This window comes from Bradyrhizobium sp. Ses1, from assembly GCF_059512365.1.
The window spans coordinates 1-110,256 of record NZ_JCAMOQ010000006.1; the positions used below are offsets into that span (position 1 = coordinate 1).

Genomic DNA, 110,256 nt, shown 5'->3' on the forward strand with positions numbered 1-110,256 from the left:
ACCGCACGAAATTACTTCGCTGTCGTCGCTATCGCCGCAACTCTGCTCTGGCTAAGATAACTGTCCACGCGACCTAGCGCTCCACCACAGGCGGCGACGTCGTCGACTGCGCGGCGCCCTGCCGTGCCGGCCTTGCCGGCTTCTTCGAGTTGGCCGGCGGCTTGGGCGGTGTGGTTGCAGTCGGGTTGGTGTCGGGCGGCGCGCTGGCGGCGGGCGGCGGCGGATCGTCTGCAGGCTCAACCGTGTCGTTCTGGATCTGCTTTTCGATCGAACGGAGCTTCGCCACGTTCTTTTGGTGCTGATCGTAGGTCTCGGTGAACGCATGCCCGCCGCTGCCGTCGGCAACGAAGAACAGATCTCGGGTACGCGCCGGATTGGCTGCCGCTTCGAGCGAGGCGCGGCCGGGATTGGCGATCGGGCCCGGCGGCAGGCCGTCGATGACATAGGTGTTGTAGGGCGACGGCTGGGTGATCTCGCTGCGCTTGATCGGCCGCCCCAGCGTTCCCTTGCCGCCGACCAGCCCGTAGATGATGGTCGGGTCTGACTGCAGCTTGATCTTCTGCCGCAGACGATTGACGAACACCGCCGAGACGCGGCTGCGCTCGTCGGCCCTGCCGGTCTCCTTCTCGACGATCGACGCCAGCGTCACGAGTTGCTCCGGCGTTCTGACCGGAATGTCCGGATTGCGGCGTTCCCAGATTTCCGTCAGCACGCGCTTCTGGGTCTGCTGCATGCGTTGGATCACCTGCTCGCGCGTGGTGCCGCGCGGGAATTTGTAGGTCTCCGGCAACAGCGTGCCCTCGCGCGGTATCTCGCGCACCGAACCTGTGAAGATGTCGTTGTCCGACAGCCGTGCCACGATCTGCTCGGAGGTCAGGCCTTCGGGAATGGTAACGGCGTGCTGCACCACCTTGCCTTCCACGATGGTGCCGATGACGTCGCGCAGGCTCGCGCTCTTCTGGAACGAATATTCGCCGGGCTTGAGATCGGAACTCGCCTTCATCGCAAACACGCTGCCGATGAAGACCCAGGGATTGACGTCGATCACGCCCTCACGCTGCAGGATGTCGGCGATATCGCGCTTGCCGGCCCGCTGCGGAATGTTGACGATCTTGTCCTCCTGCAGCGGTCCCGACGCTTCCAGGGTCTGCTTTCCGTAGTAATAGGCGATGCCCGCGCCAATCATCACAAGGATCAGCAATGTGATGATGGCATTACCGACCACGACGAACGGATTGCGGGCACGGTCCGACCGTTTCGGCGGCGGCGGGACCTGTTCAGGCTCCAGCGCGGCGCGCGGGCTTCGCGGTGAAATGGGCGGCCTCTCACTCATCGATTCGACCTGAATCCTGCCGGTTCAATCGTGGCCTGACAAATCTAAAGTCCTGCCAATACGATCAATACTATACGAGTATGCGCCCGCGCCTAGAAGTCATCGGCGATTGCGGCAAAACGGTGAACTGGCTCCAATCCGCCTGCTGGGACATGATCCGGAAAAGTGGAAACCGGTTTTCCCTCGCGATAAACGCGCAGCGTTTGTGCTGACATCATGCCCAAACAAAGAGGTCAGATCATGATCCGATTCGATCAATCGGATCATGATCTAGTTGATAACACGCTGCAGGATCACGGAAGCGTTAGTGCCTCCGAAGCCGAACGAGTTGGACAACGCCACATTGATCTCGCGCTTGCGCGGCGTGTGCGGCACGAGATCGATCGCCGTCTCCACTGACGGATTGTCGAGATTGATCGTCGGCGGGGCGATGTTGTCGCGAATCGCCAGGATGCTGAAGATCGCCTCGATCGCGCCGGCGGCGCCGAGCAGATGTCCGGTCGACGACTTCGTCGACGACATCGAGACTTTCGACGCCGCATTGCCGAGCAGCCGCTCGACCGCGCCGAGTTCGATCTCGTCGCCAACCAGCGTCGAGGTGCCGTGGGCGTTGATGTAGTCGATATCGGACGGCGTCATGCCGGCACGCTTCAATGCCGCCGACATGCTGCGAAAGCCGCCGTCTCCGTCCGGCGACGGCGAGGTGATGTGATAGGCGTCGCCGGAGAGTCCGTAGCCGACGACCTCCGCATAGATCCTCGCGCCGCGGTTTTTCGCGTGCTCATATTCCTCAAGCACGACGATGCCGGCGCCCTCGCCCATCACGAAGCCGTCGCGGTCCTTGTCGTAAGGACGGGACGCCTTGATGGGCGTCTCATTGAAACCGGTGGACAGCGCGCGCGCCGCGCAGAAGCCGGCCATGCCGATGCGGCAAATCGGCGATTCGGCGCCGCCGGCCACCATCACCTCGGCATCCCCGAGCGCGATCAGCCGAGCAGCGTCGCCGATCGCATGCGCGCCCGTCGAGCAGGCGGTCACGACCGCATGGTTCGGCCCCTTCAGGCCGTGCTCGATCGAGACGTATCCCGACGCCAGATTGATCAGCCGGCCCGGAATGAAGAACGGCGACACCTTGCGCGGACCGCGTTCCTTGAGCAGCACCGCCGTGTCGGCGATGCCCGAGAGGCCGCCGATGCCGGAGCCGATCAAGGTGCCGGTCGCGCACTTGTCCTCTTCGCTCTCCGGATGCCAGCCGGCATCGTCGAGCGCCTGCTTGGCCGCGCACATCGCGAAGATGATGAAGTCATCGACCTTGCGCTGGTCCTTCGGCTCCATCCACTGATCGGGATTGAAGGTGCCCTCGCTGCCATCGCCGCGCGGCACCACGCAGGCAACCTGGCTCGGCAGATCAGAGACATCGAAGGTCTCGATCCTGCGCGCCCCACTGCGGCCCTCAAGGATACGTGCCCAACTGGTGTCGACGCCACAGCCGAGTGGTGTAACCATGCCCAGCCCCGTGACGACAACACGTCTCATGTCAAGAACTCCGTCCTGAAATGCGCGGTCAATAACAAGAAACCGGGGGACCGCCTGACAACGGTCCGTCCGGCTTCGTCGGCACCGCGAAGGGCGTCAGCTTTTCGCGTTCTTCTCGAGAAACTTGGTCGCGTCGCCGACCGTCAGGATCGTCTCCGCGGCGTCGTCGGGAATCTCGCAACCAAATTCTTCTTCGAATGCCATCACGAGCTCGACGGTGTCGAGACTGTCTGCGCCGAGGTCATCGATGAAACTTGCGCTGTCGACCACCTTCTCCGGCTCAACGCCAAGGTGCTCGACTACAATCTTCTTTACCCGCTCGCCAATCTCACTCATCGTTCACCCTCGTGCTTGTTCCATTGGACCCGACCCCCAGACGATACGAGCCATCGTGGTCGTGTAGTTTTCCTGAGCTGTCGCGCATAGTCTTGATTCGGCGGTCGTGGCCGACTAAGTCCCGGCGAACGGCAGGCGTCGCCACGCCAATATACAGGGTTTCAACATCCTGCAATGGCGTTCTTTGCCCATCCGCGGCTGGTTCGGTTATCATAATTCCCTAGTCTTGACTATAAGCCCCGCCCGGTCGCCGGTAGGGCATTCCGCCACGCAAAAACGCTCCGGTAACCCGCTCAAAACATGGCCATTCCGCCATTGACGTGAATCGTCTGTCCGGTCACGTAGGCGGCCTCATTGGAAGCAAGGTAGACGGCTGCGGCGGCGATGTCTTCGGACGTTCCGAGTCGCGCCGCAGGAACCTTTGCCAGGATGGCCTCGCGCTGCTTGTCGTTCAGCGCATCCGTCATGGGCGTCTTGATGAAGCCCGGCGCAATGCAATTGGCGGTCACGCCACGCTTGGCATATTCGGCGCCCAGCGTCTTGATCAGGCCGATGATACCGGCCTTCGACGCGGTGTAGTTGGCCTGGCCGGGATTGCCGGTAACGCCGACGATCGAGGTGATGGCGATGATGCGGCCGAAGCGCTTGCGCATCATCAATTTGGTGGCGGCGCGCGCAAGGCGGAAGGTCGCCGTCAGGTTGATCGCGATCACCTCGTCCCAATCCTCGTCGCGCAACTGCACGAACAGATTGTCGCGCGTGATTCCGGCATTGGCGACGAGGATGTCGACCTGTCCCATGGCGGTCTCTGCCGCGGGCACCAATGCTTCGACTTCGGCAGTGTTGGAGAGATTGCACGGCAGGACGTGAACACGCTCGCCGAGCTTGGCTGCAAACGCATCCAGCACCTCGCGCCGCGTGCCCGAGATCGCAACGGTTGCGCCCTGCGCGTGCAGCGCCTGCGCGATCGCGCCGCCAATGCCACCGGTTGCGCCGGTGACCAGCGCGGTCCTGCCCGTCAAATCAAACATTACTATCTCCTCTCGGCTCTCTTAGAGCATGATCTCCGCGTAAACGCATCGCGTTTGTCGCGAGGGGAAAACCGGCACTCACTATTTCCCGATCATGCTTCAGGCCGAAGCGGCCAATGCATCCTTGGCGGCCGCGATATCACCGGGACCGCCGACGGAAACTCCTACCGCGCCATCGGCGATGCGCTTCACCAACCCGGTCAGGACCTTGCCGGCGCCGATCTCGAAGAAGCGCGTCACGCCCTTGCCTGCCATATAGGCGACCGACTCGCGCCAGCGCACCGTGCCGGTGACCTGTTCGATCAGTCGGCGGCGGATCTCGTCGGGATCGGTGATGGCGCTCGCCAGCACGTTCGAGACCAGCGGGGCGGTCGGCGCCTTGATGGTGACGCCGGATAACGCCTCGGCCATGGCGTCGGCCGCCGGCTGCATCAACTTGCAGTGGAACGGAGCCGACACCGGCAGCAGCATCGCCCGCTTGGCGCCCTTGCCTTTGGCAATCTCGACCGCGCGATCGACGGCTGCCTTGTCGCCGGAAACCACGACCTGTCCGCCGCCATTATCATTGGCCGCCTGGCACACTTGGCCCTGGGCGGCTTCCTCGGCGACCGCCATCGCCGCCTCATAGTCGAGGCCGAGCAGCGCGGCCATGGCGCCGACGCCGACGGGCACCGCCTTCTGCATCGCAAGGCCGCGGCTGCGCAACAGGCGCGCGGTATCGCTGACGCTGAGGCTGCCGGCGGCGGCCAGTGCCGAGTACTCGCCGAGCGAATGGCCCGCGACATAGGCCGCGTCGCGACCAACCGAGAAGCCGGCCTCAGTCTCCAGCACCCGCAGCGTCGCGATCGAGACCGCCATCAGCGCCGGCTGGGCATTCTCGGTGAGCTGCAGGGTTTCGGCCGGACCGTCCCAGACGATCCCGGTCAGCTTCTCTCCCAGCGCGGCGTCGACCTCGTCGAACACCGCCCGGGCCACCGGAAAGGCATCGGCGAGGGCCTTGCCCATGCCGACGGCCTGCGACCCCTGCCCCGGAAAAGTGAATGCTGCCGTCATGGCGCTCCCAAGCTGTTTGGGCATGATCTCCGGGAAAGGCGGCTTCCGCTCCTTCCGGATCATGCTCTGGACGGGCGCGTAAGACACCGTCCGGGGCCAGGATGTCAAGCCGCGGTGCGGCATTGAAATGGGGACTTCCCCCTAGAACCCGCCGGCCCTCTGGTCCGCGCCGACTTCCCCGCCGGCCCTCGCCCCGCGTGCGTTGCTCGCCAATTGCCCCGGCCGATCCTCTTGGTCCGGCTTCGCGGTCGCCAGCCTCAGCACCGCGAGATAGCCCGGCTGCACCTCCATTTGGCCGGCGTGCCGGCTTTCGCTGAGAATGCGGTGAACCCGCGGCAGGTTGTAGCACGGGACGTAGAACAGCAGGTGATGCTCGAGGTGATAGTTCACGTAATAGGGGGCGATGAACAGCCGCTCGAGGAAGCTGGCGTGCGTGGTGCGGGTGTTGCGCAGGGGATCGTGGCTGTCAGGAACGACGGCGTGCTCGGCGATGTTGCGGATGCGCGTGATCACCATCATCCAGGTGAGCAGTGGAACCAACCATAACAGTGGATAGGCCCACCACACGCCGGCGGCCGCGAGCCCTGCAAACAGAAGTCCGTTGACCATGAATTGCGGCCCGAGCTTCTCCCAGAAATGCGCGCCGCGCTGCCGCCATGGCCACTGCTTCGGCCCGAGCGCATTGAGCAGTTGCGCCTTGCGCTGCTGATAGCCGGTCTGGCCGGTGATGTCGCGAATGAACTTGCGCCGGTAGCTCACCCTGGTGATCGGAAACGGCGCCGACAGCACGAGATCCGGATCATCCTCCTGCTGCGTCCGCGCGTGATGCTGCAGGTGATAGCGGCGATAGGCCCGCGTCTCCGCAACGATCGGATAGGCGCAGAACCATTGGCTCAATGTCAGATTGGTCTTCTCCTCCGCTGAAAGGCATCCATGCGCGCCGTCGTGCATCAGGATCGCGAGCCCGAGCTGGCGCGAGCCGATGATCGCGACAGCGAGGAGATATGTCAGCGGATTCGGCCACCACGCCACCAACGCGATCGCGCCTGATATCAGCGCCCAGGCATGTGCGATCAGTGCGACGCCCTTTAAGGTCGAGCGCTGGCGCACGGCGATCAATTGATCCTCGGTCAGGAAGTCGCGGGCGCGGATGCGAAGCGCGGTCATGACGAAGCCTCCTCGTCGCGTGAGGTGGAAGTGGATGTGCTGGGATCGCCGACCAGGCGCAGGCGCCGGTTGTCGCCGCCGGATGTGGCGGTGGCCTGCTCGCCGAGCACGCGCAGCATTTCGCTGCACAGCTCCTCCGCCGAGCGACCCATCGCATAGCCTTCGAGGATGACACCGATCGCAAGCGCCCAGAACCGCCGCGAGGTCGCGGCCGGATCGCGCAGCGTGCGCCAGCCGTGCCGTTCGATCTGCCCCGCATAGGCGCGCAGCCCTTCGCTGTGCAGCCGCTCGATGGTCCGCTCCACCAGCGGTGCGAGATCCTGGCGGCGCCGTGTCAGGGTCAGCGCCTCCGCAAAGAAGGCAACCGAATCGGTTGCCGTCACCGTCTCGACCAGTGCACGCGTGTAGTTCTGCGGCGTCTCCGCCCGCAGCGCAGCCTCTTCCGCGGCACGCGCGACATAGAGCATGTCGCGGCAGGCAGCCTCGACGAAGAGCGCCTCCTTGGTGCGGAAATAGTAGGTGATCTGGCTCGGAAAGGCGTCCGCGGCCGCAGCGATATCGGTGATCGAAGCGCCGGCCAGCCCCTGTTCCCTAAACAGGCGGCTTGCGGCGTCGAGCAGCAGCGAACGCATCTTGCGCCCGGCCGCACGTGTGGCGCGAACGGCATGTTTGGGATCGCCGGCTGGCGATTCGGACGCAGCTTTGGCTGCCATTAGATGCCTCCTCGACTTATTTGTATGATATACAAACAAATAAATCAACACCGAGCTAGACGAACGGATCCGGTGCAGATAGGCCCGCTACCACGAGCAAAAACTTGGCCGGCAATCTTGCCAAGGCCCGCAAAATCCTTATAAAGCCCGCCATCCGTGGGTCCCGGCCGGGAGCTGAACGGACGGTCTCAGCAATTTCATTCGTTGATTTTGATGTGGCAGGGCCAGTCGGCCCGTCGTCCCGTGCTTCCGCCTTCTGAGCAACATCGAGTCCTTTCCGAAGGTCTCGAAGGGCTTGTCGCCGGGAACCGCGCCAACTTTAGAAAGGACATCCATGCCTCTTTACGAGCATGTTTTTCTCGCGCGCCAGGACGCGAGCACCCAGCAGGTTGACGAACTGACAGCGCAGATGACCGGCATCGTCGAACAGGCCGGCGGCAAGGTCACCAAGACCGAGAATTGGGGCGTGCGCTCCCTCACCTACCGCATGAACAAGAATCGCAAGGCGCATTTCGTGCTGATGAACGTCGACGCGCCGTCTTCCGCGATCAGCGAGATCGAGCGTCAGGAGCGGATCAGCGAAGACGTCATCCGCTATCTCACCGTCCGCGTCGAGGAACTCGAGGAAGGCCCGTCGGCGATGATGCGCAAGGCTGACCGTGACCGTGAGCGCGATGATCGCGGCGGCGGCTTCCGCGGCGACCGCGAGGGTGGCGGCTTCCGTGGCGATCGCGACGGCGGTGGATTCCGCGGCGACCGTGGCCCGCGCCGTCCGCGCGATGAAGAAGCTGCGACCGAGGAGTAAGAATCATGGCCGAAGCCGGTGCCCGCCGTCCGTTTTTCCGTCGCCGCAAGTCCTGCCCGTTCACGGGTCCGAATGCGCCGAAGATCGACTACAAGGATTCCAAGCTGCTGATGCGTTACGTCTCCGAGCGCGGCAAGATCGTGCCGAGCCGCATCACGGCCGTTTCCGCCAAGAAGCAGCGTGAACTCGCCCGCGCCATCAAGCGCGCGCGCTTCCTCGGCCTCTTGCCCTACGTGATTCGCTAATCAATCCGGTCCGCAGCACCTCGCGCGCTGCGGACCATTTGCTCATAAGGCTTCCGGGTCGTCCGGTCGCCGATGGTTGGGGTTCTCAGGCAGGACCTCTAACCGCTCGAAAGGAGCGGGACAGCTGATGATCGCGACGTTGTTCATTGCTATCGCTGCTGGCTGCGCGTCGGCGTTGATGTTCGCCTCGATGATTTCGGGCGCGATGATCTCGCTGTTGCTGTTCTGGCTGGCGCCGCTGCCATTGATGATGGCGGGGCTCGGCTGGGGTCCGCTTACGGCAAGTATTGGCGGGATTGCGGCCGCGCTGGGCCTCGGCGCGATCTTCGGCCTGCCCTATTGCATCACCTTTGTCATCATGGTTGCGCTGCCGGCCTGGTGGCTCGGGTATCTCGCGCTGTTGGGACGCCCGATTGCGGACCCGAGCCCGGGCGGCGTGCCGGCGCCAGGGACCGCCAATCTCGAATGGTATCCGGTCGGCCGTATCCTGCTCTGGATCGCGGGCTTTGCCGTGCTCACCACGATGGCGGCCCTGCTCACGCTGGGGACCGATGCCGCCACCATAGCGGCTGCCATGAAGCGCGGCCTGATGCGGGTTCTGGACTCGCGCATGGTGACGACGAGCGCCGACATGGAACGCGTCGTCGACGCGATGGTGGCGGTCGCACCGCTCGCGGCGGTCATCGTCACGATGATATCGCTGACGATCAATCTCTGGCTGGCGACCTTGATCACGGCGACCTCGGGCCGCCTGCGACGTCCGTGGCCCGACCTGCGGGCGACTGCGCTGCCGGCGATGACATTGGTGGCTTCGTGCGTCGCCATCGCCTTCTGCTTCACGAGCGGCCTGCTCGCTATCCTCGCACAGGTCATAACCACCGCCCTGATGGCGGCGTACGCGCTTACCGGTTTCGCCGTCTTGCACACGGTGACGCAATCGCTCAACAGCCGCCCGTTCTGGCTGAGCTGCGCGTATGTCGTTGTCGTGATCTTCACCTGGCCCGTGATCGCGATGGTGGTGCTCGGAATAGCCGATGCGCTGTTCGGATTGCGCCAGCGCTATCTGCGGACCAGGCCGCCCCCGCTCCCTGCATCCTGAACTCGACCGATCAACCCAAACCAAGATTGAAGGAGAAGCAATATGGAAGTCATTCTTTTGGAACGTGTCGCCAAGCTCGGCCAGATGGGCGAAGTCGTGAAGGTGCGCGACGGCTTTGCGCGCAACTTCCTCCTGAAGCGCGGCAAGGCGCTGCGCGCCACCGCCGATAACCGCGCCAAGTACGAAGGCATGAAGGCCGAACTCGAGGCCAACAACATCAAGGCCAAGTCCGAAGCCGGCAAGGTGGCCGAGAAGATCGACGGCCGCGAGATCGTGATCATTCGCCAGGCTTCCGAAAGCGGTCAGCTATTCGGCTCGGTTTCGGTGCGCGACATCGTCGCGGCGCTGGCGACCGACGGCATCATCGTCAACCGGCCGCAGGTATGGCTGGACTCGCCGATCAAGGTGATCGGCCAACAGAAGGTGACGATCGCCGTCCACCCCGAGGTCGAGACCAGCATCACCGTCATCGTCGCGCGCAGCGCGGATGAAGCCGAGCGCATCAAGCGCGGTGAGGACATCTCGAGCCGCCAGGAAGACCAGGACGCCGCAGCCGAGGCGCTTGCCGCCGCCGGCGAGTTCTTCGATCCGGAAGCGCAGCAGGAGGAGCCGGGGAAACCGGCGCCGGCTGCCGAGGAGAAATAAGCCTCCTCATCTACCGCAAGATCAAAGCCCGGCCTCGATCAGGCCGGGCTTTCGATTCGGGCCGCCGCCTTCTCATCCAGCATGGCAATGGAAGCGAGCGCGGTCGCGGTGTGTTTCTCTTTGCCGTCAATCACGCAGAATACGTCGGCTGCGACGACGGCGACCTGCCGTCCCGGCTTGATCACCCGCGCGCGGCAGATCAGGCGATTGCCGGATGCCGGCGAGAGCAGGTTCAATTTGTATTCGGCGGTGAGCGCCGTCTGGCCGCGCGTGGTCGCGGCCGCGATCGTCGTTGCGTTGTCGACCAGGAACGCGGTGACACCGCCGTGGAACAGGCCGTGCTGCTGCAACAGCTCCGGCCCAACGCCGTCACTGCGAAGCTGCAGGCGGGCTTGCGGATGGTTCCGGAGCGCTCGGAGCTGCAGCGGGTGCCGGAGACGCTGGCGTTACCGCTGGAACAGGATCGGACCGCAACGGTGCCGACCCGCTGCCGCTGTTCTCCTTCGACTCGACCTTGGCCGTATCCGGCTTGCTTTCCGAACCAGGCTTGTCTTCCACGGCTGGCTCGGCCTGCCTGGCAGGCTCCTCGCTGGGCTTGCCGCGCTTGCCCAGCTTTTGTTTGGCAGCCGGCTTGGGCTCGGCCCCCTGCTCCGGGCTGGCCGCGTCAGGCGCCGCCTCGCTCGGCTGCTGCTGCCGCTTGGCGTTGCGACCATGCCGCCTGCCCTCGCCTTGTGGATTGAGGCCGTCGACGTCAGGCTTGGCGGCCTGCTGCGCGTCGGGTGTGGGCTCCGACGAACTCCACGGGAACAAGAACCTGCGGCTGGGCCGCTCCGGTTCCGGAGGGCTGGCCGGGCGCGCGGCTTCCTGCTGCTTCGCATCCTTGCCGTGCTTGGTCTGTTCCTGCCGGCCCTGATATCGCGTATCGCTGGCGCCGTTGGAAACGAGATAGGACGCCAGCAGCGAGGCCATGTCGCTGCTCGTGGTGTAGTGCTGGCGCAGGAACCCCGGGAGCGCCGACGCGCTGACGCTCTTGAGCAGGCCGCGCGCCGACTTGTGACAGGCGCTGCAAGTGCCGGCAAAGATCTGCGAGGGGCTCTTGCCGGCCTCCAGATTGGTCGGCTGGGCATGCGCCGAGTTCGCCGCAAGGCCGGCGACAACAAGAATCACCGCCGCGAAAATGAGCGCTCGGCCCGACATCCCCATTCTCCTGATCGTGGAAACCGCCTCCGGCCCTGCTCGATCCGGTAGCGGCGGGCTCCTTTTAGCCGAATATCGGGCGAATGGAAGCGCAGTTGTGACGCATCCACTTAATTGTCACATTCGGGAATATCCGCTTTGACTACAACGCAATAGCGCTTCCTCCCGATCACTCCTACAGTGATGTTGACTCACATTGGAACCATCTGTTCCACTGCGCGTCAGGGTAACGGCCGGTCACTCTGTGGTGCTTCCATGGACCGTTTGTTGCGTTATTTCTTGGGGCAGTTCGTTCGCCACGGCGCGCTTTCGGTCACGACCGCAAGCGGGGCGAAGTTCACCTGCGGCGACGGCGCCGGACAGCCGGTCTCGGTGCGGTTCCGGACGGAAGCCGCGGAGCGGTGGGTGTTGCTCGATCCCGAGCTCAGTCTCGGTGAGTCCTACATGGACGGCACGTTCGTCGTCGAGAATGGCTCGATCGTGGATGCGCTTGCGATCCTGATGGATCAGCCGGACATGCTACCGCGCTGGGCCAAGCCGCAATGGCTCCTGCGCTATCTCGGCAGGCACATCTGGCAATTCAATCCGCGGGGACGGTCGAGGCGCAATGTCGCTCACCACTATGACCTCGATGGCCGGCTTTATTCCCTCTTCCTCGACGCCGACAAGCAATATAGCTGCGCCTATTTCGAGACGCCGGATGCGACGCTGGACGACGCCCAGCTCGCCAAGAAGCGCCATCTCGCCGCCAAGCTCCTGGTGCGGCCGGGCCAGCGCGTGCTCGATATCGGTTCCGGCTGGGGTGGGCTTGGCCTCTACCTCGCCGAGATGACTGGTGCCGACGTCACCGGCGTCACGCTCTCCACCGAGCAGCTCCAGGTTTCGAACACCCGGGCGTCGGAGAAGAACCTCTCGCAATCGGCGCGCTTCCTGCTCGAGGACTATCGCGACATCCCCGGCCCCTTCGACCGCATCATCTCGGTTGGCATGTTCGAACATGTCGGCGTCGACTTCTACGAGACCTTTTTCCGCCGCTGCGCCGAGTTGCTGACCGACGACGGCGTGATGGTGCTGCACTCGATCGGCCGTTCCACGGGGCCTGACGTCACCAGCCCCTGGATCGAGAAATACATCTTCCCCGGCGGCTACATCCCGGCACTTTCCGAAGTGATGCCCGCGATCGAGAAGGCCGGGCTTCTGGTCTGCGACATGGAGATCCTCCGCCTGCACTATGCCGAGACCTTGAAGGCATGGCGTGAGCGCTTCATGGCGCGGCGCGAAGAGGCCGTCCGCCTCTACGATGAGCGCTTTGCGCGGATGTGGGAGTTCTATCTGGCGGCTTCGGAAATGTCGTTCCGCAAGCAGAACATGATGAACTTCCAGCTCCAGCTCACCAAGCGGCAGGGGGTCGTGCCGATCACCCGCGACTATATCGGCCAGGAAGAGGCCAAGCTCCGCGGCATCGAGCAGCGTGCGCGGCCGCGGCTGCAATTGGCGGGCGAATAGGCTCAGTTGCGGAAGCTGAAGGACGAGCCGTAACAGGGATAGGCCACGGCCGGGCGCGCGAGCTGCGCTTCGACGGCGGCGAGCACCTGCTTGTCGCAGGGAACATTGCGGATTTCCGGGCGCGATACCTGCTCCATGGCGTCGATCAGCATCGACAGCCACCGCCGGTCGCCCTGTTCCGATTGCCGGATATGAAATCGCTGGCTCATCGCTTTAACTAACCCGAAACCCTTCGGTCCGTTCCCGCCTACCCTGCCGCAACAAAAATCATTCCCATGTGAACTGGTTCACAAAGGTGGACGGACGGTTTGGGCTAGACCACCGCCATGTCCCACGAGACGTACAGATCCTTGTTCGATCCGCCGCGCGACCTGAAAACCGACTACGCCCTGATCGCTGCGGGCATCGTCGCCGCTTTGGTTGCGTTCGCCTATCTCATCCTCACCTGAGATAGCAGGCCGGTCACGCGCCGTTCCCTTGGATGTTGGTTCGTCCAGGCGGAATTAGGTTCAGCCTGCCCAAAAACATTCCCCACGACTCGCCGCCCCGCTCCCGAAATCCGTCAAGCATCGTGCACCGCTGCTACGTGATTCACACTTCGCTTGTGTGAATCGTGAATAAGGCGCATGGGCACTTCCGCTTCGGACAGCGGTGGCGCTTTATCGCCGCCCCTGCTCGGGGAATCCCAATAACGGCGAAATTCGAAGAATAATTCCGTCCATGGCAACTGATTCGAAGGTCCTGAAGCTCGCGCCCGAGCCGGGAGCACCGGCCTATCGCAGCGCACCGCACAATATCGAAGCGGAACAGGGGCTGTTGGGCGCTATCCTGGTCAACAACGACGCCTTCTACCGCGTCTCGGATTTCCTCGAGCCGAAGCACTTCTTCGAGCCGCTCCATCAGACGATCTATGAGACCGCCGGTAGCCTGATCCGGATGGGCAAGGTCGCTACCCCGGTGACGCTGAAGACCTTCCTGCCGGCGGATACGGACATCGGCGGCATGACGGTTGCCCAATACCTCGCCCGCCTCGCCGCGGAGGCGACCACGATCATCAACGCCCAGGACTATGGCCGGACCGTCTACGACTTGTCGCTGCGGCGCGACCTGATCCGGATCGGCGAAGACATGGTCAACGTCGCATTCGACGCGCCGGTCGATTTCGCCCCACGCGCCCAGATCGAGGACGCCGAGCGCCAGCTCTACGAGCTCGCCGAGACCGGCCGCTATGACGGCGGTTTCCAACGCTTCGCCCAGGCGCTGACGATTGCGGTCGACATGGCCGCGAAAGCGTTCCAGCGCGACGGCAAGCTGTCCGGCATCTCCACCGGCCTCCGCGACCTCGACACCAGGATGGGCGGCCTGCAGCCGTCGGACCTCATCATCCTCGCCGGCCGCCCCGGCATGGGCAAGACCTCGCTCGCGACCAACATCGCCTACAACATCGCCAGGGCCTATGAGGGCGAGGTGCAGGCTGACGGCAGCATCAAGGCAATCCACGGCGGCGCGGTCGGCTTCTTCTCCTGCGAAATGTCGGGCGAGCAGCTCGCCACCCGTATTCTCGCCGAGCGCACCGGAATCCCATCGAGCCACATCCGCCGCGGCGGTATCACCGAGATGGATTTCGAGAAGATCCGCGAATGCTCGATCGAGCTGCAGTCCCTGCCCTTCTATGTCGACGAAACCGGCGGCCTGTCGATCTCTCAGCTCACCGCGCGGGCGCGGCGGCTGAAGCGGCAGAAGGGCCTCGACCTCATCGTCATCGACTACATCCAGCTGCTGTCGGGATCGGGCAAGCGCGGCAACGACAACCGCGTCCAGGAAATCACGGAGATCACGACCAACCTGAAGGCGCTGGCCAAGGAATTGAATGTTCCCATCATCGCGCTGTCGCAGCTGTCGCGCCAGGTGGAGAACCGCGACGACAAGCGTCCGCAACTCGCCGACCTTCGTGAATCCGGTTCGATCGAGCAGGACGCCGACGTGGTGATGTTCGTCTACCGCGAGGAATATTACCTCGCCATGAAAGAGCCTCGCCCGGGCACACCGGAACACGAGAAGTGGCAGACCGACATGGGCCTCGCGCATGGCAAGGCCGAAGTCATCATCGGCAAGCAGCGCCACGGCCCGACCGGCACGGTCGAGCTGCACTTCGAAGCCAGCGTGACGCGGTTCGGCGACCTCGCCCATGACGGCCATGTGCCGGATCGGCCTTCTTATTGATGCGCGGTTGAACCATTGCTGCCGCCCGCGTAAAACGGCGCCATGAACGTCGCTTCCGATCCGAAATCGATCCCGCAGGGCGCACAACTTGCGTCCGACGCAAACCAGCTCGCGGTGCCTCCGACCGCCACCGGCGTCCTGACCGTCGATCTCGACGCCATCATCGCCAACTGGCGCAGGCTCGAGAAAGCAGCGGTTCCGGCCGAATGCGGCGCCGTCGTGAAGGCCGACGGCTATGGCTGCGGCGCTGCGCAGGTTTCGCGGGCATTGGCTGGCGCCGGCTGCAAGACGTTCTTCGTCGCCAATATCGAAGAGGCGCGCGCCGTGCGCGAGGCGGTGCCGTCCGCCACCATCTATGCGCTCGGCGGCTTCTTCCAGAACACCGGCGACAGCTACGCCAAGTTCGACTGCCAGCCCGTGATCGGCGACCTCAACGAACTCGCCGAATGGGACGTGTTCTGCCGTCGCTCCGGCTGGTCGGGCGGCGCCGCTATTCACATCGACACCGGCATGAACCGGCTCGGGTTCACAATCAACGAGGCGCAGGGCATCATCCCGCGCATCAATGCCGGCGACCACGGCATCACGCTGGTGATGAGCCACCTCGTCGCCGCCGAGCAGCTCAACAACCCGATCAATGCCAAACAGCTTGCGGCCTTCCGCGAGATCGCGAGCCTGTTCACCGGCGTGCCGGCGTCGCTTGCGAATTCCTCCGGCATTTTCCTCAGTCCCCAATTCCAGTTCGATCTGGTGCGGCCGGGAGCGGCGCTCTACGGCGTCAACCCGACGCCCGAGGCCGACAACCCGATGCGGCCGGTGGTCGATCTCAAGGCCCGCATCGTGCAGATCCGCCACATCGATCGCGGCGAGACCGTCGGCTATGGCGGCACCTGGACCGCGCGGCGGCCGACGCGACTGGCGGTCATCTCGGTCGGCTATGCCGACGGCTATTTCCGCGCCGCGAGCTCGAACGACGGCACCCGCGGCGCCGACGTTGTGGTCGCCGGCAAGCGCTGTCCGATCGCCGGCCGCATCTCGATGGACCTGATCGCCGTCGACATCACCGAACTCGACAAGAATGCCGTGCGGCGCGGCCACATGGTCACGCTGATCGGCGAAGGCATCACGGTCGACGAAACAGCGCATCATTTCGGCACCATCGGCTATGAGGTGCTGACCAGCCTCGGACCGCGTTATGCGCGCATCTACAAGGGCGGCAATCCCGCGGAGGAGCCGCCGCCCCCGCCCGCCGACTCCGGCAACAGGCCGACCTGATCGGGTCAGAACGGATCGCGGTCGTCTCGACGCATGAAGATCGCGACCTTCAACATCAATAACATCAACCGCCGCCTGCCGAACCTCTTGCACTGGCTGCGCGCGGCAAAACCCGATGCCGTCAGCCTGCAGGAATTGAAGGCGACCGATAGCGAGTTTCCGACTGCCGCAATCGAAAAGGCCGGCTATGGCGCGGTGTGGCACGGGCAGAAGACCTGGAACGGCGTTGCGATCCTCGCGCGAAAAGCCGAGCCGGTGTTGATCCGCACCGCCCTGCCCGGCGATCGCACCGATCATGAGGCGCGCTATATCGAGGCCGCGGTCAAGGGCATCATCGTCACCAGCCTCTATCTGCCGAACGGCAACCCGCAGCCCGGGCCGAAATTCGACTACAAGCTTGCCTGGTTCAGGCGATTGCGCGCGCATGCCGCGAAGCTTCTCAAAGAGGATGTCCCGGTCGTGCTCGCCGGCGACTACAACGTCGCGCCGACCGAGCTCGACATCTATCCGACGCGCTCCTGGGACAAGGATGCATTGATCCAGCCGAAGAGCCGCGCCGCGTTCAAGGCGCTGGTCGATCAGGGCTGGTGCGACGCGATCCGCACGCTGCATCCGGCAAAGCCGATGTTCACCTTCTGGGACTACAAGCGCAATCGCTGGCCGCGCGATGCGGGGCTGAGACTTGATCATCTGTTGCTCAGTCCTGTGCTGGCGCCGCGTCTGACGAAAGCCGGCGTCGACCGCGACGTCAGAGGCGACCAAGGCGCGAGCGACCACGCTCCGGCGTGGATCGTGCTGCGGTGATCGTGCCGTAGGATGGGTAGAGCGGAGCGAAACCCATCCTTCACGCCCATCGCTCCATCGCGATGGGTTTCGCTGCGCTCTACCCATCCTACGATTCTCTCACGCCTCGCACCGACCCAGCGTGGGGTTCGGATTCAATTTTCAAACAGCGGACGGATGTCAGTCCGCGTTCTCGCGGCATGATGTGCCCGAGTTTTGCGTCTCGTTTCACCCTCTAATCGAACAGAGGGCGCAGGGAAAGCCGGGTGCCGGTTGCACCCATGGGTCCCCTGCAACAAAAAGCACGGGGGTAGGACCACAGGTTCAACCGAAGCATTCCGGCTTTCCCTGCGCGATGGTTTTACGGTTTCCTTCGCGCTCTCCCTGGTGACCGGGCTTTCTTGCCACCATCACCTCGTGCGAACTTGTTCGCACGAAGCTTAGCGCCAGCGTCGGGGCGCCAGGACCACACGACTTCGCCGTCCGCTGATGTCACGCTCGTCAGTCGTGATACCCGCGTCCACCGCATCTCACCGCAACGTTCGTGACGATCGCGACCCGCCCCTCATTCGCCGTGAGACGCGCGGAGTTAAATCACTGATTTGCCCGACGGGTTAAGCGGTTTATTTTTCGCGTGAGGAGTGGACAGGGCAAATCACATTGGAATTGCTGGCGAATTTTTCTCCGCCGTCATTCCGGGGCGTCGCGAAGCGGCGAGCCCGGAATCCATTGCTCCACCTGCGCCCGCAGCCCGATGGATTCCGGGTTCGCGCGAAGGGGCGCGCCCCGGAATGACGTCGGAGTCTTTAGGACGCAACCTCCCGAAAGGCGCTACTCTGTCTCCCCCTAACAAGTCGCGGACACCATCTCGTGGGCTACCTCTTCGTCCTCATCGTCGGCCTGATTGCCGGAACCCTTTCGGGCATCGTCGGCACGGGATCGTCGATCATGCTGATGCCGGTGCTGATCTATCAGTTCGGGCCGAAGCAGGCGGTGCCGATCATGGCGGTCGCCGCGGTGATGGCGAATCTTTCGCGCATCCTGGCCTGGTGGCGCGAGGTCGATTGGCGCGCTTGTGCCGCCTACTCCATCACCGGCATTCCGGCCGCGGCGCTCGGCGCGCGTACGCTCTTGGCGCTGCCCTCTCGCGCCGTCGATATCGCGATCGGCCTGTTCCTGATCGCGATGGCACCACTACGGCACTGGCTGGCGCGGCATCAACTGAAAGCGCAGTTGTGGCATCTCGCTGTAGGCGGCGCCATCATCGGCTATCTCACGGGCATCGTCGTCTCCACCGGACCTTTGAGCGTGCCGCTGTTCCTGTTCTATGGCCTCACCAAGGGCGCCTTCCTTGCCACAGAGGCCGCAAGCTCGCTCGGTCTCTATGTGAGCAAGTCGGTGACGTTCAGACATTTCGGTGCGCTGACGCCTGACGTCGCCCTCAAAGGCTTGATCGCCGGCTCGTCGCTGATGGCCGGCGCCTTCATTGCAAAGCGCTTCGTGCTGCGGCTTGAACCTGACGTCTTCCGCCTCGTGATGGACGGCATCATGCTTGTGGCCGGAGCGTCGCTCTTGTGGTCGGCGGCAACTCACTAGAATTGCCGCCTGCCAAAGCCACCGCAAGCAATATCGCGCCAAAGCGGCCAATGATTGAGGGTTCGTGCCGTCAGGCGTAACCGTGCTATGCACGGTACGCGAAGCAGCGACTCAAGCATTCAGATGGCCAAATCCACCCTCTCCTTTGTCTGCCAGAATTGCGGCGCGGCGTATAATCGCTGGCAGGGGAAGTGCGACGCCTGCGGCGAGTGGAATACGCTGGCGGAGGAGGACTCGACTGGCAATGTGCCGGTGTCGATCCGCTCCAAGCGCAAGGGGCGGACGTTTGCGCTGGAGTCGCTTTCCGGCAAGAGCAACGACGCTCCCCGCCTCTCCTCCGGGATGACCGAGCTGGACCGCGTCACCGGCGGCGGCTTCGTGCGCGGGTCGGTGCTGCTGGTCGGCGGTGATCCTGGCATCGGCAAGTCGACGCTGCTGACACAGGCGACCAGCATGATGGCGCGCGCCGGGCACCGCGCGGTCTACATCTCGGGCGAAGAGGCGGTGGCGCAGGTGCGGCTGCGCGCCGAGCGGCTCGGGCTTGCGAATGCGCCGGTGCAGCTCGCCTCCGAGACGTCCGTGGAGGATATCGTCTCGACGCTGTCAGAAGGCACCGTGCCGCGCCTGATCGTGATCGATTCGATCCAGACCATGTGGACCGACACCGTCGAATCCGCGCCCGGCACGGTGACCCAGGTCCGCGCCTCGGCGCAGGCGCTGATTCGTTTCGCCAAGAAGACCGGCGCCGCCATCATCCTGGTCGGGCACGTCACCAAGGATGGCCAGATCGCGGGCCCCCGCGTGGTCGAGCACATGGTCGACGCGGTGCTGTCGTTCGAGGGCGAAGGCTCGCAGCAGTTCCGCATCCTCCGCGCGGTCAAGAACCGCTTCGGCCCGACCGACGAGATCGGGGTGTTCGAGATGACCGGGCTCGGCCTGCGTGAGGTCTCGAACCCCTCCGAATTGTTCCTTTCCGAGCGCGATCTCGGCAGCCCCGGCACCGCCGTGTTTGCCGGGATCGAGGGCACCCGCCCGGTGCTGGTGGAACTGCAGGCGTTGGCGGCGCCGACCACGCTCGGCACGCCGCGGCGCGCAGTGGTCGGCTGGGACCCGAGCCGGCTGTCGATGGTACTGGCAGTGCTGGAGGCCCATTGCGGCGTGAAACTCTCCGGTCATGACGTCTACCTGAACGTCGCAGGCGGCTTGCGCATCCAGGAACCGGCCGCCGATCTTGCCGCCGCCGCAGCGCTGGTATCCTCTCTCGTCAACGCTCCCCTGCCGACGGATGCAGTTTATTTCGGCGAGATTTCGCTGTCGGGCGCGGTCCGGCCGGTGGCGCAGACCTCAGCCAGGCTGAAGGAAGCAGCAAAACTCGGGTTTGGCCGGGCCGTGCTGCCCGAATCGGCCCGCGGCGACGGCGGCGATGCCGGCCTTACCCTGAACTCGGTCGGCGGATTGACCACGCTGGTCGCCGAGATCGCCGCCCGCGGCACGCCGAGGGGCAACCAAGGCTCAACGGGACGCTGAACCCGTTGAGAAAAATGCCACACCGGCCCGATTCCGTCGTGAGAAGGGCTAAAGCGGGGTGACCTTGACGGCCCTCGCCGCTATACATCCCGCCGCGTGGGACAGGCGCTTTCCGGCCTTGCCGGAGACGCTATAAGCCCCTCAGCTAGCACGGAACCGAAACGCCGATTCGCGGCGGCCGAGCCCTGCACGACCCGTAAGAAGAACGAGCGGACCTGACCACCCGATGCCGATAACGATCCTCGATCTCGTCCTGCTCGCGGTGATGCTGATCTCGGGCCTGCTTGCGATGGTGCGCGGCTTCATGCGCGAGATCCTGTCGATCGCGGCCTGGGGCGCGGCGGCGCTGGTCACGCTCTATGCTTTCTCGAAGCTTTTGCCGACCGCCAAAACTTACTTCAACAACGACACGGTCGCCGCCGTCGTCGTGGTCGCCGGCACGTTCATCGGTACCCTGATCGTGGTGTCCATCATCACGGTGCGGATTTCCGACATGATCCTGGATTCACGTATCGGCGCGCTCGACCGCACGCTCGGCTTCCTGTTCGGGCTGGCGCGCGGGCTCCTGATCGTGGTCGTCGCCTTCCTGTTCTTCAGCTGGCTGGTTCCTGACAAGCAGCGGCCGGACTGGGTGACGGGCGCAAAATCCCGCGTGGTGCTGCAAGGAACCGGGGATTGGCTGATGTCGCTCTTGCCTGATGACCCCGAGAACACCATCTTAAAGCGGTTCAAGAAAAACAAACCGGAAGACGATCAGACTGACGCCGAACCCACCGCGCCGGCGTCGGGCGATGGCTATAGTAAACCTGCCCGCGACAGCCTTAAAAAGCTGATCGAAAAACCTGCGGGCCGTTAAACCTTGGCTTAGGCTTGTTGGGCTAAATCCCGCACAGGCTACAAAGAAAGGCGATGAACGCGATGCAATCCCCTTCCGATCACGCCGAGCAGCTTGACCCGTACTCCGGGTCCATCGAATTGCAGGATGATCTGGAAGGCGACACGCTACGCGAGGAGTGCGGCGTGTTCGGCATTTTCGGTCACCCCGAAGCCGCCACCATCACGGCGCTCGGATTGCACGCCCTCCAGCATCGCGGCCAGGAAGCTTGCGGCATCGTCACCTTCGACGGCAGCCGCTTCCACTCTGAGCGACGGCTCGGCCTGGTCGGCGACACCTTCTCCCGCCGCGAAGTGATCGAACGCCTGCCCGGCTCGACCGCGGTCGGCCATGTCCGCTATTCCACCACCGGCGCCACCATCCTGCGCAACGTGCAGCCGTTGTTCGCCGAGCTCAACGCCGGCGGCTTTGCGGTCGGCCATAACGGCAACCTCACCAACGGGCTGTCGCTGCGCCGCGAGCTCGTCAAGAACGGCGCGATGATGCAATCGACCACCGACACCGAGGTGATCCTGCACCTGGTGGCGCAGTCCAAACGCAGCCATTTTGTCGATCGCTTCATCGAGGCGCTGCGCGCGATCGAGGGCGCCTATTCGCTGGTCGCGCTGACCAACAAGAAGCTGGTCGGCGCGCGCGATCCGCTCGGCATCCGGCCGCTCGTGCTCGGCGACCTCGACGGCCGGCCGATCCTGACCTCGGAGACCTGCGCGCTCGACATGATCGGCGCCAAATATGTCCGCGACATCGAGCCCGGCGAGATCATCGTGTTCGATGAGGAAGGCGCGCACACGCACAAGCCGTTCCCGCCGAAGCCGCCACGGCCCTGCATCTTCGAATACATCTATTTCTCGCGGCCCGACTCCATCGTCGGCGGCCGTTCGGTCTATGAGGTCCGCAAGGCATTCGGCGCGCAGCTTGCGCGCGAGAACCATCCGGATATCGACGTCGTCGTGCCGGTGCCAGACTCCGGCGTACCAGCCGCGGTCGGCTACAGCCAGTATTCCGGCGTGCCGTTCGAGCTTGGCATCATCCGCAACCACTATGTCGGCCGCACCTTCATCCAGCCGACCCAGAGCGTGCGCGAGCTCGGCGTGCGCATGAAGCATTCGGCCAACCGCGCCGCGATCGAGGGCAAGCGCATCCTCCTGATCGACGACTCGCTGGTGCGCGGCACCACCTCGAAGAAGATCGTGCGCATGATGCGCGACGCCGGCGCCCTCGAAGTGCACTTCCGCCTCGCTTCGCCGCCGATCCTCTATCCCGACTATTACGGCATCGACCTGCCCGACCGCGGCGGCCTCTTGGCGGCGACGCATACGCTGGAGGAAATGCGCGACATCATCGGCGCGGACTCGCTGGCCTTCCTGTCGATCGACGGCATGTATCGCGCCATGGGCTATCCCGACGGCCGCGATCCCGCCAACCCGAAATTCGCCGACCACTGCTTCACGGGCGCCTACCCCACCCACCTCACCGACCACAGCGAAACCGAGCCGCAGCCACGGCAATTGTCGCTGCTGGCGGAGGCGAGCTGAGAGAGACTATCGCTCCTGCACCGCCATGGCCGGGCTTGTCCCGGCCATCCACGTCTGTAATACCGCGCCAAGAACACGTGGATGCCCGGGACAAGCCCGGCCATGACGAACACTTGGACAACCATGACAAAACCCCTCGCGTCCCGCATCGCCCTCGTCACCGGCGCCTCGCGCGGCATCGGCTATGCCACCGCGCTCGCGCTGGCCAAGGCCGGCGCGCATATCGTGGCGGTGGCGCGGACGCAAGGAGGGCTCGAGGAGCTCGACGACGAGATCCGGCAAAGCGGCGGCAGCGCCACGCTGGTGCCGCTCAGCCTCACCGATTCCGACGGCATCGCCCGCCTCGGCGCAGCGCTGCATGAGCGCCATGGGAAGCTCGACATTTTCATCGGCAATGCCGGCGTCGCCGGTCCCTCCTCGCCGCTCGGCCACATCGATCTGAAATCGTGGAACGACGTGATGGCGGTCAACGTGACCGCCAACTTCCAGCTCATCCGCTGCATGGAGCCACTCCTGAAAGTGTCGGACGCCGGACGCGCGGTGTTCATCACCTCGGGTGCAGCCAACAAGGCACTCGCCTATCTCGGCCCCTATGCGACGTCCAAGGCCGCCCTGGAAACGTTGGTGCGCGTCTGGGCCAACGAGACCGCGAGCACAAAGTTGCGCGTCAACCTGTTCAGCCCCGGCCCGATCCGCACCCGTATGCGCGCCGCCGTGTTTCCGGGCGAAGACCCGAGGGATCTCGATACGCCCGAGCAGGCGGCGGAGTTCATCGTGCCGATGTGTTCGCCGGAGTGGACGGAGACCGGCAAGTTCTACGATTATCCCTCGCGCAAGCTGATGAGCTTCCATCCGCCGGCGTGATTTTCTCCGTCATTGCGAGGAGCGCGGCGACGAAGCAATCCGCACCTCCACTTGTGGCGCTATGGATTGCTTCGCTCCGCTCGCAATGACGGGCGATTGACTCAACTCCCTCGGCGCGATTGACTGCTACCTGAGCGGGCAAACCGCCAAGAAAAATCTCGGGAGGCAACCATGACGGCGAGGCTCAATCGCGCGCGCACCCTTTTCGGATTCATCTTAAGCTGCATCGCCTGCTTCTGCCTGTCAGCGCCGTCGCATGCCGGCGACATTCCGGCCTTCGCGGTCGATGCAGCCTGGCCGAAGCCATTGCCGAACAACTGGATCCTCGGACAGGTCGGCGGCATCACCGTCGACTGGCAGGGCCATATCTGGGTGATCCATCGCCCGCGCTCGCTGACCGATGACGAGAAAGGCGCAACGCTCAATCCGCCGCGTTCGAAATGCTGCGTCCCCGCACCGCCGGTGCTCGAGTTCGACGCCGACGGCAATCTGTTGCGCGCCTGGGGCGGGCCCGGCGAAGGCTATGAATGGGTCGGCCGCGAGCACGGCATCGAGGTCGACGAGCGCGGCTTCGTCTGGGTCGGCGGCAATGCCGACAACGACAACGCGATCCTGAAATTCACGCTCGACGGCAAGTTCGTCTCCCAGATCGGCAAGATCGCGCCGAGCAAGGGCTCTAACGACACCACCCAGCTCGGCAAGCCCGCGGAGACCGCCATCGACAAGGCGGCCAACGAGATCTACGTCGCCGATGGCTACGGCAACCGCCGCGTGATCGTGTTCGACGCCACGAGCGGCGCCTACAAGCGGCACTGGGGCGCCTATGGCAACAAGCCTGATGACGACAAGCAGGCCGCCTACGATCCCAAGGCGCCGATTGCCCAACAATTCGGCAATCCCGTGCACTGCGTGAAGCTCGCGGGTGACGGGCTGGTCTATGTCTGCGACCGCATCAACAACCGTATCCAGGTGTTCAAGAAGGATGGGACCTTCGTCAAAGAGTGGTTCTTTGAAAAGAATACGCTCGGCAACGGAGCGGTATGGGACATCGCGCTCTGGCCCGATCCGAACCAAACATATCTCTTGAGCGCGGACGGCGAGAACAACGAGATCCGGATCATCAGGCGCGACGATGGCACGGTCGTCGGCAGTTTCGGCCGCAGCGGCCGCAATGCCGGGCAATTCCACTGGGTCCACGCCATGGCCGTCGACGCCAAGGGCAACGTCTATACGGCCGAGGTCGACAACGCCAAGCGCATCCAGAAATTCAAACTGAGCTCCGATGCGCTACGATAAGCGCATTGCCGGAAGGCGCGAGACAGGATAAGCGGGAACCTGAGGATCGGGTCACCCCCGACCGCGCCGCTGGTGAAAGGCCCCAAAAAAAGAGGGCCGCGCCGGCATTAACAGGAGGGAACACATGAAAACGACGCGCGCGCGGCGCTACGCCGCGCTATTCGCTTGCGCCGGATTGGGTCTTGCGACCCCGGCTTTCGCCCAAGACAAAACTCAAGACAAAACCGTCAAGATCGGCGTGTTGAACGACATGTCGAGCCTTTACGCCGACATCGGCGGCGCCAATTCGGTCGCCGCGGTCAACATGGCGGTCGAGGATTCCGGCCTGCGTAACAAGGGCTGGAAGATCGAGGTGCTGAGCGGCGATCACCAGAACAAGCCTGATGTCGGCGTCAACATCGCCCGGCAATGGATCGATAATGAGAAGGTCGACGTCATCGTCGACACGCCGAACTCGGGCGTCGCGCTCGCGGTCAGCAACCTCGTCAAGGAGAAGAATGCGGTGCTGCTCAACTCGGGCGCGGCCACCGCCGATCTCACCGGCAAGGCCTGCACGCCGAACACGATCTCCTACACCTACGACACCTACATGCTCGCCAACGGCACCGGCAAGGCGCTGACCAAGGCCGGCGGCGATAGCTGGTTCTTCCTCACCGCCGACTACGCCTTCGGCCATGCGCTGGAGCGCGACACCACCGCGGTCGTTCTCGCCAATGGTGGCAAGGTGCTGGGCAGCGTGAAGCATCCGCTCAACACCTCCGACTTCTCCTCCTTCCTGCTGCAGGCGCAGTCCTCGAAGGCGAAGGTGGTCGGGCTCGCGAATGCCGGCGGTGACACCACGAACTCGATCAAGCAGGCGTCGGAGTTCGGCATCGTCTCCGGCGGCCAGAAGCTTGCGGCACTCCTGCTGTTCATCACCGACGTGCATTCGCTCGGCCTGAAGACCGCGCAGGGCCTGACGTTTACGGAATCCTTCTACTGGGATTTGAACGACAAGACCCGCGAATGGTCGAAGCGTTTCGCCAAGGTGTCGCCGAAGGGCATGATGCCGTCGATGACGGTCGCCGGCAATTACGCGGCCACCCTGCACTATCTGAAGGCGCTGGAAGCGATGGGCGGCAACCCGCATGACGGCGCCAAGACCGTCGTCAAGATGAAGGAACTGCCGACCGACGATCCCCTGTTCGGCAAGGGCCCGCTGCGCATCGACGGCCGCCGCATCATCCCGGCCTATCTGTTCGAGGTGAAGAAGCCGGAAGAGTCCAAATATCCCTGGGACTATTACAAGCTGATCGCCACCATCGCGCCGGAAGACGCGGCCAAGCCGCTGGAAGCCAGCGAGTGCCCGCTGGTGAAGAAGTAATGGCGTGATGCGTAGGGTAGGCAAAGGCGCGAAGCGCCGTGCCCACCATCGCCTGCTGTGCTCGCGATGGTGGGCACGCGGAGCCTGTCATCGGGCGCGCGTTCGCGCGACCCGTTGGCTTTGCCCACCCTACGAAGCCTGCGCTTTCCTCGCGAGCGTCAGCGACGCAACCAATAGCGCCAGCAGCAACAATGCTGCGGCGAGGAAGAACGGCGCGCCCGGCAATTTGAACGGCGCGCTTGTGCCGATGAAATACGCGAATGTCAGCGTGAACAGGAACGGACCCACGAGCTGGGACACGCTCTGCACACTGGTGGTGGCGCCCTGGAGCTGGCCCTGCTGGTCGGGCGCAACAAGCTGCGTCATCAACGCCTGGAGCGCCGCGCCCGCCACGCCCCATAGCGCCATCACGGGAATGCCGAACCAGGACAGCGCTCCGGTCGGCGCGCTCGCGAAAATCAGAAAGCCGATCGCGCCACAGGCGAGCCCGAACAACAACGCGCGCCGCTCGCCGAAGCGCTTGACGATCGGGCCGATCGCCGCGCCCTGCACGATCATCTGGCAGAGGCCGACCAGCGCAAGCGTCGCGCCGACGGTGGCGGTGTCCCAGCCGTAGCGATAGGTCGCATAGAGCACGTAGGTCGAGGGCAGCACGACATGGGCGAGCTGCGCGAAGAAATTCGCCAACGAGAGCCCTGCGAGCACGCGGTCCGAGCCCAATAGATGCAACGCGCCGACCGGATTGGCGCTCTTCCAGCGGAACGGCGAACGCCGCTCTCGCGGCAGCGACTCCGGCAGGATCAAGAGGCCATAGAGTCCGTTGGCAAAGCTCAAGCCCGCCGCAACCCAGAACGGCAATCGCGGATCGAAGCCGCCGAGCAGACCCCCAAGCGCCGGCCCCAGGATGAAACCGGCACCGAAGGCGACGCCGATCTTGCCGAACATGGCGGCGCGCTGCTCCGGCGCGGTGACGTCGGTGATGTAGGCAAAAGCGGTCGAGATGCTTGCCGAGGTGATGCCCGAAATCAGGCGGCCGATGAACAGCCAGACCAGCGATGGCGCCAGCGCCATCAGCACATAGTCGGCGGCAAGACCGAAGTTCGACAATAGCACCACCGGACGCCGCCCGAACCTGTCGGACAATCCGCCGAGGATCGGCGAGAAGAGTAATTGCATCAACGCCCAGGCGGTGCCGAACAGGCCGAAGATGCGCGCGGCGCTCGCCGTATCATTGTCGACGAAGCCCTCGATCAGTTTCGGCAGGATCGGAATGACAACGCCGAGCGCCAGCATGTCGAGCAGGACGGTGCCGAAGATGAAGATCGCGGCGCCGCTCCGCCTCGGCGGGGCATCGATGACGGCCGTCTTTTCGCTCATGACGGCCGCTTGCGCTTGTGGGCGAACGGATTGGCTTTTTCGCGCAGCGTGATGCGCACCGGCGTGCCCGGCAGGTCAAAGGTCTCGCGCAGCGAGTTGGTGAGATAGCGCAAATAGGATTGCGGCACGGCGTCGGCGCGCGAGCAGAACAGCACGAAGCTTGGCGGCCGCGCCTTGTTCTGGGTGATGTAGTTCAGCTTCAACCTGCGGCCGGAGACGGCGGGCGGCGGGTTGGCCGCGATCGCCTGCTCGAACCAGCGGTTGAGCGCGGCGGTGGGAACGCGCTTGTTCCAGGTGGCATAGGCCTCCTCGATCGCCTTCATCAGGCGATCGACGCCCTCGCCCATCAGCCCGGACACCGCAACGATGGGCACGCCCTTCACCTGCGGCAGCCAATGATCGGCGTCGGCGCGGAGGCCCGAGATCAGGTTCGGCTTACGCTCGACCAGGTCCCATTTGTTGACCGCGAGCACGATCGCGCGGCCCTCGCGCTCGACCAGATCGGCGATGCGCAGGTCCTGCTCCTCGAACTTGTTCTGCGCGTCCATCATCAGCACGACGACTTCGGCGAAGCGCACTGCGCGCAACGCGTCGGCGACTGAGAGCTTCTCAAGCTTCTCTTCGATCCGCGACCGCCGCCGCAAGCCCGCGGTATCGAACAGGCGGAAGTCGCGGCCCTGCCAGTTGATCTCGACCGCAATGGAGTCCCGCGTTGTGCCGGCTTCCGGACTGGTCAAGAGCCGCTCCTCGCCAAGGAGATGATTGATCAGCGTCGACTTGCCGGCGTTGGGGCGGCCGACGATGGCGACGCGGATCGGACGTTTGGCGACGTCCTCCTCGGTTTCAGGCGCATCATCCTCGAGGTCGTCGTCTTCAGCGGGCGCCGGCATCAGCACGCTCAGCGCGTCATAAAGCTCGCCCATGCCCTCGCCGTGCTCGGCGGAAATCTGCACCGGATCGCCCAGGCCCAGCGCGTAGGATTCCATCGCGCCGAGCTCGCCATGTTTGCCCTCGGCCTTGTTGGCGACAAGCACCACCGGCTTGTTGGCGCGGCGGGCGAAATCGGCGAAGGCGCGGTCGGTCGGCGTCAGCCCCACCCGCGCGTCGATCACGAACATCAGCGCGTCAGCAAGGCCGATCGCGGTTTCAGTCTGCTCCTGCATGCGCGCAGTCAGCGAGCCCTTGGCGCCCTCGTCGAGACCGGCGGTATCGATGATGGTGAATTCGAGATCGCCGAGCCGCGCCTGCCCCTCGCGGCGGTCGCGCGTTACGCCGGGCTCGTCATCGACCAGCGCGAGCTTCTGCCCGACCAGACGGTTGAACAGCGTCGACTTTCCGACATTGGGCCGGCCGATGATGGCGATCGTAAAGGACATGGATCATCAAAGCGCTGTTCGCGGAAACGCGTGTCGGTCAATAGAGTCTAGCAGGAACTAGCGCGTAAAACTGCCGCTCGGCATTGGAGCCGGGAATGGTGCGGAGGATTGCTGCGTGGGCTGTGCGGGTTCCGGCTGAGCGGCCGGTTGGGCCGTCGTCTGATCGGGCGGCGGCGCGGTGGTGCGCTTGCGCGCCATCCTCTTTGCCTTCGGCTCCGGCGGCAGTGCGGCGGCCGCGCCCTCCTCGGACGGTGCGGCATTAGGATCAGCGGCGGCCGGCTCGGCTGCGGGCGCCGTGCTCGCGGCAGCCGCCCTGCCCTTGGCCGACCGCTTCGACTTCGCCTGCTCCGGCGGAGGCTGTGGCGGCGGAGCAGCGGCGGCGGCAGCCTGCGCGTTCTGCTCATCGATCTGCTGTTGCTGCGAGCCCTTGTAGAGCTCCTTCGGCACGCCCTGCTCAAGGCCCGGCACGCCATCCGGAAACACCGGCTTGCGCTCACCCGGCAGCTTCTTCTTGGTGTCGAGGAAATCGAGCAGGTCCGATGGGTCGAAATTGGAGAGGCCGCCGCCCCCGCAGCCGGCCAGCACGCTGCAAAGCGCAATGGCGACAGCGGCTGCGATCAGACGTTGCGAGCGGCGCATGGGCAATCCCTCACTCAACTCGTTAGCCTCTCAATCAGCTCTTGGCGACAGGCGGCAGGAGCGCCTGCAGCGCCTCGGCGCGCGAGCGCAGGCTCGGCGGCGTCTCGGCATCGTTGGCGATCAGGTCGAGCCACTGCCGCGCCGCGGCCGCGTCATTGGCACGATAGGCCGATAACGCCAGCAACTCGCGCGCGGTGTGACGGAAGGTCGAGTTCGCCGCGGTGGCGGGCTCGAGCCGCTGCAGCATGTTCTGGTAGGTCGCGGTTTCCAGCAGCAATTGCGCGGCCCGGATCCGCGCCAGGTCCTGATCCGCCACACCGACGCTGCGGTCGGCCGCGATCTCGTCATACATCTTCGCGGCCGCCTGCGGGTCGCGGGCTGCGATTTCGGCAGCCAGCCGCAGTCGCGCCAGCACCCGGTAACCGGCCGGCGCCTTCGCAGCCAGGTCGGCGAAAGCGGCCTCCGACTCGGCGCGCTTGTTCTGTTCGGACAGCTCGACAGCCCGGTCGAATGCAGCCCCCGCCTCGGCCGCCTTCTGGGCCTGGAGGTATTCGTAGCCGCGCCAGCCGCCGACGCCGGCGACGATCAGAATCGCGACCGCAATGATCAGAAGCGAATACTTGTCCCACAGCTTCTTGAGCTGCTCGCGACGTAGTTCCTCGTCGACTTCACTAAATAATTCAGACACTTAAGGCTATCCCATCCCCGGAGGGCGAAGCAAAACGCTCAGGCGGCAGGCGCGCCCGATCCCCACATCGCGGCGGCGTTACCTTAATGATATGGCGGTGGCAAGGCAAAGCGAGGCGGATCAAAGCGTTAACGGTGGAAGGCTGCCTGCTCTCGGAGAGCCCAGAGCGTGATGATTTTTCTTCGAATCATCATCCCGCTCTATCTTTTTGATTGAGCATGATCTCCGCGCAAACGCTTCGCGTTTGTCGCGAGGGAAAACCGGCACCCACTTTTCCGGACCATGCTCTAAAGCCGGCCAGATCGGTTACGGTGAAGGATTGAGCGCGAGCAACGGCTGGTCCGCACTCGCCGCAGTTGTCCGCTTCAACGTTCCCCCGTGAAGGAGCTTGCCATCCGGCGCCGCAACCTCGATCAGTTCTGCCGCAAGGAAAGCGTGTTGATCGGGTTTGAATTGGAAACTGTGGTTGCCGCTTCCAAGATTGGCGTTTTCGAGATCCTGTCGATAGCGGTCGGCCAGAATGCTACCGACCAGTCTGCCGTCAAAATAGAGTTCCACGCGAAGCGGGATTTCGGGATAGTCGACGCACTGAGCCCAGCCAGCAATGGTGTGAGGCTTTATATGATCGACGTAACCTCGCAGCGTGCCACCCTTCAAGATATCCTGGACGCCGTCTTCGATCGCGGCGAGATCCTGCTGGCACAGATCACGTGATAGCGCGAGGCTGAACTGATCCGTGTCAAGCGCCCGAGAGAGCAGTTCCTTTCGGTGAGCCTTCATCTCCAACAGCGCCGTCACATTCTTCAGTCTGACATAGGCGCCAACGACCTGCTGGATTCCCCGGTTCATCGCCTTGCGAAATCCCTTAAAAATCGTTGGGGAAATATGCCTTGGCTGCCAGGCCGGGTAAAGGTTGTCCTGACAGCCACAGCGCATTCGCAGGGCAGCGATGTGACCGTGGTGGCAATGGAACCAATTGATCTCGGATACCTGCGACAAGGGAGGTTTGTCGTGACGCCGCAATATCTCTCCAAAGTCTATCGAGACTACATCACCTGCTTGAACGCGCAGGACTGGACGAATTTGGGACGGTTCGTCCACGATGACGTACGCCACAATGGCCGGCAGATTGGATTGTCAGGCTATCGCCAGATGCTCGAAAATGACTTTCAGCAGATCCCGGACCTCTCGTTCAATATCCAGCTCTTGATCGCGGAGCCGCCTTACGTGTCGAGCCGCCTGCTCTTCGACTGCACGCCGAAAGGAGAATTTCTCGGGCTCAAGATCGACGGGAAACGAGTTTCGTTCGCCGAGAACGTTATTTACGAATTTCGGGAAGGTAAGATCGTGGAGGTTTGGTCGGTCATAGATAAGCCGGCCATCGAAGCCCAGTTGCGACGCTCGCAATGACGCCGTCGTCCCGGGCTTGAGCTATAGCCGTCGCTGCCGCTTGTGATGTGCGCCGCTGCAACTGCTCGCTCGCGCCACAACACCTCCCTGTGGTTATGGGTCCCCGCCTTCGCGGGGACGACACCGGTGGGCGTTGTTACAGTCGCGTAGGGTGGGCAAAGCGCAGCGTGCCCACCATCAAGAGCGATGCAAGAAGAGGTGGGCACGCGGAGCCTGTCATGGGGCGCGCGTTCGCGCGACCCGTTGGCTTTGCCCACCCTATAGCCCCGCCAGCATTTCCCGTAACCGTCGCTTGATCACCTTGCCGTTGGCGTTGCGCGGCAGCGGATCGCGCGTGATCGCCATTGTTTCCGGCACCTTGTAGTCGGACAACCGCTCGGCGCACCAGGCGCGCAAAACTTCTGCGCCAACCTCGTCGCGGGTCACCACCACCGCATGGACGCGCTCGCCCAGCACCGGACAGGGCTTGGCGATGATCGCGCTCTCCACGACTGCGGGATGGCCTGCCAGCACCGACTCGACTTCGGCGGAATAGATCTTCAGGCCGCCGCGGTTGATCATGTCCTTGGCGCGATCGAGCACACGGACAAAATCGCGCTCGTCGATTGAGCCGAGATCGCCGGAATGCCAGAAGCCGGCAGTGAAGCTCTCCGTGGTCGCCTGCGGATTGTTCCAGTAGCCTTTGATAACCGAGCCGCTGCGGATCCAGATCTCGCCGATCTCGCCGCGCGGCAGCTCGCGGTGATTGCCGTCCATCACGATGATCTCCGCGCCGGGGCACGGCAGGCCGACGCTGTCGATATGCGCAGCCGTCAATTCGCCGGGCATCAGGGTCGAGGGCGATGTGGTCTCGGTGGCGCCGTAGCAGTTCGCGAGCTTCAGTCCGGGCAATTTCGCGCCCAATCGCTCGATCGTCGCGACCGGCATCGGGGCGCCGCCGAAGCCGCCGATGCGCCAGCTCGAGAGATCGTAACTGTCGAAATCCGGCTGCAGCAGGCAGAGATTGTACATCGCCGGCACCATCACGGTGTAGGTGACGCGCTCGCGGGAGGCGACCTTCAGATATTCCGCCGCCTTGAACTCGGGCATGATGATCAGCGCGCCGCCGCAGCAAGCCATGGTCGTGATATTGGCGACCGCGCCGGTGACATGCGCCAGCGGCACGGCCGCGATCGAGCGATCCACTGCTGTGAGCTTCAGGGCGGACACGAACACCATCGAGGAATGGATGACGTTGCAGTGCGCGAGCATCGCGCCTTTCGGCCGTCCCGTGGTGCCTGATGTGTAGAGGATCATCGCGGTATCCTCTTCGCCGACCATGGCGGGCGCTTCGGATGGCGCATTGTCCAGCAGTGCCGCGAATTGCGAGGTGCTGTCATCGCTGACCGAAATCCGATGCTCCAGCGCGGGGACATCGGCCGCGTCCGGCACACGCGCGGCAAGCGTTGCCTCGTGGATCAGGAGCCTGGCGCCGCAGTCACTCAAGATATAGGCGATCTCCGGCTTCTGCTGTCGGGTCGAGAGCAGCACGGTCACCAGGCCCGCATGCGCGGCGGCGAACATCGTCAGCACGAATTCGATGCGATTGCCGAGCAGCACCGCGACACGATCGCCGGCGCGCAGGCCGAGCTTCTGCAATCCGGCGGCGACCTGCGCGGATTGCTGCACGACCTCGCGCCATGTCATTCGCCTGTCGCCGCAGATCAGCGCCTCGCCGTCAGGGTTTCTTGCGGCGGCGTCCGATATCATTGCCCAGATGCTGTTCGGCCGCTCGCAAAACACCGGCACGACGCGGTCGCCGAAGCGCGCTTCAAGCCGCATGTCCGGAATCGAATGGCCTGACCAGTCCATCTGGCTAGCTCTTTTTCATGTCGTAGACATGCTCGGGCCCAGGGAATTTGCGCGCGCGGACGTCGGCGGCATAGCCTTCGATGGCCGCTTCGATCGAGGGTCCGAGATTGCCGTAGCGGCGGACGAATTTCGGGGTGCGCGGCGACAGTCCGAGCATGTCCTCCAGCACCAGCACCTGGCCGTCGCAGGCGGCGCTTGCGCCGATGCCGATGGTGGGAATGGCGATCTCCTGCGTGATCTTGCGCGCGAGCGGCTCGGCCACCGCTTCGATCACGACCGAGAAGGCTCCGGCTTCCGCGATCGCCTTGGCGTCGTTCTCGATCGGCGCCCAGCCTTTCTCGTCACGCCCCTGCGCGCGAAACGAGCCGAGCGTATTGATCGATTGCGGCGTCAGCCCGATATGGCCCATCACGGGAATGCCGCGCTCGGTCAGGAACGCCACGGTCTCGGCCATGCGGGCGCCGCCTTCGAGCTTCACCGCGCCGCACTCGGTCTCCTTCAAGATCCGCACCGCGGAATGAAACGCCTGCTCCTTTGACGCCTCATAGGAGCCGAACGGCATGTCCACCACGACAAGCGCGCGCTCGGAGCCGCGCATCACAGCACGCCCCTGCAGGATCATCATCTCCAGCGTGACGGGCACAGTAGTCTCGAGCCCATGCATGACGTTGCCGAGAGAATCGCCGACCAGGATGACGTCGCAGTAGCGGTCGACCAGCGCCGCGGTATGCGCGTGATACGACGTCAGCATCACGATCGGCTCGCCGTTCTTGCGGGCGCGGATATCGGGTGCGGTCTTGCGCTTGATGGCTGATTGTACGGACATAGTTAAGCTCCAACGACGGGGACGCCAATCACGACCGGATGGAACGCGAAGGCCAGTGCGACATAGGCGATGACGCCGACCGCCACCGCGATCGCATCATTGCCGGCGCCGCCGACCGGGATCGGCGGGCCGCCGGCGTCAGTGCGATGTTTCAGCGAGATGCGATCAAACACCGCCCAGGCCAGGAACGAGCCGAACAGGATGATCGAACCGAGATCGCCGTTGGCGAGCAGATGCGCCGCCGCCCATAATTTGATGCCGGCGAGCATCGGATGTTTCAGCGTCGTGTAGATGCGGCCGCGGATGTAGGAGGCCACCACCAGGATCACGGCCGGCAGCATCAGCGCGATCGTGATGTGCTTCAGGAATGTCGGCGGATACCAGACGTCGATCCAACCCGTCGCGCGATAACGGGCAAATCCCCAGATGATCAGCGCGAGCCCGACCGCGGAGACCACCGAATAGGCGATCTTGTAGCCACCCTCGCCCATTGCATCGATGCAGCGCGCGCGCAAGCCGCGCTGGGTCGTGAGCGTGTGGACGGCGAAGAACAGGATCAGTCCCAGGATCATCACCAGCAGTCCCACGATGTCCCTCCCTCGGCGTGGTGCGGTTATTGAGCCTCGCGTATCATTTTAGCCGCATGGAGTGCAATGCGCCAAAATGGGCGAGCCCTTGGCATCGACCCTCCGCGCGTCATAGGCGGGCTTGACCCGCGTATCCATCTTCCGCGCAGCGGACAATGATGATTCTCTTGAGGGATGGATTGCCGGGTCGAGCCCGGCAATGACGACGGTCAGGGGCTTACGGCTTCTCCGCCTGCTTGCCCAATTCGCGGTTGTCGACATAGCGGATCGCGATCGGGCGGCCGGCGAGCGCGCCGCCGAGGCCGCTACTGAATTTGAGCGGCAGGCAGCCTTTCAGCGAGGCGTCGATCGCGTTCAGGTAGGTGGTGCGGGTATCCGCGGGAACGCCTGAGGTGGCGAACGTCATGCGCGGCGCTCCGATCATCTCGCCGGATCGCTTGAAGCTGAAACGGACCGACATCTGCATGCCCTCACGCCCGTCGTCGGCCGGCGGCGGCGTCCAACAGGAGCGCAGCGCCTGGAAGAGATCCCCGATGGTATCGAGATCGTGATCAGGCTTTTTGTATTTGGCCGCCTGATCCTGCGGCGGCACCGTCATGATCGTGAGCTGCAGGTTCTCGCCATAGGGGTAGTTCATCTCGGGGATGCACGGCCAAGTGCTAAACACGCCGCAATAGGACGGCGTGCAGGGTCCTTCCTCCAACACGCTGCAGGGCGTATGCGCGAACGGCACGGGGTTGATCTGGTGCCGAAGCCGCTCGGCGGCATGGCCCGCGGAAATTCCGAAGACGACGAGGGCGATGCAGATCACGACGCGTCGCAGCATGAGAGAAGCCCTTTGGATGCCGCCTCGATGAAAATGAGGGGCGCGAGGGACGTCATCAAGCTCGCACGCGTTCACTTCCTTGCGTGCGCGGCCTGGCGGTTCCGCCCGTACCGCTGTCATCGCCCGACTTGATCGGGCGATCCAGTATTCCAGAGACGATCGTACTTCACGGAGAGGCCACGGCGTACTCGGTCCCCCGCCTTCGCGGGGGACGACGGCCGGTGCGACGCCGCCCCTACCCCTTCCGCTTGACGTCCTTGACGTTGGAGAAGGTGATACCCTCGGCGCGCTCCTGGGTGTAGCCGAGATAGAATTCGTTCCTGGCCATGAACACGGGATCGCCGTCGACATCGTCGGCGATCCCAGAACCGTTGGAAGCGATGAACGCTTCGAGCTTCTTGCGGTCGTCGGAGGATATCCAGCGCGCGAGCTGGAATTCGGACACTTCGAATTCCACGGGCAGCGAGTATTCGGCATCCAGCCGTGCCTTCAGCACGTCGAGCTGCAGCGGACCGACCACGCCGACCAGGGCCGGAGCGCCGTCGCGCGGGCGGAACACCTGCACGACGCCCTCCTCGGACATCTGCTGCAAGGCTTCCTTCAATTTCTTCGCCTTCATCGCGTCCGTCAGCCGCACGCGGCGGACGATTTCCGGCGCGAAGCTCGGCACGCCGACGAAGGTCAATTCCTCGCCTTCGGTGAGCGTATCGCCGATCCGCAGCGTGCCGTGATTGGGAATGCCGACGACGTCGCCGGCGAAAGCTTCGTCAGCCACCGAACGATCCTGGGCGAAGAAGAATTGCGGGCTCGACAGGCTCATGTTCTTGCCGGTGCGCACCAGCTTGGCCTTCATGCCGCGGCTGAGCTTGCCCGAACAGAGCCGCGCGAACGCGATGCGGTCGCGGTGGTTCGGATCCATGTTGGCCTGGATCTTGAACACGAAGGCGCTCATGCGCGGCTCCGATGCCTCGACCTTGCGCAGGTCGGAATCCTGCGCGCGAGGCGCCGGCGCGAACTGACCGAGACCTTCCAGGAGGTCGCCGACGCCGAAATTGCGCAGCGCGCTGCCGAAATAGACCGGCGTCAGATGGCCCTCGCGGAACGCGTCGAGCTCGAACGGCTTGCAGGCTTCCGACACCAGCGCGAGCTCGTCCTTGATCTCGGCGACGTCGAGGTTGGGATTGCGGCTGGCGAGATCGGCGATGTCGATCTGCTCGGCCTGCCCGGTCTTGGCGCCGCCGCCCTCGAGCAGGCGCACGCCGCCGTTCCGAACGTCATAGGTGCCCATGAAATCGCGGCCGCGGCCGACCGGCCAGGTCATCGGCGTGGTGTCAAGCGCCAGCGTCTTTTCGATCTCGTCCAGGAGGTCGAAAGTGTCGCGGCTCTCGCGGTCCATCTTGTTGATGAAGGTGATGATCGGGATGTCGCGCAGGCGGCACACTTCGAACAGTTTTCGCGTGCGGGCTTCGATACCTTTGGCGGCGTCGATCACCATCACCGCGGAGTCGACTGCGGTCAGCGTCCGATAGGTGTCTTCCGAAAAGTCCTCATGGCCCGGCGTGTCCAGGAGGTTGAACACGTGGTCCTGGAACTCGAAGGTCATCACCGAGGTGACCACCGAGATGCCGCGCTCGCGCTCGATCTTCATCCAGTCGGAACGCGTGTTCCGCCGTTCGCCCTTGGCCTTGACCTGGCCGGCGAGATTGATGGCGCCGCCGAACAAGAGGAGCTTTTCGGTCAGCGTGGTCTTGCCGGCGTCCGGGTGCGAGATGATCGCAAACGTGCGTCGCCGCGCCACTTCATCGGCAAGCGGGGAACGAGACGGCGATTCGGCTGTCAGGGCAAGGTCGGACATCGCGGGAGCGTTTGGCAGGGAAACCAGTGTCAATCAAGCCTATATGGTGATTGCGGAGCGCCAAAGCCAGCCCCATATTCGCGCACAGGAAGGACGACCTTCCTGTTCGCGATAATAGCCGCGGGGACGACCCTGCCTTATCAAGGAGGGTCGTCATGGCCTGGACTATCTTGCTCATCGCCGGTCTGATGGAGATCGGTTGGGCGATCGGGCTCAAATATACCGAAGGTTTCACAAGGCTCGTTCCATCGGCGCTGACGCTTTTGAGCATGGTCGGCAGCATCGTCCTGCTCGGGCTCGCGCTGAAGACACTGCCGATCGGAACCGCCTATGCGGTGTGGACCGGCATCGGCGCGGTCGGAACGGCGATGCTCGGCATCGTCCTGTTCGGCGAACCGGCCACTGCGCTTCGGCTGTCGAGCATCGGGCTGATCGTGGCCGGCATTGTCGGCCTCAAGCTTGTGACCTGATCAGCGCAGCGCCAACACCACCCAATAGGTAACGGCCGCAACCGCCGCCGCGGCCGGGATGGTGATGACCCAGGCATAGACGATCGAGCTTGCGACATTCCAGCGCACCGCCGACATCCGGCGCGCCGCACCGACGCCGACGATGGCGCCGGTGATGGTGTGGGTGGTGGAAACGGGAACCCCGAGGAAGGTCGCCATGAACAGGGTCGCCGCCCCGCCGGTCTCCGCGCAGAAACCCTGCATCGGCGTCAGCTTCGTGATGCGCAGGCCCATGGTGCGGACGATGCGCCAGCCGCCCATCAGGGTGCCCATCGCCATCGCCGCCTGACAGGCCAGCACCACCCAAAATGGAATGTGAAACTCCTCGCCGAGATGCCCCTGCGAATACAGCAGCACGCCGATGATGCCCATGGTCTTCTGCGCGTCGTTGCCGCCATGGCCGAGCGAATAGAGCGAGGCGGAGACGAATTGCAGGGTGCGGAAGGCGCGGTCGACGGCGAACGGCGTCGACCGCACCGAGAGCCAGGACACGATCGCAACCAGCACCAAGGCCAGCAGGAAACCGACCAGCGGCGACAGCACGATTGCGAGCAGCGTCTTGGAGAGGCCGCTCCACACCGCCGCCGAGATCCCCGCCTTCGCCATGCCGCCACCAATCAGGCCGCCGATCAGGGCATGCGAGCTCGACGAGGGAATGCCGAGCGCCCAGGTGATCACGTTCCAGACGATGGCGCCGACCAGCGCGGCGAAGATCACGGTCACATCGACGACCTCGGGCTCGATGATCCCGGTGCCGATGGTATTGGCGACATGCAGGCCGAACACCATGAAGGCGATGAAGTTGAAGAACGCCGCCCAGAACACCGCATACTGCGGCCGCAGCACGCGCGTCGAGACGATGGTCGCGATCGAATTCGCGGCATCGTGCAGGCCGTTCAGGAAATCGAACAGCAGGGCGACCGCGATCAGGATCACCAGGATCGGAAGACCAAGCGTGGCGTCCACGTAAACCGCCCTACTTTATTTTCTTGAGCATGATCTGCGCGCAAACGCTGCGCGTTTGTCGCGGGGAAAACCGGTGCCCACTTTTCGGGATCATGCTCAGACCTGTTCGATCACGATCGAGTTGATCTCGTTGGCGACGTCATCGAAGCGGTCGGCGACTTTTTCGAGGTGATCGTAGATCTCGGCACCGACGATGAAATCCATCGTGTTGGCGTCGCGGTGCTTGAGATAGAGCTCCTTCAGCCCGATGTCGTGGAGATCGTCGACCCGGCCCTCGAGCTTGGTCAGTTCCTCGGTGATCTGCGTCAGCATCGCGACGTTGCTGCCGATCGACTGCAACAGCGGCAGCGCGCGCCCGACCAGGTCGGCGCATTCGACGATCAGAGTGCCCATTTCGCGCATCGGCGGCTCGAACGCGCGCACCTCAAACAGCACCACCGCCTTGGCGGTCTGCTGCATCTGGTCGACGGCATCGTCCATGGCCGTGATCAGGTTCTTGATGTCGCCGCGGTCGAACGGGGTGATGAAGGTGCGGCGGACGGCAGTCAGAACCTCGCGGGTGATGTTGTCGGCGTCATTCTCGAACTGGTTGACGCGCTGGCAGTGGACCGGCGTCTCGTCCCCACCCTTCAGCATGTCCTGCAGCGCCATCGCGCACTGGACCGCGGTCTTGGCATGCCGGGCGAACAGGTCGAAAAACCGCTCCTCCTTGGGCAAAAAGCTTCGAAACCAGCGCAGCATAGGCTCAAAATCCATCCTTCCGGAGGACGCTCCGGGATCACCTGTCACAAAACTGTCATAGAACATTTTGTACAGGGACGGCCAGCGCTCCGCGGGCGGAACCGGGTCATCCACCGCTTTGTAGCTCGTGGCTCCGATGCCCCCGACGGCCCAACGCAACAGTGTGGCGTTGGGCTCCAATCGAGCGGGCCGGCCGATGGTCCTACAGCGACCGCCTGAGCAAACGCGCGACCTCGCCGATGATGCCGCGGCGGAAGGTCAGCACGCAGGCGACGAAAATGACGCCCTGGATCACGGTCACCCACTGGCCGTAACCGGCCAGATATTGCTGCATAGCGATGATGATGAAGGCGCCGACCACCGGTCCGAAAATGGTGCCGAGGCCGCCGACCAGCGTCATCAGCACGATTTCGCCCGACATCGACCAGTGGACGTCGGTCAGCGAGGCGTTCTGGGCCACGAACACCTTGAGCGACCCGGCAAAGCCCGCCAGCGTGCCCGATAGAATGAAGGCGAGCAGCTTGTACTGGTCGGTCTTGTAGCCGAGTGAGATCGCACGCGGCTCGTTCTCGCGGATCGACTTCAGCACCTCGCCGAACGGCGAATTGATGGTGCGGTAGATCAGGAGGAAGCCGCCGAGGAAGCCGGCGAGCACGACGTAATAGAGCACAGTCGGCTTGGCGAGGTTGAAGACGCCGAACAGGAAGCCCTGCGGAATGCCCTGGATGCCGTCTTCGCCATGGGTGAACGGCGCCTGCAGGTAGATGAAGTAGAGGAGCTGCGACAGCGCCAGCGTGATCATCGAGAAGTAGATGCCCTGCCGGCGGATCGAGATGTACCCGGTGATGACGGCAAGCCCGCAGGCCGCGGCCGTGCCGATGATGATGCCGAGCTCCGGCGGCAGCGCCCACACCTTCAGCGCATGCGCCGACACGTAGCCGGCGGTGCCCAGGAACATCGCGTGGCCAAACGACAGCAGGCCGCCATAGCCGACCAAGAGGTTGAAGGCGCAGGCGAGCAGCGCAAAGCACAGCGCCTGCATCACGAAGAACGGATAGATGCCGGTGAGCGGCACGATGGCCAGCAGCACCGCCATCACGGCGAAGGCAACCATCTCGTCACGCATCGCGCGCGGCGTGACCGGCAGGGTATCGTCGGTAAGTGCTGACATATCAGGCCGCCCGTCCAGTCAGTCCCGTCGGCTTCACAAGCAGGACCAGCACCATCAGAACGAACACGACGGTGTTGGAAGCCTCGGGGTAGAAATACTTGGTCAGTCCCTCGATCACGCCGAGCGCAAAACCGGTGATGATCGATCCCATGATCGATCCCATGCCGCCGATCACCACCACCGCGAACACGACGATGATGAGGTCGGCGCCCATCAGCGGGCGGACCTGGTTGATCGGTGCCGACAGCACGCCCGCGAGCGCCGCAAGCCCGACGCCGAGGCCGTAGGTGAGCGTGATCATCCTCGGCACGTTGATGCCGAACGCGCGTACCAGCGTCGGATTTTCGGTCGCAGCGCGCAAGTAGGCGCCGAGCTGCGTCTTCTCGATCAGGAACCAGGTGGCCAGGCATATCACCAGCGAGAACACGACCACCCAGCCGCGATAGATCGGCAGGAACATGAAGCCGAGATTGATGCCGCCGCGGAGCGCGTCGGGAATCTGGTACGGCAGGCCGGAGGAGCCGAAATAGTTCTGGAAGATGCCCTGGATGATCAGCGCGATGCCGAAGGTCAGCAGCAGGCCATAGACATGGTCGAGCCCGGAGAGCCATTGCAGCATGGTCCGCTCCAGGATCATGCCGAAGATGCCGACCACGATGGGCGCGATGAGCAGCGCCCACCAATAGTTGATGCCGGCGATGTTGAGCAGGAAATAGGCGCAGAAGGCGCCCATCATGTAGAGCGCGCCATGGGCGAAATTGATGATGTTGAGCATGCCGAAGATCACGGCAAGCCCCAGGCTGAGCAGCGCGTAAAACGAGCCGTTGATCAGTCCCACAAGTAGCTGTGCGTAGAGAGCCTGCATCGCGTTGGCCTTCGCCCCCCTCCCCCCAAATGGAGCCCGCCGGCTTCACCGCCGGCGGGCGATGATAGTTACTTCTTGAGCAGCGCGCACTTGCTTTCGGAAAGCGGCGTGAACGCCTGGTCGGCCGGAACGGTGGCGACCAGCTTGTAGAAATCCCAGGGCCCCTTGGATTCCGAAGGCTTCTTCACCTCGAACAGGTACGCCGGATGGATGGCGCGGCCGTTCGGCTGGATTTCGCCCTTGCCAAACAGATCGTCCTCGGTCGGGATCGACTTCATCTTCTCCACGACCTTGACGCCGTCATGCGGATTGCCGCCAAGCGCTTCGAGCGCCTTGAAATAGTGACGCAGGCCCGCATAGACGCCGGCCTGAACCATGGACGGCATGGCGTGGTTCTTCGAACGCTCGCCGAAACGCTTGGCGAACGTCCGGGTCTGGTCGTTCATGTCCCAATAGAAGGTCTCGGTGAAGTTCAGGCCTTGCGCGACATCGAGCCCGAGCGCCTTGACGTCGGTGAGGAACAACAGCAGCGCCGCCAGCTTCTGGCCGCCGGAGACGATGCCGAATTCAGCCGCCTGCTTGATCGAGTTGGTGGTGTCGCCGCCCGCATTGGCAAGGCCGATGATCTTGGCCTTGGACGATTGCGCCTGCAGCAGGAAGGACGAGAAGTCCGAGGTGTTGAGCGGATGCTTGACGCTGCCGAGCACCTTGCCGCCATTGGCGGTGATGACGGCCGTCGTGTCGCGCTCCAGCGCGGCGCCGAAGGCGTAGTCGGCGGTGAGGAAGAACCAGGTGTCACCGCCGGATTTCACCAGCGCCTGTCCGGTGGAATGCGCCAGCATGTAAGTGTCGTAGGTCCAATGCACCGTGTTCGGCGTGCACTGCGCGTTGGTCAGGTCCGAGGTCGCCGCGCCGGAGTTGATGTAGACGCCGTTCTTCTCCTTGATGACGTTGTTGACGGCAAGCGCCACGCCGGAATTGGGCACGTCGACGATGATGTCGACCTTGTCGACGTCGAACCACTGCCGCGCAATGGTGGAGCCGATGTCGGGCTTGTTCTGGTGATCCCCGGAAATGACGTCGATCTTCCAGCCCTTGGCGAGAAGCCCGGAGTCCTCAACCGCCATCTGCGCCGCGAGCGTCGAGCCGGGCCCGCCGAGATCTGAATAAAGCCCGGACTGGTCGGAGAGCGCACCGATCTTGACAGTCTTGTCCTGCGCAAGCGCGAGGCCAGCCGTAGCAAACGTCAGGGCGGTGCCAAGCAGCAACGCCGAAATCCTGTTCTTCATATGATTGTGGTCCTTCTTGCTTTTCTTGAGGTCGGCAATTCAGACGCCGAGATAAGTGTGGAGCTTGTCCATGTTGGCGGAGAGCTCCGAATTGGCAAAACCGTCGATCACCTTGCCGTGCTCGACAATGTAATACCGGTCAGCGACCGTCGACGCGAAACGGAAATTCTGCTCGACCAGCAGAATGGTAAAGCCCTCCGATTTGAGCCGCGCGATAGTATGGCCGATCTGCTGGATGATGACCGGCGCGAGCCCCTCGGTCGGTTCGTCCAGCATCAGGAAACGTGCGCCGGTGCGCAGGATGCGCGCGATCGCGAGCATCTGCTGCTCGCCGCCGGACAGCTTGGTGCCCTGGCTGGTAAGGCGCTCCTTCAAATTCGGAAACAGATCGAAGATCTGGTCGAGCGACAGGCCCCCGGGGCGCACGGTCGGCGGCAGCAGCAGGTTTTCGCGAACGTCCAGGCTCGAGAAAATGCCGCGCTCCTCCGGACAGAAAGCGATGCCCATCCGCGCGATCCTGTCGGAGGGCGCGCGGATGATCTCCTGATTCTCGAAGCGGATCGAACCGGAGCGCTTGCCGATGATTCCCATCACCGACTTCAGCGTGGTGGTCTTGCCGGCGCCGTTGCGCCCGAGCAGCGTGACCACCTCACCGGCATTCACTTGAAAATTGATGCCGTGCAGGATGTGGGACTCGCCGTACCAGGCCTGGAGGTCCTTCACAGCCAACACCGGCGCGGCCGCAGGCTTTGCGGCCGGAGCTTCAGCCATTTTCAGCTCAGGCATGACCGGCTCCCAGATAGGCTTCCTTCACGCGCTCGTCCTTGGAGAGGTCGGCATAATGGCCCTCCGCGAGCACCTGCCCTCGCGTCAACACGGTGATGATGTCGGAAAGATTCGCCACCACCGAGAGGTTATGTTCGACCATCAGGATGGTGTATTTCGCGGAGATGCGCTTGATCAAGGCGGCAATCTTGTCGATGTCCTCATGGCCCATGCCGGCCATCGGCTCGTCCAGCAACATCATCTCCGGGTCGAGCGCGATCGTCGTTGCAATCTCCAGGGCGCGCTTGCGGCCATAGGGCATCTCGACGGCGGGAATGTTGGCGAACTCGCTCAGGCCGACATCGTCGAGCAGCTCCAGCGCGCGGGCGTTGTAGCGGTCGAGCACGCTTTTCGAGCGCCAGAAATCGAAGGAATTGCCGTGTTGGCGCTGCAAAGCGACGCGAACATTCTCCAGCGCCGTCAGATGCGGGAAAACCGCCGAGATCTGAAACGAGCGCACCAATCCGAGACGCGCGACATCGGCCGGCGGCATCGCGGTGATGTCCTGCCCCTTATATGCAATCCGGCCGGCAGACGGCTTTAGGAATTTTGTCAGCAGGTTGAAGCATGTCGTCTTGCCGGCCCCGTTGGGCCCGATCAACGCATGGATGCTGCCGCGACGCACTTTCAATGCGACGTCGCGTACGGCAAAGAAACCCGCGAATTCCTTGGTCAATCCGTGGGTCTCGAGAATGAACTCGTCGGCCAAACAATTTCCCCCGTCGGCCTCGCTGCGATTGCGAGCGCGGCCAATCTTTTCCTGATCCGGTTGGTTTTCCGCGACCCCGGAAAACCATCCCGGACCGCCGCCTCCGGCGGCGGAATATGCCGATGCGACAAGGGTTAGGCAAGGTGGAAAGCAGAGCACTGTGGACGCACCCGTACCGGTTCCGCCTGCTCCAATAGTCCAATTGCGGCCACGCCCGATTTATCGCTTCGGAAAGTCGCCATTAACGGTGTTTTACTGCGCAGCCAAGCCTTCATAGAATATTTCCCGATCAAGCCGATGCTCCGGCCATCTGGTCCTGGGACGGATTTTCGACCTTGGAATTCGAGAGCGCCAATTCATCGATCATTAAATCGATCCGGCAGCGCGATCTGCTGAACACCTGGCTCAGGCTTTATGCCCGTGACCAATCGACGCCCCGCGTCGATGAATATGAGCCGGAACGATTAGAGGATGAGAGGCTCGACCTCGTCCACTACGCGGTCGAAGCCGAACCGCAGCCGCCGCGATTGACGATCCAGAGCGAGGGCACGCGGATGGCGCATGCCTACGGGCACACCGGAAAGGGCCGCGCTCTCGACGACTATCTGGGCCCGCGCCTCGCACCGATCATTATGCCAGTCTACCACGAATGCATCGCGCGCGGCCTGCCGGTCTACACGATCGCACATGTCGACGACGTCTATGGACGGCCGGTCGCCTATGAGCGACTGCTCCTGCCATTTGGCGAAGGCGGCCGGATCAGCCGCATCATCGCCTCGCTCAAGACGATCTGCGAAGACGGCCATTTCGAGATCAAGAACCTGATGCGCGGCGGCGACAAGCTGCCGGCGCCAAAGCTGTGCGCGGTCATCGATCGCGATCTCTTCCACCGCACCCCCGGCCGCCTCGCAGCCGCCGACGTGCTCGAATTCGATTAGGGCGGCACGCATCAACGCCGGCGTCTGCTTTGAGACGCAAACCGGAAACCGTTCGCTCGCTCTGAACCTTTCCGCTTTGACCCGCAACGGAAGTCACACCGTCGCCTATTGAATCGCTTGTTCAACCAGCCAACGCGCAGCGGAAGTTTCGCTACTACGGCGGCGATCGAGTCCATCGGGGGCGCGCCTACTTCGGCAAAGACTTCAGCAGCGCGCGGATCTTGTCCGCGTCCGCGGACGTTGCAGGATTGTAGATCACCATATTGAGGTCGGGCCGGCCATCGACGGCGAAAGCAGAAAATTCCATCGAGAGCGGTCCGGCGATGGGATGATGCAGGACTTTCACGCCATCGCCATGCCCCTGCACGTCGTTGTCACGCCACATGGCCGCGAATTCGGGGCTTGTCGCGCAGAGCTCATCGATCAGCGATTGCACATTGCGCGCCGCACCGGCGCGCGCCACATCCGCGCGGAAGGACGCCACCACATAGCGCGCAACACTTTGCCAGTTGGACTGCGCTGCGCGCACGCGGCTATCGCGGAACATCATGCGCAGGACATTGCGCTGCCCATCCGGCAGTTTGCTGTAGTCGGTGAGGACCGTCGCGGCGGCCCTGTTCCACGCGATCAGATCCCATGTCGCCGTGCGAATAAAAGCGGGACTGTATTCCAGCGTGTCGAGCACGCGTTGCAGACGGGGTGAGATACCTTCGGGCGCACGATAGCGGACTTCGGGTGGCCGACCCAGGCCGAGCAGAAACAGATGTTCGCGCTCGACGTCGGTCAGCATCATGGCGCGAGCAATGCGATCCAGCACATCGGCGGAAGGCGCGCCGCCGCGCCCCTGCTCCAGCCAAGTGTACCATGTGGCGCTTACATTCGCGCGCTGCGCCACTTCTTCGCGCCGAAGTCCCGGCGTTCGCCGCCGCTTTAGCGGAAAGCCGAATGCCGTAGGATCGAGCTTAGCGCGACGATCCTTGAGATAAGCCCCGAGCGAGTTCGCGTCCGTCATCCTGTTAGCGATTATACCTGTATAATCTCACTACTTTACCCGAATGATCAGCTTAGCAATATCCCGGCATTCTGAACAGGGAGTGCTTCTCATGCGCGTATTCGTCACCGGCGCCGCCGGATTTATCGGCACCGAAACTACAAAAGAACTCATCGCAAACGGGCATCAGGTTGTCGGCCTCGCGCGCTCGGAAGCGAACGTCGAGACGCTCGAGAAACTAGGCGCGGAGGTTCATCGCGGCTCGCTGCAGGACCTGGAAAGCCTGAAGCGCGGCGCAAGGGATTCGGACGGCGTGATCCATCTGGCCTTCATCCATGATTTCACGAAATTCGCGGAGAATGGCGCGATCGACAAGGCCGCCATCGAAGCAATGGGCGACGTGCTGGCTGGCACGAACAAGCCTTTCATCGTGACCTCGGGAACGGGCCTCATCGCGCCAGGTGTGGTGATCACCGAAGATATGCGACGCGATTCAAGCCCGCATGTTCCGCGCGTGTCCGAGCAGGCCGGTTTGGCCTATGCGTCGCGTGGCGTGCGCGCGATGGCGATACGCCTGCCGCAAGTGCATGGCGCCGACGGAAAGGCTGGGCTGATCACTTATCTGCTCGAGCTTGCGCGTCAAAAAGGCGCTGCCGCCTATGTCGGCGAAGGCGCCGAACGCTGGGCTGCGGCGCACAGGCAGGATGTCGCCCGGTTATACCGGCTTGCGTTGGAGAAGGGCGCGGTAGACGGAATTTACCACGCTGTTGGCGAAGAAGGCGTACCCATGCGCCAAGTCATCGAAGTGATCGGCCGCGCGTTGAATGTGCCGGTTGTTTCGATCAAGAAAGAAGAGGCGGCCGATTATTACGGGCCACTGGCAATGTTCGCCGGTTTGGACATGCCGGCCTCCAGCGCGTTGACGCAGCAGCGGTTGGGCTGGACGCCCACGGGGGCTAACTTGATCGCCGACATCGGCCAGCCGGGTTACTTCAAGGTTTGAGCGATCCGAGAGGTTTTCGAACACAAGCTCGAATACCAGCGCCCTAGCGTCCGCCGGCCGATTGACGCAAATACTTCACTCTGCAAACCTCGCCCCCTTCGCGAGATCGGAGGGCGCGAGCGTGCTGCGTAGAGCGACACCGGAGCGACTGAGCACGTTCTCGGACGGCGTGTTCGCCGTGCTCATCACAGTGCTGGTCTTGGAATTGAGACCGCCGGAGCGGCCCACTTTCGAGGCGTTGCTGGCTCTCTGGCCGACCTGGCTAAGCTATGCCGTCAGTTACCTCTTCATCGCCATTGTCTGGGCCAATCACCACTACCTGATGCGCTACGCCGATGAGGCCACGCCGAGCCTGTTGTGGTTCAATTTCGCGCACCTGTTTTCGATGTCGCTGCTTCCCCTCTCCACTGCCTGGATGGCAGTGAGCAAACTCGCGCCGGAGCCGGTGGCCTTCTACGCGGCCGTGTTCTTCGTGGTGAACGCGACCTATATCGCGCTGATCTGGGAGCTGATCGATCGAACGCCCGACGGGAAGATCCCGCCAAAGGTACGCAGGATCATGCTCGTGCGGTCGCTGGCGACATTGTGCCTCTTCGGTGTGGCGACCGTTGTGGCGTTGAGATATCCGCTCGTCGGCCTTGGACTTTGCATCTGCTGCCTCATCGGTTATCTCAGTCCAGAACCGCCTTGGGCTCAGCAGCAGCGCGATGGAACCGCGGACTCACAAATCGACAACGACATCGCCGATCGGTCGTGAGCAGCAAACCAGAACGTTGCCATCAGCAGGCTTATCGAGCGGTTCCGGTCCATAGGCGACCGCGCCTGAAACCAGGCCGCTTTCACAGTTATGACAAACACCGGTCCGGCACGACCAACGAACCGGCACGTTGCACGCCTCGGCCAGCTCCAAGATGCTCTGATACGCCGACGCTTTCCAGTGTGCGGCAACGCCGCTTCGCGCGAACGATACCAGCGGACCGGTGTTGGCGTCGTCCTCCGGTGGATGAGGCGCACGCATCGGTGCGCCGACGATGCCGGGAGTCATCGACTCGCTGCCATTGAAAATTTCGACGTGAAGGCGCTCCGGCGGCACGCCAAATGACGCGAGCGCGGTTTTCATGTCCGCCATGAACCGGGCCGGGCCGCAGAGGTAGACCTCCGCCTCTCGCGGAACGCCGACCTCGTCAAAGATCGATTGCGACAGATGACCGGTCGCGTCGAAGTCCTCGCCGATCTTATCGCCCGAGCCCGGTCTGCTGTAGCTAACATAGCTGCGGCCGCGGGTGAGCCCGAGCATGAGGCGGCGGACTTCGGCGGCAAATGGATGATGCTGTCGGTCGCGAGCCGCGTGCAGCCACACGACTTGCCGTGTCGAGCGGGCCTCCGCCAGCGCGTGCAGCATCGCCAGAACAGGCGTCGCTCCGATTCCCGCGCTGAGCAACACCACGGGCCGCTCCCCGGACTGCAGAATGAAGCTTCCACGCGGCGAGCTGACGTCGAGCACATCGCCCACCTGGAGATGCTTCCGCAGGTAGGTTCCGGCCACCCCATTCGGCTCGATCTTTACGCTGATCCGATAGCGCTCCGTCGAGAGAGGACCCGAGAGGGAGTAGCTGCGAAAGAGTGGCGGGCCGTCGGTCGGTCGAAGACGTAAGACGAGGTACTGACCTGGCAAGGCCGGTTGCAGCGGCTGACCATGCGGATCCTGCATCGACAGCGAGAGGACGTCCGCGGACTCCTGATCGATCGCCGCCACGGCGAGTGGCCGAAATCCCGGTGCAACCGGATGCAAAGCTGCTGCCGGCGCGAGCCCCGCGTTTCCGCTCCCCGCAGCAGTCGTTTGGCTCTGCAGCAATGCCTCAAACGACGATCGCCATCCAGGCGAAAGCGCCTCGATGCGCAAGGCGCGCTCCAATCGGTCACGCGCGTGATCGGGCGAATAGAGCAGCGCATTGATCTCGGCGACGGTCATTCGCTCGCTCGCCTCGCCCACCTTCACGATTTCATCGCCGGCACCCACCTCCCCTTCCCTTAGGACGCGGAAGTAGAACCCCGGCCGTCCGCTGGATGTCAGCAATGCCGGCATTCGTGGCTCGTTCATCCGAATGCCGACGCGATAGCAGGTCACGCGAGGCTGAGTGACCTCGAACAGCGCAGTGCCGATCCGGTAACGATCGCCGATGCAAACGGCATCGTCGGACAGCCCTTCGATCGTGAAATTTTCCCCGAACTGTCCGTGGACGAAGTCAGTCCTGTTCAGCTGCTCCTGCCAGTAGCGATACGATTCGATCTGGTAGACGAAGACGGCTCGCTGCTCGCCTCCGTGGCCGCTCAGATCCCCTTGACCGTCGCCATCCAGATTCAACCGGCCTGCCCGACAGCGGCCATGCACCGGGCCTTTCCAGATCCCGGTGTGTACAGTGCGCCCTTTCCACTCGATATCGCGCGGAAGCCCGACGTTCACCGATAGTAATCGCGCCATGTCCCGCTCCGCTTTGCCAGGGACCGGAGTTTTCTAGCCACCCGCAGCCGCTGGAGGCCCGCCATCGGGTGACCGCTCATGGCCGTTTGCAGGACGGACCACCTCGGCCACGTCGAGGTTGCGATCGGGACCATGCGGAACCACCGTCTGACCAGGCTCAAGATTGAGCTGGTGCCTATCGAGATGGACCGTGACGAGATCAGGTTCGAACGACACCAGGTTGGAGATGCGGCGCACCTCGGGATAGGCATCAGGATAGAACCAGGCCGCCTGGCGTGCGTCACCGATGCTGTAGTAGCTGCACAGTCCTTTGTACGGGCAGAAGGTCTGGAGTTTCACCGGAGCGAGAGCGGCCTCATCGATATCAGCGCGTGGAACGTACCAGCGCGCGGCGAAGCCGGACTCGTAGAGAACCACCGGCCGCTTGGTATCTGCAATGATCCGGTCACCGTGACGGACCACGAGGTTACGAGAGGCCTGACGAATGTCGATGCGGTGGTAGGGATCGGCGGCGTGACCCAGGATTCGTTCGTCTTCTTCGTAGAAGGCATCCATGGCGCGCCAGGCAAACGCGACGCGTGCCTGCAGTTCGCTTGCGTGGGCGGGCAGACCGGTGTGCTGCCACGCTCCTCGCGGCGCGATGTGTTGCTGGTCCGCCCGGACGCTGTACCAGGACGTGGGCCCGAGATCGGGGTGCTCCGTGGTATGTTCGGTGCGCTCCAGGACGTGCGGAGAAACGTCGGCCTCCGGGAAGTAGGCTACCGGATAGCGGCCCGGTTCGAAGAGCAGCAGGACATGCTCGCTGTCAGCGATCCATGTTTCCCCGAAGCGGACGCGCATGCGCCGGCGCAAACGCTCTACGTATAACAATCGCTTCGGCAGCGGTTCGGGCACGAGGAACCGGCCAAATGCTCCCGTTGAGAGCGGACCTTGTTGCCAGGACAGTCCCACTGCTCTCTCCCTCAAGGGTTGATGATCGAGGCCGGTTGACGTCCGGAAGTATATCTACCCTGGAATGGAGACCTGCAGCAAGGTTCCATGAGCCTCCTGCCGATCAAGGCGACGGCTCACTGGCAATCTTCAGTATCGCCTTCATGTTGGGATGGAAGCGGCAGTAGTAGTCGACCGTGCCCGCCTTCTTCAGGACGTAAGTCACGGTCTTCCTCGGCGGTATCGTCACGTCGAAATCGCCGTTCTTCGCGGTCGCGGTGTGCGCGACCACGTCCTTGTTCACCCATTCGATGGTATCGCCGAGCTTGGCCGTGGCCTCGGCCGGCGAGACCACCAGATTCTCCATCACGATCGTGATCGTCGCGGCATGCGCGGGGAGCGCCATCGCCGCAAGGGAAAGCACGCCGGCGATCAGACAGAGGCGTCCGGGCTGCATGGGCAGCTCCCCTACAAGGTTATTTCAGCTCTGCGGCGACATGCTCGGCGTGCTGCTCGTGGCCCTGAAAGATCTTCAAGCCGGTCTGCAGCAAGCTCTTCAGTTCGGGGTTGCTGGCCGATGGGATCAACTTCGTTTCCAGCGCGCTGTCGACGGTCTTGTGATAGGCGACCTCGTTGGCGATGTAGGCCTTGTCGAAGGCGGCGCCGTGGAGCTTGCCGAGCTCGGCGAGCTTGTCGGCCGCCTGCTTCGACAATGCCTTGCTGGTGTCGTTGTCTTCGGGCGTGACCTTGAGCTTCTTGACGAGGTCGAGCGCTTGCTTGTTCACGGCCTCATGGTCGCGCACCATGTCTTCCGCGAACGCCTTGACGTCCTTGTTGCTGGCCTTCGTCAGCGCCTGCTTGGCCGCCGCGATGTCGATATTGCCGGCGGTGTACGCGACGTGGGCGATCTGTGGATCGGTGAGCTTGCTTTCGGCAAGCGCTGGGCTGCTCAACAACATCACCGCGGCGATCGCCGCTCCCAATTGAGCGAACATATCTGGTCCTCCTGTGGCGCCTCGGGTTCCCGACGGCGCATTTCGCTTGCACAGGAGTTGGATGGCGATCGGTGGGCGAGGTTCCCAAAATTCTTCAGATGTAGTCGAGCCGTTGCAGCACGGCTTCGGTCAGCCGGTCGCAGCGGCGGCCGGCGAACGGGAACATCTCCATGATGACAGGACCAATCTTCTTCTCGACATTGTCGCGCAGCATGGCGCGGGCGCGGTGCAGCCGCGTCTTCACCGTCTCAGGCCTCAGGTCAAGAAGCTCGGCGGTCTCCCCGACATTCATGCCCTCAACCACGCGCGTGATGAAGACGAGGCGAAACGCCTCCGGCAGTTCGTCGATGGCGGCCTCGACAACTCTGTGGATTTCGCGCTGAGCCATGGATTTTTCAGGATCGTCTGCAGTGGACATCAGGGGAAACTGGATGATCTGCGCTTCCAGCGCGCCTTGCGGCAGTGACGAAATTTCGACCCCGGGCCGCTCGCGGCGCAGCCGTCCCAGCGCCTCGTTCATCGTGATCCGCGACAGCCATGTTGACAGGCTGGACTCGCCGCGGAAATCGGCAAGATGCGTGAAGGCCCGGACATAGGCTTCCTGGACGACGTCCTCGGCCTCGCTGTCGTTGCGCAGGATGCCGCGCGCCAGCCGATAGAGCCTGCGATTGTTGGCTTTAAGGATGGCGCGAACGGCGGCCTCGTCGCGCGCCAATGCGCGCTTGACGAGTTCGACGTCGCCGGCCGCAGCCGGCGCAGACTTGGGTGTGGTGGCCGATTGCATGGCGTTCTCGCCTTCATTCCAGCGGATACCAGAATTAGATGCGGCCGAGGCGCAGAGGTTCCCGAAAATCGCCCCCGCCCTACCCCTTGCGGCCGCGCGACTTCACTTCCTTGGCGTAGACCTCCTCCTTGAAGCCGACTAGGAGCTTGCCGCCGAGGTCCAGCACCGGCCGTTTGATCATCGACGGCTGCGCCGCCATCAGCGCCAGGGCCTTGCGCTCGTTCAGGCCTTCCTTGTCGGCGTCGGGCAATTTCTTGAATGTGGTGCCGGCCCGGTTGAGCAGCGTTTCCCAGCCGACCTCGTCGCTCCATTGCTTCAGCTTGTCCTTGGCGATGCCGGCCGCCTTGTAGTCGTGGAAATCATAGGCGACCCCATGGCCGTCGAGCCACGCGCGCGCCTTCTTCATGGTGTCGCAATTCTTGATGCCGTAGATGGTGATGCTCAAAGCCGTTCCTCGCAAGCGTTGCCGCGAGAAAGTAGCTTCGCAACGGCTGTTGCGCCAGATTGAGCAGCACGCCTCCTGTGAATTCCCCCCGGAGTTCTCAGCGTCCATATCGCGTGAAGACGAAATCGTGATCCTTCGCATGGGCTTCGTGGCAGGCGAAGCAGGTCCTGTGCTGGGCCTCGTCCACGGGCTTGCCGTCGATGAACCGGCCAAAGCCCCAGCCGCCGGTGGAGGCGTATTTGGCGGAGTCCTTGACCATGATCTGGACGGTCGTGGGCGAGCCGGTGATGAAGGCGCCGTCGAGGCCTTCGACCGGGACATGCTTCCAGGCTAGCTTGACGAAGGTCGTGCCGTCCGGAAACGGCAGCGTGCCACCCTTGCTGGCCTTGACCGCGGTGGCATTGCCGAGGACGCCCCGCAGTTCATCGAGGCCGACCTCCTGTCCGACCGCGATCAGCTTCCAGTCGCGATAGCCTTCGGGAATCCTGACGCCGAAGATCGGCGACGCCCCATCGTCGGCAAGGCTGGCGGCGAAGGGCACTGCCGTCGTGGCGCACGCCACCATGAGAGCCGCCAGGGCCCATTTCAGATTCTGTCGCATCAGTTTGATACCGTGTTGCTGTTCGATCAGGCGTTATCGACATCGATGACGGCCTGCGCGAAGGCCTGCGGGGCCTCCTGCGGCAGATTGTGGCCGATGCCGCCGGTGATGAGGCGGTGCTCGTACTTGCCGGAGAATTTTTTGGCGTATGCGCTCGGCTCCGGATGCGGCGCGCCGTTGGCATCGCCTTCCATGGTGATGGTCGGCACCGTGATAACAGGGAATGTCGCCAGCTTCTTCTCCAGATCGTCGTATTTCGCTTCGCCTTGGGCGAGGTCGAGCCGCCAGCGGTAGTTATGGATGACGATGCGGACGTGATCGGAATTGTCGAAGGCGACCGCGCTGCGCTCGAAGGTGGCGTCGTCGAAATTCCACTTCGGCGAAGCGAGCTGCCAGATCAGCCTGGCGAAGTCGTGCCGGTACTTGTCGTAGCCCTGCTGCCCGCGCTCGGTGGCAAAATAGAACTGGTACCACCATTGCAGTTCAGCCTTCGGCGGCAGCGGCATCTTGCCGGCCTCCTGGCTGCCGATCAGGTAGCCGCTGACGGAGACCATCGCCTTGCAGCGCTCGGGCCAGAGCGCGGCGATGATGTTGGCCGTGCGCGCGCCCCAGTCGTAGCCGGCAAGCGTCGCCTTCTCGATCTTGAGCGCATCCATCAGCGCCACGATGTCGACCGCGAGCGCCGCCGGCTGGCCGTTTCGCAACGTCGCATCGGACAGGAAACGCGTGGGGCCATAGCCGCGCAGATAAGGGATGATCACGCGATAGCCGGCGGATGCCAGTAGCGGCGCGACGTCGACATAGCTGTAGATGTCGTAAGGCCAGCCGTGCAGCAGGATCACCACGGGACCACCAGCAGGCCCTGCCTCGGCATAGCTGACATTGAGGAGGCCGGCGTCGATCTGCTTCAACGGGCCGAACGACGTATGCGCCCCCGGCCGCGCCGCGGGCAGCGCCACCTTCTTGGCGCCCTGCGCATAGGCGGATCCGATCAGGCCGAACTGGGCGGCGGCGAAGGTTCCGGCGGCAACGCCGAAGAAGCGGCGGCGGCTCTGGTTGATATCCTGGGACATGCGATCTCCGTTTCGAACTGGCGACCTTTTGCCCCCTCCCGACCGTGAGCGCTTGGAGACTATCTGGATTTATCCTTCAGATGGCTTTGATTTTTGCCTCAGCCGCCTTGTGCTAGGTTCGCTGCGACTCCCGTCACAGCCGGCAGGCCCTATAAATTGCTCTATCATTTCAACGACTTCGTTCTGGATACCGACCGCCGCGAGCTGCGCCGGGACGATGGGCTCGTCGCCGTCGAGCCGCAGGTGTTCGATCTGTTGGAATTCCTGATCCGTTCACGCGAGCGTGTCGTCAGCCGCGACGACCTGCTAGCCGCCGTCTGGCACGGACGGATCGTCTCGGAGGCAACGCTGAGTAGCCGGCTAAACGCCGCACGCGCGGCGATCGGCGACAATGGCGATGAGCAGCGGCTGATCCGCACGCTCCCCCGCAAGGGCATTCGTTTCGTCGGCGAGGTCCGCGAGCAAGCCGCCGACGAGAGCACGAGCCTGCCGGTTGCCGCCTTCGAAGGCCCGTCGATCGCGGTGCTCCCGTTCACCAATATGAGCGGCGATCCCGAACAGGAGTATTTTGCCGACGGGGTCGCCGAGGATATCATCACGGCGCTGTCGCGCTGCAGCGGACTATCCGTGATCGCGAGAAACTCCTCCTTCACCTACAAGGGCAAGGCGGTCGATATCCGCCAGGTCGGCCGCGAGCTCGGCGTCGGCTACGTGCTGGAAGGCAGCGTTCGCCGCGGTGGCGATCGGTTGCGGATCACGGGCCAGCTCATCGATGCGAATTCGGCCGTCCATCTCTGGGCCGACCGCTTCGACGGCGACGCCAGCGAAGTGTTCGACCTGCAGGACCGCATCACCGAAAGCGTGGTGGCCGCAATCGAGCCGACGCTGCATCTCGCCGAAGCGGAGCGCCGCAGGTCCTCTCCCCCAAGCCAGCTCGACGCCTACGACCTGCTGCTGCGCGCCTACAGTCTGCGTTATGAGTTCACCGCTGACAGCATTGCGGCGGCGATCGATTGCCTCGACCAGGCGCTCGCGATCGATTCCGCCTACGCGCCGGCAATGGCGGCATCCGCCTATTGCCATGCGCTGCGCCATTTCCAGGGCTGGATCGGGCCGGACGAGCAATATCGCAGCAAGGCCGTCACGCTGGCCTGGCGCGCGGTCGAGCTGGCGCCGAACGATGCGCAGGTGTTGTGGATGGCCGCGTTCGCGATCTGGAACATGGCCGACGAAATTGAGCCGGCGCGCGAATTGTTCAGCCGCTCGCTTGCGATCAACCCGAATTCCGCGATGGCGCTCACGCTCGGCGGCTGGATCGAGGCGATGCGCGGCAATCAGGGCGCCGGCCGCGCCATGATCGAGCGGGCGCAGCGGCTCAATCCCCGCGACCCGCGCGGCTGGTTCGCTTCCGGAGCGCTCGCGATCTGCGCCGTTTTGGACGAGAATTTCCCTGAAGCGATTACCTGGGCGGAAAAAGCGCTGGCGCAGAACCGCCGCTTTGCGGTGGCGCTGCGCGTCCTCACGGTGGCGCTGGTGAAGACCGGCCAGCGCGACCGCGCAGCGCAGGTCGCTCGGGAATTGCTGAAGGTCGAACCGGAATTTTCGATCGCGGGATTCCTGTCCCGAATCCCCTTCCCGGTCGAGCCCATGGCGCAAACCTATGCCGAGGCGCTGCGGGCGGCCGGCGTGCCGGAATGATGCGTCTGCGCTGACTCCTCAAGCCCTCTTTGGTTTCTTAGAGAGGTTCAGCGCCACGGCGGCGCGAATGAGCGCCTTCAACGCCGCTTCGTTGATCTTGTCGCCCTCATGGATGTCGATCGCACGCCTGGTGTTGCCTTCGAGGCTGGAGTTGAAGAGGCCTGAAGGGTCCTCCAATGAGGCGCCCTTGGCGAAGGTCATCTTGACGACGCTCTTATAGGTCTCGCCGGTGCAGATGATCCCACCGTGCTCCCACACTGGAACCCCTCTCCACTTCCACTCCTCGATCACTTCGGGGTCGGCCTGCTTGATGAGATTTCGGACGCGAGCAAGCGTCTCGCCCCGCCAGTCACCCAGCTCCTCGATCCTCGCATCTATCAGCCGAGAAGGAGAGTCTGCTTCCTTCGAGCCGCTTTTCTTCATGGTGGCTGTAGCCTTCTTGTCCGCTATCGTTCGTCCTCGCACCCGCCGCTCACATCCATTCGCCGGGCATTTCGCTGGCTTGCTTCACCCAGGCGGCGAACTGCGCTTCGTCGAGTTCGTCGTCTTCATGAATGTCGAGGTAGCGCGTGTCCTTGCTCTTGGACTCGCCAGGCGGAACAGGACGCAATGACCTGCCGCGAAAGAAAGCCACCTTGACGTACTTCGTGAAGCAATGGATGCCGAGGAACCAGCCCTGGCCCTCGACGCCATAAAACGGAGAGTTCCATTTGACCGCCTTGCGCACGCCGGGGACGGTGCGCACGATCAACGCATCGAGGCGGCGTCCGACATCGCTTTTCCACCCCGGCATGGCGGCGATGTAGGCCTGCACCGGGGCGTCGCCGTCCGCCTTCGCGATCTGTGGGTTGCCTCCTGTGAGGAGAACAGGCTTTGCGTCCTTGCCGGACTGCAACGTCGGGGCCGCCGCCTTGCGCGGTTTGGCCGCTTTCGCCGCGCCCGGCTTGGCCGCCTTTCTCGCAACTTTCGTTGACTTGCTGGACGTCCTGTTGGCCATTGTGTTCACCCGCAGAGCTCACTCTGTCCGCCCCAACACCTGCTCCAGATTCGCAAAGAACTGCTGCCACCCGGCGTTGGCGCCGCCGTAGGCCTGCTTCTGATCGGGACGGAAGCCCGATTGCTCCATACGCAGATGAGTGCCCGTGCTCGTTGGCGTGAGCGTGAAGGTCACCACGCTCTTCAGGTTGAAGGCTGCATCGTCGTGCACAAAATTCCAGGTGTAGGACAGCGCCTTGTTCGGCTCGATCGCGAGGACCTCGCAGTCCAGCACACCGCCCCACTCGCCGCGAAGATTGAAACGGTGACCCACGACTGCCTTGAAGTCGTTCTTCATCAGCCATTCCTCGATCAGATGCGGTTGCGTGAGCGCGCGCCAGATCTTTTCCGGCGGATGAGGTATCTCGCGTTCGACAATGACGGAGCGCGTTTCGGTCGCAATGTTGGTCATTGGTCCATCCTTTTGAGCAGATCTTCGAGGTGGTCGAACCGGCTTTGCCAGAAGCCGGCCATCTGGCTGGTCCAGTCGATCAGCGGGGCTAACGCGCCGAGCTGCGCGCTGTAGTGCGTCTGGCGGCCTTCGTGGCGGTCGCGCACGAGTCCCGCATGCTTCAGAACGACAAGGTGCTTCGAGACGGCCGGTTGCGAGACCCCGGCCAGAGCCGTCAGAGCGCCGACCGTCTGCTCTCCCTCGCGGCACAATCGCTCAAAGATGGCCCGCCGGGTCGGATCGGCGAGCGCCCTGAAGAGCTCATCGTGAGCGTTTGGCATTTGGGATCGATAACCCGTTGGCTATTGATCGATCTATAACCGGCGAGATATGCGTCAGTCAAGCGGGGCACGTGGAGCGGCCGCCGGCCATAGCAAGCGTGCCACACGCTTTTTACTATATCCGGCTGGTTATGCATTATGGCGTCGCTACGAGCCCCCGCCCGGCTCGAGCGCCTCGCCGAGTTCGAGGGGGTTTGCCATGGTCTCGTGCAGCTTCGCCTTGTCGAGCTCGCCCTCCGAGAGACTGATGACGACGCAGGCGACGCCGTTGCCGATCAAATTGGTGAGCGCGCGGCACTCGCTCATGAACTTGTCGATGCCGACGAGGATGGCGAGCGACTGGATCGGGATGTCAGGCACGATGGACAAGGTTGCCGCCAGCGTAATGAAGCCCGCCCCGGTGACGCCGGACGCCCCCTTTGAGGTGATCATGGCGATGCCCAGAATGCCGAGTTCCTGCCAGATCGTCAGAGGCGTGTTGGTCGCCTGTGCCAGGAACAGCGTCGCCAGCGTCATGTAGATGTTGGTGCCGTCGAGATTGAAGCTGTAGCCGGTCGGGATGACGAGGCCGACCACCGGGCGCGAGGCACCGAGATGCTCCATCTTCTGGATCATCTGCGGCAACACCGTCTCCGACGACGAGGTGCCGAGCACGATCAACAGCTCGTCCTTGATGTAGCCGATGAAGCGGATGATCGAGAATCCCGAGAGCCGCGCGATCGAGCCGAGCACGATCAGGACGAACAGCGCGCTGGTCAAATAGAAGGTGCCGATCAGCGCCACCAGATTCCAGAGCGAGCCCAGCCCGTAGGCGCCGACGGTGAACGCCATCGCACCGAACGCGCCGAGCGGCGCGACACGCACGATGATGCGGATCACACCGAAGAACACTTTGGCGGCCTGGTCGATCGCATAGGCGATCGGCTCGCCGGCCTTGCCCATGAAGGCGATGGCAAAGCCTGATAGAATCGAGATCAACAGCACCTGCAGGAGGTCGCCGCGCGCCAGCGCGCCGAAGAAGCTGTCGGGAATGATCGCCATCAGATGGGCAACGATCCCCTCCTCTTTCGCCTTGGTCACGTAGGTCGCGACCGATTTGGCATCGATTGAGGACGGATCGATGTTGAAGCCGCTCCCGGGCTGCAGGGTCCTGCCGACGATGAGGCCGACCGCCAGCGCCACGGTCGAGACGGTCTCGAAATAGATCAGAGCCTTCAGGCCGACGCGACCGACGCGCTTGAGGTCGCCCATCGAGGAGATGCCGTGCACGACGGTGCAGAAGATCACCGGCGCAATCATCATCTTGATCAGCGCGATGAAGCCGTCACCGAGCGGCTTCATCTCCTTGCCGAGACCGGGATAGAAATGGCCGAGCAGGATGCCAAGCGCGATCGCGATCAGGACCTGGATGTAGAGGACCTTGTACCAGGGATGGTGATGGGCGGCGGGGCGGATCGCTTCTGCTGTCATGGAGGCTCCGCGGATGGAGGGATCAGGATGACGCCATCATGGATGAGGTAGCGCCGCGAACAATGCACGTTCCTGTTCATGCTGCTTTGCGGAATAGTCGACCCTAACGTCGCTAGCCTAGCACGTTGCGCGAGCACAATCTTTCAAGAAAACCCGAAAGGCCTCGACGGCACTGCTGCCAGACCCTCATCCTTAAGGAGCGCGCCTTCGTGCGTCTCGAAGGATGAGGCCCCGCCGGTGGCCTCGGCCTTCGGGACGGGCCGCGGAGCGGCCTCCTCAGGCTGAGGGATAGATGTGAGCGCGCGCCTTCTCCGTCGTCATTGAGAGCGCCGCGAAGCAATCCGCCCTCCACGCGCGGACGTCGCGACATCGACCTCATAGACGTCCGCGATCGCCCCTGTCGTGCTCCCGCTGGGCCAGAAAGCCAACGGTCGAACGCTCGAAAGCATCTCGCATTGATCGAACGCATCGCGGCCACGATGGCCACACCGACGCCCGATTGACCCTCTTCGTCACGCGTGAAATATCGTCGTGACGAGCAAAGGGAGAATCACGGCAGATGGCCGCGGACAGGCGAACCCCACGAGCCCGCACCAGCAAGACTGCCAGGTCCAGGAAGAGCGAGCCAGACTCGCGCGACGTGCCGCGTAGCGTCGACCTCGAACGCGACGAGCGCGATCAGGCGACGTTGACCGACCGCGCCTATCGGCAACTCGAGGAACTGATCGTTACCCTTGCCTTGCCGCCCGAGACTATCCTGTCGGAACAGTCGCTGGCGGCGAAACTGGGCATCGGCCGCACCCCGATCCGGGAGGCGCTGCAGCGGCTGGCCCGCGACGGCCTCGTCGTCATCCTGCCGCGACGGGGCATCCTGGTGTCGCAGATCAACCTCAGGACTCAGATGCGTCTGCTGGAGGTACGCCGCGAGCTCGAGCGGCTGATGGCGCGCGGCGCTGCCGAGCGCGCAACGCCGGAGGAAATCGCTCAGTTTACGACCATTGCCGGGGACATGCGTCGCGCCTCGGATGAGGCCGACGACATGACCTTCATGCGGCTCGATCGCGCCTTCAACGAGCTGGTCAGCCAGGCCGCGAGAAACGAGTTCGCCTCCCGCGCCATGGGCCTGATGCACGGCCTGTCCCGACGCTTCTGGTACCAGCACTACCGGGAAGTCGGCGACCTGCCGCTGTCGGCGCGCCTGCACGCCGACGTCGCCGAGCGGATCGCCGCACGCGATCCGGAAGCCGCAGCGAAAGCGTCCGATCGCCTGCTCGACTACATCGAAAGCTTCACCCGCAAGACCATCGAGACGTGATCACAACATCACGACGCTGCGGATCGCAGCGCCGCGTCGCAGCGCCTCGAAACCCGCGTTGACATCTTCGAGCGAGATGCGCGCGGTGATCAACTGATCCAGCTTGAGGCGGCCGTCGAGTGCGGCCTGCGCCAGCATCGGAAAGTCGCGCAGCGGCCGCGCGCCGCCATAGCTCGAGCGCCGCATGCGCTTTTCCTGCATCAAGGAACCCCATCGAAACGCGACGTCCTGCGCGACATCGATCTTGCCGAGCCAGATGACCTCGCCGCCCGGCCGCACCGCCTCACTCGTCATCCGAAACGCACGCGCACTGCCGGCCGACTCCAGAACGACGTCGACGCCGCGGCCATCGGTCAATTGACGCGAGAGATCGATCACGTCCTCTTTGGCGGCGTTGATCGCGTGCGTTGCCCCGAGCTGCTTGGCCAGATCGAGTTTGTTGTCGTCGAGATCGACGGCAATGACGATGCCGGCGCCGGCCATACGCGCGCCTTGCACGGCCGCAAGGCCGACCGCGCCGCATCCGATCACCATCACGCTGTCGCCGTAGTGGATGGACGCGACATTGAGCGCGGCGCCCACGCCGGTCATGACGCCGCAACCGATCAGGCAGGCTTGATCGAAGGCAAGCTCCTTCGGCACCACGATCGCCTGTTGCGCCGGCACGATGCAGTATTCAGCGAGCGCGCCGAGATACATCAAATGTTTGAGCTCACGCCCGTCGCCCAGCCTGGCGCGACTGCGTCCGTCGAATTGCACCGCGAGCGGCGCCTGTCCCAGGTAGGATTCGCAGAGGATCGGCAGGTCGCGATCGCAATAGAAGCAATGCCCGCAATGCGGATTCCAGGAGAGGACGACGTGGTCGCCGACCGCGACGCCGCGCGCATTCGGCCCGACCTGCTCGACGACGCCGGATGCTTCATGACCGAGCAGGATCGGCATCGGATTGCGCAGGCTGCCTTCGATCACTTCGAGATCTGTATGGCAAAGCCCCACCGCCTTGACGCGGACGAGCACGTCGTCGGCCGCGAGTTCGCCCGCCCCGACCGTCTCGATGACGAGCGGCGATTTCGGCGCGTGCAGCACCGCCGCCTTGTATTTGAGCCCCACTTCCAGATCTCCCGCCCTGCCCTGTTTCAGGATGCGGCCCGAAAAGCACCACTGTCTTTCCGCAGCGCCGCCAGCGCTGCGTCAATATCGGCGGAACTCATTTCCCACTCGTTGCCGAAATTGGCAACCACCGCCTTCATGAACGGCTCGACCAGCGATTTTGCCGTGGCGTCATCGTTCAAGTGCTCGGCCAGGATCGCCAGCGCCAGTTGTCGCGGCTCCTCCCCCTCGTAGCTCCATTCAAAACCGTTCGCGGTGTAGCGGTGCAGATCGAGCCTCTGATCGAGCGGCCGGCCATCCACCGTGACCACGACTCCATCGATAGTGCGGTCTCCGCAAAACCTTTTCATGCGTGGTTCCTCCCGACACCTCAGAGTCTTAGCATGATCCTTTCGGAAAACCGGTTTCCACTTTTCCGGATCTTGCAGCAATGATAGATTAGTGATATATCACACGCTAATTCAAATGTCATCCAAGTTCGACATCGGGAGGTCGGCCATGGAACTCGCATCAACCGCCATGTCGGATCGACAACGCCGCTACCGTGAAACTTATCGCGAGCGGGTCGCCGGCTGGTACAATGGCTGGCTGCACGTCTTCATCATCTACGTGATCGGCTTCACCGCACTCTACATCTACCTCGCCAATGTCCGCGACCTGCGCGCATGGGAATTGCTGATCGTCCCCGTGACTTTCCTGGGCGCGAATTTCTTCGAGTGGTGGATCCACCGCTACGTGATGCACCGCCCCTCGCAGATCAAGGCGTTCCGCGCGATCTATAACCGCCACACCTTGATGCATCACCAGTTCTTCACCGATCAGGAGATGCGCTTCGCCGACCATCATGATTGGCGCGTGACCTTCTTCCCGCCTTACGCCCTCGCGACCTTCACCCTGATGTCGATCCCGCTCGCGATTGTCGCCGGCTATCTCATCTCGGCCAATGTCGGATGGCTCCTGATCGCGACGACGACGTCGATGTACCTGATCTATGAGTTCATGCATTTCTGCTGCCATGTCGAGGAGAACTGGTTCGTCCGCAACGTGCCGATGGTGAACACCATCCGCCGTCATCACACCGCCCATCACGACCAATCGATCATGATGGAGCGTAACATGAACCTCACCTTCCCGATCATGGACTGGCTGTTCGGCACGTCCGATCTCGATCGCGGCCTGCTCGGTCATCTCTTCAACGGCTACGAGACGCGCTTCGTCAAGCGCAACATGCGCAAGACCGCGCGTACCCCGCGGATAGATCCGGCCGTAAGCTCCGTGCCGGCGGAGTGACCACCATGGCCGGCATCGAGCCGAATGGCCTCGCGCTGGTGCTGTTCGCGGCAGCCTTCGCAGCCTGCTGCCTCAGCTTCTTCACGCTGGTCGGCATGTTTCCGCCAAGTGCCAGGCCGCAATCGATCGCGGGCGCCGCCGGCGGGGTGCTCGTGCTCGCCAATCTCGCGTTACTCGTGATCCTGCTCGCGGGTGTGATCTTGTTCGCACACGAGATGCTGCGCTGGACCTCCGTCGTGGTGTTCGGCGGCCTGATCTTCCTGTTCATTCCCGCGGTGTTTCAGGTCATTCCGGGTGCGTGGCGCGACAGCCGCAGCGGGCTCGCCGTCCTTGGCCTAGTCCAGATCGCCGCGCTCGCGCTGATGCTCTCCCCGCTGCAGGGGTTTACCGCCTCATAGAGGAGTGTGCCGATGCCCTTCCCGATCAAGACAGCCCTATCGATCATCGTGCTGCTCGTCGCTTGCGCTGCCTATTTCTACCAGGACTCGATCGGGCAGCATGGTCCGAAGATCGCGATCATGGTGCTCGCTCCGTTCATGGTGATCGCGATGTGGATCTTCCCGGAGGTTACGCGGAAGTGAAGCGCTTGGTTTCTCAGTAGTTGATCTCCATTCGCAGGCCGCGAACGTCGATCTCATCGCCGCCGAGCCGCGCGTTGCTGTCGCGGGCTGCCGCCGCGCAGGCACAGGCATCGATCAGATCATCGCGTCCGATCCCGGTGCCGCGACGTTGCGCCAGCCAGCTTGAAAGCTTGACGAAGCCCCGCTCGGCCAACAGTTTCAAGCGCTGCTCGCGGCCTCGCTCCGACTTCTTGCCATCCAGACGGATCTGCTTGCCGAGATTTCGGAAGATCAGTTCCGGATGTGCCTCGCCGATGGTTGCCTGACGCTTCGGCGTGATGAAATCGTCGACCTCCCTGATCTTGTCCCTGATGTTCCAGAGCTGGCAGGACACGCCCATGCCCGGGCCCTCGTGATGCCAGTAGTACCGATTCGCCGAAGCCTGGTCCGCAAACTCCCAAAGATTGCGCCGCGCGCCGAGAAACACCGAAGCGCCGACCAGTTCGCGGGCACGCAGATCGCAGGTCCGGTGCCCCCTCATCGTCAGGCCAATCGGCATGTCGATCATGGCGCGCTTGTGCGCGGCCGCGAGAAGCCGATCCAGGCGCGGCGAATAGTCGAAGCCGTGACTGCCCTGATCGTCGATCCAGGCCACCACCCAGCCGCCGCGAAAGCCGTCGAGACCGAGATAGCAGGACACGTCCGCTCCTTGTTTGTTGCGGTTACATTCTACGATGCAACTCTTGATCTTCAATACCAGCATATGCAGCTAATGTAATTGCGAGCATCTGCAGACGATCGCCGCGGCGGACGCGACGAAGTCGCATCGGATAACAGGAGACGGACATGCCCCTCGTTCGCATCGATCTTCGCAAGGGCAAGGACGCGGCGTTCCGGCAGGAAATTGGCCGCATCGTATATGACGCACTCATCAGTGTCGGCGTGCCGGAGAAGGACCGGTTCCAGCTCCTCAGCGAGCATGACGCAGATGGCTTCCTGTTCGATCCCGATTATCTCGGCATCCACCGCACCAACGATCTCGTGATCATCCAGATCACCTGGAACGAAGGCCGTACCACCGCGCAGAAGCAGGCGCTCTACAAGGCGATCGCCGACGGCCTGCACACCGCGCTCGGGCTACGCCGTGAAGACATCTTTATCAACCTCGTCGAGGTCAAGAAGGAAAACTGGTCGTTCGGCAACGGCATCGCTCAATACGCGAGCTGACACGACCGCGTCGTCGTCAGACAGTCTTTCCTGTTCGGCCTTGCACCCGCCCCGTTTCGCTATTCCTCGAACAGCGCACGCACGTCCTCTTCGGTGAGTGCCGCGCCGATGCGTCCCTCGCGATCGAACAGGCTGTCGGCCAAGGCGCGCTTCCGCGCCTTGAGCTCGTCCATCTTCTCCTCGATCGTACCCGATGCCACCAGCCGATAGATGAAAACTGGCTTGTCCTGGCCGATACGATGAGCGCGATCGATCGCCTGTTCCTCGACCGCCGGATTCCACCAGGGATCGAAGATGACCACCGTATCGGCCGCCGTCAGGTTGAGCCCGACGCCTCCGGCCTTCAGGCTGATGAGGAAGACATCGCTGTTGCCGTCCTGGAACGCTTCGATCGCGCGCTTGCGATTGGTCGTTTGTCCGGTCAGGACGCTGTAGCGGATAGCTTCCGCATCGAACCTGCCCCTGATCAGGTCGATCATCGAGGTGAACTGCGAGAAGACGATGATCTTCCGGCCCTCGCTCAGGAGTTCGACAACCATTTCCATCAGCCGCTCAAGCTTGGCCGATGGGCGCTTGGCGCGATCGTCGAGCTTCAGCAGCGCCGGATCGCAGCAGGCCTGGCGCAGCCTGAGCAGCGCTTCGAGAACGATGATGTGGCTCTTGGCCAGGCCGCGCTCCTGGATCGCCTTACGGACCTTGTCCGACATCGACAGGCGAATGGAATCGTAGAGGTCACGCTGACTGCCTTCCAATGCGATGCGCTCGACGATCTCGCTCTTGGCCGGCAATTCCTTAACCACCTCCGCCTTGGTCCGGCGCAAGAGAAATGGTTTCACGCGCTGCGCCAGCGCTGCTGCGCGTCGCGTATCCGTGCGCTTCTCGATCGGGATGCGCCAGCGCCGGCTGAAATCCGCCTTGTCGCCAAGATATCCCGGATTGGCAAAGCTCATGATGGACCAGAGCTCGCCGAGATGATTTTCCACCGGCGTCCCGGTCAGGCAGAAGCGATGCCGCGCTTTGACGCCGCGCAACCAGCGGGTGGTCGCGGCATTGGGATTCTTGATCGTCTGCGCCTCGTCCAGCACGGCCATGTGCCAATCGCGAGACAACAGGACATCGTGATCCCGCGCAATCAGCGGATAGGTAGTCAGGACAAGATCATGGTCCGCAATGGCGGCGAAGCTCTGCTTGCGATCCGAACCGTGAAGCACGAGCACCCTCAAATCCGGCGCGAACTTCTGCGCTTCGTTGAACCAGTTCGTCATCAGGCTGGTCGGCGCAACGACAAGGGCGGGCTCGCTGAGATGACCGCGCGCCTTCTCCAGCGACAACAGCGCCACTATCTGGACGGTCTTGCCGAGCCCCATGTCGTCGGCCAGCACACCGCCAAGACCGCTCTCGCGCAGCAAGTCGAGCCAGCCCAACCCCTGCGCCTGGTACGTCCGCAGTTCAGCGCGAAAATTTGCGGGCAACGGCGGATTCGACAATTCGCGATCCCGAAGCAGATTGGCGAGGCGCCGAAGACTGTCGGCGCCGCGGAAAGCAAATTCGCCATTTTCAAGCGCCAGCAGCGGCACGACATCCGCGCGCGAGAGCCTGATCTTTCCGGATGTGTCACCGAAAAGGCCGCTCAAACTGAGGCTATGAAGCGCAAGCACGAGCGGCAGGAAGCGATCTGCCGCGAGCGACAGGTGGCGGCCGTCGGCAAGCGGAAGATAGAAGTGGTCCCCTGCCTCGGCGAGCTGCTTGATCCGATCGGGCGTGAAATTCGGTGTCGCAACCAGGGCGGCCAGGACCGGCGCCAGATCGCGTCGCTCGCCGTCGATTTCGACGCCGAGCGCCAACTCGAACCAGTCGATACCGCTGGATTCCAATTCGGCATCGAAGACGCCCTGCGACTGCACCAGCCGATACGGAAAATCATCATCGACCAGCACATCGAAGCCTTCCGCGCGCAATTCGGAAACGCCGAACTCGAGAAAATCGAGCCAGGCGTGAGGCTCCCCGAACGTCAGATCGTCGACATGACCGGCATCGAGAAACGGGTGGATCAATTTCGCTTCGCGGAAATCGAACTCTGACAGCCGCTTGCGCGTGCCTTTCTCCTTCGACCGCCGCCGTGTGATCGTGTAGACCTCGCCGGCCTGAAATGCTTCGAGCGGATTTTCCCTTTCCCTGGGCTCGATCTCGATCGGGCCGTAGCGGAAACTGAGATGGGCAACCGCGGTCCGTTCGGGCCTGTCGTGGAAAAAGTGGGCACTTGGGCCCTCGCGTCCCCGCTTAAGCCGCAGGATCGGAATCGGATCGTCGTCGATCTTCACCGCCGCTGCCGGCGTTCCCGGCAACAGGCCACGATGAAGCTGCGGCAATCTCTCGCCGAGGCGGCGCGCCACTTCCGCAACTTGCGCGCGCGGGATGACGGGCGCCGACAAGAGCTGATAGGAAAGTCGAGGCGGCAGGCCCAGTTGGACCGGGCCGATCACGCCTGCGGCCTCATCCATATAAACCGGCGGCTCGGCGTTGAGGGCCGTCGCTCCCGGCACGGTCAGTTGCGGGGAAACTCCTTGCTTGCTGGCCTGCTGCCAATCGATGCGCCCCTCGCGCGCCTCGCCCCACTGTAGCGGCCGCCCCTTGTGATCGCGCCAGAACGCACGTCCGGTCGCGATGATTTGCTGCAGGAGCGCGAGGGATTGCAACCGAGGTGGGTGATAGTACGCCCCTCGCTCTCTCGTGAGCCGCATCAGAATGTCGATGTCGGTATCGCGAAAATACTTCGGTGCACGTTCGGCCGAGAAACTGGAAATGTTCGGACGCGTGGGACTGCTCCCGAACGTCCCGTCCTTGCGCATCTGGACCGAGAGTAGCGACACTCCCAGCAACGGCATTTGCGTGCCCGCTTGAGCGGGCTGCAGGCAGTAGAGCAACCGATGCGTCACATCGACGGGATAATCGTCGCCGCGCACGGCGGCGCCGATACTGTCGAGCCATGCGGTGACATCGTAAGGCAGAATCGACACGGAGCGGACGGGCGTCTTGCCGATGTCCGTTTTCTGCTCGGACGGCAATACACCGCTCAGCGCCTGGAGCATCGTCGCCACGACATGCTTGCAATTGGCTCCGATCGGACAACTGCACGTGCCGTCGAGGTCGATTAGACGCCCATGGTCGAATTCGAGCTCGATGTCGACACGATAAGGGCTGGGCTCACCTCCACGTACCTTGCTGCGAATGCGCGTGAGGTCGTCGCTGATTTCCAATCCCGTGACGCGCCCTTGGGCCTGATAGGCGTAGCCCTTCTCAAATGCAGAACGGCTGAAGAAGCTGTAGATGTCCTTTGTCTTCACGACATCCGGGAGCACCTGACCAAAATCCTCGACTACAGACATTTGCTGTGATCCGGCAATAACGAGCGGGATCCGTGACTTTTCGCAATCACTCCCGCCCGAACAGCTTGGTCATAGTAATGCGCCGAAGTCGTGGTGCAAATTTGCCTGGCGCGGCCGAGCCCCACCGCGCCGGTTCATTGCGAAGTCCGGTTCTTTTCAACAGAAATTTTGGTGAGTCGAGACTTGCTTGGAAAGGAGTACCATCGCGGTCGGTTCCCGCCTCTCGCCCCCTGTCGTGGGAAGCCGTGCGTTTCTCACGCCGTTCTCTGAACTGCGCTCCAGGTCGCAGCGGCGGAGGCATCCGCTTCCATCGCCGAGATCTTGCCGGTGTTGAAGTCGACGACGAATGTCACGATACTGGATTTCACGGCCGCCGTGGCCTGCACCGCGCTTCCGCTCGCATTCTGCGCCGCGGTTGCCGACACGGCGGCGCTGTTCATGGCGAAGGTGAATATCTGGCGGTTGCCGACCTTCGCGCTCGATACCATCGTGTATTGTTTTCCCGTGCCGCCGCTGCCAACTCCGGCGGAACCGCCGAACAGCGTCGACGATGCGCTGGAGCCATCGGGGCCGTAAATCTGGACGTCGCTGTTGTTGGTCAGTGCGTTGCCCGTGGCAGTGACGTGGAAGCCATTGAGGAGAACGTCTCCGAGAAGCTGCGCTTCTGGAGGATCGTGCCGGACGGCGGCGCGTCGCCATTCGCGTCAGTCGAGGCCGCATTGCGGTTGCCGGCGGTCACCGTCACTTCGGTGGTGCTGGTCAGCGAAATCCCTGCGAGTTCTTCGAAGCTGACTGGCTTGCCGCCTGAAGAGGACGGTTGTGCCTTGTCGGACGAAGAATGCAGCGGCTGCGGCTTGCCCGCCGCTCTCAGCGATTGGTCCAGGGTCGACAGCCTGTCGGCCGCGACCTGATCTATTTTTGACTGGGCCAAAACCTGCTTCGCGCGACCGGAGAGATCGACAATGTCGGCCGGATCGCCCGAGGACTTCGTGTCAGATGACGCGGCGCTGTCCGGCTGAAGATCGTCCGCCACGGACGGGACATGGCTACAGTCACACCACTTCGAGCGGCACGAATGGTCCATCGGGCAACCGCACGACAATGGCATCGTCCGGCCGCACCTCGCCGCCTTCAACGACAATGCCCATCACGCCGCCCTTGCGAACGAGTTTGCCGTCGACGCGCGCGATGATCTCGCGCAGCATCCCCGGCTGAAACGTATCGATCTGCACGCAACAACTGCGCAAGCCGGTGATCTCGACGACCGCATCGCGCCCGATGTGCAGCCGCGTGCCCACGGGCAGCGCCATCAGGTCGATCCCGCACGTAGAGATGTTCTCGCCGAGGTCGCCGGGCTGAACGACAAAGCCCTTGCTGGTCAGATCCTCGATGAGCTCCGCCTTGATGAGATGAACCTGCCGCAAGTTCGGTCGCCTCGGATCACGCGCCGCATCGAAGCGATGCTTGACCAGCGGCCCACAATGCGCGTCGCCTTCGATGCCGAGCCCTTTGCGCAGCGTAACGACGTCTTGCCGATGTTTGGTGAAGCTGTGCGTGCCGCTGAGGAAAACACCGAGCACGAAAGGCGTCTGAATTTCGGTCAAACCAGGCATAGCACAAACTCCCGTTGTGCTGACATGCGTTGGTTGACGTTAACGCCTACGCGGCAAGCTCGACGAGCAGACCGTCTGCTTGTTGTTTTTCACAGCGAAAACAGATTGGCAAGCCTAACTATCAGGCATGAGGTGCCTAAGCCGGTTTGCCGTCGTCGAGACTGACGATGACAGCGGCGTTGGCGATGATGATGGCATCGCTGCCCTGCTCGGCCGGAATCTCAAGCCCGCCCTTGACCGCGGTGACGGTCACCGTGCCGTAAGGCAATTCCTTCGCGACCACAGCGGTGTCAACCGCATCGGGGTTCGGCACGGCGATGGTAACATCGACGAACATGTCGTTGGCAGTCTTGTCGAGCATGCGGAAGAAGCCGAGGCTCGAGTGACGGATCGCGTCCGAGACCGCGCGCCGCGCCGCCTTGGTCGCATCCTTGCCGTGAACATCGACGCCCATGCCCATCTCGGTGATACAGCGAACGCGTGCCATTGGATTTCCTGTCTTGTCATTGGGTGGAAGGAGGCGCCCCAAAGGACGCCCCCCGCTCGATCAGCCCGCGCGAGCATAGCAATCCACCTCCCGCTGGCAATGCTACGGTCCGCCCCGCTCGCCTGCCGCTACCAGACCGACGGGATGAACCGATAGCGCACGTGCGAAGCATACTCCTCGTAGCCTTTCAGCTCCGCCCTCAGCGCGCTTTCCTCATGCAGGGTCCGCCAGGCGATGCCGAGGATAAACACCACCGACATCGCAAGACCGATCCAGGAACCGAGCAACAGCGGCAGGCCGACGATAAGGAGCAAAGCACTCGCATACATCGGGTGCCGGACGATGGCGTACGGTCCGGTATCGATCACCCGCTGATCCTCCTGGATCTTCACCACGGGCGCGGCAAAGGTATTTTCCCGGAAGGTCCACCACACGCCGAGCAGATAGAGCACGGTGAGGACACCGCCAACCACCTGCAGCCAGACCGGCACCGCGCTAAAACCGGTGCGCGCGGCATCCCATGACATGAAGATCATCCAGGCGCAGAACAGCACGATGAAGAGCGTCAGCCAGATCCGGTCCCACGGCTTTTGGTCGCGCTGCACCGGTGAACTCATGCGCTCGCGCAACAGCCGCGGATTGCGCTTGGCGAGCCACAGGGTAATCGCAAGGCCGCCGATCGCGAATATGGCGAGGAACGCCCTGCCTCCGGGATAAGCCAGGGTGCCGGCCGGCCACAGGATCATAGCGCCCATGATCGCGGTCCAGACCACGATCTGAAGAGTGACTTTCACCATGACATGCTCCGTCGCGTCATCCCTCACGCCGGCACTGGCGCCGCCTCGGCCTTGACCTTGGCAAACGGCCTGAACGTCAACGCGATCAGGAACGCGCCAAGTCCAACCGCCCAGGAGCCGATGTAGAGCCAAGCGTAACTGGCGAAGGTGTCGTAGATCAGACCTCCCGCCACCGGCCCTGTCGCCATGCCCAGGCTGCCTGCCATGGCGGTTCCGCCAATCACGGTGCCCATCATCCGCAACGGAAAATTCTCCCGCGCAAGCACGGCATAGAGCGGCATGGTGCCGGCATAGATGAAGCCGAACACCGCCGCAACGGCGTAGAACGCGGAGAGCTCCCGCACGAAGGCATAGGCGAGCGCGCCGAAGGCCTGCGCGAACAGGCCCGAGACCAGCACGCGCTTGGCGCCAAAGCGGTCGCCGAGCAGGCCGAACGCGATACGGCCGCCCATCCCCGCCAGCCCCTCGACGCTATAGATCGTGACGGCGGCGATCATCGGTATCCCGCAGCTTATCGCATAGCTCACGGTATGGATGATTGGCCCCGAATGGGTGGCGCAACAGAAGAAATTGGTCGCGAGCAGCACGATGAACTGCGGCGAGCGCAGCGCTTGCGCCAGCGACATCGCCGGTTGCGGCTCGCCTTCGCCGGCAGGGGCGTGTTCGCGTTCGAGCGCCGGCGGGCGGCGCACCAACAGCGATACGGGAATCATGATGCAGGCGACAGTGACGGCAAGGATCTGAAGCGAGGTTCTCCAGTCATGGATCGAGACGAGCCAGGCCGCGAGCGGCGACATGGTCATGGGCGCCATCCCCATGCCTGCCGAAACCAGCGACACGGCAAGGCTGCGATGGGTATCGAACCAGCCGGTGACGCAGGCCATCATCGGCGCGAAGATCGCGGCGGCCGCGCCGCCCACCATCAGGCCGAAGATGAATTGAAACGCGACCAGCGATGAGGCAAGGCTGGCCAGCCCAAGGCTTGCCGCAAGCACGATCGAGCCGGTCAGCACCACCGGCAGCGGCCCGAGCCGGTCGGACAAGGTCCCCCAGATCATGCTGGTGAACGCCATCGCGAGGAAGCCGATGGTCATGGCGCTGGACACGCCGGTGACCGACCAGCCGGTGTCCCGCGTGATCGGCAGGAGAAAAACCGGCAGCGAGAACATCCCGCCGATGGCAACGCAGCCCAGAAGCCCGCCGGCTCCGACAATCACCCAGCGATAGTGAGCATCCTTCATTCCGTGTCTCCACTGCAGCTATCCCTGGCTCCAAGACGAACGCGAGGCGCCAAAGACGACATGCAGGGGCTCACTTTTTTGCGAGGTCGCAGAAGGCGCTCAGAAAGAACCTGGCACCGTCCTCAGTGGACATGATCGATCTCCGTTCGGCGCGAGCCTTTGCGGGCAGTCAGCCGCGCGTGAAAGTCGGCGCTCAGCACCGCTAGCGTAATTTCGCCGAGACGCGCGAGCAGGAGCGCCTCCGCATCGTGAAACGCCTTGTCGAGCGCTGCATTGACGGCCTGTTCGACCAGGCAATCCGGCGCGTCGGTCCGATTGCCTATCGCAAGCAATGACGGGCAGCCCAGCGCATCATAGACATCGCGCAACGTCACCTCTTCGAGATCGCGCGCGAGCACCCATCCGCCGCCATGGCCCTTTTCGGATCGGACGTAGCCGCAGTCGCGCAGGCCGGCCATGATCCGCCGGATCACGACCGGATTGGTGCACATCGCTTTCGCCAGCACCTCCGATGTCACCGGCCCGCCGTGCTCGGCCATGTGCAGCAGCACGTGAAGCACCCCAGATAGTCGGCTATCTCGTCTCATGTAACTTCAAATAGTTCGTGATGATTCATTGGTCAACCACCGCCTCGCCTATCTCGGCTTGACCAGCGGCAGGAACACGGTGTCGACCCAGGCTTTTCGCAAGGCCGGCGGCGGCGCCGAAAAGTTCATGATGACGTGGTACCGAAACAGGTCGCCGAGCAGAGAAGCCACCGGAGGCGTCAGCTTTGCCGCATCGATCTCGCCGCGCTTCACGGCGCGTTCCAGAATAGCCGAGAAAGGTCGTGCTCCACCTTCGATGAGAGCGGCGTGCAGATCCTTCGGTGTCGACCAGTTCTCCGAGAAATAATTGCTCGAAAACAGGGTGAAGGCCGCCGCCGTTCCGGCGGCGCGATCAGCCGCACGCTTCAGAAACTCCAGCAGCTCCGTCCGGACATCGCCCCGATCCGGCACCTCCAGCGGGTGCTTCGCCATTTGCTGCCGAATGGCCGCGACGGCAAGCGGCGCCTTCCCGTCCCATCGGCGCGCAAGCACGGGACGGCTCGTCCCTGCCCTTTCCGCGACCGCCTCCATCGTCAGCCCGGCATAACCGCGCTCGGCCAGTTCGAGCCACGCGGCCTCCAGGATTGCCTCTTCCAACTCCGCGCCGCGCCGCCGCTCGCCCATAACTATGCTCACTCCAAATAAGATACATTAATGCATCTTGACTCCGCATCACGGTTCCGACTAGATGCATCAATGCATCTTATGCTCGGAGCCACGCTGTGACAAGAACTCCCCATTCGTGGCTTCGAACGATATCTCTGCCATTCGCTCTGACGGTTGTCGGATGCGCTTCCATGCCTCAGAAAACGGCGGGCACGCTGGCAACCTACAACAATCTGGGAGAGCAGAAGGGCATGCTCTCGAAGTCGAGAAATTACGTCGACGCCAACGCATTGGCGTCGGTGAAAACCGTACGCATCGTTCCGACGACGTTTGCTCATAGTGCGTTGGCGCAGGTGAAGACGGCGCAGGATCGCGCGCTGGTCGCAAACGCGCTCGATCGCGAGGTTTGTGTCGCATTGAGCGACAAGTTTCAAATCGTCTCGCCACGTGAACATGCCGACCTGACCGTTCGAACTGTCGTCACCGACGTGTTGCCGACCGACAAGGCCGCAGCCGGTGTGTCGACAGCGGTGACCTTGGGCACCGGCGCAGCCTTGCCGGTCAGCGTTCCGCGTCTTCCCATTGGCCTGGGCGGCCTTGCCGTCGAGGCCGAAGCCATCGACCGGAGCGGCGTGCAGCGCGCTGCGATGGTATGGGCCCGCGGTGCGAATTCGATCATGGACAACCCTCGCGTTTCCGAAGTCGGCGACGCCTATGGCTTGGCAACCAAGTTCGGCAACGAGTTCTCGCGGATGCTCGCGACCGGCAAGGAGCCGGGAGCCCTGGATATCTCGCTGCCCTCCGGTCAGCGCGTGCAGTCGTGGTTGGGCGGCGAACCGAAATATGCGACATGCGACAATTTTGGCCGCGCGCCCGGTCTGGCGGGACTTCTCGCCGGCAAGATCGGCGCCCCGCCGGAGTGGACCGACAAGACTCCGCAAGTCGCCCGCGACTCCGGAAGGCCGTAGGATGGGTAGAGCGGAGCGAACCCATCGCGGTGGAGCAAGTCTCGCGAATGATAGGTTTCGCTCCGCTCTACCCATCCTACGATGTCGTCCCTGCGGTCACTCTCCGCCTCCGCTCTTCGAACTGCGGCGCAATCCGCCCTTCGCTCGCTCATTGCAAATCAGCCATCTCGTATAGCGGCCGGATTTCGATCTCGCTCGGTCCCGGCATGGGATTGGGGCAACGCTTTACCCAGGCGACCGCCTCGTCCATGTCCTTGACTTCCCAGAGCCAGAAGCCGGCTACCAGCTCGCGGGTTGCGGCGAAAGGCCCGTCGACGACCGTCCGGCTGGAACCATCGAACGCAATACGCTTACCCTGCGAGGACGGTTTGAGGCCGTCGGCGGCGAGCATGATGCCGGCCTTACGCAGCTCATCATTGAATCTGCCCATCGCCTCGAGCATCTCAGTCGTCTCGGGCGTGCGGACAAAGCCCTTTTCGCTGTCTTCGGTAGCCTTCACGAGCACCATCACACGCATCGCCTGTCTCCTTGTTGTTCGAGCCGGCCTCATCGGCTTGGCATCGGAACGACGAACGGGATCTTCGTAGGCCGACATCGTCTCGCGATTTTTTTGACGGTTGAGAGAGGATACGAGTTCGCATTCTCGCGGCGCGTTGCGTCCGAGCTTTGTGTCACTTTCCACCCTCCTCGATAGCAGAGGGCGCAGGGAAAGCCGGGTGCCGGTTGCACCCATGGGTCCCGTGCAACAGAAAGCACGGGGGTAGGACCACAGGTTCAACCGAAGCATTCCGGCTTTCCCTGCGCGATGGTTTACGGCTTACTTCGTGCTCTCCCCGGTGACCGGGCTTTTTTGCCACCGTCGCTCTGCGGATACTTGATCCACAGAACTTAGCGCCAGCGTCGGGGCGCCAGGACCACACGACTTCGCCGTCCGCGAGTGCCACGCTCGTCAGTCGCGACACCCGCGTCCACCGCATCCCACCGCAACGTTCATGACGATCGCGAGCCGCCCCTCATCCGCCGTGAGACGCGCGGAGTAAAATCACTGATTTGCCCGACGGCGAAAGCGGAATATTTTTCGCTGATAGTCTGGACAGACCTCTGGCTGATTTGCCCGTCGAGGCTGGGCAAGTATTCAATCAGCCTTGAACGGCGCAGAAATGCATTCGCCGTTGCGGGCGATTGCACGTAGAAAATTCCATCCTCATTGCCATGCGCGTCGCGCAAAGAAAGGACGTTCTACGAGGACGCGCCCGCGGCGAATACTTGCCCAGCCTCGTCGGGTTGTTATGTCGCACCTAACGCGGCCGCATCGTCATTGCGAGCTCGTCCTTCGGACCTTCGGGATGCCGGCGGTCGTTGTGAAGCGAATGGCGAATTACGCTTTCTGCTTTCGCTCTTTGAGCTGCGCCGGAAAGCCAATCCGCTCTTCGCTCGCTATCGTCCGCCTCTCAAGTAGACGCGGTAAGCGGCTGGATCCGCCTCGAACTCCATTTTGCCTCGCGCTCGGGATTTACGAACGCGATCGCGATGGCGCCACCTACCAGCATAATGACCCCGCACATGAAGAAACCGGTGTTGAACCCGTCGAGCGGTGTCGTGGCGCTCTCGATGACACTGCCCATGATATAGGGTGCGAGCAGGCCGGCTGAGCTCGCGACTGCGGCGCCTATCGCGAGCAGCGCGCCGCGCTGCGCCGCCGGAGTGATTTCACCGACGACGGCATTGCCGATGACATAGATCGCCGAAGGCAGCGCCACCGCGAGCGTTGTCAGTGCAATTTTAACGGGGATGCCCGGAACGTACGGCAGCATCACCAGCGCAGCGCCGCCAAGCACGACGCCCAACCCGCCGAGGATGCCGCGCGCCACTCTGCTCGATACGCCGCGTGACAGCAGGCGTTGCGAGTACCAGCCGGTCGCAAGCATCGCGACCGCGCTGCCGCCGGCAGGCAGCGCTCCCAGGAATCCGATCGAGCTTTGCGCAAGGCCAAGACCCTTCACCAGGTACGCGCCTTGCCACGAGAGCGCCAGCGACAGGGCCCAGTTGGCCCCGAACGACGCCGCCCAGCACGCCAAGATCGTTGGGCTCAGCAGCAACTGCACGTAGCCGACCCGCAGGGACGATTGCGCTGCATCCTTTGCGCTCCCGGTGTCCAACGCCCCTTCGCGGCCGAAGACAAACCACAATGCGCACCAAACGAGGCCGACCAGGCCGAGTGAGCCGAAGGCCCAATGCCAGGTCCAACGAACAATGATCCAGTTAAGCAGCGGCAGTGCCACCAGGACGCCGATCGCCCCGCCTTGCACAATGACGGCAGTCGGAAGTGTACGCAGTTCGTTGGGAAACCATTTGTAGGCGGAATGCAGCGCCACCGGTGTCGCGGGACCTTCGCCGATCCCGAGCGCGATGCGACAGGCCACCAGCGTTTCGAACCCGACCGCGCCGATCATCGAAAACTGGGTCAGCGCCCAGATGAAGCCCATCGCCAGCAGCACCCAGCGCGTCTGCACCCGGTTGACCAGAAAGCCGGTCGCGACCGACGAGACCGCGAACAGCAAGAAGAAACTGGAACCGACCAACCCGAACTGGCGCGGGCCGAGTTGCAGCTCCTGCATGATTGGTACCGCGGCGATCCCGATCACCGCTTTGTCGGCAAAATTGATCACCATGAACATGAAGAGCAGCACCACCACGATCCAGGCGCGGTTGCGCTCGCTAGCGCGCATTGGACCAGCCGGAGAGAGTGCGAGCCGGCTGGGCCTGCGGACGTGCCAGCAAATAGAATGCGGCGACGTGCGTGATCATCAGCGCAGGCACGTAGATGATCGGGATCGCGTAAGTGGCGCCCAACTCCCCCGCCAGCGCGGCAAGGCCAACCTCGATGCCGTGGTAGTAGGCGACAATGATGTCGGCCGCACCGACGAGATTGAAGGCGACGACGAACAGCCAAAAGAGCGGACGTATGTTGACCGTGACAAGCGCCATGATTGCCAGCACCCCGGTTGCGAAGTCACCGTAGGCAGCGAAGCTGGCGAAGCCAGCCGGCAGATTGGGGCCGACGACGCCAGGAACGATGAAGACGAGCCCGAAGAAGCGGAAGCTGTGCAACGTAGCGATGGCCCGCTGCGCCTCGACCTGGTCCATTGCCTTCAGCCTCGGCCACACATACGCGCCGAAGCAAAGCAGCCACGGGACATAACCCATAACAAGATGTATCTGGAAAACGGTTGCCGTAGACATTTGGCCTCCTATCGGGTGTTGACCGGTGCAGCCTCGAACATTGCGCTCAGGATGCCGACCCGGCCCTCCATGAGACTTTGTCCCAGGTTGGCTGCAAGCTGCGCGAAGTTCGGCCCCATCACCACGCCGAGATTTGGCGAAGGCGGCGGGCCCGACGCACGCAACTCAGCGATCCAGGCTTTGGCGGCCTCGGTGTCATCGTGCCATTCCAGTGTGTGGAAACCGGCCGGCTCGATCGCCTCGCGCGTCGCGGCGGCGGTCAGAAGAAAGCTTGTGGCCGGCGTTCGTGCCCAAGGAACGGGATAGTGCGGCTCGCCGCCGTTCAGCACGACATCGTAGATTGCAAACCTGCCGTCCGACTTCACTACGCGCCGGATCTCGCGATAGAGCCGCGTCCGGTCGGAAATGTTCATTGCCACATGCTGCAGCAACACGACGTCGAAACGGCCGTCCTCGAAGGGAAGGTCCAGCGCGCTGGCGGCCTCAAACGACACCTGACCGCTCTGCCCCGTTCGCTCGGTCAGATAGCGCGCGGCATCCACGAATGGCTCGCTGAGGTCGACGCCCGTCACCCGGCAGCCATAGGTCGCAGCCAAAAAGCGCGCCGGCCCGCCGACGCCCGAACCGACGTCAAGAACCGACATGTCGGCGCTCATTCCAGCCAACTTGGCAAGCTCGGCGGTCGCGGCGAGTCCGCGGGTGTGAAACTGGTCAAGCGCGGCTAGCTGCTGCGGCATGAGCCGCTGTTTCTCCGGCCCGAAGGCCGTGAGCGCCGTCTTCAGCCGCTCGGTCAAGCCGGTCGCGCGATAGTGATCGCGCACGCCGTCCAGGATATCGGTCATCGCAAGGCTCCCCTAAAGCATCAGGTTCGCACCGGATAAGTAAGACCGCTTCCGGCGCGCGACTATCCGCGATAATGTCGATGAGCCATGAAGCAGAACTTCACAGTCAGGCACGGCGCGCTCGACGGCGTGGAGGCGTTCCTGAGCGTTGCGCAGCACCGCAACTTCCGTAAAGCGGCCGCGGAACTCGGGGTAACTCCATCGGCGATCAGCCAAGCCGTACAAGCGTTGGAGGCGCGAGTCGGTGCGGCGCTCTTCGTCCGCACCACGCGCAGCGTCGGTCTGACAGAAGCCGGCGAGCGATTCATTTCGCGCGCGAAGCCCGCCTTCGCGGAGCTCGTTGCCGCAAGCGAGGTCGCACGTGAGCTGGGGCAGCGCCCGGCCGGACTATTGCGCCTCTCAGTGCCGCGCGCGGTGGTGCCGATTTTGCTGGAGCGGCTGATCGCAGCCTTCTGCCGGACCTATCCCGAAGTCGAAGTGGAAATCGTCGCAAGCGGGGAGCTGGTCGACCTTGCGGCCGAAGGATTTGATGCAGGCATCCGGCTGGGCCAGTTCATCGCCGCCGACATGGTCGCGGTACGGCTGACGCCGCCGTTCCCGCTCGTGATCGTTGGCAGCCCCGAATATCTGCAGCGACGAAAACGGCCGGAGCGCATCGACGATCTGCGAGACCACGCCTGCCTGCGCATGCGCCGTACAAACGGGTCGATTGCGCCCTGGCCCTTTGTTGACGGCAACAGGACGGTGGAGGCGATCGTCTCGGGGCCGCTGATTGCGCACGACTACCCCACACTCCTTGGAGCGGCGATACAAGGTTTGGGACTCGCGCAACTGCCCGGTCCGCTTGCCAAAGCGCCGATAGCTGAAGGCCAATTGCAAGCACTACTGACGCCCTTCTCCGTCACCGCACCGGGGGTCTTTCTGTACTATCCAGGGAAACGTCAGGTCCTGCCCAAACTGCGTGCCTTCATCGAGCACGTGAAGAACGAGAGCGCTGATGCGTCGCGCGTCGGTACAATTGCCAGGAAGGTTCGCAAGATTCGCGGCGCAAACACTACTTGACTTGAGGGCAACAATGCGCAGGCGGTCAAGATAGACCGCGATTATAAGCATCAACCGGATTACCCACCATAGTTGGTGCGAGGAGTGGCTGATTACGCTTTCCGCCTCAGCTCTTCGAGCTGAGGCGGAAAACTAATCCGCCCGACGCTCGCTGGAGACGATACCGTCCCACCCAGCCATGGCAATCTCGGCTACAGCCTGGAGTTCGGCTCTGTCGGCGCCGTCACGGGCTCGGATCGCCATCCCGCTCTGCACAGTTTGCAGAAACCTCGCGAGCTTGGCGACATCGAGAGATTTTGGCAGCTCACCTTCTGCGACGCCCTTTTCCAAACGAGCCATGAGTACATCAAACGCGCCGCCGCGTGCCGTGCGCATCAGGTCGCCCAGTTCGGTGTGGCCATCGTTTCCAACCGTCGCCAGCGTGACCATGCATCCGTGGGGCAGGTCGCAATCCGATCCCGTCATTGCAGCCGCGGAGTCGCGCAGGTACGCCAGCGCCGCGTCGCGCGCCGTGGCGGCCTTGCGAAACCGCCCTAGGACCAAGTGCTCATAGGTCGCGGAGTAGAACCGGAGCGCTTCGGCATACAGCTCATCCTTCGAGCCGAAGGCTGCATAGAGACTGGTCGAACCGACGCCCATCGCCTCCGTCAGGTCTGCAACCGAGGTCGCCTCGTAGCCCTTGATCCAGAACAGCTTCATTGCCTGCGCCAGCGCGGCTTCACGATCAAACGCGCGCGGCCGACCACGTCCACGGCGCGGGCATTCCGATGAGCTCTGATCCTTTTTTTGCATCGATCACTACATAAACATGTTGACGCCCCTGCGCAACGATTCTAGGAAATACGAATTATGCAATGATCACTACATAAAAGGACGAACGATGATCAATTTGGCCGGAAAACGGGCGCTTGTGACCGGTGGCTCTCGGGGGATCGGGGCGGCCATCGCGCTCGCGCTCGCTGAGAACGGTGCGGACGTCGCCCTGACCTTTCAGCACGCTTCCGAGCGTGCCCAAGCGGTGGTGACGTCGATCGAGCGGCATGGCCGCCGTGCCGTGGCCATCCAGGCCGACAGCGCCGATCCGGTCGCCATCAGACGGTCCGTCGATGAGGCCGTCGGAGCATTGGGGGGGCTGGACATTCTCGTCAACAACGCCGCCATCGCGCTCTACGATACGATCGCCGACTTCAAGGTGGACGACATCGACGCGCTTCTCGCAGTCAACGTCCGCGGTCCCGTACTCGTCACGCAAGCGGCCCTCCCCCACCTTGGCGCGGGCGGCCGTGTGATCACCATCGGTTCCGCCGGCGCGGAGCGCATCGTCGGGGCGACCGGTACGGTCTATTTCATGACCAAGTCCGCGCTGCAGTCCTTCACCCGCGGTCTGGCGCACGAGCTTGGGCCACGCGACATCACGGCTAATCTGGTCCAGCCGGGCTCAACCGACACCGACATGAATCCCGCGGACGGTGAGTTCTCGGACTTCCAGCGCAACCTCATCCCGTTGGGCCGATATGGCGCGCCTGCGGATATCGCCGCCACCGTCGCCTTCCTCGCAAGTCCCGCCGCCCGCCAGATCACCGGGACCATCGTGAACGTCGATGGTGGGATGTTGGCCTGAAGGCCCGCAAACTGATTGCAACAAAGGCGCAGACTAGAGCGGGATGACGATTCGAAGAAAAGTCATCACGCTCTAGCTCTTTGTTCGAGCATGATCGTCCTGCGCAAACGCTTCGCGTTTGTCGCGAGGGAAAACCGGTGTCCACTTTTCACCTGTTAGGCGTCGGGTTGTTGTGTCGCACCCGCTGCGCCCACCTCCTCATTGCTCGCGCAGCATCGCAGCAGGCGCGCCACGTAAAGGACGGCGGAAGATCTCAGCGCAGGCTACACCGGCGAGAGCAGCGCCGCCGCCGATCACGTGATAGACGTGCACCGGCTCTCCAAGCAGAACGATGGCTCCGAGCGCGGTGAGGACCGGCAGCAGATTCATGAAGACCGCGCAGCGGTTCGGCCCAAGGATGTGAACGCCGCGGACCCACAAGAACGGAAGAACGACTGAAGCCAGTCCACCTGCATACGCGATCAGCGGCAGCGTGTCGGCGTTCAGCGATCGCATCGGCGCGGGCGTCGCCAGGAAGGCTGGAAATATAATCGCCAAGGCGCAAAGCGCCTGCATGTACGTCGATTGCCACCCGGCGACCGGAAGGCTCCAACGCTTCAACAGCACGCCGTAGAGCGCATAGACCAGCGCCGCCAGAAACATAAGGGGGTCGCCGAGGTGGACGCCGCTCTGCGCGAGCGATGCCGGATCGCCCGCACTGACCAGATAGACGAGCCCGAGAAGCGACAGGATTCCGCCGCCGACCATCCCGATGGTCGGCGCGTCCTTCAGCAGAAGCGCACTCAATGCCACGGTGAGCAGCGGCGTAAGCGCGGTGAACACGGCCATGTTGGTTGCCGTGGTGCTTTCCGCCGCCAGGTAGGACAGGCTTTGGAACAGGCACATGGCCAGAAAGCCAAGAATGGCGAATTGACCAAGATGAGGCCAGATCACCGCGCGATCTCGCCACGCTCCCCCTGCAACGAACGTGCTCATCAAAAGCACGGCAAGCAACAGACGATAGAATGTGATCGCCTCCGGGCCGATCGTGTGGGCAGACATCCTGGAAACGATCACGTTTCCGGACCAAAGGACGATGGCGGAGAAGGGATACAGAAAGGCGAACTTGTTCTTCATGGCCGATGACGCGCTCATTGTTGAAGTTCGCGCTTACGACCTTTCACCACTGTCCGTATCGCTCTAGAGTGAACGTGGCTGTAGAGAATGGGACATGCAGAGCGATCCAACCCGCAAACATCTGGATTTTCACGACACCCGCCGCGCCATGGCTGCGATGGACGTCAACTATCCGGATGGCGCCTCGACGGGATGGCATTCGCATCCCAAGGGGCAACTGCTTTATGCGATCGAAGGTGTGATGATCGTGCGCTCGGCGGAAGGAACGTGGGTCGTTCCGCCGAACCGGGCGCTTTGGCTACCCGCAGGGCTGGAGCATGACGTGAAGATGTCGGGCGCCGTCAAAATCCGCACTGTCTTCATCGATGCGACGGCAATCCGACATATGCCGACGAAGAGCTGCGTGATCGACGTGTCACCGTTGTTGCGCGAACTCATCGTTGCGGCAATTTGCATTCCGCCAGACTACCAGGACGGCGGCCGGGACGAACGCCTGATGCGCCTGCTCGCCGACGAGGTCACGGTGTCGGACGTGTTGCCACTGCATCTGCCTCTGCCGGGCGATGCCCGCATCAAGTTCATCTGCGAAGCAATGATTGATCAACCATCCGACATCTCGACCGCGGAACAGTGGGCAGCGCGATTGAATGTGACGGCCAAGACCGTACATCGATTGTTCGTCAAAGAAACCGGCATGACATTTGCGCAATGGCGCGAACAGGCGCGGCTTCTTTTTGCCCTCCGCAAGCTGGCAAATGGCGAGCGGGTCATCGATGTCGCATTCGATTGCGGCTATGCCAGCCAGAGCGCATTCACCGCGATGTTCCGGCGGCATTTTGGAAAACCGCCATCCGAGTTCTATTGCTGAACGACGCGCGTCTGCGAGGAACGGCGGATTACGCTTTCCGCCGCAGCTCTTCGAGCCGCGACGGAAAGCTAATCCGCTCTACGCTTGCTATTGCTTAAAGCAATGCTCGCGGTGCTACTTCAGAAAATGCGGATGTGGGCGATCCGATATCCGGCGCGGCGCAAGCGCAAGGCCGGTCTTGTTGATTATGGATCGCACTCCGTCGAGATCGTTTGTGTGGCGCGAAATCAATATTTCCAGAATATCCGTGGTCGCGCGTCAGTCGCGCGATACGGACAGCCCCGCGAGAAGCGGGGCGTACGCGGCGAGCCTGCGGGACACGAACTCAGTGAAGAGCCGCACGCGCTTCGTCTTACGTGTCTCCCCCTGGGTGAGAAGCCAGAGCGTTCCGTACATGTGCAGGTCAGTGCCCGGCACCCTCACCAATAGGGGGTCGGCATCTCCGACGAAGCACGGCAGTTTCGTCATCCCGACCCCTTGCTGTGCTGCAACGATCTGCGCCTCGGCGTCTGGGGTCCTGAACGGAACCCCGGTGGTACGAACCTCTCCCTCGCGGGCCCAGTCCGGGAGTCCATGATTGTTTATGACGATCCACCGGATGGGATCAGACGCGCCCGCACGCCACGCGGCTAGTCGATCGCGAGACAAGTAGACGCCGCCGAACAGCTCCGGTCCCATCAGACCGTGAAGATTGAGCGGCAGGGTCTTGCGGTCGGAGACGATGCGGATCGCGACATCGGCCTCTCGGTTGGTCAGATTGGCCGGCTCGCCGGACGACAGGATTTCCATCTCGATGTCCGGATGCATGCGCGCGAAATCGGCGAAGTCCGGCATGAGCAGATGTGCCGCGAGGAACGGCGGCAGCGTCACCCGCAGAAGCCCCCTCGCGCTCTGGTCGCGTCCGAAGACGCGCGTCTCCAGCAAGTGCGACGACGCTTCCATCTGGTGCGCGAGCTCGACGACTTCCTCGCCAGCAGCCGTCAGGCGATAGCCCGAAGGCAGCTTCTCGAACATGTGCGCCCCGAGGTGTTCCTCGAGCTGGGCGATGCGTCGCAGCACGGTCGAGTGGTTCACCCCGAGGCGCTCGGCGGCGGCCCGCACCGAGCCTTCGCGCGCGACGGCCAGAAAGTAGCGAACGTCATCCCAGTCGATCATGGTGCAATCCTGCACCGCGGGGTTTGCCTTCGAAAGTCCGTGCCCAACACCATCGAACATCCTCTCGAACGTGGGGTAGCACGGTCGGGGGATCACTGCCTATGCCGACGAGCACGGCCAATTCCGAACGGCGCGCACCGATCGCGGCTGGCGTCAGTCGTCCAGTCGGAGCGATTTCGCACCACCGATGTGCGCGCTTCCGCACTCAACACCTGACACCGGCAGACCCATTTCGGAGTTCTCGGGGAACCTCCCCGATCAGCCAAAGACGGAGTCTGAAGGAAAGTCATGGGAAAGCTTGAGGGTAAGGTTGCAGTCATCACGGGTGGATCGAGCGGCATGGCGCTGGCGAGCGCCAAGCGGTTCGTTGAAGAAGGCGCCTATGTTTTCATCACGGGCCGGAGGCAGGAGGCGCTCAACGAGGCCGTCGGGCTGATTGGCCGGAACGTGACCAGCGTGCGCGGCGACGCGGCCAATCTCGACGACCTCGACCGCCTGTTCGACACAGTCAAACGGGAAAAGGGCAAGATTGACGTCCTGTACGCGAGCGCCGGCACGGGCGAAGCCGTCCCACTGGGCGAGATTACCGAGGAGCATTTCGACTCGACCTTCGGCCTGAATGTGCGCGGCACGCTGTTTACGGTGCAAAAGGCGTTGCCGCTGTTCAACGATGGCGGATCGATCTTCATGACCGGGTCCGTTGCTTCGGTCAAAGGTTTTCCTGGTTACAGCGTGTATGCGGCGAGCAAGGCGGCGCTGCACGCATTCGCACGCGGATGGCTCAACGAACTGAAGGGCAGGAATATCCGGGTGAACGTTCTGCACCCTGGGCCGATCGCCACACCGATGCAGGACCAAGTTCTCACCGAGGAGGCGAAACGCATGTTCGAATCCCTGATCCCGCGAGGAAAGATGGGTCGTCCTGAGGAAATTGCGGCGGCCGCGCTGTTTCTTGCGTCTGACGATTCCAGCTTCGTGAATGGGCTGGAGTTGTCTGTCGACGGCGGCTTCTCGGCCATCTGAAAACTGGAGAAGCGTTATGAGCTACGCAATTATAGGGTTCGGCAAGATAGGCCAGGCCCTCGCCCATGCATTCGCCCGCAAGAACCTCGACGTGACCGTCGCGAGCCGCCGGCCGCCCGAGGCGTTGGCGCCGCAGGCTCGCGCGATTGGCCCCACGGTCGTCGCCAAGTCGCTGCGGGAAGCACTCGAGGCCGACACAATCATCTTGGCGGTCCCGTTCGGGGAGCATCGCGAGGTTGCGAAGGCGCTGCCGAGCTGGAAAGGCAAGACGATCATCGACGCGATGAACGCGTTGCTTCCTCCCGAGGAGCTGGACGGTCTCCCGTCCTCCGCCTTCGTCGCGAAGGCGTTCACCGGCGCCAACCTCGTGAAAGGCTTCAATCACCTGATTGCGGCCACGCTGGCTGCCGATCCGATCGTCGAAGGCGGCCACAGGGTCGTCTTTCTGTCTGGTGACGACGAGGACGCGATCGCTCCCGTGATGGCTTTGGCCAAACAACTCGGCTTTGCACCCGTCAAGCTGGGAAAGCTCAACGAGGGTGGCGCGCTGGTGCACGCACGCGGCCGCGTTTGGGGCCAGCTCATCTTCCAGGATTTGTTCAAGAAGGAGCAGTAATCGAAGGCGTATGGAAGCTGTTCGAATCCTACCCTGCCGGCCTGCCGGGCTTTGGCGACTAGTGAATAACATCTAGAAGCTCGCCGGGACATCCCGCTTGGACATTGAGCAGCCCTGGGGCGGGTTAACGAAAGCGTAACCCGCCACTCCGGCAGCGCCGCTTGACCAAGGGCGATGAATTACACCCTCGGCTAATCGACCCTACGAGCTGCGACGGAAAACTGATCCGCCCTACACTCAACAAAGCCATGAGGGCGGAAGACAATGTTCATCGAGGCCTGATGTGCTTTCGCGTGTGACATCGCCGGGACAGCGGATGGCGAGGCCCGGACCTGCGAATGGGTGCGGCCGACGAAGGCTTTGGGCAGGGCTAGCTAGCGGCCGGCGTGAAAGCCCTTGAGGTTAAGACGTCCCATAACGCCGTGCGGCCTCGATGGTCAGCACTGCGCCAATCGTCCTCCCCAGAAGTAGCGACGCTATTGTTGGACATAGCGGCGCAGAATTCTGATCTCGGCGTTGAGCGCGATGGAACGCGCTTCTGCGCCCAATCGCGCGAACTCGGCAGCGGACTCCACCCGCGCTTTCATCTCGCCCAGCAACACGGCGTGCACGTCTTCCTGCGTGAGCGCCCGACGCACACCTTCAGCCGATCCGTCGCTGAAGGAATGACGATCGACGGATGGACGCTCCTGACGAAGCGGCGCAGCTTCGGCGTTGTCGAGCGCCGCAACTAGCTCCCGAAGCACAGCAGTCTCGTCTTTGTCGCCCCGCTTCATAGCGGCGCGTAGGTCGCGGCGAAGCTGGGCTTTCATCGCCTCGCCCGCGTTCTCAGTCACAACGTCGTTCATATAACCTATTGCTCCCGATTGCTCCCTTCTATAAGAATTTTTGGGAACATTGTGGAGTCTATTTTCATGTCAAACATGCTTTTGACGGTCGAACAGGCCGCCGAAGAGCTGAAAGTCCATCCCAAAACCGTCCTCCGGTACATCCGCGAAGGTCGCCTCCAAGCCACGCGGATTGGCAAGGCCTATCGTATCGACCGCGCCAAGCTTGACGCTTTCGCCGGTATGGCGAGTGGGCGGGCCCGGCCTCCTCGCGATGTCCGCGCGACGGTCATTGTTGAGATTCCGGCCCTAACTACCGAAGCGGCCGAGCGCATGGCGACCTTTCTCGGCGCCGCGGCGCTGGGAGGCGACGCCGAAACCAGACCGCTACATTTCAACACGGCCTTTGATCCGACCAGCGGCGATCTGAAGATCGTGCTCATCGCTGCTCCGTCCGATGCAGCAAGGCTGCTCGAGCTTATCGAGCTGCAACTGGGACTTTCGCGATGAGAGATCCTGTCTTTCGCAGCGAAGCCGGTGCGGTGGAGGTCATGCGGGAATACCGCGCCGTGCTCGACCACTGGCCTGTGCCAAAACAGGAGATTGAACTGTCGACATCGCAAGGCGCGACGTTCGTGCTCGCCTGCGGTCCCGAGACGGCGCCTCCCGTGGTCCTACTCCACGGCGCCCAGGCGAACAGCGCCGCATGGCGGCCCGACATCGCACTCTGGTCAGGTCGCTTCCGGCTTTATGCGGTCGATATGATCGGCGAGGCGGGACTGAGCGCTCGGGTGAGGCCGCCGCTCATCGGCGACACCTACGCGATCTGGCTCGACGATGTCTTCACCGGGCTTGGACTTGCCCGTGCAGCGCTGGTGGGCACATCACTCGGCGGCTGGCTGGCGCTCGACTATGCCATGCGGCGGCCGTCACGAGCTTCCGCGCTGGCGTTGATCTGCCCCGCAGGCATCGGACGGCAGAAGAACTTTCTCCTCGCTGTCGCACCCTATTTGCTGCTCGGAGCCTGGGGAAAGCAGAAGATTGTTGAAAAGGTGTTCGGACCAGCACCGAAGCATCTACCGATCGATCTTGAGGCGATCTCCCCTCTCATGGAGAGTATCAGCCGGGCTATCAAACCACGCGCTGTCAAGATTCCGCAGCTTAGCAATGCAGCACTGGAGGCGCTCGCAATGCCGCTCCTCGCCATCGTGGGCGGGCGTGACGCGCTTATCGATTCTTATGACACACGCCTTCGGCTCGAGCGGCATGTTCCCAACGCCGAAGTCTATTTCATTGAAGAGGGTTATCACTTCTTGCCAGACCAATCGCAACGAGTGTTCGATTTCCTCGTCCGCAGCCTACAAGGGCACGATCCTCACGATTCCAAGTCATGCCCCGCTTCTGATGAATGACGCGAGCCGACGCGACCTGCCGTCGGTGATCGGGATGCTCTTCGACTCGGCGCCCTGCGCATCCTCGGTGGCGTCACCTATCGCTTTGTATCTCAAGACCGCAAACCGATAGGAGGCATGGAATGGCAACAACATCATCTGACGTTCCACTGCGGCGGACTATCCGTCGTCAACAGCTACGTGAGATGGTTCCGCTCGCCGACAGCACGATCTACGAGATGGAGCAGCGGGGCGAATTCCCGAGGCGCTTTTCCCCTGTCGCCCCGCACCGCGAGCATGCCGCCGCAGCGGCTTCGCCTGCGGCGGTGATTGCCTTGCGGACATGGGCCAGTTGAACCGACCCTCCGGTCAGAAACACCGCGTCGATGTCGGCTCCAGCAAGGCCGGCCTGCTTCAGGCAAATGTCTATCCGCGCCTCGATGCGGTCGGCGAGACGCTGGGTGTAACCGACCAGATCCTTGCGTCGCACCTCGGCTTCCAGGCCCTTCTCAATCCACTCCAGCGCGATGTTGGATTTCGGCGTCTCCGAGAGCCCTATCTTGACGCCTTCGACATCCATCGCAAGCGTGTGTCCGCGCTGCTCGTCGAGCACCCGCACCAGACGATCGAGCAATTCCGGCTGCTTCGCCTCATAACGCACCTGACGTATTTCGCTGATGACTTTCGAGTCATACATGCGGTTGATGCTCGACCACGTCGCGAGGTCGTGGAAATAGCTCGACGGGACTTCCAGATCCTCCCGCTTCATGGCCGAGCGATAGCCGAGCAACGGCATCACGACACCGAGGCTGAGATACCGATCGAAATCGGTGCCGCCGATGCGGACGCCATCGTTGGCCAGGATATCGTCCTTGCGCTCAGCATGGCGATGCCGCTCCGGCGACAATCGAACAATTGAAAAGTCCGACGTTCCGCCGCCGATATCGGCGATCAGCGCGATTTCCTCGGTCCCGATTTGACGTTCGTAGTCAAGCGCCGCTGCGATCGGCTCGAACTGAAATGAGATGTCATCAAATCCGACTTGCTTGGCGATATCGCGCAAAGTCGCTTCCGCCTTGGCATCGCCAGCCGGATTGTCATCGACGAAGTGGACCGGGCGGCCATGTACGACGTTACGCAACGGATGTCCGACGACCTCTTCCGCGCGCCGCTTCACCGCACCGATATAGTAAGCGATGACATCGCGGAAGCTGACGCGCTCGCGGCCGACGCGGGTGGTCTCGTCGATCAGCGTCGTGCCGAGCACCGATTTGAGGCTGCGCATCAGTCGCCCGGCGTCACCCTCCACATAAGCTTCGATGGCACGACGGCCGATATGGGTGCCGCCGCCGGCTTTGTAGAAGATTGCGCTTGGAATCGTGACGTGATCGCCCTCAAGCGTGGCCAACACCGGGTCATCGCCGATGATTGTGCCAAGCGTAGTGTTCGACGTCCCAAAGTCCAGACCGCAAACCGCTCCGGGGCGGGAGTGAATTATTCCCACTCAATCGTTCCCGGGGGCTTGCTGGTCACGTCATACACCACGCGGTTGACGCCCTTCACCTCGTTGATGATGCGCGTCGCCGTCGCCCCGAGGAAGCTCATGTCGAACTGGTAGAAGTCCGCCGTCATGCCATCGGTCGACGTTACCGCGCGCAGGCCCACGACGTATTCGTAGGTGCGGCCGTCGCCCATCACGCCGACCGTCTTCACCGGCAGCAGCACCGCGAAGGCCTGCCAGATCGCATCGTAGAGGCCGGCTTTGCGGATCTGGTCGATGTAGACGGCGTCCGCCTGGCGGAGGATGTCGAGCTTTTCCTTCGTGATATCGCCGGGGCAGCGGATGGCGAGGCCGGGGCCCGGGAATGGGTGGCGGCCGACGAAGGCTTCGGGCAGGCCAAGCTCGCGGCCGAGCACGCGGACTTCGTCCTTGAACAGTTCGCGCAGCGGCTCGACCAGCTTCATGTTCATGCGTTCGGGCAGGCCGCCGACATTGTGGTGCGACTTGATCGTCACCGACGGGCCGCCGGTGAAGGAGACGCTTTCGATCACATCAGGATAGAGCGTGCCCTGCGCGAGGAATTCGGCGCCGCCGATCTTCTTCGCCTCCGCCTCGAACACGTCGATGAAGAGGCGGCCGATGGTCTTGCGCTTCTGTTCGGGGTCCGTGACCCCTTGGAGCTCGCCGAGGAATTGCTTTGACGCATCAACGTGAACCAGCGGGATGTTGTAGTGATGACGGAACAGGTCGACGACGGTCTCGGCCTCGTTCAGCCGGAGCAAGCCATGGTCGACGAAGACGCAGGTGAGCTGGTCGCCGATCGCTTCATGGATCAACACAGCCGCGACCGCGGAATCGACGCCGCCGGAGAGGCCGCAGATCACCCTGCCCTTGCCAACCTGGGCGCGGATCTTCTCGATCGCCTCGTCGCGGAAGGCGCGCATGGTCCAGTCGCCGGTGAGGCCTGCGACCTTGCGGACGAAATTGCGCAAGAGCCTTGCGCCGTCGGGCGTGTGCACCACCTCGGGGTGGAACATCAGGCCGTAATACTTCCGCTTCTCGTCCTGGATCACCGCGAACGGCGCGTTGGCCGAGATGCCGGCGACGGTGAAGCCCGGCGGCATTTTGGTGATGCGGTCGCCATGGCTCATCCAGACCTGGTGGCGCTCGCCCATCGACCAGGTGTCGTCGAACAATTTGCTCGCGGTCTTCACTTCCAGATCGGCGCGGCCGAATTCGCGATGATGCCCGCCCTCGACCTCGCCGCCGAGCTGAGCGGCCATGGTCATCTGGCCGTAGCAGATGCCGAGCACGGGGACACCGGAATCGAAGATCGCCTGCGGCGCGCGCGGCGAGCCCTCCTCATGCACCGATTCCGGGCCGCCGGAGAGGATCACCGCCTTGGGCTTCATCTCGTTGAAGGCGGCCTCGGCCTTCTGGAACGGCACGATCTCGGAATAGACGCCCTCCTCGCGGACGCGGCGGGCGATCAATTGCGTCACCTGACTGCCGAAATCGACAATCAGAATCTTGTCATGCGCCGAGGCCACTGATGGCGTCGACGGCGAGCGGTCGGGCTTGGCGGCTGTCATGGACAGCAGATACGCGACGGGGGGCGGCGCCGCAACCCTCCGCGTGCCGTCATGGCCGGGCCTGTCCCGGCCATCCACGCCCTTTTGCACGCGTGGACGGGAAGACGTGGATGCCCGGGACAAGCCCGGGCATGACGAGCGTCCGCGGTCAGCCCTTCCGGACCAAAACCGAGACGAAGAAGCCGTCGGTTCCGGTGCGGCGGGGGGTCATCAGCCAGCCCTCGGGGGACGGCAGGGCCGCGGCGGCGAAGGCTTCGGCCTTGTCCCAGAGGACGGAGGCGGTCTGTTCGGGCGGGACGATCGAGAACTCGCCATGGCGGGCGAGGAAGGCTTGGACCTGCTCGCCGTTCTCGGCCGGCAGCACCGAGCAGGTGATGTAGGCGATCCGCCCGCCCGCCTTCACCAGTGGCGCCGCGCGCGCGAGCACCTCGGCCTGGTCCTTCAGCCGCACCTCCAGCGCGCCCGGGCGCATCCGCCATTTGGCGTCCGGATTGCGGCGCCAGGTGCCGGTGCCCGTGCAGGGCGCGTCGATCACGACGAGATCGGCGGAGGCCTTGATGTCTGACAGCGGATCGCTGTCGCCGCGGGGCGTGCGGACCTCGCAATTGTGGACGCCGGCGCGCGACAGGCGCTCGTGGATCGGCGCGAGCTGGCGCTTGTCGCGGTCGGTCGCGATCAGCCGGCCCTTGCCCTGCATTATCGCCGCCAGCGCCAAGGTCTTGCCGCCGGCGCCGGCGCAGAGATCGATCACCTGCTCGCCGGGCTTTGCTGCAGAGAACAGCGCCGCTAACTGCGAGCCTTCGTCCTGCACCTCGATGCCGCCCTTGACGAAATCCTCCTCGGCATGGATGCCGACATTGCGGGCATCGGCGCCGAGCTCGATGCGCAGGCCAAGCGGCGACCATGGCGTTGCCTTGGCGCCGAGATGCTTCAGCCGCGGCAGCATCTTGTCGCGGCTGGTCTTGAGCGTGTTGACGCGCAGATCAAGCGGGGCGCGGCTCGCCATCGCGGTGGCTTCCGCCACGCGGTCATCGCCGAACACTTTTGCCAGGTATGGATCGAGCCATTCCGGATAATCGCCGGCGATGTGCGCCGGCGCGCCGGCAAGCGAACGCGAGGCGAGCGATGAGCGCTCGCTATCCGTGAGCGGCGCTGGCGCGAAGCGGCCACCGTCGCAGAGTGCGGCAATCGCATCGACGTCCATGCCGCGCTCGAGCTTGAGCATGCCGAGCACGCGCGCGCGGGCGCCGTCGTCATCCATGAGATAAGCGCTGGAGGACTGCCGGCGCAGCACGTCCCAGATCAGGCCAGAGATCGCGGCGCGGTCGCCGGAGCCGGCGTAGCGGTGCGCAGTGCCCCACTCCTTCAAGGCTTTCGCCGCCGGCACGCGCTGCGTGTCGATGGTGTCGATCAATTCGATGGCGGCGGAGAGACGCGCGGCGGGGGTCATCGAGAACTTTCAGATCAGGAGCAGGAGTTTCAGGGCGAAATAGAGCCACATCGCAAACAGCACCAGCGCGCTTGCGAGCCAGGCCGTCGAGCGGGGTGCGGAATCGCTTGATGTGACGAAGATGCCGGCATGGGCAAAGCGCGTCACCACGAACACCCAGGCCAGCAGCACGATGACAAGATCGGCACGGCGCAGCGGCAGCGCAAGTGCGATCAGGAGATAGAACAGGACCGGCAATTCGAACTGGTCGCGGTAGCAATCGGCAAGCTGCGTTGCCCGGTTTGGCTCGCTACTGGCCGGCGCGCCGCGCCGCGTTCGCATCATGCCGAACAGAAGCGCGAAGGTAAGGCCGACCAGCACGAAGACCGGCAGCAGAACCATTTGAACCGACATGGGATTCATACCCCGTTTAAAACGCAAGCGATAGCTGATGGCGAACGCTTGCGCTACTGACAACGTGACACCGTCATCATTCCGACTTCGGCCCGATCTAACATCGTTGCAAAAGGAAGGTTGCATGTCCGAATTTCGTCTGACCCAGATTTCCGACACCCACCTCGCCCGCAGCCGGCCGACGCTGATCGCCAACTTCGAGGCGGTCGCCGAGCATATCGACGCGACGCGGCCAGACCTCGTGCTCAACAGCGGCGATGTCGCCTTCGATGGGCCGAACAGCCGCAGCGATCTCGAATTCGCGAAGTCACTGCATGCGGCGCTGCCGGTCGATTGCCGCTATCTGCCCGGCAATCACGACATCGGCGACAACCCGACCGCGGTCGGCACGCCGCCGACAGAGCCGGCGACGGAGGAGAATTGCGATGCGTTCCGCGCCACCGTCGGCGAAGATCGCTGGTGCTTCGAGGCCGCAGGCTGGCGCTTCATCGGGCTGAATTCGCTGATCATGAATACGGGGCTCGATAGCGAAGCCGAACAATTCGACTGGCTCGCTTCAGAGCTTGGCAACGTGAACGGCAAGCCGGTAGCGCTGTTCCTGCACAAGCCGCTGTTCCTGAATCTGCCTGATGACGCCGAGCTGGCGGAAACCGCGATCCGCTACATCCCGCAGCCGGCACGCGCCCGCCTGTTCGAGATGCTCAGTGCGGTCGACTGGCGCCTGGTCGGCAGCGGCCATGTGCATCAGCGGCGCGATTTCACCTTTGGACGTGTCCGCCACATCTGGGCGCCGTCGGTCGGCTTCATGATTCCGGACCACATGCAGGACGTGATCGGAATCAAGGAAACCGGGATCGTCGAATACCGCTTCCGGCCTGACAGTTTCGAGGTTCGCCACGTCAGGGCGGAAGGCCAGGTCGATATCAGCCTCGACGCGCTGCTCGCAGAGATGGCGGCGGATTAGGCCGACGCGTTAAGTCTGCGCCGTATCCCTCTGATCCTGCTGGATGACTGTCGTTCAGATCCTGCTGGATCACTGTCAGCAGGGCCTGCAGCGAGTCCGCGCTGGAGCGCGGCGCGGGCGGCGGCAGCAGCGGACCTATTCCGAACGGTTCGGACTCGGGCTCAGCCTCGACGAATTTGCCGTGCAAAACATCAGCGCGGCGGCCGATGACCCACATGGCCATCGCATAGCCGGCCGCCAGCAAAATGACACAGAAAATGCCGATTTCAAACATGACTACACCTGAAAATAATGTGATGATTCAATGTGTTGCATGCACAGTCAAGCAAAGGTACCGCTAGCCGGAATCATTTGGTTAACGCTGTGACCTTTGGGGTACGCCGGGCCCCCTGCCGAGGCTTGCGACACTTCTGCGCCGGCATGAAAAAGTCCGCCGCGTTGGCGCGGCGGACTGGAGTTGCTTCCAGATTTCTCAGAGGTCAGTAGCCGTAACCCGGCGCCGCGTAAGGCGAGCCGTAGTACGCCGGCGGCGGGGAATTATCCCAGGGTGCGGTGGCGAATGCACCGACGCGCGGCCCCGGATAGTAGGCCGGCCCGCTGCGGTAATACGGGGCGGCCGGGGCGGCCAAGTCGGGATCGATCACGGCGGGTCGCTGCACGTAGTGCTCGCGGGCGGCCACGGGGTTTGCCAACGTCGCCGTCGCAATCAGTACTGCTGATAGGACTGCCAGTCTTCTCATTAGCTGCTCCATTCCGATGCGAGGAACCTATGGTGTTCGGCTTCCCGGCATCTTGGCTTGCTGGTTGCGCATGATCCCCGCGCGGGAACGCTTCGCGTCATCGCGCGCGAATGTTCCCGGCTTTTTCGGATCATGCTCGGCCACCAACAGCCGCAAGCAGCAGTGCGTTCCTGATTTCCATTCACCGATGCGCGAGGTCGGCGGACTGCGACCCATGGATCGCAGGGCTCGCTGAGCTGTGATGGCTCACGCCTTGTCGGGCCCGACGCGCACCAGCTGCTTGCCGAAATTGGCGCCCTTCAAGAGGCCCATGAACGCCTCGGGTGCGCTCTCGAGACCCTCGGTGACGAACTCCTTGTACTTGACCTTGCCTTCGCGCACCCACCCCGACATATCGCGCAGGAAATCGCCCTGACGCGCGGCGAAATCGCTGACGATGAAACCGCGGAACGTCAGGCGCTTGGTCAGGATCGCACGCATCATCGCACCCGCCCATTTCGGCGGCTTGCTTTCGGTATCGTTGTAGTGCGCGATCAGGCCGCAGACCGGCACGCGTGCGAACGGGTTGAGCAGCGGGAACACCGCGTCGAATACGGCGCCGCCGACATTCTCGAAATAGACGTCGATGCCCTTCGGGCAGGCTTCCTTCAACTTGGCAGCGAGGTCGGGATCGCGATGGTCGAGGCAATCGTCGAAGCCGAGCTCGTTCTTCACGAAGTCGCATTTGTCCTTGCCGCCAGCGATGCCGATCGCGCGGGCGCCCTTGATCCTTGCGATCTGGCCCACCGCCGAACCGACCGCGCCGGATGCTGCAGCCACGACCACGGTCTCGCCGGCTTGCGGCTTGCCGATATCGAGGAGACCTGTGTAGGCCGTCATCCCGGGCATGCCGAGCACGCCGACCGCTGTCGAGATCGGCGCAAGCTTCGGATCGATCTTGGACAGGCCCTTGCCATCGGAGAGCGCATGCGTCTGCCAGCCGGCGCGAGACAGCACGATGTCGCCCTTGGCAAAGGCTGGATTGTTGGACGCGACCACCTCGCTCACGGTGCCGGCTTCCATCACGCCGCCGACCGGCACCGGCTGCGCATAGGACGGGCCATCGCTCATGCGCCCGCGCATATAGGGATCGAGCGACAGCCAGATCGTGCGGAGCAGGACCTGGCCCGCGCCCGGCTCCGGCACGGCATATTCCTCAAGGCGGAAGTCGGATGGTTTGGGCTCGCCAACGGGCCGCGAGGCGAGAACGATGCGCTGACCCTGGGACATGGTGTTTCCTCCTGTGTTTGTCATTGCGAGCGTAGCGAAGCAATCCACAGGTCCGCAAGCGCAGGAATGGATTGCTTCGTCGCTATCGCTCCTCGCAATGACGGCGCTGCAGGAGGAGAGAGCTTACGCCCCGCCCGGATAGTTCGGGGATTCGCGGGTGATGGTGACGTCGTGCACGTGGCTCTCGCGAAGTCCCGCGCCGGTGATCCGGACGAACTCCGCCTTGTCGTGGAATTCGGCGATGTTCTTCGCGCCGACATAGCCCATCGCGGCGCGCAGGCCGCCCGCGAGCTGGTGCATCACATTGGCGACCGGGCCCTTGTAGGGCACCTGCCCTTCGATGCCTTCAGGCACGAGCTTGAGCGTATCCTTGATGTCCTGCTGGAAGTAGCGGTCGGCCGAGCCGCGCGCCATCGCGCCGACCGAGCCCATGCCGCGATAGGCCTTGTAGGAGCGGCCCTGCCACAGGAAGACTTCGCCTGGAGTCTCGTCAGTGCCGGCTAGCAGCGAGCCGACCATCGCGATATCGGCGCCGGCAGCAAGCGCCTTGGCGAGATCGCCGGAATATTTGATGCCGCCGTCGGCGATCACGGGCACATTGGCCTTCTTCGCCGCTTCGACCGCATCCATGATCGCGGTGAGCTGCGGCACGCCGACGCCGGCGACGATGCGGGTGGTGCAGATCGAGCCCGGGCCGATGCCGACCTTGATCGAGTCAGCGCCGGCATCGATCAGCGCCTGCGCGCCGTCTTTGGTTGCGATATTGCCGGCGATCACCTGCACCGCGTTGGAGAGCCGCTTGATCCGGTTGACGGCATCCAGCACGCGTGAGGAATGGCCGTGCGCGGTGTCGACGACAATGAGGTCGACGCCGGCGTCGATCAGGCGCTCGGTGCGCTCGAAACCGCCCTCGCCGACCGTGGTCGCCGCGGCAACGCGCAGGCGGCCCTGTGCGTCCTTTGCGGCCAGCGGATGCGCGACCGCCTTTTCGATGTCCTTCACGGTGATCAGGCCGACGCAGCGATATTGATCGTCGACGACCAAGAGCTTCTCGATGCGATGCTTGTGCAGCATCCGCTTGGCCTCGTCCTGGCTGACGCCCTCGCGCACGGTCACGAGGTTTTCGCGCGTCATCAATTCCGAGACCTTCTGCCTGGGATCGGTCGCAAAGCGCACGTCGCGGTTGGTGAGAATGCCGACCAGCTTGCCCGGGACATTCTTGGCCGCGCCGGTGACTACTGGAATGCCGGAGATCCCGTGGTCCTTCATCAGCGTCAGCGCATCCGCGAGCGTCGCGTCGGGGCCGATGGTCAGCGGGTTGACCACCATGCCGGATTCGAACTTCTTCACCTGCCGCACCTGCGCGGCCTGGCCCTCGGGATCGAAATTGCGGTGGATCACGCCGATGCCGCCGGACTGCGCCATCGCGATCGCCATGCGCGCCTCGGTGACGGTGTCCATCGCGGAGGCGATGATGGGGATGTTGAGCGGAATCGCGCGGGTGACGTAGGAGCGGATGTCGACTTCGGAGGGAAGCACGTCCGATAGGCCGGGCTTCAGCAGCACGTCGTCAAACGTGAAGGCCTCGCGGATCGCGGGGAATGCCTGTACCGTCGCCATTGCCAACTCCTTTCGGCGGCGATCCGCCGCGATAACGTAAAAGGATGAGCGCCGCCTCCCGGCGCTGCCTGCTGCATCGCCGTCGAATCGGAGCCCATCGGTGGGGTTGACGCTGGTCGATAGCATGGCGACATGACGAATCAAAGCGTTTGCCAGCCATGCACAGGCTTTTTCGGCGCCTGTCCCGATCTGACATCGCCCCTTTCGGGCGGAATCGCGTCGGCAAACGCCAAAATCGAGCGTCGCATACGATCTAAGTGGTCATGCGGGTTCCGCAATAGCCAGTCCGGTAGCGGGGTGATACAGCCCGTTCCCGCCCGCCCGCTTCTCAAGCCTCCGGCTCCATGGACAAGCAACGCCTGATCCCGCTGATCGTCGCCACGGCCCTATTCATGGAAAACATGGATTCGACGGTCATCGCGACGTCACTGCCGGCGATTGCGGCCGATATCGGCACCAGTCCGCTGACGCTGAAGCTCGCGATCACCTCCTATCTGCTCTCGCTTGCGGTCTTCATTCCGGCGAGCGGGTGGACCGCCGACAGGTTCGGCGCGCGGATGGTTTTTGCAGGAGCGGTCGGCGTGTTCATGCTGGGATCGATCGGCTGCGCGCTATCGTCCTCGGTCACCGATTTCGTGTTCGCGCGCATCCTGCAGGGCCTCGGCGGGGCGATGATGACGCCGGTCGGGCGGCTGGTGCTATTGCGCTCGGTCGACAAGAGCGCGCTGGTCAACGCCATGGCGTGGGTGACGGTGCCGGCATTGATCGGTCCCGTGATCGGGCCACCGCTCGGCGGCTTCATCACCACCTATTTCTCCTGGCACTGGATCTTCCTGATCAACATTCCGATCGGCTTCCTCGGCATCTTCATGGCGCTGAAATACATCGATCCGATCAAGAGCGAGAATCCGGAGCCGTTCGATCTCTATGGCCTCGTGCTCGCCGGCATCGGCCTTGCCGGCATCGCCTTCGGGCTTTCGGTCGCCGGCCTCAACCTTTTGCCATGGACGGTCGTCGCCTCGCTGATCGCGGTGGGTTCGATCTCGATGACGCTTTACGTTATCCACGCGCGACGGACCGGATCGCCCGTGCTGGATTTTTCGCTGCTGAACCTGTCGACACTGCGCGCCAGCATCATCGGCGGCTTCATGTTCCGCCTCGGCGTCGGCGCCCTGCCGTTCCTGCTGCCTTTGCTGATGCAGGTCGGCTTCGGGCTGTCGCCATTCCAGTCGGGCCTCGTCACCTTCGCGTCCGCCGTCGGCGCCATGGGCATGAAGACGCTTGCCGCACGCATCATCCGCAGCTTCGGCTTCCGCAACCTGATGACGGTCAATGCGGTAATAAGTTCGCTCTTCCTTGCCGCCTGCGCGCTGTTCACGGCGGCGACCCCGCTGCTCCTGATCATGATCATCCTGGTGGTCGGCGGCTTCTTCCGCTCGCTGCAGTTCACCGCCATCAACACGGTCGCCTATGCCGAGGTCGAGCCGGCGCAGATGAGCCGGGCGACCACGCTGGTCAGCGTCAACCAGCAACTCGCGATCTCCGCCGGCGTCGCGGTCGGCGCGTTCTCCGTCGAGACGACGATGTGGCTGGATGGTGCGAGCGACTTGAACGCGACCATGTTCGCACCAGCTTTCCTGGTTGTCGCGGTCATCTCCGCGGCGTCAGCCTGGTTCTTCTGGCAGATGCCAGACGATGCCGGCCACGAGATCTCGGGCCGCAAAGCGGTCGAGATCTCCAGCCGCAAGGGCGCGGCCACCGCCGCCGTGAAGGCCGCAACCGAAGGAACGCAGGACGCGCGGGATCAGCGATTGGGATAACGCTAGCGCCACCAACTTGTAATCGTTCTAAATCCCAGCTTCGTGTTGATCGCAGCGCTTGACCCATTCGCGCCTGACTGGAAAACACGTGCGATGAGCGAACAAACCAATATCCGAACATCTCAGCCCTTGGGTTTGGCCAAGCGGGGATATTCGGGCGTGATCCAGCATCTGGCCGTAGCTGACGCGGCCTCCGCGCTCGCCGGCCACGAGCTTGAGAGCCGGTTGATCGAGCTCGGATTCGTCGAGGGCGCCCGGGTCGAGGTGCTGCACGAGGGAATCGTTGGACGCGACCCGATCGCGGTCAGGGTCGAAAACGTCACGATCGCCCTGCGCCGGCGCGAGGCCATGGCGATCATCGTCGCCTGATGGAGCGAGCGGAAACGCGATGGAAGCCCCACTCCTGCATCTTGCGCTGGTTGGTACGCCCAACAGCGGCAAGACCTCGCTTTTCAACGCGCTGACGGGCAGCCGGCAGAAGGTCGCGAACTATCCGGGCGTGACCGTCGAGCGCAAGGAAGGGTTTTTCGTCACCCCCGCCGGACGGCAGGTTTCGCTGGTGGACCTGCCCGGCACCTATTCGCTGCGCGGGCGCAGCCCGGATGAGGAAATCACCCGCGACATGGTGCTGGGCCGCACCCCTGGCGAGGCCGTCCCCGACCTCATCCTCTGTGTCGCGGACGCGACCAATTTGCGGCTGACGATCCGCCTGCTGCTGGAGCTGAAGAACACCGGCCGGCCGATGATGCTGGTGCTCAACATGTTCGACATTGCGGCCCGCCGCGGTGTGAGCGTGGACGTGCCTAAATTGTCCGAGGCGCTCGGCGTGCCCGTCGTGACCTCGATCGCGGTTCGCAAGGGCGGGATCGCGGAACTGTTGCGTCGAACCGACGAGATTGCGGCGCAGGAGCAGACACCCGCCGGGCCGAATCGATGGCAGCCCCTCACCGCCTCCCAGTTGCGCGCTACCCAGCGCGAGGCCGACCGCATCATCAACTCCGCCGTCACGCTACCTGCCAAGCCCGACACCTGGACCGCCCGGATCGACGCGGTGGTGCTGCATCCGGTCGCGGGACTTTTCATCCTCGCGCTGATCCTGTTCCTGATGTTCCAGGCGGTGTTCGCGTGGGCACAGCCGCTGATGGAGCTGTTATCCTCGGCCTTCGACGCGCTCGGCCAGTTCGTGCATGACACGCTGCCGGAAGGGCTGCTGCAGAGCTTCCTTCAGAACGGCGTCATTTCCGGCGTCGGCAGCGTCATCGTGTTCCTGCCGCAGATCATCATCATCTTCCTGTTCATCCTGCTGCTGGAAGATTTCGGCTACATGGCGCGCGCGGCGTTCCTGATGGACCGCATCATGGGCGGCGCCGGCCTGCACGGCCGCGCCTTCATTCCGCTTCTCTCGAGCTTTGCCTGCGCGATCCCCGGCATCATGGCGACGCGCGTGATCGACAACCGGCGCGACCGCCTGACCACCATCCTGATCGCGCCACTGATGACCTGCTCGGCACGCATTCCCGTGTACACGCTGATCATCTCGGCGTTCATTCCGGACCGCGATGTCTGGGGCTGGTTCAACCTGCGCGGCCTCGTCCTGTTCGGCCTCTATGCGGCTGGAATCACCAGCGCGCTCGGCGTCTCGTTCCTGGTCAAATTCTTCATGCTGCGCGATTACGCCCCTGCGCCCTTCATGCTCGAATTGCCCGACTACAAACTACCGCGGCTGAAGAGCATCGCCATCGGCGTCTACACGCGGGCGAAGATGTTCCTGCAGCGGGCCGGCACGACGATCTTCTCGATGATGGTGCTGATCTGGTTCCTGGCCTCATTCCCGACCGCGCCGGCCGGCGCCCAAGATCCCGCCATCGACTACAGCCTCGCCGCGATCATCGGCAAGGCGATCGAGCCACTGCTGGCGCCGCTCGGATTCAACTGGCAGATCGCGGTGGCGCTGATCCCCGGAATGGCCGCCCGCGAGGTCGCGGTGGCAGCGCTTGGCACCGTCTACGCCATCGAGGGCGGCAAGGAAGCCGCCGACCAGATCGGCCATGTGCTCGCCACCAAATGGAGCCTCGCCACCGCTTTGTCGCTGCTGGTCTGGTACATCTTCGCCCCCCAATGCGCCTCGACGCTGGCGGTGATCCGCCGCGAGACCGGCGGCTGGCGATGGATGGCAGTGACGTTCTTCTACATGCTGGCGCTGGCGTATCTGGCGAGTCTGGCGACCTACAATATCGCGGTCGCGCTGGGGGCGGGTTGACCCCCGAACCTATACGTTGCTCCTGCACGGCATCTTGATGGTCGCGCGAAGGCCCGATCGACCGGCTCCGTTGACGTTCTCGAACGCGATCGAGCCACCGTAACGATCGATGATCCGTTTCACGATCGAGAGTCCAAGCCCGGATCCCTCGCCTGTCGGCCGCTCACCTCGAAAGAACGGCTCGAAGATTCGATCGAGATCGCCCGGTGGAATTCCCGGCCCGGTGTCCTCGATCTGCAGGACCGCCATCTCGCCCTCACGATAGACTCCAAGGTCGATGCTTCCGCCATCAGGCGTGAACTTGACCGCGTTTTCGACGAGATTGCGCACAGCCGAGGCAAGCGACAACGCATCGCCGCTGACCGCAACAGCCTCGGCGATCCGAAAGCCCAGATCTATGTCTCGCGCAGCGGCTTCCGGCAAAATATCGGCGACGACTTCCTTCGCGACCTCGTCGAGAGCGACGGTCTCCCAAACCGCGACTTGCACGGCATCCTGGCGCGCAAGTGCCAAGAGTTGCTCGAGCAGATGCTTGGTTCGCCGCATGCCGCTCTTCAACGCATCGAGACGGTCGCGCGCCTGCGGCGACATTTCACGCGGATCCAGATTTTCAGCCTGAAGGCTCAGCGCCGTAATCGGCGTCCGGAGTTCGTGGGCCGCGTCTGCGATAAACCGCCGCTGCTGCTCCATCATGCCGCGCATGCGATCCAGCAACCCGTTAATCGACACGAGAAACGGATGCAACTCGCTCGGCATTCCCGTCGCCTTCAATTCATGGATGTCGTCGCCCCTTCTCGCGTCGAGATCATGAGCCAGCCTGACCATCGGTTGGAACGAACTTGCGATCACCGCTGCTGTCACCAGCAGAAGACATGGAACCAGCGCGGCGATCGGCAGCAACGTCCGCAACGCCATATTGCCTGCAATCTCGGTGCGGATCTCCGTGCGCTGCGTCACCGCGAATCGGCTGCCATCGGCCCGTGTGCGCAGCAACACCCGGATGGGCTGTCCTTTATAGGTGCCGTTGTGCAATCCATCCGGCAGCGTCCAGAGCTTACGGTCGTCAGCCGAGCCGCGCGGGACCGTTCCCAGTTCGATGACTGCAACCTCTGCCTCCGCGTCGACGCCGTTGACAGGTTGGCTTTCCCTGACCGAAGCGTTCAGTGCGAACGTACCGACCTGGATCAGGACCGAGTCCTGCATTTCGATCGTTTCGCTGTAGGCCCACAGATACGCGAAGGTGCCTCCGATCGCTCCCGTCAGCACGATGATCGCCGTGAGGCCGACGAACAGACGTGCGCGCAACGATTTCAGCATGTGGGACGATCCACCATCCACCCAACGCCGCGAACGTTCCTGATCGCAATGGCACCTAGCTTCTTGCGCACCGCGTGGATCAGGAATTCGACGGCGTTGCTTTCGACCTCCTCGGTCCAGCCGTAGATCTGCCGCTCCAGCTCGCCGCGGGACAGGATCGCACCGGGCCGCATCAGCAGCGCCTGAACCAGAGCGAATTCGCGTGCGCTCAGCACCGCCTTCTCGCCGCAGAAGGTCGCCTCGCGCGTCGCCGGATCAAGGCAAAGGCGGCCGTTGGTGAGGATCGGCGGCGTACCGCTGCCTTCGCGCCGCAGGACAGCGCGCATGCGCGCCAGCAATTCGCCGATCTCGAATGGCTTGACCAGGTAATCGTCGGCACCGAGATCGAGACCAGCCACGCGATCGCTCAAGGCGTCGCGCGCCGTCAGCACGATGACTGGAAGGCGCACACGCTCTGCTCGGACTCGTTTTAGAACCTCAAGACCGTCGATGAGGGGCAGGCCAAGATCAAGCAACGCCATATCGTAGGTCTCGCTGTGGATCGCCTCGATGGCGAGATCGCCGTTCCTGACCCAGTCGACCGCGTAGGCGGCATCTTTCAGCGCCTCCAGGACGGCCGCACCAATCATTTTATCGTCTTCGACCAGCAGTACTCGCATGACGGCCGGCCCCGCTATGCAGCCGGCGGACCCGCATCGTTCGCGGCTGCGCCGGGGGTCTCGGGCACCGCAACGCGGGTGGTCAGCGGGCAGGCTACGATCCATGAACGGGACATCATCTTCCCTCTGATTCTCCTGTCTCGGTCTGGCTCGCGCCCTGGAGCATGACAGCTCCGACTGAGCCGATACTTAGCTCCACTCCCGTTCATCCTCGGTACGATCCGGCTCCTAAGTCGGAGCTAAGTCTGGACAGGTACGCTCCATTCGAAGTTCGGCAAGACCGCCGGATATCCCGATTGGAGTTCCGCAAAGTGTCCGACGCACTGGCGCGCCGATGCTGAACAAGGTCCCCGAAGTCACACTAGTCTTCTGGGTGATCAAGATCATGTCAACGACGGTCGGCGCGCGCCGAAGCCGCCGCCTCGAAGCTCGGAGCCTTGGGCTTGGGCCGGAGTGAAGAGCCGATGGAATTCATCAACAAGAACGGCCGTGTCGACGATACCGGCAAGGTGCCGGCCGTTTCGTTGGGCTTTTGGATCGTCAAGATCCTGGCTACGACGCTGGGCGAAACCGGCGGCGATGCCGTGACGATGTCGATGGGTCTCGGCTACCTGGTTGGGACGGCGATTTTCGCCATCGTCTTTGCCGTGGTGGTCGCCGCCCAGATCGGCGCGAAGCGGTTCCATCCGTTCCTCTATTGGACGGTCATCATCGCAACGACAACCGTCGGCACGACGCTGGCGGACTTCGTGGACCGGTCACTCGGGATCGGCTATCTCGGCGGGTCCTCGCTGCTTGCGGCACTGCTCGTCGCATCGCTGGCGGTCTGGCATCGAACGATGGGGTCGGTCTCGATTGCATCGATCGACAACAAGGCGGCGGAAGCCTTCTATTGGGTCACGATCCTGTTTTCGCAAACGCTCGGGACGGCGCTCGGAGACTGGATGGCTGATACAACCGGGCTTGGCTATCGCGGCGGCGCCCTGGTCTTCGCAACAGGCATTGCCGTCGTCGCGGCCGCATATCTTTGGACCAATATGTCCAGGACCATGCTCTTCTGGATCGCCTTCGTGCTGACCCGACCTCTTGGAGCGACCGTGGGCGATTTCCTGGACAAGCCGCTCGATCACGGCGGCTTGGCTCTCAGCCGATATGCGGCTTCAGGTGCCCTCGCAGCCGCCATCGCGGCGCTCGTCTTGCTCCTGCCGCAACGAGCGGGCCAGCGAGCCTGACCCGATCCGTCATGAACGTCCTTCGGTCTTTGTGACACCGCGAAATCCCGTCGCCAGCACGTAACGCTCCGACGAATCCTGCCGGCTGGCGGCGGGCTTTACGTGACGGATGGTCGAGAAGTCGCGCTTCAACTGCGCGAGTAGTTCGGCGTCGGCGCCGCTCTGAAACACCTTTGCGAGGAACGCGCCGCCGGGGCTGAGCACGTCGCAGGCGAAGGCTGCGGCGGTCTCGACCAGGCCGACGATCCGGAGTTGATCTGTCTTGCGGTGACCGGTGGTGTTGGCGGCCATGTCGGACATCACGACATCGGCGCGGCCGCCCATCATCGCGATCAGTTTTTCGGGCGCGTCGTTATCGAGGAAATCGAGCTGCGCGAAGGTGACGCCGGGGATCTCTCCCATTTCCAGGAGGTCGATTGCGATCACCTTGCCCTTGCCATTGGCCGAGCCGACGCGCTTGGCCGCGACCTGGCTCCAGCCGCCGGGCGCAGCGCCGAGGTCGACCACGGTCATGCCCGGCTTGAGCAGGCGATATTTGTCGTCGATCTCGGTCAGCTTGAAGGCCGCGCGCGAACGGTAGCCCTGCGCCTTGGCTTTCGCGACATAGGGATCGTTGAGCTGGCGCTCCAGCCAGAGTTTTGAGGACAATTTCCGCTTGCCGCCGCTCTTCACGGTGACGTGCAGCCGGCCGGTCGAATCTTTCGCCATAAGTGTCTCTGGATTCTCTTTGTTGGAGCATGATCTTGTCGGAAAACCGGTTCCCACTTTTCCGGATCACGCTCGTTACGGCACGTGCAGGCACGACTTCAGCGCGCCGTCCTCGCGCATCATCTCGACCAGCATGCCCTCGCGCAGGCCGCGGTCGGCGACGCGCAGCCGCGGCAGCGGGAATGCGTTCCTGACGGCATCGAGGATCGCGCAGCCCGCAAGCACGAGGTCGGCGCGCTCGATGCTGATGCAGCTATTATTGATGCGCTCCTCATAGCTCATGCCAAGCAGATTTTGAATCGTCGCGGTCACGTCGGCGTCGCTCATCCAGATGCCATCGATGCGTCGGCGATCGTAGCGCGGCAGATTGAGGAATACGCCGGCAAGGGTCGTCACCGTGCCCGACGTGCCCAGCAGATGCATGTCGCGCAAATCGGAGCCGTGCTCGGTCGCGAACGGGGCGACATATTGCGCGACCTCGGCGACCATCCGCGCATACAACTCTTTTGTGACATTGCGACCGCCGAATTGCTCGGCAAGGCTGACCACACCGAACGGGATCGACATCCAGGCCTTGATCCAGGGCGCAGCATCCGGCCTTGCCGGATCGCGCTCGATCCGCACCAGTTCGGTCGAGCCGCCGCCGATGTCGAACAGGACCGCGCCGCGGCCCCTTCGGTCGAGCAGCGGCGAGCAACCGATCACGGCCAGCGTCGCCTCGGTCTCGCGGTCGATCACCTCGAGCTTGATGCCGGTCTCGGCGGCGACGCGGGCGCGGAAACTGTCGGCATTGGCGGCGGCACGGCAGGCCTCGGTCGCGATCAGCCGCAGGCGCCTCGCCTTGCGGTAGCGGATCTTGTCGCTGCAGATCGAGAGCGCGGCGATTGCGCGCTCGATTGCGGCGTCGCTGATGGAACCGGTCGCCGAAATGCCCTCGCCGAGCCGAATGATGCGGGAAAAAGAGTCGACCACGCGGAACCCGTCCCCGGTGGGACAGGCGATCAGGAGCCTGCAATTGTTGGTGCCAAGGTCAAGCGCGGCGTAAACGCCGCTTTCGACGGCCGCCGTAGCCAACCCTGACGGGCTCTCGCGGGCCGAAAGGCCGACGCAAGGCCGCGTGTCATCCTTCATCAACACTGTCTTTCCGCGCGGCACCCGGCCCGCCGAAGAATTTCCGTTCACGGAAACTTTAGCAGCGCCAAAGGCCTACGCAACAAATCATCACACGCGACATGCCTAATCGGGCGTTGTCGCTTACATCACGCTACGTTATCTGGTCGAAACACCGCGAAATTGCTCCAAATCGCGGCATTTCAGGTTATTTACCATGCAAGATCACACATCTTCCGCGGCCCTCGAAAACGCTATCGCACTGCAAAAATACGGTGTCGGGCAACCGGTCCGCCGCAAGGAGGACGACACGCTGGTGCGCGGCAACGGCAAATACACCGACGATTTCTCCCTGCCCGGCCAAGCCTATTGCTGGATGGTGCGCTCCTCCCACGCCCACGGCGTCATCAAGGGGATCGACACCGCCGCCGCCAGGGCGATGCCGGGCGTGCTTGGGGTGTGGACCGGAGCCGACCTCGCGGCCGCCAACTACAACCCGTTCACCTGCGGCATGCCGCTGAAGAGCCGGGATGGCTCGCCGCTGCTGCAGACCAACCGCCTGCCGCTGCCGACCGACAAGGTCCGCTTCGTCGGCGATTCCGTCGCCTTCGTGGTGGCTGAAACGGCCGCGCAGGCGCGCGATGCGGCCGAAGCCGTCGAGGTCGACATCGAATCGCTGCCGGCGGTGACCGATGCCGCCGAGGCCGCCCAGCCCGGCGCGCCGCAGCTCTACGACCACATCCCGAACAATGTCGCGCTCGACTACCACTATGGCGACACCGACAAGATCAATGCCGCTTTCGCCAGCGCGGCGCATGTGACCAAGCTCGACATCGTCAATACCCGCGTCGCTGTCGTCTCGATGGAGCCGCGCGTGGCGCTTGCGGCCTACGACAAGACAACCGAGCGCTATACGCTGCGGGTGCCGACCCAGGGCGTCTCCGGCAACAAGACGACCTTGGCAAAAATCCTCAACGTGCCGCCGGAGAAGGTGCGGATTCTCACCGCCAATGTCGGCGGCTCCTTCGGCATGAAGAACCTCAACTATCCCGAATATACCTGCATCGCCCACGCAGCGAAGGAGCTCGGGCGCCCCGTGAAATGGACCGACGAGCGCTCGACCAGCTTCCTGTCGGACAGCCAGGGCCGCGCCCAGCTCATCCATGCCGAACTCGCGCTCGACGCCGACGGCAAGTTCCTGGCGGTGCGGCTGTCCGGCTACGGCAATCTCGGCGCCTACATCACTGGCGTCGCCCCGGGGCCGCTGTCGCTCAACACCGGCAAGAATCTCGCAAGCGTCTACCGCACGCCGCTGCTCGGCGTCGACATCAAGACGGTCTTGACCAACACCACGCTGATGGGCGCCTATCGCGGCGCCGGCCGGCCCGAGGCCAATTACTACATGGAGCGGCTGATCGATAAGGCCGCCGACGAGATGGGCATCAACCGGCTGACCTTGCGGAAGCGCAATTTCATCAAGCCGTCACAACTGCCCTTCCCGGCCGCATCAGGCGTCACCTATGACAGCGGCGATTTCCAGGGCGTGTTCGAGAAGGCGCTGGAGATTTCGGACTACGAGAATTTCGGCAAGCGCAAGCGGGAGAGCAAGAAGAACGGCAAATTGCGCGGCATCGCGGTCGGCTCCTACCTTGAGGTCACCGCGCCGCCGAGCGGCGAGCTCGGCAAGATCACCTTCGATCCGGATGGCTCGGTGACGCTCACCACCGGCACGCTAGACTACGGCCAGGGCCATGCCACGCCATTCGCGCAGGTGCTGTCGGACCAGCTCGGCGTGCCCTTCGATAAGATCAAGCTGGAACAGGGCGACAGCGATCTGGTGCGGTTCGGCAACGGCACCGGCGGCTCGCGCTCGATCACCGCGACCGGCCAGGCCATCGTCGAGGCGTCCGCACTCGTCGTCGAGAAGGGCAAGAAAGCGGCCGGACATGTGATGGAAGCATCCGAAGCCGACATCGAATTTACCGGCGGCCGCTTCACCATCGCCGGCACCGACCGCTCGATCGGCATCATGGAGCTCGCGCAGCGGATGCGTGAGGGCCAGATTGCCGAGGGCGGGCCTGATACGCTCGACGTCGACCACGCCACCAAGGAGACGCCGTCCACCTTCCCCAACGGCTGCCACGTCGCGGAGGTCGAGATCGACCCGGACACCGGCGTGATCAGGATCGTGCGCTACACCGGCGTCAACGACTTCGGCACCATCGTCAATCCGATGATCGTGGCGGGACAGTTGCACGGCGGCGTCGCGCAAGGCATCGGCCAGGCGCTGATGGAAGAGGTCAATTACGATGCCTCCGGCCAGCCGATCACCGGCTCGTTCATGGACTACGCGCTGCCGCGCGCCGAGGACATTCCGCCCATGGCGGTCGGCGATCATCCCTCGCCGGCGAAGAGCAATCCGCTCGGCACCAAAGGCTGCGGCGAGGCGGGATGCGCCGGGAGCCTTGCGACGGTGGTGAATGCGGTGGTGGATGCGCTGTCGGAATACGGCATCAAGCACATCAACATGCCGCTGACGCCGGAAAAAGTGTGGCGCGCGATCGAGGATGCGAAGAAGGCGCAGGCGGCCTGACGCTTCAGCGGAGCAGGTGGCAATGGCGGCAGAAGCCTACAACCACCAACACTCGTCATGCGCGGGCTTGACCCGCGCATCCATCTCCAGAGCAGAGTCTTTCAAGCGTGATGGATTGCCGGGTCAAGCCCGGCAATGACGCGTCGAATCACGCCGCGGCCTGCTCTCGTGGTTGATAGATCGCGATATGCCAGCAATGCGCCAGCGGCGTGGTGCCGTTGGCGACCACGATCGCGTCGAGCTCGACGAAGCGGTGGCCCTTCTTGTCATAGTTCGCAGTGACCTTCGCGCGGGCCGTCAGCTCATCGCCGGTCTTCGCGGCCGAGAGGAGCTGCATCCGGCTGCCGACGTGAATCCAGGGGCCGAG

General features: G+C 63.4%; 113 protein-coding genes and 3 pseudogenes (1 of these 116 only partly in view). 43 read left to right on the top strand and 73 right to left on the bottom strand.

The window, feature by feature from the left end:
- Positions 1-73: 73 nt before the first annotated feature.
- From mltG to AC5ZG5_RS09780, 7 genes are all read right to left on the bottom strand, one after another.
- The gene (mltG, locus tag AC5ZG5_RS09750) at positions 74-1,333 is read right to left on the bottom strand and encodes an endolytic transglycosylase MltG (RefSeq protein WP_456641692.1); all 1,260 of its coding nucleotides are present in this window, start codon (positions 1,331-1,333) and stop codon (positions 74-76) included.
- 270 nt (positions 1,334-1,603) lie between these two features.
- Positions 1,604-2,869 carry a beta-ketoacyl-ACP synthase II gene (gene fabF / locus AC5ZG5_RS09755; RefSeq protein ID WP_130231544.1) on the bottom strand — a complete coding sequence of 422 codons (1,266 nt, stop codon included), beginning with the start codon at positions 2,867-2,869 and terminating at the stop codon, positions 1,604-1,606.
- A gap of 96 nt (positions 2,870-2,965) precedes the next feature.
- Positions 2,966-3,205 carry an acyl carrier protein gene (locus tag AC5ZG5_RS09760; RefSeq protein WP_002716125.1) on the bottom strand — a complete coding sequence of 80 codons (240 nt, stop codon included), beginning with the start codon at positions 3,203-3,205 and terminating at the stop codon, positions 2,966-2,968.
- Between the two features lie 293 nt (positions 3,206-3,498).
- Positions 3,499-4,236, bottom strand: a complete 738-nt coding sequence (gene fabG, locus AC5ZG5_RS09765; RefSeq protein ID WP_028165058.1) for a 3-oxoacyl-[acyl-carrier-protein] reductase — start codon at positions 4,234-4,236, stop codon at positions 3,499-3,501.
- 99 nt (positions 4,237-4,335) lie between these two features.
- A complete protein-coding gene (gene fabD / locus AC5ZG5_RS09770; protein ID WP_456641693.1) occupies positions 4,336-5,289 on the bottom strand; it encodes an ACP S-malonyltransferase in 954 nt (317 codons plus the stop codon).
- A 141-nt stretch (positions 5,290-5,430) separates the two neighbouring features.
- Complete coding sequence (locus AC5ZG5_RS09775; protein ID WP_456641694.1) at positions 5,431-6,456, bottom strand: fatty acid desaturase family protein; 1,026 nt, start codon at positions 6,454-6,456, stop codon at positions 5,431-5,433.
- On the bottom strand, positions 6,453-7,169 hold the full coding sequence (locus AC5ZG5_RS09780) for a TetR/AcrR family transcriptional regulator (RefSeq protein WP_456641695.1): 717 nt from the start codon (positions 7,167-7,169) through the stop codon (positions 6,453-6,455). The genes AC5ZG5_RS09775 and AC5ZG5_RS09780 overlap by 4 nt, the downstream gene beginning before the upstream one ends.
- 334 nt (positions 7,170-7,503) lie before the next feature.
- On the opposite strand from AC5ZG5_RS09780, the gene rpsF reads away from it, so the two are divergent.
- The 4 genes from rpsF (at position 7,504) to rplI (ending at position 9,963) form a co-directional block, all read left to right on the top strand.
- On the top strand, positions 7,504-7,974 hold the full coding sequence (gene rpsF, locus AC5ZG5_RS09785) for a 30S ribosomal protein S6 (RefSeq protein WP_028165054.1): 471 nt from the start codon (positions 7,504-7,506) through the stop codon (positions 7,972-7,974).
- A 5-nt stretch (positions 7,975-7,979) separates the two neighbouring features.
- The gene (rpsR, locus tag AC5ZG5_RS09790) at positions 7,980-8,219 is read left to right on the top strand and encodes a 30S ribosomal protein S18 (protein ID WP_027583809.1); all 240 of its coding nucleotides are present in this window, start codon (positions 7,980-7,982) and stop codon (positions 8,217-8,219) included.
- A 127-nt stretch (positions 8,220-8,346) separates the two neighbouring features.
- Complete coding sequence (locus AC5ZG5_RS09795) at positions 8,347-9,318, top strand: DUF2232 domain-containing protein (protein ID WP_028165053.1); 972 nt, start codon at positions 8,347-8,349, stop codon at positions 9,316-9,318.
- Between the two features lie 42 nt (positions 9,319-9,360).
- Entirely contained in the window at positions 9,361-9,963 is a 603-nt protein-coding gene (gene rplI, locus AC5ZG5_RS09800; protein WP_456641696.1) for a 50S ribosomal protein L9, read from the top strand.
- A 38-nt stretch (positions 9,964-10,001) separates the two neighbouring features.
- On the opposite strand, the pseudogene AC5ZG5_RS09805 reads toward rplI, so the two are convergent.
- Both AC5ZG5_RS09805 and AC5ZG5_RS09810 read right to left on the bottom strand, forming a co-directional pair.
- Positions 10,002-10,322 (bottom strand): annotated as a pseudogene (locus tag AC5ZG5_RS09805) (PaaI family thioesterase); the annotation flags it as partial.
- Positions 10,323-10,332: 10 nt separating this feature from the next.
- Positions 10,333-11,160: a hypothetical protein gene (locus tag AC5ZG5_RS09810; protein WP_456641697.1), complete on the bottom strand. Its 828-nt coding sequence runs from the start codon at positions 11,158-11,160 to the stop codon at positions 10,333-10,335.
- A 255-nt stretch (positions 11,161-11,415) separates the two neighbouring features.
- On the opposite strand from AC5ZG5_RS09810, the gene AC5ZG5_RS09815 reads away from it, so the two are divergent.
- Positions 11,416-12,666, top strand: a complete 1,251-nt coding sequence (locus AC5ZG5_RS09815) for a cyclopropane fatty acid synthase (RefSeq protein WP_028165051.1) — start codon at positions 11,416-11,418, stop codon at positions 12,664-12,666.
- A gap of 2 nt (positions 12,667-12,668) precedes the next feature.
- Here the strand turns inward: AC5ZG5_RS09815 and AC5ZG5_RS09820 are convergent, their stop codons facing one another.
- A complete protein-coding gene (locus tag AC5ZG5_RS09820; protein WP_456641698.1) occupies positions 12,669-12,818 on the bottom strand; it encodes a hypothetical protein in 150 nt (49 codons plus the stop codon).
- Between the two features lie 174 nt (positions 12,819-12,992).
- Between AC5ZG5_RS09820 and AC5ZG5_RS09825 the strand changes: the two genes are divergently transcribed.
- From AC5ZG5_RS09825 to AC5ZG5_RS09875, 11 genes and pseudogenes are all read left to right on the top strand, one after another.
- The gene (locus tag AC5ZG5_RS09825; protein ID WP_283807015.1) at positions 12,993-13,115 is read left to right on the top strand and encodes a hypothetical protein; all 123 of its coding nucleotides are present in this window, start codon (positions 12,993-12,995) and stop codon (positions 13,113-13,115) included.
- A gap of 271 nt (positions 13,116-13,386) precedes the next feature.
- Positions 13,387-14,889 carry a replicative DNA helicase gene (locus tag AC5ZG5_RS09830; RefSeq protein WP_028165050.1) on the top strand — a complete coding sequence of 501 codons (1,503 nt, stop codon included), beginning with the start codon at positions 13,387-13,389 and terminating at the stop codon, positions 14,887-14,889.
- A gap of 42 nt (positions 14,890-14,931) precedes the next feature.
- On the top strand, positions 14,932-16,164 hold the full coding sequence (gene alr, locus AC5ZG5_RS09835; RefSeq protein ID WP_456641699.1) for an alanine racemase: 1,233 nt from the start codon (positions 14,932-14,934) through the stop codon (positions 16,162-16,164).
- A 33-nt stretch (positions 16,165-16,197) separates the two neighbouring features.
- Positions 16,198-16,968 carry an exodeoxyribonuclease III gene (locus AC5ZG5_RS09840; RefSeq protein WP_456641700.1) on the top strand — a complete coding sequence of 257 codons (771 nt, stop codon included), beginning with the start codon at positions 16,198-16,200 and terminating at the stop codon, positions 16,966-16,968.
- 849 nt (positions 16,969-17,817) lie between these two features.
- Positions 17,818-18,543 carry a sulfite exporter TauE/SafE family protein gene (locus AC5ZG5_RS09845; protein ID WP_456641701.1) on the top strand — a complete coding sequence of 242 codons (726 nt, stop codon included), beginning with the start codon at positions 17,818-17,820 and terminating at the stop codon, positions 18,541-18,543.
- A gap of 123 nt (positions 18,544-18,666) precedes the next feature.
- A pseudogene (gene radA / locus AC5ZG5_RS09850) lies at positions 18,667-20,122 on the top strand (DNA repair protein RadA).
- Positions 20,123-20,296: 174 nt separating this feature from the next.
- On the top strand, positions 20,297-20,926 hold the full coding sequence (locus AC5ZG5_RS09855; protein ID WP_028166053.1) for a CvpA family protein: 630 nt from the start codon (positions 20,297-20,299) through the stop codon (positions 20,924-20,926).
- Between the two features lie 62 nt (positions 20,927-20,988).
- The gene (purF, locus tag AC5ZG5_RS09860) at positions 20,989-22,500 is read left to right on the top strand and encodes an amidophosphoribosyltransferase (protein ID WP_456641851.1); all 1,512 of its coding nucleotides are present in this window, start codon (positions 20,989-20,991) and stop codon (positions 22,498-22,500) included.
- Positions 22,501-22,623: 123 nt separating this feature from the next.
- Positions 22,624-23,364, top strand: a complete 741-nt coding sequence (locus tag AC5ZG5_RS09865) for an SDR family NAD(P)-dependent oxidoreductase (RefSeq protein WP_456641702.1) — start codon at positions 22,624-22,626, stop codon at positions 23,362-23,364.
- A gap of 171 nt (positions 23,365-23,535) precedes the next feature.
- Positions 23,536-24,660, top strand: a complete 1,125-nt coding sequence (locus tag AC5ZG5_RS09870) for an NHL repeat-containing protein (protein ID WP_456641703.1) — start codon at positions 23,536-23,538, stop codon at positions 24,658-24,660.
- Positions 24,661-24,784: 124 nt separating this feature from the next.
- Positions 24,785-26,023: an ABC transporter substrate-binding protein gene (locus AC5ZG5_RS09875; protein WP_028166049.1), complete on the top strand. Its 1,239-nt coding sequence runs from the start codon at positions 24,785-24,787 to the stop codon at positions 26,021-26,023.
- Between the two features lie 129 nt (positions 26,024-26,152).
- On the opposite strand, the gene AC5ZG5_RS09880 is transcribed toward AC5ZG5_RS09875, so the two are convergent.
- The 5 genes from AC5ZG5_RS09880 to AC5ZG5_RS09900 form a co-directional block, all read right to left on the bottom strand.
- On the bottom strand, positions 26,153-27,400 hold the full coding sequence (locus tag AC5ZG5_RS09880) for a TCR/Tet family MFS transporter (protein WP_456641704.1): 1,248 nt from the start codon (positions 27,398-27,400) through the stop codon (positions 26,153-26,155).
- Positions 27,397-28,776 carry a ribosome biogenesis GTPase Der gene (gene der / locus AC5ZG5_RS09885; RefSeq protein WP_130230298.1) on the bottom strand — a complete coding sequence of 460 codons (1,380 nt, stop codon included), beginning with the start codon at positions 28,774-28,776 and terminating at the stop codon, positions 27,397-27,399. Before der ends, AC5ZG5_RS09880 begins: the two co-directional genes overlap by 4 nt.
- Positions 28,777-28,833: 57 nt before the next feature.
- Positions 28,834-29,415, bottom strand: coding sequence for a hypothetical protein (locus tag AC5ZG5_RS09890; RefSeq protein WP_208826904.1), 582 nt, complete (start codon positions 29,413-29,415; stop codon positions 28,834-28,836).
- 34 nt (positions 29,416-29,449) lie between these two features.
- Complete coding sequence (locus tag AC5ZG5_RS09895; protein ID WP_456641705.1) at positions 29,450-30,103, bottom strand: tetratricopeptide repeat protein; 654 nt, start codon at positions 30,101-30,103, stop codon at positions 29,450-29,452.
- Between the two features lie 306 nt (positions 30,104-30,409).
- Positions 30,410-31,102 carry a hypothetical protein gene (locus AC5ZG5_RS09900; protein ID WP_456641858.1) on the bottom strand — a complete coding sequence of 231 codons (693 nt, stop codon included), beginning with the start codon at positions 31,100-31,102 and terminating at the stop codon, positions 30,410-30,412.
- Here AC5ZG5_RS09900 and AC5ZG5_RS09905 point away from each other — a divergent pair.
- Positions 31,070-31,513 carry an ester cyclase gene (locus tag AC5ZG5_RS09905; protein ID WP_456641852.1) on the top strand — a complete coding sequence of 148 codons (444 nt, stop codon included), beginning with the start codon at positions 31,070-31,072 and terminating at the stop codon, positions 31,511-31,513. The genes AC5ZG5_RS09900 and AC5ZG5_RS09905 overlap by 33 nt on opposite strands.
- A 258-nt stretch (positions 31,514-31,771) precedes the next feature.
- Here AC5ZG5_RS09905 and AC5ZG5_RS09910 read toward each other — a convergent pair whose 3' ends face one another.
- From AC5ZG5_RS09910 to AC5ZG5_RS09930, 5 genes are all read right to left on the bottom strand, one after another.
- The gene (locus AC5ZG5_RS09910; RefSeq protein WP_456641706.1) at positions 31,772-33,364 is read right to left on the bottom strand and encodes a class I adenylate-forming enzyme family protein; all 1,593 of its coding nucleotides are present in this window, start codon (positions 33,362-33,364) and stop codon (positions 31,772-31,774) included.
- 4 nt (positions 33,365-33,368) lie between these two features.
- Positions 33,369-34,190 carry a 3-methyl-2-oxobutanoate hydroxymethyltransferase gene (gene panB / locus AC5ZG5_RS09915; protein WP_456641707.1) on the bottom strand — a complete coding sequence of 274 codons (822 nt, stop codon included), beginning with the start codon at positions 34,188-34,190 and terminating at the stop codon, positions 33,369-33,371.
- A 2-nt stretch (positions 34,191-34,192) separates the two neighbouring features.
- Positions 34,193-34,777 (bottom strand): NnrU family protein, encoded by a 585-nt coding sequence (locus AC5ZG5_RS09920; RefSeq protein WP_130226758.1) that lies wholly within the window; start codon positions 34,775-34,777, stop codon positions 34,193-34,195.
- A gap of 217 nt (positions 34,778-34,994) precedes the next feature.
- On the bottom strand, positions 34,995-35,603 hold the full coding sequence (locus AC5ZG5_RS09925; protein WP_028166039.1) for a UCP034077 family protein: 609 nt from the start codon (positions 35,601-35,603) through the stop codon (positions 34,995-34,997).
- Positions 35,604-35,838: 235 nt separating this feature from the next.
- Positions 35,839-37,458 carry a peptide chain release factor 3 gene (locus AC5ZG5_RS09930; RefSeq protein WP_456641708.1) on the bottom strand — a complete coding sequence of 540 codons (1,620 nt, stop codon included), beginning with the start codon at positions 37,456-37,458 and terminating at the stop codon, positions 35,839-35,841.
- A 155-nt stretch (positions 37,459-37,613) separates the two neighbouring features.
- Between AC5ZG5_RS09930 and sugE the strand changes: the two genes are divergently transcribed.
- On the top strand, positions 37,614-37,928 hold the full coding sequence (gene sugE, locus AC5ZG5_RS09935; protein WP_028166037.1) for a quaternary ammonium compound efflux SMR transporter SugE: 315 nt from the start codon (positions 37,614-37,616) through the stop codon (positions 37,926-37,928).
- Here sugE and AC5ZG5_RS09940 read toward each other — a convergent pair whose 3' ends face one another.
- The 7 genes from AC5ZG5_RS09940 to AC5ZG5_RS09970 form a co-directional block, all read right to left on the bottom strand.
- The gene (locus AC5ZG5_RS09940; protein ID WP_456641709.1) at positions 37,929-38,933 is read right to left on the bottom strand and encodes an inorganic phosphate transporter; all 1,005 of its coding nucleotides are present in this window, start codon (positions 38,931-38,933) and stop codon (positions 37,929-37,931) included.
- A gap of 96 nt (positions 38,934-39,029) precedes the next feature.
- A complete protein-coding gene (locus AC5ZG5_RS09945; protein WP_028166035.1) occupies positions 39,030-39,674 on the bottom strand; it encodes a DUF47 domain-containing protein in 645 nt (214 codons plus the stop codon).
- A 202-nt stretch (positions 39,675-39,876) separates the two neighbouring features.
- Positions 39,877-40,845, bottom strand: a complete 969-nt coding sequence (locus tag AC5ZG5_RS09950) for a branched-chain amino acid ABC transporter permease (RefSeq protein ID WP_028166034.1) — start codon at positions 40,843-40,845, stop codon at positions 39,877-39,879.
- A 1-nt stretch (position 40,846) separates the two neighbouring features.
- Positions 40,847-41,710, bottom strand: a complete 864-nt coding sequence (locus AC5ZG5_RS09955) for a branched-chain amino acid ABC transporter permease (RefSeq protein WP_028166033.1) — start codon at positions 41,708-41,710, stop codon at positions 40,847-40,849.
- A 68-nt stretch (positions 41,711-41,778) separates the two neighbouring features.
- The gene (locus tag AC5ZG5_RS09960; protein WP_456641710.1) at positions 41,779-42,999 is read right to left on the bottom strand and encodes an ABC transporter substrate-binding protein; all 1,221 of its coding nucleotides are present in this window, start codon (positions 42,997-42,999) and stop codon (positions 41,779-41,781) included.
- Positions 43,000-43,038: 39 nt separating this feature from the next.
- Complete coding sequence (locus AC5ZG5_RS09965) at positions 43,039-43,785, bottom strand: ABC transporter ATP-binding protein (protein ID WP_130226761.1); 747 nt, start codon at positions 43,783-43,785, stop codon at positions 43,039-43,041.
- Complete coding sequence (locus AC5ZG5_RS09970) at positions 43,778-44,533, bottom strand: ABC transporter ATP-binding protein (protein WP_028166030.1); 756 nt, start codon at positions 44,531-44,533, stop codon at positions 43,778-43,780. Before AC5ZG5_RS09970 ends, AC5ZG5_RS09965 begins: the two co-directional genes overlap by 8 nt.
- Before the next feature lie 335 nt (positions 44,534-44,868).
- Between AC5ZG5_RS09970 and AC5ZG5_RS09975 the strand changes: the two genes are divergently transcribed.
- The gene (locus AC5ZG5_RS09975) at positions 44,869-45,471 is read left to right on the top strand and encodes a PAS domain-containing protein (RefSeq protein ID WP_456641711.1); all 603 of its coding nucleotides are present in this window, start codon (positions 44,869-44,871) and stop codon (positions 45,469-45,471) included.
- A gap of 187 nt (positions 45,472-45,658) precedes the next feature.
- On the opposite strand, the gene AC5ZG5_RS09980 is transcribed toward AC5ZG5_RS09975, so the two are convergent.
- On the bottom strand, positions 45,659-46,483 hold the full coding sequence (locus tag AC5ZG5_RS09980) for a helix-turn-helix transcriptional regulator (RefSeq protein WP_456641712.1): 825 nt from the start codon (positions 46,481-46,483) through the stop codon (positions 45,659-45,661).
- 91 nt (positions 46,484-46,574) lie between these two features.
- On the opposite strand from AC5ZG5_RS09980, the gene AC5ZG5_RS09985 reads away from it, so the two are divergent.
- Together AC5ZG5_RS09985 and AC5ZG5_RS09990 are read left to right on the top strand one after the other, a co-directional pair.
- Complete coding sequence (locus AC5ZG5_RS09985; protein ID WP_456641713.1) at positions 46,575-47,465, top strand: SDR family oxidoreductase; 891 nt, start codon at positions 46,575-46,577, stop codon at positions 47,463-47,465.
- A 121-nt stretch (positions 47,466-47,586) separates the two neighbouring features.
- The gene (locus AC5ZG5_RS09990) at positions 47,587-48,222 is read left to right on the top strand and encodes a TMEM175 family protein (RefSeq protein WP_456641714.1); all 636 of its coding nucleotides are present in this window, start codon (positions 47,587-47,589) and stop codon (positions 48,220-48,222) included.
- On the opposite strand, the gene AC5ZG5_RS09995 is transcribed toward AC5ZG5_RS09990, so the two are convergent.
- The 8 genes from AC5ZG5_RS09995 to AC5ZG5_RS10030 form a co-directional block, all read right to left on the bottom strand.
- Positions 48,187-49,947, bottom strand: coding sequence for an MOSC domain-containing protein (locus AC5ZG5_RS09995; protein ID WP_456641715.1), 1,761 nt, complete (start codon positions 49,945-49,947; stop codon positions 48,187-48,189). The two genes, AC5ZG5_RS09990 and AC5ZG5_RS09995, sit on opposite strands and share 36 nt — an antisense overlap.
- A gap of 33 nt (positions 49,948-49,980) precedes the next feature.
- Positions 49,981-50,898 (bottom strand): DUF427 domain-containing protein, encoded by a 918-nt coding sequence (locus AC5ZG5_RS10000; protein WP_456641716.1) that lies wholly within the window; start codon positions 50,896-50,898, stop codon positions 49,981-49,983.
- Positions 50,899-51,001: 103 nt separating this feature from the next.
- Positions 51,002-51,334: a cupredoxin domain-containing protein gene (locus AC5ZG5_RS10005; RefSeq protein ID WP_456641717.1), complete on the bottom strand. Its 333-nt coding sequence runs from the start codon at positions 51,332-51,334 to the stop codon at positions 51,002-51,004.
- Positions 51,335-51,353: 19 nt separating this feature from the next.
- Positions 51,354-51,872: a DUF4142 domain-containing protein gene (locus tag AC5ZG5_RS10010; RefSeq protein WP_456641718.1), complete on the bottom strand. Its 519-nt coding sequence runs from the start codon at positions 51,870-51,872 to the stop codon at positions 51,354-51,356.
- Between the two features lie 94 nt (positions 51,873-51,966).
- A complete protein-coding gene (locus tag AC5ZG5_RS10015; protein ID WP_456641719.1) occupies positions 51,967-52,656 on the bottom strand; it encodes an RNA polymerase sigma factor in 690 nt (229 codons plus the stop codon).
- 79 nt (positions 52,657-52,735) lie between these two features.
- A complete protein-coding gene (locus AC5ZG5_RS10020) occupies positions 52,736-53,101 on the bottom strand; it encodes an ArsC family reductase (protein WP_130226771.1) in 366 nt (121 codons plus the stop codon).
- Between the two features lie 97 nt (positions 53,102-53,198).
- The gene (locus AC5ZG5_RS10025; RefSeq protein WP_130226772.1) at positions 53,199-53,702 is read right to left on the bottom strand and encodes a cytochrome P460 family protein; all 504 of its coding nucleotides are present in this window, start codon (positions 53,700-53,702) and stop codon (positions 53,199-53,201) included.
- A gap of 26 nt (positions 53,703-53,728) precedes the next feature.
- Positions 53,729-54,775, bottom strand: coding sequence for an alpha/beta fold hydrolase (locus tag AC5ZG5_RS10030; protein WP_456641720.1), 1,047 nt, complete (start codon positions 54,773-54,775; stop codon positions 53,729-53,731).
- Between the two features lie 156 nt (positions 54,776-54,931).
- Between AC5ZG5_RS10030 and AC5ZG5_RS10035 the strand changes: the two genes are divergently transcribed.
- Positions 54,932-56,473, top strand: a complete 1,542-nt coding sequence (locus tag AC5ZG5_RS10035; RefSeq protein ID WP_456641721.1) for a winged helix-turn-helix domain-containing tetratricopeptide repeat protein — start codon at positions 54,932-54,934, stop codon at positions 56,471-56,473.
- Between the two features lie 18 nt (positions 56,474-56,491).
- Here the strand turns inward: AC5ZG5_RS10035 and AC5ZG5_RS10040 are convergent, their stop codons facing one another.
- From AC5ZG5_RS10040 to AC5ZG5_RS10060, 5 genes are all read right to left on the bottom strand, one after another.
- Positions 56,492-56,896 (bottom strand): DUF1801 domain-containing protein, encoded by a 405-nt coding sequence (locus AC5ZG5_RS10040; protein ID WP_456641722.1) that lies wholly within the window; start codon positions 56,894-56,896, stop codon positions 56,492-56,494.
- A 49-nt stretch (positions 56,897-56,945) separates the two neighbouring features.
- Positions 56,946-57,470, bottom strand: coding sequence for a DUF1801 domain-containing protein (locus AC5ZG5_RS10045; RefSeq protein ID WP_130226776.1), 525 nt, complete (start codon positions 57,468-57,470; stop codon positions 56,946-56,948).
- Positions 57,471-57,488: 18 nt separating this feature from the next.
- Positions 57,489-57,920, bottom strand: coding sequence for an SRPBCC family protein (locus AC5ZG5_RS10050; RefSeq protein WP_130226777.1), 432 nt, complete (start codon positions 57,918-57,920; stop codon positions 57,489-57,491).
- On the bottom strand, positions 57,917-58,240 hold the full coding sequence (locus AC5ZG5_RS10055; RefSeq protein WP_028166015.1) for an ArsR/SmtB family transcription factor: 324 nt from the start codon (positions 58,238-58,240) through the stop codon (positions 57,917-57,919). The genes AC5ZG5_RS10050 and AC5ZG5_RS10055 overlap by 4 nt, the downstream gene beginning before the upstream one ends.
- Positions 58,241-58,387: 147 nt before the next feature.
- On the bottom strand, positions 58,388-59,710 hold the full coding sequence (locus tag AC5ZG5_RS10060) for a dicarboxylate/amino acid:cation symporter (protein ID WP_130226779.1): 1,323 nt from the start codon (positions 59,708-59,710) through the stop codon (positions 58,388-58,390).
- A 559-nt stretch (positions 59,711-60,269) separates the two neighbouring features.
- Between AC5ZG5_RS10060 and AC5ZG5_RS10065 the strand changes: the two genes are divergently transcribed.
- Positions 60,270-61,025, top strand: coding sequence for a GntR family transcriptional regulator (locus AC5ZG5_RS10065; protein ID WP_208826849.1), 756 nt, complete (start codon positions 60,270-60,272; stop codon positions 61,023-61,025).
- On the opposite strand, the gene AC5ZG5_RS10070 is transcribed toward AC5ZG5_RS10065, so the two are convergent.
- Both AC5ZG5_RS10070 and AC5ZG5_RS10075 read right to left on the bottom strand, forming a co-directional pair.
- Positions 61,026-62,135, bottom strand: a complete 1,110-nt coding sequence (locus AC5ZG5_RS10070) for a Zn-dependent alcohol dehydrogenase (RefSeq protein ID WP_456641723.1) — start codon at positions 62,133-62,135, stop codon at positions 61,026-61,028.
- Between the two features lie 26 nt (positions 62,136-62,161).
- Entirely contained in the window at positions 62,162-62,485 is a 324-nt protein-coding gene (locus tag AC5ZG5_RS10075; protein WP_130226782.1) for a DUF6166 domain-containing protein, read from the bottom strand.
- A gap of 148 nt (positions 62,486-62,633) precedes the next feature.
- Here AC5ZG5_RS10075 and AC5ZG5_RS10080 point away from each other — a divergent pair, with 148 nt between their 5' ends.
- From AC5ZG5_RS10080 to AC5ZG5_RS10090, 3 genes are read left to right on the top strand one after another with little or no spacing between them, the layout of a single operon-like run.
- Entirely contained in the window at positions 62,634-63,425 is a 792-nt protein-coding gene (locus AC5ZG5_RS10080; protein ID WP_028166010.1) for a sterol desaturase family protein, read from the top strand.
- A gap of 5 nt (positions 63,426-63,430) precedes the next feature.
- A complete protein-coding gene (locus AC5ZG5_RS10085) occupies positions 63,431-63,823 on the top strand; it encodes a hypothetical protein (protein ID WP_028166009.1) in 393 nt (130 codons plus the stop codon).
- Positions 63,824-63,835: 12 nt separating this feature from the next.
- On the top strand, positions 63,836-64,006 hold the full coding sequence (locus AC5ZG5_RS10090) for a hypothetical protein (RefSeq protein WP_165421325.1): 171 nt from the start codon (positions 63,836-63,838) through the stop codon (positions 64,004-64,006).
- A gap of 13 nt (positions 64,007-64,019) precedes the next feature.
- Here the strand turns inward: AC5ZG5_RS10090 and AC5ZG5_RS10095 are convergent, their stop codons facing one another.
- Positions 64,020-64,685, bottom strand: coding sequence for a DUF429 domain-containing protein (locus AC5ZG5_RS10095; protein ID WP_130226783.1), 666 nt, complete (start codon positions 64,683-64,685; stop codon positions 64,020-64,022).
- Positions 64,686-64,831: 146 nt separating this feature from the next.
- Between AC5ZG5_RS10095 and AC5ZG5_RS10100 the strand changes: the two genes are divergently transcribed.
- The gene (locus AC5ZG5_RS10100; RefSeq protein ID WP_130226784.1) at positions 64,832-65,212 is read left to right on the top strand and encodes a tautomerase family protein; all 381 of its coding nucleotides are present in this window, start codon (positions 64,832-64,834) and stop codon (positions 65,210-65,212) included.
- A 59-nt stretch (positions 65,213-65,271) separates the two neighbouring features.
- Here the strand turns inward: AC5ZG5_RS10100 and AC5ZG5_RS10105 are convergent, their stop codons facing one another.
- From AC5ZG5_RS10105 to AC5ZG5_RS10145, 9 genes are all read right to left on the bottom strand, one after another.
- On the bottom strand, positions 65,272-68,598 hold the full coding sequence (locus tag AC5ZG5_RS10105) for a DEAD/DEAH box helicase (RefSeq protein WP_456641724.1): 3,327 nt from the start codon (positions 68,596-68,598) through the stop codon (positions 65,272-65,274).
- 254 nt (positions 68,599-68,852) lie between these two features.
- Positions 68,853-69,086, bottom strand: a complete 234-nt coding sequence (locus AC5ZG5_RS10110) for a hypothetical protein (protein ID WP_456641725.1) — start codon at positions 69,084-69,086, stop codon at positions 68,853-68,855.
- 110 nt (positions 69,087-69,196) lie between these two features.
- Positions 69,197-69,631, bottom strand: coding sequence for a hypothetical protein (locus tag AC5ZG5_RS10115; protein ID WP_456641726.1), 435 nt, complete (start codon positions 69,629-69,631; stop codon positions 69,197-69,199).
- Positions 69,632-69,650: 19 nt separating this feature from the next.
- Positions 69,651-70,211 carry an MOSC domain-containing protein gene (locus tag AC5ZG5_RS10120; RefSeq protein ID WP_456641727.1) on the bottom strand — a complete coding sequence of 187 codons (561 nt, stop codon included), beginning with the start codon at positions 70,209-70,211 and terminating at the stop codon, positions 69,651-69,653.
- 136 nt (positions 70,212-70,347) lie between these two features.
- Positions 70,348-70,698 (bottom strand): Lin0512 family protein, encoded by a 351-nt coding sequence (locus tag AC5ZG5_RS10125; protein ID WP_456641728.1) that lies wholly within the window; start codon positions 70,696-70,698, stop codon positions 70,348-70,350.
- 128 nt (positions 70,699-70,826) lie between these two features.
- Positions 70,827-71,495, bottom strand: coding sequence for a methyltransferase (locus AC5ZG5_RS10130; protein WP_456641729.1), 669 nt, complete (start codon positions 71,493-71,495; stop codon positions 70,827-70,829).
- A 23-nt stretch (positions 71,496-71,518) separates the two neighbouring features.
- The gene (locus tag AC5ZG5_RS10135) at positions 71,519-72,736 is read right to left on the bottom strand and encodes an MFS transporter (RefSeq protein ID WP_456641730.1); all 1,218 of its coding nucleotides are present in this window, start codon (positions 72,734-72,736) and stop codon (positions 71,519-71,521) included.
- 122 nt (positions 72,737-72,858) lie between these two features.
- The gene (locus AC5ZG5_RS10140; protein WP_456641731.1) at positions 72,859-73,323 is read right to left on the bottom strand and encodes an RrF2 family transcriptional regulator; all 465 of its coding nucleotides are present in this window, start codon (positions 73,321-73,323) and stop codon (positions 72,859-72,861) included.
- A gap of 48 nt (positions 73,324-73,371) precedes the next feature.
- Positions 73,372-73,947: a TetR/AcrR family transcriptional regulator gene (locus AC5ZG5_RS10145; RefSeq protein ID WP_130226795.1), complete on the bottom strand. Its 576-nt coding sequence runs from the start codon at positions 73,945-73,947 to the stop codon at positions 73,372-73,374.
- A gap of 173 nt (positions 73,948-74,120) precedes the next feature.
- On the opposite strand from AC5ZG5_RS10145, the gene AC5ZG5_RS10150 reads away from it, so the two are divergent.
- On the top strand, positions 74,121-74,897 hold the full coding sequence (locus AC5ZG5_RS10150; protein ID WP_456641732.1) for a DUF3313 domain-containing protein: 777 nt from the start codon (positions 74,121-74,123) through the stop codon (positions 74,895-74,897).
- Between the two features lie 148 nt (positions 74,898-75,045).
- Here the strand turns inward: AC5ZG5_RS10150 and AC5ZG5_RS10155 are convergent, their stop codons facing one another.
- The 4 genes from AC5ZG5_RS10155 to AC5ZG5_RS10170 form a co-directional block, all read right to left on the bottom strand.
- The gene (locus AC5ZG5_RS10155) at positions 75,046-75,414 is read right to left on the bottom strand and encodes a YciI family protein (protein WP_456641733.1); all 369 of its coding nucleotides are present in this window, start codon (positions 75,412-75,414) and stop codon (positions 75,046-75,048) included.
- A gap of 934 nt (positions 75,415-76,348) precedes the next feature.
- Entirely contained in the window at positions 76,349-77,626 is a 1,278-nt protein-coding gene (locus tag AC5ZG5_RS10160; protein ID WP_456641734.1) for an MFS transporter, read from the bottom strand.
- Positions 77,616-78,140 (bottom strand): DUF8737 domain-containing protein, encoded by a 525-nt coding sequence (locus AC5ZG5_RS10165; protein ID WP_456641735.1) that lies wholly within the window; start codon positions 78,138-78,140, stop codon positions 77,616-77,618. The genes AC5ZG5_RS10160 and AC5ZG5_RS10165 overlap by 11 nt, the downstream gene beginning before the upstream one ends.
- Before the next feature lie 8 nt (positions 78,141-78,148).
- Positions 78,149-78,982: a class I SAM-dependent methyltransferase gene (locus tag AC5ZG5_RS10170; RefSeq protein ID WP_456641736.1), complete on the bottom strand. Its 834-nt coding sequence runs from the start codon at positions 78,980-78,982 to the stop codon at positions 78,149-78,151.
- An 87-nt stretch (positions 78,983-79,069) separates the two neighbouring features.
- On the opposite strand from AC5ZG5_RS10170, the gene AC5ZG5_RS10175 reads away from it, so the two are divergent.
- Entirely contained in the window at positions 79,070-80,044 is a 975-nt protein-coding gene (locus AC5ZG5_RS10175) for a LysR substrate-binding domain-containing protein (protein ID WP_456641737.1), read from the top strand.
- A 132-nt stretch (positions 80,045-80,176) separates the two neighbouring features.
- Here the strand turns inward: AC5ZG5_RS10175 and AC5ZG5_RS10180 are convergent, their stop codons facing one another.
- Positions 80,177-80,836 carry a TetR/AcrR family transcriptional regulator gene (locus AC5ZG5_RS10180; RefSeq protein WP_456641738.1) on the bottom strand — a complete coding sequence of 220 codons (660 nt, stop codon included), beginning with the start codon at positions 80,834-80,836 and terminating at the stop codon, positions 80,177-80,179.
- Between the two features lie 88 nt (positions 80,837-80,924).
- Between AC5ZG5_RS10180 and AC5ZG5_RS10185 the strand changes: the two genes are divergently transcribed.
- Complete coding sequence (locus AC5ZG5_RS10185; protein ID WP_456641739.1) at positions 80,925-81,665, top strand: SDR family NAD(P)-dependent oxidoreductase; 741 nt, start codon at positions 80,925-80,927, stop codon at positions 81,663-81,665.
- A 198-nt stretch (positions 81,666-81,863) separates the two neighbouring features.
- Here AC5ZG5_RS10185 and AC5ZG5_RS10190 read toward each other — a convergent pair whose 3' ends face one another.
- Positions 81,864-82,799, bottom strand: coding sequence for a DMT family transporter (locus AC5ZG5_RS10190; protein ID WP_456641740.1), 936 nt, complete (start codon positions 82,797-82,799; stop codon positions 81,864-81,866).
- 76 nt (positions 82,800-82,875) lie between these two features.
- On the opposite strand from AC5ZG5_RS10190, the gene AC5ZG5_RS10195 reads away from it, so the two are divergent.
- Entirely contained in the window at positions 82,876-83,649 is a 774-nt protein-coding gene (locus tag AC5ZG5_RS10195; RefSeq protein ID WP_456641741.1) for an AraC family transcriptional regulator, read from the top strand.
- 258 nt (positions 83,650-83,907) lie between these two features.
- Here the strand turns inward: AC5ZG5_RS10195 and AC5ZG5_RS10200 are convergent, their stop codons facing one another.
- Positions 83,908-84,804: a LysR family transcriptional regulator gene (locus AC5ZG5_RS10200; RefSeq protein ID WP_456641742.1), complete on the bottom strand. Its 897-nt coding sequence runs from the start codon at positions 84,802-84,804 to the stop codon at positions 83,908-83,910.
- Positions 84,805-85,092: 288 nt separating this feature from the next.
- Between AC5ZG5_RS10200 and AC5ZG5_RS10205 the strand changes: the two genes are divergently transcribed.
- Together AC5ZG5_RS10205 and AC5ZG5_RS10210 are read left to right on the top strand one after the other, a co-directional pair.
- On the top strand, positions 85,093-85,827 hold the full coding sequence (locus AC5ZG5_RS10205; protein ID WP_456641743.1) for an SDR family NAD(P)-dependent oxidoreductase: 735 nt from the start codon (positions 85,093-85,095) through the stop codon (positions 85,825-85,827).
- Between the two features lie 16 nt (positions 85,828-85,843).
- On the top strand, positions 85,844-86,443 hold the full coding sequence (locus tag AC5ZG5_RS10210; protein WP_456641744.1) for an NADPH-dependent F420 reductase: 600 nt from the start codon (positions 85,844-85,846) through the stop codon (positions 86,441-86,443).
- Positions 86,444-86,919: 476 nt separating this feature from the next.
- On the opposite strand, the gene AC5ZG5_RS10215 is transcribed toward AC5ZG5_RS10210, so the two are convergent.
- Entirely contained in the window at positions 86,920-87,291 is a 372-nt protein-coding gene (locus AC5ZG5_RS10215; RefSeq protein WP_130224769.1) for a GatB/YqeY domain-containing protein, read from the bottom strand.
- 66 nt (positions 87,292-87,357) lie between these two features.
- Here AC5ZG5_RS10215 and AC5ZG5_RS10220 point away from each other — a divergent pair, with 66 nt between their 5' ends.
- The 3 genes and pseudogenes from AC5ZG5_RS10220 to AC5ZG5_RS10230 form a co-directional block, all read left to right on the top strand.
- Positions 87,358-87,780 carry a helix-turn-helix domain-containing protein gene (locus tag AC5ZG5_RS10220; RefSeq protein WP_456641745.1) on the top strand — a complete coding sequence of 141 codons (423 nt, stop codon included), beginning with the start codon at positions 87,358-87,360 and terminating at the stop codon, positions 87,778-87,780.
- The gene (locus tag AC5ZG5_RS10225) at positions 87,777-88,682 is read left to right on the top strand and encodes an alpha/beta fold hydrolase (RefSeq protein ID WP_456641746.1); all 906 of its coding nucleotides are present in this window, start codon (positions 87,777-87,779) and stop codon (positions 88,680-88,682) included. The genes AC5ZG5_RS10220 and AC5ZG5_RS10225 overlap by 4 nt, the downstream gene beginning before the upstream one ends.
- A 122-nt stretch (positions 88,683-88,804) precedes the next feature.
- Positions 88,805-88,936: pseudogene (locus AC5ZG5_RS10230) on the top strand (helix-turn-helix transcriptional regulator); the annotation flags it as partial.
- Here AC5ZG5_RS10230 and AC5ZG5_RS10235 read toward each other — a convergent pair.
- The 4 genes from AC5ZG5_RS10235 to AC5ZG5_RS10250 all read right to left on the bottom strand — a co-directional run bounded on the left by AC5ZG5_RS10235 (position 88,894) and on the right by AC5ZG5_RS10250 (position 93,597).
- Entirely contained in the window at positions 88,894-90,156 is a 1,263-nt protein-coding gene (locus tag AC5ZG5_RS10235) for an Hsp70 family protein (RefSeq protein ID WP_496165441.1), read from the bottom strand. The pseudogene AC5ZG5_RS10230 and the gene AC5ZG5_RS10235 sit on opposite strands and share 43 nt — an antisense overlap.
- Complete coding sequence (guaA, locus tag AC5ZG5_RS10240; RefSeq protein WP_130226285.1) at positions 90,156-91,754, bottom strand: glutamine-hydrolyzing GMP synthase; 1,599 nt, start codon at positions 91,752-91,754, stop codon at positions 90,156-90,158. The genes AC5ZG5_RS10235 and guaA overlap by 1 nt, the downstream gene beginning before the upstream one ends.
- Positions 91,755-91,902: 148 nt before the next feature.
- Positions 91,903-93,204, bottom strand: coding sequence for an RsmB/NOP family class I SAM-dependent RNA methyltransferase (locus AC5ZG5_RS10245; RefSeq protein ID WP_456641748.1), 1,302 nt, complete (start codon positions 93,202-93,204; stop codon positions 91,903-91,905).
- A 9-nt stretch (positions 93,205-93,213) separates the two neighbouring features.
- Positions 93,214-93,597 (bottom strand): MAPEG family protein, encoded by a 384-nt coding sequence (locus tag AC5ZG5_RS10250; RefSeq protein ID WP_130226267.1) that lies wholly within the window; start codon positions 93,595-93,597, stop codon positions 93,214-93,216.
- A gap of 124 nt (positions 93,598-93,721) precedes the next feature.
- On the opposite strand from AC5ZG5_RS10250, the gene AC5ZG5_RS10255 reads away from it, so the two are divergent.
- Together AC5ZG5_RS10255 and AC5ZG5_RS10260 are read left to right on the top strand one after the other, a co-directional pair.
- Positions 93,722-94,561, top strand: a complete 840-nt coding sequence (locus AC5ZG5_RS10255) for a metallophosphoesterase family protein (protein WP_456641749.1) — start codon at positions 93,722-93,724, stop codon at positions 94,559-94,561.
- 43 nt (positions 94,562-94,604) lie between these two features.
- The gene (locus tag AC5ZG5_RS10260; RefSeq protein ID WP_028164650.1) at positions 94,605-94,847 is read left to right on the top strand and encodes a hypothetical protein; all 243 of its coding nucleotides are present in this window, start codon (positions 94,605-94,607) and stop codon (positions 94,845-94,847) included.
- A 193-nt stretch (positions 94,848-95,040) separates the two neighbouring features.
- On the opposite strand, the gene AC5ZG5_RS10265 is transcribed toward AC5ZG5_RS10260, so the two are convergent.
- The 3 genes from AC5ZG5_RS10265 to guaB form a co-directional block, all read right to left on the bottom strand.
- Positions 95,041-95,301, bottom strand: coding sequence for a hypothetical protein (locus AC5ZG5_RS10265; RefSeq protein ID WP_456641750.1), 261 nt, complete (start codon positions 95,299-95,301; stop codon positions 95,041-95,043).
- A 246-nt stretch (positions 95,302-95,547) separates the two neighbouring features.
- The gene (curA, locus tag AC5ZG5_RS10270; protein ID WP_130226270.1) at positions 95,548-96,570 is read right to left on the bottom strand and encodes an NADPH-dependent curcumin/dihydrocurcumin reductase; all 1,023 of its coding nucleotides are present in this window, start codon (positions 96,568-96,570) and stop codon (positions 95,548-95,550) included.
- Positions 96,571-96,693: 123 nt separating this feature from the next.
- On the bottom strand, positions 96,694-98,190 hold the full coding sequence (gene guaB, locus AC5ZG5_RS10275; RefSeq protein ID WP_130226271.1) for an IMP dehydrogenase: 1,497 nt from the start codon (positions 98,188-98,190) through the stop codon (positions 96,694-96,696).
- 344 nt (positions 98,191-98,534) lie between these two features.
- On the opposite strand from guaB, the gene AC5ZG5_RS10280 reads away from it, so the two are divergent.
- From AC5ZG5_RS10280 to feoB, 3 genes are all read left to right on the top strand, one after another.
- Positions 98,535-100,010: an MFS transporter gene (locus tag AC5ZG5_RS10280; protein WP_456641751.1), complete on the top strand. Its 1,476-nt coding sequence runs from the start codon at positions 98,535-98,537 to the stop codon at positions 100,008-100,010.
- Between the two features lie 93 nt (positions 100,011-100,103).
- Positions 100,104-100,379, top strand: a complete 276-nt coding sequence (locus AC5ZG5_RS10285; protein WP_456641752.1) for a FeoA family protein — start codon at positions 100,104-100,106, stop codon at positions 100,377-100,379.
- A 19-nt stretch (positions 100,380-100,398) separates the two neighbouring features.
- A complete protein-coding gene (gene feoB / locus AC5ZG5_RS10290) occupies positions 100,399-102,270 on the top strand; it encodes a ferrous iron transporter B (RefSeq protein WP_456641753.1) in 1,872 nt (623 codons plus the stop codon).
- A gap of 9 nt (positions 102,271-102,279) precedes the next feature.
- On the opposite strand, the gene AC5ZG5_RS10295 is transcribed toward feoB, so the two are convergent.
- Positions 102,280-103,587 carry a sensor histidine kinase gene (locus AC5ZG5_RS10295; RefSeq protein WP_456641754.1) on the bottom strand — a complete coding sequence of 436 codons (1,308 nt, stop codon included), beginning with the start codon at positions 103,585-103,587 and terminating at the stop codon, positions 102,280-102,282.
- Complete coding sequence (locus AC5ZG5_RS10300; RefSeq protein ID WP_456641755.1) at positions 103,581-104,246, bottom strand: response regulator transcription factor; 666 nt, start codon at positions 104,244-104,246, stop codon at positions 103,581-103,583. The genes AC5ZG5_RS10295 and AC5ZG5_RS10300 overlap by 7 nt, the downstream gene beginning before the upstream one ends.
- A 464-nt stretch (positions 104,247-104,710) precedes the next feature.
- On the opposite strand from AC5ZG5_RS10300, the gene AC5ZG5_RS10305 reads away from it, so the two are divergent.
- Positions 104,711-105,478 (top strand): COG4705 family protein, encoded by a 768-nt coding sequence (locus AC5ZG5_RS10305; RefSeq protein ID WP_456641756.1) that lies wholly within the window; start codon positions 104,711-104,713, stop codon positions 105,476-105,478.
- Between the two features lie 9 nt (positions 105,479-105,487).
- On the opposite strand, the gene AC5ZG5_RS10310 is transcribed toward AC5ZG5_RS10305, so the two are convergent.
- Together AC5ZG5_RS10310 and AC5ZG5_RS10315 are read right to left on the bottom strand one after the other, a co-directional pair.
- Positions 105,488-106,186 carry an RlmE family RNA methyltransferase gene (locus tag AC5ZG5_RS10310; RefSeq protein ID WP_456641757.1) on the bottom strand — a complete coding sequence of 233 codons (699 nt, stop codon included), beginning with the start codon at positions 106,184-106,186 and terminating at the stop codon, positions 105,488-105,490.
- Between the two features lie 75 nt (positions 106,187-106,261).
- A complete protein-coding gene (locus AC5ZG5_RS10315; RefSeq protein ID WP_456641758.1) occupies positions 106,262-107,317 on the bottom strand; it encodes a Ppx/GppA phosphatase family protein in 1,056 nt (351 codons plus the stop codon).
- 196 nt (positions 107,318-107,513) lie between these two features.
- Between AC5ZG5_RS10315 and AC5ZG5_RS10320 the strand changes: the two genes are divergently transcribed.
- Positions 107,514-109,889 carry a xanthine dehydrogenase family protein molybdopterin-binding subunit gene (locus tag AC5ZG5_RS10320; RefSeq protein WP_456641759.1) on the top strand — a complete coding sequence of 792 codons (2,376 nt, stop codon included), beginning with the start codon at positions 107,514-107,516 and terminating at the stop codon, positions 109,887-109,889.
- A gap of 148 nt (positions 109,890-110,037) precedes the next feature.
- Here the strand turns inward: AC5ZG5_RS10320 and AC5ZG5_RS10325 are convergent, their stop codons facing one another.
- On the bottom strand, positions 110,038-110,256 hold the 3' portion of the coding sequence (locus tag AC5ZG5_RS10325) for a hypothetical protein (RefSeq protein ID WP_456641760.1). The gene runs 579 nt beyond the window's last position; only the last 219 of its 798 coding nucleotides appear in the window; its start codon lies off the right edge, out of view — the gene reads right to left on this strand; it ends in the stop codon at positions 110,038-110,040.

Excerpts from the sequence above, each read along its gene's own strand:
- AC5ZG5_RS09960 (WP_456641710.1), bottom strand. The coding sequence starts at position 42,999 with ATGAAGAACAGGATTTCGGCGTTGCTGCTTGGCACCGCCCTGACGTTT.
- AC5ZG5_RS10155 (WP_456641733.1), bottom strand. The coding sequence starts at position 75,414 with ATGCGTGTGATGGTGCTCGTGAAGGCTACCGAAGACAGCGAAAAGGGC.
- AC5ZG5_RS10255 (WP_456641749.1), top strand. The coding sequence starts at position 93,722 with ATGTCCGAATTTCGTCTGACCCAGATTTCCGACACCCACCTCGCCCGC.
- AC5ZG5_RS10165 (WP_456641735.1), bottom strand. The coding sequence starts at position 78,140 with ATGTCTACGGCAACCGTTTTCCAGATACATCTTGTTATGGGTTATGTC.
- AC5ZG5_RS10170 (WP_456641736.1), bottom strand. The coding sequence starts at position 78,982 with ATGACCGATATCCTGGACGGCGTGCGCGATCACTATCGCGCGACCGGC.
- AC5ZG5_RS10185 (WP_456641739.1), top strand. The coding sequence starts at position 80,925 with ATGATCAATTTGGCCGGAAAACGGGCGCTTGTGACCGGTGGCTCTCGG.
- AC5ZG5_RS10180 (WP_456641738.1), bottom strand. The coding sequence starts at position 80,836 with ATGCAAAAAAAGGATCAGAGCTCATCGGAATGCCCGCGCCGTGGACGT.
- AC5ZG5_RS10220 (WP_456641745.1), top strand. The coding sequence starts at position 87,358 with ATGTCAAACATGCTTTTGACGGTCGAACAGGCCGCCGAAGAGCTGAAA.
- AC5ZG5_RS09880 (WP_456641704.1), bottom strand. The coding sequence starts at position 27,400 with ATGAGCGAAAAGACGGCCGTCATCGATGCCCCGCCGAGGCGGAGCGGC.
- AC5ZG5_RS10090 (WP_165421325.1), top strand. The coding sequence starts at position 63,836 with ATGCCCTTCCCGATCAAGACAGCCCTATCGATCATCGTGCTGCTCGTC.
- AC5ZG5_RS09855 (WP_028166053.1), top strand. The coding sequence starts at position 20,297 with ATGCCGATAACGATCCTCGATCTCGTCCTGCTCGCGGTGATGCTGATC.
- AC5ZG5_RS09910 (WP_456641706.1), bottom strand. The coding sequence starts at position 33,364 with ATGGACTGGTCAGGCCATTCGATTCCGGACATGCGGCTTGAAGCGCGC.
- AC5ZG5_RS10300 (WP_456641755.1), bottom strand. The coding sequence starts at position 104,246 with ATGCGAGTACTGCTGGTCGAAGACGATAAAATGATTGGTGCGGCCGTC.
- AC5ZG5_RS10085 (WP_028166009.1), top strand. The coding sequence starts at position 63,431 with ATGGCCGGCATCGAGCCGAATGGCCTCGCGCTGGTGCTGTTCGCGGCA.
- AC5ZG5_RS09840 (WP_456641700.1), top strand. The coding sequence starts at position 16,198 with ATGAAGATCGCGACCTTCAACATCAATAACATCAACCGCCGCCTGCCG.
- AC5ZG5_RS10175 (WP_456641737.1), top strand. The coding sequence starts at position 79,070 with ATGAAGCAGAACTTCACAGTCAGGCACGGCGCGCTCGACGGCGTGGAG.
- AC5ZG5_RS10150 (WP_456641732.1), top strand. The coding sequence starts at position 74,121 with ATGCCTCAGAAAACGGCGGGCACGCTGGCAACCTACAACAATCTGGGA.
- AC5ZG5_RS10195 (WP_456641741.1), top strand. The coding sequence starts at position 82,876 with ATGCAGAGCGATCCAACCCGCAAACATCTGGATTTTCACGACACCCGC.
- AC5ZG5_RS09865 (WP_456641702.1), top strand. The coding sequence starts at position 22,624 with ATGACAAAACCCCTCGCGTCCCGCATCGCCCTCGTCACCGGCGCCTCG.
- guaA (WP_130226285.1), bottom strand. The coding sequence starts at position 91,754 with ATGACAGCCGCCAAGCCCGACCGCTCGCCGTCGACGCCATCAGTGGCC.
- AC5ZG5_RS10040 (WP_456641722.1), bottom strand. The coding sequence starts at position 56,896 with ATGAAGAAAAGCGGCTCGAAGGAAGCAGACTCTCCTTCTCGGCTGATA.
- purF (WP_456641851.1), top strand. The coding sequence starts at position 20,989 with ATGCAATCCCCTTCCGATCACGCCGAGCAGCTTGACCCGTACTCCGGG.
- AC5ZG5_RS09945 (WP_028166035.1), bottom strand. The coding sequence starts at position 39,674 with ATGCTGCGCTGGTTTCGAAGCTTTTTGCCCAAGGAGGAGCGGTTTTTC.
- curA (WP_130226270.1), bottom strand. The coding sequence starts at position 96,570 with ATGTCCCAGGGTCAGCGCATCGTTCTCGCCTCGCGGCCCGTTGGCGAG.
- der (WP_130230298.1), bottom strand. The coding sequence starts at position 28,776 with ATGTCCTTTACGATCGCCATCATCGGCCGGCCCAATGTCGGAAAGTCG.
- AC5ZG5_RS09955 (WP_028166033.1), bottom strand. The coding sequence starts at position 41,710 with ATGCAGGCTCTCTACGCACAGCTACTTGTGGGACTGATCAACGGCTCG.
- AC5ZG5_RS09760 (WP_002716125.1), bottom strand. The coding sequence starts at position 3,205 with ATGAGTGAGATTGGCGAGCGGGTAAAGAAGATTGTAGTCGAGCACCTT.
- AC5ZG5_RS10030 (WP_456641720.1), bottom strand. The coding sequence starts at position 54,775 with ATGTCCCAGGATATCAACCAGAGCCGCCGCCGCTTCTTCGGCGTTGCC.
- mltG (WP_456641692.1), bottom strand. The coding sequence starts at position 1,333 with ATGAGTGAGAGGCCGCCCATTTCACCGCGAAGCCCGCGCGCCGCGCTG.
- AC5ZG5_RS09830 (WP_028165050.1), top strand. The coding sequence starts at position 13,387 with ATGGCAACTGATTCGAAGGTCCTGAAGCTCGCGCCCGAGCCGGGAGCA.
- AC5ZG5_RS10105 (WP_456641724.1), bottom strand. The coding sequence starts at position 68,598 with ATGTCTGTAGTCGAGGATTTTGGTCAGGTGCTCCCGGATGTCGTGAAG.
- AC5ZG5_RS10130 (WP_456641729.1), bottom strand. The coding sequence starts at position 71,495 with ATGGTGAAAGTCACTCTTCAGATCGTGGTCTGGACCGCGATCATGGGC.
- AC5ZG5_RS10295 (WP_456641754.1), bottom strand. The coding sequence starts at position 103,587 with ATGCTGAAATCGTTGCGCGCACGTCTGTTCGTCGGCCTCACGGCGATC.
- AC5ZG5_RS10110 (WP_456641725.1), bottom strand. The coding sequence starts at position 69,086 with ATGGTATCGAGCGCGAAGGTCGGCAACCGCCAGATATTCACCTTCGCC.
- AC5ZG5_RS09965 (WP_130226761.1), bottom strand. The coding sequence starts at position 43,785 with ATGCCTGAGCTGAAAATGGCTGAAGCTCCGGCCGCAAAGCCTGCGGCC.
- AC5ZG5_RS10265 (WP_456641750.1), bottom strand. The coding sequence starts at position 95,301 with ATGAGAAGACTGGCAGTCCTATCAGCAGTACTGATTGCGACGGCGACG.
- AC5ZG5_RS09825 (WP_283807015.1), top strand. The coding sequence starts at position 12,993 with ATGTCCCACGAGACGTACAGATCCTTGTTCGATCCGCCGCGCGACCTG.
- AC5ZG5_RS10145 (WP_130226795.1), bottom strand. The coding sequence starts at position 73,947 with ATGGGCGAGCGGCGGCGCGGCGCGGAGTTGGAAGAGGCAATCCTGGAG.
- AC5ZG5_RS10250 (WP_130226267.1), bottom strand. The coding sequence starts at position 93,597 with ATGTCGGTTCAAATGGTTCTGCTGCCGGTCTTCGTGCTGGTCGGCCTT.
- AC5ZG5_RS10285 (WP_456641752.1), top strand. The coding sequence starts at position 100,104 with ATGAGCGAACAAACCAATATCCGAACATCTCAGCCCTTGGGTTTGGCC.
- AC5ZG5_RS09775 (WP_456641694.1), bottom strand. The coding sequence starts at position 6,456 with ATGACCGCGCTTCGCATCCGCGCCCGCGACTTCCTGACCGAGGATCAA.
- AC5ZG5_RS10025 (WP_130226772.1), bottom strand. The coding sequence starts at position 53,702 with ATGCGACAGAATCTGAAATGGGCCCTGGCGGCTCTCATGGTGGCGTGC.
- AC5ZG5_RS09780 (WP_456641695.1), bottom strand. The coding sequence starts at position 7,169 with ATGGCAGCCAAAGCTGCGTCCGAATCGCCAGCCGGCGATCCCAAACAT.
- feoB (WP_456641753.1), top strand. The coding sequence starts at position 100,399 with ATGGAAGCCCCACTCCTGCATCTTGCGCTGGTTGGTACGCCCAACAGC.
- AC5ZG5_RS10060 (WP_130226779.1), bottom strand. The coding sequence starts at position 59,710 with ATGACAGCAGAAGCGATCCGCCCCGCCGCCCATCACCATCCCTGGTAC.
- guaB (WP_130226271.1), bottom strand. The coding sequence starts at position 98,190 with ATGGCGACGGTACAGGCATTCCCCGCGATCCGCGAGGCCTTCACGTTT.
- AC5ZG5_RS09980 (WP_456641712.1), bottom strand. The coding sequence starts at position 46,483 with ATGACGGACGCGAACTCGCTCGGGGCTTATCTCAAGGATCGTCGCGCT.
- AC5ZG5_RS10005 (WP_456641717.1), bottom strand. The coding sequence starts at position 51,334 with ATGCAGCCCGGACGCCTCTGTCTGATCGCCGGCGTGCTTTCCCTTGCG.
- AC5ZG5_RS10305 (WP_456641756.1), top strand. The coding sequence starts at position 104,711 with ATGGAATTCATCAACAAGAACGGCCGTGTCGACGATACCGGCAAGGTG.
- rpsR (WP_027583809.1), top strand. The coding sequence starts at position 7,980 with ATGGCCGAAGCCGGTGCCCGCCGTCCGTTTTTCCGTCGCCGCAAGTCC.
- AC5ZG5_RS10140 (WP_456641731.1), bottom strand. The coding sequence starts at position 73,323 with ATGAGACGAGATAGCCGACTATCTGGGGTGCTTCACGTGCTGCTGCAC.
- AC5ZG5_RS10245 (WP_456641748.1), bottom strand. The coding sequence starts at position 93,204 with ATGACCCCCGCCGCGCGTCTCTCCGCCGCCATCGAATTGATCGACACC.
- panB (WP_456641707.1), bottom strand. The coding sequence starts at position 34,190 with ATGTCCGTACAATCAGCCATCAAGCGCAAGACCGCACCCGATATCCGC.
- fabD (WP_456641693.1), bottom strand. The coding sequence starts at position 5,289 with ATGACGGCAGCATTCACTTTTCCGGGGCAGGGGTCGCAGGCCGTCGGC.
- AC5ZG5_RS09795 (WP_028165053.1), top strand. The coding sequence starts at position 8,347 with ATGATCGCGACGTTGTTCATTGCTATCGCTGCTGGCTGCGCGTCGGCG.
- AC5ZG5_RS09930 (WP_456641708.1), bottom strand. The coding sequence starts at position 37,458 with ATGTCCGACCTTGCCCTGACAGCCGAATCGCCGTCTCGTTCCCCGCTT.
- AC5ZG5_RS09810 (WP_456641697.1), bottom strand. The coding sequence starts at position 11,160 with ATGTCGGGCCGAGCGCTCATTTTCGCGGCGGTGATTCTTGTTGTCGCC.
- AC5ZG5_RS10125 (WP_456641728.1), bottom strand. The coding sequence starts at position 70,698 with ATGGCACGCGTTCGCTGTATCACCGAGATGGGCATGGGCGTCGATGTT.
- AC5ZG5_RS10310 (WP_456641757.1), bottom strand. The coding sequence starts at position 106,186 with ATGGCGAAAGATTCGACCGGCCGGCTGCACGTCACCGTGAAGAGCGGC.
- AC5ZG5_RS10080 (WP_028166010.1), top strand. The coding sequence starts at position 62,634 with ATGGAACTCGCATCAACCGCCATGTCGGATCGACAACGCCGCTACCGT.
- AC5ZG5_RS09985 (WP_456641713.1), top strand. The coding sequence starts at position 46,575 with ATGCGCGTATTCGTCACCGGCGCCGCCGGATTTATCGGCACCGAAACT.
- AC5ZG5_RS10215 (WP_130224769.1), bottom strand. The coding sequence starts at position 87,291 with ATGAACGACGTTGTGACTGAGAACGCGGGCGAGGCGATGAAAGCCCAG.
- AC5ZG5_RS10075 (WP_130226782.1), bottom strand. The coding sequence starts at position 62,485 with ATGAAAAGGTTTTGCGGAGACCGCACTATCGATGGAGTCGTGGTCACG.
- AC5ZG5_RS10280 (WP_456641751.1), top strand. The coding sequence starts at position 98,535 with ATGGACAAGCAACGCCTGATCCCGCTGATCGTCGCCACGGCCCTATTC.
- AC5ZG5_RS09905 (WP_456641852.1), top strand. The coding sequence starts at position 31,070 with ATGGAACCAATTGATCTCGGATACCTGCGACAAGGGAGGTTTGTCGTG.
- AC5ZG5_RS10015 (WP_456641719.1), bottom strand. The coding sequence starts at position 52,656 with ATGCAATCGGCCACCACACCCAAGTCTGCGCCGGCTGCGGCCGGCGAC.
- AC5ZG5_RS10190 (WP_456641740.1), bottom strand. The coding sequence starts at position 82,799 with ATGAGCGCGTCATCGGCCATGAAGAACAAGTTCGCCTTTCTGTATCCC.
- AC5ZG5_RS10010 (WP_456641718.1), bottom strand. The coding sequence starts at position 51,872 with ATGTTCGCTCAATTGGGAGCGGCGATCGCCGCGGTGATGTTGTTGAGC.
- AC5ZG5_RS10225 (WP_456641746.1), top strand. The coding sequence starts at position 87,777 with ATGAGAGATCCTGTCTTTCGCAGCGAAGCCGGTGCGGTGGAGGTCATG.
- AC5ZG5_RS10260 (WP_028164650.1), top strand. The coding sequence starts at position 94,605 with ATGACTGTCGTTCAGATCCTGCTGGATCACTGTCAGCAGGGCCTGCAG.
- AC5ZG5_RS10205 (WP_456641743.1), top strand. The coding sequence starts at position 85,093 with ATGGGAAAGCTTGAGGGTAAGGTTGCAGTCATCACGGGTGGATCGAGC.
- AC5ZG5_RS09995 (WP_456641715.1), bottom strand. The coding sequence starts at position 49,947 with ATGGCGCGATTACTATCGGTGAACGTCGGGCTTCCGCGCGATATCGAG.
- AC5ZG5_RS10100 (WP_130226784.1), top strand. The coding sequence starts at position 64,832 with ATGCCCCTCGTTCGCATCGATCTTCGCAAGGGCAAGGACGCGGCGTTC.
- AC5ZG5_RS09815 (WP_028165051.1), top strand. The coding sequence starts at position 11,416 with ATGGACCGTTTGTTGCGTTATTTCTTGGGGCAGTTCGTTCGCCACGGC.
- AC5ZG5_RS09820 (WP_456641698.1), bottom strand. The coding sequence starts at position 12,818 with ATGCTGATCGACGCCATGGAGCAGGTATCGCGCCCGGAAATCCGCAAT.
- AC5ZG5_RS10065 (WP_208826849.1), top strand. The coding sequence starts at position 60,270 with ATGGCCGCGGACAGGCGAACCCCACGAGCCCGCACCAGCAAGACTGCC.
- AC5ZG5_RS10045 (WP_130226776.1), bottom strand. The coding sequence starts at position 57,470 with ATGGCCAACAGGACGTCCAGCAAGTCAACGAAAGTTGCGAGAAAGGCG.
- rplI (WP_456641696.1), top strand. The coding sequence starts at position 9,361 with ATGGAAGTCATTCTTTTGGAACGTGTCGCCAAGCTCGGCCAGATGGGC.
- AC5ZG5_RS10055 (WP_028166015.1), bottom strand. The coding sequence starts at position 58,240 with ATGCCAAACGCTCACGATGAGCTCTTCAGGGCGCTCGCCGATCCGACC.
- AC5ZG5_RS10320 (WP_456641759.1), top strand. The coding sequence starts at position 107,514 with ATGCAAGATCACACATCTTCCGCGGCCCTCGAAAACGCTATCGCACTG.
- fabG (WP_028165058.1), bottom strand. The coding sequence starts at position 4,236 with ATGTTTGATTTGACGGGCAGGACCGCGCTGGTCACCGGCGCAACCGGT.
- AC5ZG5_RS10160 (WP_456641734.1), bottom strand. The coding sequence starts at position 77,626 with ATGCGCGCTAGCGAGCGCAACCGCGCCTGGATCGTGGTGGTGCTGCTC.
- AC5ZG5_RS09875 (WP_028166049.1), top strand. The coding sequence starts at position 24,785 with ATGAAAACGACGCGCGCGCGGCGCTACGCCGCGCTATTCGCTTGCGCC.
- fabF (WP_130231544.1), bottom strand. The coding sequence starts at position 2,869 with ATGAGACGTGTTGTCGTCACGGGGCTGGGCATGGTTACACCACTCGGC.
- AC5ZG5_RS10200 (WP_456641742.1), bottom strand. The coding sequence starts at position 84,804 with ATGATCGACTGGGATGACGTTCGCTACTTTCTGGCCGTCGCGCGCGAA.
- alr (WP_456641699.1), top strand. The coding sequence starts at position 14,932 with ATGAACGTCGCTTCCGATCCGAAATCGATCCCGCAGGGCGCACAACTT.
- AC5ZG5_RS09870 (WP_456641703.1), top strand. The coding sequence starts at position 23,536 with ATGACGGCGAGGCTCAATCGCGCGCGCACCCTTTTCGGATTCATCTTA.
- AC5ZG5_RS09950 (WP_028166034.1), bottom strand. The coding sequence starts at position 40,845 with ATGTCAGCACTTACCGACGATACCCTGCCGGTCACGCCGCGCGCGATG.
- rpsF (WP_028165054.1), top strand. The coding sequence starts at position 7,504 with ATGCCTCTTTACGAGCATGTTTTTCTCGCGCGCCAGGACGCGAGCACC.
- AC5ZG5_RS10050 (WP_130226777.1), bottom strand. The coding sequence starts at position 57,920 with ATGACCAACATTGCGACCGAAACGCGCTCCGTCATTGTCGAACGCGAG.
- AC5ZG5_RS10135 (WP_456641730.1), bottom strand. The coding sequence starts at position 72,736 with ATGAAGGATGCTCACTATCGCTGGGTGATTGTCGGAGCCGGCGGGCTT.
- AC5ZG5_RS09925 (WP_028166039.1), bottom strand. The coding sequence starts at position 35,603 with ATGCTGCGACGCGTCGTGATCTGCATCGCCCTCGTCGTCTTCGGAATT.
- AC5ZG5_RS10210 (WP_456641744.1), top strand. The coding sequence starts at position 85,844 with ATGAGCTACGCAATTATAGGGTTCGGCAAGATAGGCCAGGCCCTCGCC.
- AC5ZG5_RS10120 (WP_456641727.1), bottom strand. The coding sequence starts at position 70,211 with ATGCCTGGTTTGACCGAAATTCAGACGCCTTTCGTGCTCGGTGTTTTC.
- sugE (WP_028166037.1), top strand. The coding sequence starts at position 37,614 with ATGGCCTGGACTATCTTGCTCATCGCCGGTCTGATGGAGATCGGTTGG.
- AC5ZG5_RS09890 (WP_208826904.1), bottom strand. The coding sequence starts at position 29,415 with ATGCGCCGCTCGCAACGTCTGATCGCAGCCGCTGTCGCCATTGCGCTT.
- AC5ZG5_RS10315 (WP_456641758.1), bottom strand. The coding sequence starts at position 107,317 with ATGAAGGATGACACGCGGCCTTGCGTCGGCCTTTCGGCCCGCGAGAGC.